The 115,343-nt window shown below is 45.6% G+C and carries 113 protein-coding genes, 2 tRNA genes and 1 other RNA gene (2 of these 116 running past the window's edge); 64 read left to right on the top strand and 52 right to left on the bottom strand.

Going from position 1 to position 115,343, the window contains the following annotated elements; translation table 11 throughout:
* The 5 genes in view from CL55_RS09690 to CL55_RS09670 are tightly spaced (at most 7 nt apart) and all read left to right on the top strand, a layout consistent with a single transcriptional unit that may run on beyond the window.
* Positions 1-140 carry the final stretch of an SURF1 family protein gene (locus tag CL55_RS09690; protein WP_082091930.1) on the top strand. 643 nt of this gene lie to the left of the window's left edge, so 140 of the gene's 783 nt are visible here — the last part of the coding sequence; its start codon lies off the left edge, out of view; its stop codon occupies positions 138-140.
* Entirely contained in the window at positions 137-796 is a 660-nt protein-coding gene (locus CL55_RS09685; protein ID WP_046330896.1) for a hypothetical protein, read from the top strand. The genes CL55_RS09690 and CL55_RS09685 overlap by 4 nt, the downstream gene beginning before the upstream one ends.
* Positions 793-1,923, top strand: coding sequence for a COX15/CtaA family protein (locus CL55_RS09680; RefSeq protein ID WP_082091929.1), 1,131 nt, complete (start codon positions 793-795; stop codon positions 1,921-1,923). The genes CL55_RS09685 and CL55_RS09680 overlap by 4 nt, the downstream gene beginning before the upstream one ends.
* The gene (cyoE, locus tag CL55_RS09675; RefSeq protein ID WP_046330895.1) at positions 1,920-2,813 is read left to right on the top strand and encodes a heme o synthase; all 894 of its coding nucleotides are present in this window, start codon (positions 1,920-1,922) and stop codon (positions 2,811-2,813) included. Before CL55_RS09680 ends, cyoE begins: the two co-directional genes overlap by 4 nt.
* 7 nt (positions 2,814-2,820) lie before the next feature.
* Positions 2,821-3,426, top strand: a complete 606-nt coding sequence (locus CL55_RS09670; protein ID WP_046331301.1) for an SCO family protein — start codon at positions 2,821-2,823, stop codon at positions 3,424-3,426.
* 21 nt (positions 3,427-3,447) lie between these two features.
* On the opposite strand, the gene rpoH is transcribed toward CL55_RS09670, so the two are convergent.
* The gene (gene rpoH / locus CL55_RS09665) at positions 3,448-4,389 is read right to left on the bottom strand and encodes an RNA polymerase sigma factor RpoH (RefSeq protein WP_046330894.1); all 942 of its coding nucleotides are present in this window, start codon (positions 4,387-4,389) and stop codon (positions 3,448-3,450) included.
* A gap of 93 nt (positions 4,390-4,482) precedes the next feature.
* A complete protein-coding gene (gene ftsY, locus CL55_RS09660) occupies positions 4,483-5,373 on the bottom strand; it encodes a signal recognition particle-docking protein FtsY (RefSeq protein WP_046330893.1) in 891 nt (296 codons plus the stop codon).
* Between the two features lie 62 nt (positions 5,374-5,435).
* Between ftsY and CL55_RS09655 the strand changes: the two genes are divergently transcribed.
* Genes CL55_RS09655 through CL55_RS09635 form a run of 5 tightly spaced genes read left to right on the top strand, consistent with a single transcriptional unit; the run spans position 5,436 to position 9,592 of the window.
* A complete protein-coding gene (locus CL55_RS09655; protein ID WP_046330892.1) occupies positions 5,436-6,821 on the top strand; it encodes a M16 family metallopeptidase in 1,386 nt (461 codons plus the stop codon).
* A complete protein-coding gene (locus tag CL55_RS09650) occupies positions 6,811-8,151 on the top strand; it encodes a M16 family metallopeptidase (RefSeq protein WP_046330891.1) in 1,341 nt (446 codons plus the stop codon). The genes CL55_RS09655 and CL55_RS09650 overlap by 11 nt, the downstream gene beginning before the upstream one ends.
* A complete protein-coding gene (rsmD, locus tag CL55_RS09645; protein WP_335337484.1) occupies positions 8,148-8,777 on the top strand; it encodes a 16S rRNA (guanine(966)-N(2))-methyltransferase RsmD in 630 nt (209 codons plus the stop codon). The genes CL55_RS09650 and rsmD overlap by 4 nt, the downstream gene beginning before the upstream one ends.
* 36 nt (positions 8,778-8,813) lie before the next feature.
* Positions 8,814-9,308, top strand: a complete 495-nt coding sequence (coaD, locus tag CL55_RS09640) for a pantetheine-phosphate adenylyltransferase (protein WP_046330889.1) — start codon at positions 8,814-8,816, stop codon at positions 9,306-9,308.
* A 17-nt stretch (positions 9,309-9,325) separates the two neighbouring features.
* A complete protein-coding gene (locus tag CL55_RS09635; protein ID WP_046330888.1) occupies positions 9,326-9,592 on the top strand; it encodes a YfhL family 4Fe-4S dicluster ferredoxin in 267 nt (88 codons plus the stop codon).
* A gap of 14 nt (positions 9,593-9,606) precedes the next feature.
* On the opposite strand, the gene pth is transcribed toward CL55_RS09635, so the two are convergent.
* The 6 genes from pth to CL55_RS09605 form a co-directional block, all read right to left on the bottom strand.
* Positions 9,607-10,203 (bottom strand): aminoacyl-tRNA hydrolase, encoded by a 597-nt coding sequence (gene pth, locus CL55_RS09630; RefSeq protein WP_046330887.1) that lies wholly within the window; start codon positions 10,201-10,203, stop codon positions 9,607-9,609.
* A 90-nt stretch (positions 10,204-10,293) separates the two neighbouring features.
* On the bottom strand, positions 10,294-10,932 hold the full coding sequence (locus CL55_RS09625; RefSeq protein ID WP_046330886.1) for a 50S ribosomal protein L25/general stress protein Ctc: 639 nt from the start codon (positions 10,930-10,932) through the stop codon (positions 10,294-10,296).
* Positions 10,933-11,068: 136 nt separating this feature from the next.
* A complete protein-coding gene (locus CL55_RS09620) occupies positions 11,069-12,025 on the bottom strand; it encodes a ribose-phosphate pyrophosphokinase (RefSeq protein ID WP_046331300.1) in 957 nt (318 codons plus the stop codon).
* A 73-nt stretch (positions 12,026-12,098) separates the two neighbouring features.
* Positions 12,099-12,175 (bottom strand) — tRNA-Gln (locus tag CL55_RS09615).
* A gap of 5 nt (positions 12,176-12,180) precedes the next feature.
* The gene (gene ispE / locus CL55_RS09610) at positions 12,181-13,053 is read right to left on the bottom strand and encodes a 4-(cytidine 5'-diphospho)-2-C-methyl-D-erythritol kinase (RefSeq protein ID WP_046330885.1); all 873 of its coding nucleotides are present in this window, start codon (positions 13,051-13,053) and stop codon (positions 12,181-12,183) included.
* 10 nt (positions 13,054-13,063) lie between these two features.
* Entirely contained in the window at positions 13,064-14,551 is a 1,488-nt protein-coding gene (locus tag CL55_RS09605) for a lipoprotein insertase outer membrane protein LolB (protein ID WP_046330884.1), read from the bottom strand.
* A gap of 35 nt (positions 14,552-14,586) precedes the next feature.
* Between CL55_RS09605 and mutM the strand changes: the two genes are divergently transcribed.
* Positions 14,587-15,423, top strand: a complete 837-nt coding sequence (mutM, locus tag CL55_RS09600) for a bifunctional DNA-formamidopyrimidine glycosylase/DNA-(apurinic or apyrimidinic site) lyase (protein WP_046330883.1) — start codon at positions 14,587-14,589, stop codon at positions 15,421-15,423.
* Positions 15,408-16,565, top strand: coding sequence for an A/G-specific adenine glycosylase (gene mutY, locus CL55_RS09595; RefSeq protein WP_046330882.1), 1,158 nt, complete (start codon positions 15,408-15,410; stop codon positions 16,563-16,565). The genes mutM and mutY overlap by 16 nt, the downstream gene beginning before the upstream one ends.
* On the opposite strand, the gene rapZ is transcribed toward mutY, so the two are convergent.
* From rapZ to CL55_RS09550, 9 genes are all read right to left on the bottom strand, one after another.
* Positions 16,510-17,400 carry an RNase adapter RapZ gene (rapZ, locus tag CL55_RS09590; protein WP_046330881.1) on the bottom strand — a complete coding sequence of 297 codons (891 nt, stop codon included), beginning with the start codon at positions 17,398-17,400 and terminating at the stop codon, positions 16,510-16,512. The two genes, mutY and rapZ, sit on opposite strands and share 56 nt — an antisense overlap.
* A 1-nt stretch (position 17,401) precedes the next feature.
* A complete protein-coding gene (gene hprK, locus CL55_RS09585) occupies positions 17,402-18,391 on the bottom strand; it encodes an HPr(Ser) kinase/phosphatase (protein WP_046330880.1) in 990 nt (329 codons plus the stop codon).
* A complete protein-coding gene (locus CL55_RS09580) occupies positions 18,388-18,846 on the bottom strand; it encodes a PTS sugar transporter subunit IIA (RefSeq protein WP_046330879.1) in 459 nt (152 codons plus the stop codon). The genes hprK and CL55_RS09580 overlap by 4 nt, the downstream gene beginning before the upstream one ends.
* A gap of 33 nt (positions 18,847-18,879) precedes the next feature.
* Positions 18,880-19,203 carry a ribosome hibernation-promoting factor, HPF/YfiA family gene (gene hpf / locus CL55_RS09575; protein WP_046330878.1) on the bottom strand — a complete coding sequence of 108 codons (324 nt, stop codon included), beginning with the start codon at positions 19,201-19,203 and terminating at the stop codon, positions 18,880-18,882.
* A gap of 191 nt (positions 19,204-19,394) precedes the next feature.
* Positions 19,395-20,162: an LPS export ABC transporter ATP-binding protein gene (gene lptB, locus CL55_RS09570; RefSeq protein WP_046330877.1), complete on the bottom strand. Its 768-nt coding sequence runs from the start codon at positions 20,160-20,162 to the stop codon at positions 19,395-19,397.
* Positions 20,159-20,710 (bottom strand): lipopolysaccharide transport periplasmic protein LptA, encoded by a 552-nt coding sequence (gene lptA / locus CL55_RS09565; protein ID WP_052728821.1) that lies wholly within the window; start codon positions 20,708-20,710, stop codon positions 20,159-20,161. The genes lptB and lptA overlap by 4 nt, the downstream gene beginning before the upstream one ends.
* Positions 20,707-21,351, bottom strand: a complete 645-nt coding sequence (lptC, locus tag CL55_RS09560) for an LPS export ABC transporter periplasmic protein LptC (protein ID WP_046330875.1) — start codon at positions 21,349-21,351, stop codon at positions 20,707-20,709. The genes lptA and lptC overlap by 4 nt, the downstream gene beginning before the upstream one ends.
* A 12-nt stretch (positions 21,352-21,363) precedes the next feature.
* On the bottom strand, positions 21,364-21,936 hold the full coding sequence (locus CL55_RS09555) for a KdsC family phosphatase (protein WP_046330874.1): 573 nt from the start codon (positions 21,934-21,936) through the stop codon (positions 21,364-21,366).
* 35 nt (positions 21,937-21,971) lie between these two features.
* A complete protein-coding gene (locus CL55_RS09550; RefSeq protein WP_046330873.1) occupies positions 21,972-22,964 on the bottom strand; it encodes a KpsF/GutQ family sugar-phosphate isomerase in 993 nt (330 codons plus the stop codon).
* A gap of 11 nt (positions 22,965-22,975) precedes the next feature.
* Here CL55_RS09550 and CL55_RS09545 point away from each other — a divergent pair, with 11 nt between their 5' ends.
* Positions 22,976-24,958: a monovalent cation:proton antiporter family protein gene (locus tag CL55_RS09545; protein ID WP_046330872.1), complete on the top strand. Its 1,983-nt coding sequence runs from the start codon at positions 22,976-22,978 to the stop codon at positions 24,956-24,958.
* A gap of 24 nt (positions 24,959-24,982) precedes the next feature.
* Here CL55_RS09545 and uvrA read toward each other — a convergent pair whose 3' ends face one another.
* Positions 24,983-27,871: an excinuclease ABC subunit UvrA gene (gene uvrA / locus CL55_RS09540; RefSeq protein WP_046330871.1), complete on the bottom strand. Its 2,889-nt coding sequence runs from the start codon at positions 27,869-27,871 to the stop codon at positions 24,983-24,985.
* 37 nt (positions 27,872-27,908) lie between these two features.
* On the opposite strand from uvrA, the gene CL55_RS09535 reads away from it, so the two are divergent.
* Positions 27,909-29,093, top strand: a complete 1,185-nt coding sequence (locus CL55_RS09535; protein WP_046330870.1) for an MFS transporter — start codon at positions 27,909-27,911, stop codon at positions 29,091-29,093.
* A gap of 80 nt (positions 29,094-29,173) precedes the next feature.
* On the top strand, positions 29,174-29,629 hold the full coding sequence (gene ssb / locus CL55_RS09530) for a single-stranded DNA-binding protein (RefSeq protein WP_046330869.1): 456 nt from the start codon (positions 29,174-29,176) through the stop codon (positions 29,627-29,629).
* Between the two features lie 72 nt (positions 29,630-29,701).
* Here the strand turns inward: ssb and queF are convergent, their stop codons facing one another.
* From queF to ilvA, 3 genes are read right to left on the bottom strand one after another with little or no spacing between them, the layout of a single operon-like run.
* Positions 29,702-30,529, bottom strand: a complete 828-nt coding sequence (queF, locus tag CL55_RS09525; protein WP_046330868.1) for an NADPH-dependent 7-cyano-7-deazaguanine reductase QueF — start codon at positions 30,527-30,529, stop codon at positions 29,702-29,704.
* Entirely contained in the window at positions 30,529-31,437 is a 909-nt protein-coding gene (locus tag CL55_RS09520; protein WP_046330867.1) for a 5'-nucleotidase, read from the bottom strand. Before CL55_RS09520 ends, queF begins: the two co-directional genes overlap by 1 nt.
* 27 nt (positions 31,438-31,464) lie before the next feature.
* The gene (gene ilvA, locus CL55_RS09515) at positions 31,465-32,985 is read right to left on the bottom strand and encodes a threonine ammonia-lyase, biosynthetic (protein WP_046330866.1); all 1,521 of its coding nucleotides are present in this window, start codon (positions 32,983-32,985) and stop codon (positions 31,465-31,467) included.
* Between the two features lie 135 nt (positions 32,986-33,120).
* Between ilvA and CL55_RS09510 the strand changes: the two genes are divergently transcribed.
* The 13 genes from CL55_RS09510 to rnpB all read left to right on the top strand — a co-directional run bounded on the left by CL55_RS09510 (position 33,121) and on the right by rnpB (position 48,966).
* Positions 33,121-36,960, top strand: a complete 3,840-nt coding sequence (locus CL55_RS09510) for a DUF3683 domain-containing protein (RefSeq protein WP_046330865.1) — start codon at positions 33,121-33,123, stop codon at positions 36,958-36,960.
* Positions 36,960-37,349, top strand: coding sequence for a gamma-butyrobetaine hydroxylase family protein (locus CL55_RS09505; protein WP_046330864.1), 390 nt, complete (start codon positions 36,960-36,962; stop codon positions 37,347-37,349). Before CL55_RS09510 ends, CL55_RS09505 begins: the two co-directional genes overlap by 1 nt.
* Before the next feature lie 28 nt (positions 37,350-37,377).
* Positions 37,378-38,121, top strand: coding sequence for a bifunctional demethylmenaquinone methyltransferase/2-methoxy-6-polyprenyl-1,4-benzoquinol methylase UbiE (gene ubiE, locus CL55_RS09500; RefSeq protein WP_046330863.1), 744 nt, complete (start codon positions 37,378-37,380; stop codon positions 38,119-38,121).
* A gap of 65 nt (positions 38,122-38,186) precedes the next feature.
* Positions 38,187-39,089 carry a Tim44 domain-containing protein gene (locus tag CL55_RS09495; RefSeq protein ID WP_052728820.1) on the top strand — a complete coding sequence of 301 codons (903 nt, stop codon included), beginning with the start codon at positions 38,187-38,189 and terminating at the stop codon, positions 39,087-39,089.
* A gap of 57 nt (positions 39,090-39,146) precedes the next feature.
* The gene (locus CL55_RS09490; protein ID WP_046331298.1) at positions 39,147-39,764 is read left to right on the top strand and encodes a ubiquinone biosynthesis accessory factor UbiJ; all 618 of its coding nucleotides are present in this window, start codon (positions 39,147-39,149) and stop codon (positions 39,762-39,764) included.
* A gap of 6 nt (positions 39,765-39,770) precedes the next feature.
* Complete coding sequence (gene ubiB, locus CL55_RS09485) at positions 39,771-41,357, top strand: ubiquinone biosynthesis regulatory protein kinase UbiB (RefSeq protein WP_052728819.1); 1,587 nt, start codon at positions 39,771-39,773, stop codon at positions 41,355-41,357.
* Positions 41,358-41,421: 64 nt separating this feature from the next.
* Complete coding sequence (locus CL55_RS09480) at positions 41,422-42,075, top strand: DUF502 domain-containing protein (RefSeq protein ID WP_046330862.1); 654 nt, start codon at positions 41,422-41,424, stop codon at positions 42,073-42,075.
* Between the two features lie 16 nt (positions 42,076-42,091).
* On the top strand, positions 42,092-43,891 hold the full coding sequence (gene aspS, locus CL55_RS09475; RefSeq protein ID WP_046330861.1) for an aspartate--tRNA ligase: 1,800 nt from the start codon (positions 42,092-42,094) through the stop codon (positions 43,889-43,891).
* 22 nt (positions 43,892-43,913) lie between these two features.
* The gene (gene nudB / locus CL55_RS09470; RefSeq protein ID WP_046330860.1) at positions 43,914-44,372 is read left to right on the top strand and encodes a dihydroneopterin triphosphate diphosphatase; all 459 of its coding nucleotides are present in this window, start codon (positions 43,914-43,916) and stop codon (positions 44,370-44,372) included.
* 9 nt (positions 44,373-44,381) lie between these two features.
* Positions 44,382-46,205 (top strand): ABCB family ABC transporter ATP-binding protein/permease, encoded by a 1,824-nt coding sequence (locus CL55_RS09465; RefSeq protein ID WP_046330859.1) that lies wholly within the window; start codon positions 44,382-44,384, stop codon positions 46,203-46,205.
* Between the two features lie 9 nt (positions 46,206-46,214).
* Complete coding sequence (locus CL55_RS09460) at positions 46,215-47,531, top strand: glycerate kinase type-2 family protein (RefSeq protein ID WP_046330858.1); 1,317 nt, start codon at positions 46,215-46,217, stop codon at positions 47,529-47,531.
* Positions 47,528-48,592, top strand: a complete 1,065-nt coding sequence (gene pyrC / locus CL55_RS09455; protein ID WP_156156296.1) for a dihydroorotase — start codon at positions 47,528-47,530, stop codon at positions 48,590-48,592. The genes CL55_RS09460 and pyrC overlap by 4 nt, the downstream gene beginning before the upstream one ends.
* 67 nt (positions 48,593-48,659) lie before the next feature.
* An RNA gene (gene rnpB / locus CL55_RS10495) (RNase P RNA component class A) lies at positions 48,660-48,966 on the top strand.
* A gap of 11 nt (positions 48,967-48,977) precedes the next feature.
* On the opposite strand, the gene CL55_RS09450 is transcribed toward rnpB, so the two are convergent.
* Positions 48,978-49,403: an OsmC family protein gene (locus tag CL55_RS09450; protein ID WP_046330856.1), complete on the bottom strand. Its 426-nt coding sequence runs from the start codon at positions 49,401-49,403 to the stop codon at positions 48,978-48,980.
* Between the two features lie 416 nt (positions 49,404-49,819).
* Here CL55_RS09450 and rplM point away from each other — a divergent pair, with 416 nt between their 5' ends.
* The 4 genes from rplM to erpA all read left to right on the top strand — a co-directional run bounded on the left by rplM (position 49,820) and on the right by erpA (position 52,300).
* Positions 49,820-50,248 (top strand): 50S ribosomal protein L13, encoded by a 429-nt coding sequence (gene rplM, locus CL55_RS09445; RefSeq protein ID WP_015422034.1) that lies wholly within the window; start codon positions 49,820-49,822, stop codon positions 50,246-50,248.
* Positions 50,249-50,257: 9 nt separating this feature from the next.
* Positions 50,258-50,659: a 30S ribosomal protein S9 gene (rpsI, locus tag CL55_RS09440; protein WP_015422033.1), complete on the top strand. Its 402-nt coding sequence runs from the start codon at positions 50,258-50,260 to the stop codon at positions 50,657-50,659.
* A 112-nt stretch (positions 50,660-50,771) separates the two neighbouring features.
* On the top strand, positions 50,772-51,830 hold the full coding sequence (argC, locus tag CL55_RS09435) for an N-acetyl-gamma-glutamyl-phosphate reductase (RefSeq protein WP_046330855.1): 1,059 nt from the start codon (positions 50,772-50,774) through the stop codon (positions 51,828-51,830).
* 83 nt (positions 51,831-51,913) lie between these two features.
* A complete protein-coding gene (gene erpA, locus CL55_RS09430) occupies positions 51,914-52,300 on the top strand; it encodes an iron-sulfur cluster insertion protein ErpA (protein WP_156156295.1) in 387 nt (128 codons plus the stop codon).
* 16 nt (positions 52,301-52,316) lie between these two features.
* On the opposite strand, the gene CL55_RS09425 is transcribed toward erpA, so the two are convergent.
* Entirely contained in the window at positions 52,317-53,447 is a 1,131-nt protein-coding gene (locus tag CL55_RS09425; RefSeq protein WP_046330854.1) for an anhydro-N-acetylmuramic acid kinase, read from the bottom strand.
* An 89-nt stretch (positions 53,448-53,536) separates the two neighbouring features.
* Here CL55_RS09425 and tyrS point away from each other — a divergent pair, with 89 nt between their 5' ends.
* A complete protein-coding gene (gene tyrS, locus CL55_RS09420; RefSeq protein ID WP_046330853.1) occupies positions 53,537-54,769 on the top strand; it encodes a tyrosine--tRNA ligase in 1,233 nt (410 codons plus the stop codon).
* Positions 54,770-54,772: 3 nt separating this feature from the next.
* Here the strand turns inward: tyrS and ruvB are convergent, their stop codons facing one another.
* The 10 genes from ruvB to CL55_RS09370 all read right to left on the bottom strand — a co-directional run bounded on the left by ruvB (position 54,773) and on the right by CL55_RS09370 (position 64,355).
* Entirely contained in the window at positions 54,773-55,840 is a 1,068-nt protein-coding gene (gene ruvB, locus CL55_RS09415) for a Holliday junction branch migration DNA helicase RuvB (RefSeq protein ID WP_046330852.1), read from the bottom strand.
* Positions 55,841-55,871: 31 nt separating this feature from the next.
* Entirely contained in the window at positions 55,872-56,456 is a 585-nt protein-coding gene (gene ruvA / locus CL55_RS09410; RefSeq protein ID WP_046330851.1) for a Holliday junction branch migration protein RuvA, read from the bottom strand.
* A 26-nt stretch (positions 56,457-56,482) separates the two neighbouring features.
* Entirely contained in the window at positions 56,483-57,004 is a 522-nt protein-coding gene (gene ruvC / locus CL55_RS09405; protein WP_046330850.1) for a crossover junction endodeoxyribonuclease RuvC, read from the bottom strand.
* A 6-nt stretch (positions 57,005-57,010) separates the two neighbouring features.
* Positions 57,011-58,591: a bifunctional phosphoribosylaminoimidazolecarboxamide formyltransferase/IMP cyclohydrolase gene (gene purH / locus CL55_RS09400; protein WP_046330849.1), complete on the bottom strand. Its 1,581-nt coding sequence runs from the start codon at positions 58,589-58,591 to the stop codon at positions 57,011-57,013.
* A 48-nt stretch (positions 58,592-58,639) separates the two neighbouring features.
* Positions 58,640-58,879: a helix-turn-helix domain-containing protein gene (locus CL55_RS09395; RefSeq protein ID WP_046330848.1), complete on the bottom strand. Its 240-nt coding sequence runs from the start codon at positions 58,877-58,879 to the stop codon at positions 58,640-58,642.
* A 25-nt stretch (positions 58,880-58,904) separates the two neighbouring features.
* On the bottom strand, positions 58,905-59,921 hold the full coding sequence (gene dusB / locus CL55_RS09390; RefSeq protein ID WP_046330847.1) for a tRNA dihydrouridine synthase DusB: 1,017 nt from the start codon (positions 59,919-59,921) through the stop codon (positions 58,905-58,907).
* A 151-nt stretch (positions 59,922-60,072) separates the two neighbouring features.
* Positions 60,073-61,230, bottom strand: a complete 1,158-nt coding sequence (locus tag CL55_RS09385) for an FAD-dependent monooxygenase (RefSeq protein WP_046330846.1) — start codon at positions 61,228-61,230, stop codon at positions 60,073-60,075.
* 31 nt (positions 61,231-61,261) lie between these two features.
* Positions 61,262-62,632: an aminopeptidase P N-terminal domain-containing protein gene (locus tag CL55_RS09380; RefSeq protein ID WP_082091969.1), complete on the bottom strand. Its 1,371-nt coding sequence runs from the start codon at positions 62,630-62,632 to the stop codon at positions 61,262-61,264.
* Positions 62,625-63,341 carry an N-acetylmuramate alpha-1-phosphate uridylyltransferase MurU gene (murU, locus tag CL55_RS09375; protein ID WP_046330844.1) on the bottom strand — a complete coding sequence of 239 codons (717 nt, stop codon included), beginning with the start codon at positions 63,339-63,341 and terminating at the stop codon, positions 62,625-62,627. Before murU ends, CL55_RS09380 begins: the two co-directional genes overlap by 8 nt.
* Positions 63,342-63,359: 18 nt before the next feature.
* Positions 63,360-64,355: an aminoglycoside phosphotransferase family protein gene (locus CL55_RS09370; protein ID WP_082091927.1), complete on the bottom strand. Its 996-nt coding sequence runs from the start codon at positions 64,353-64,355 to the stop codon at positions 63,360-63,362.
* 33 nt (positions 64,356-64,388) lie between these two features.
* Between CL55_RS09370 and CL55_RS09365 the strand changes: the two genes are divergently transcribed.
* The 4 genes from CL55_RS09365 to rsmA are packed head-to-tail and all read left to right on the top strand — an operon-like array spanning position 64,389 to position 70,147.
* Entirely contained in the window at positions 64,389-66,923 is a 2,535-nt protein-coding gene (locus CL55_RS09365) for an LPS-assembly protein LptD (protein ID WP_046330842.1), read from the top strand.
* Positions 66,920-68,368 carry a peptidylprolyl isomerase gene (locus tag CL55_RS09360; protein WP_046330841.1) on the top strand — a complete coding sequence of 483 codons (1,449 nt, stop codon included), beginning with the start codon at positions 66,920-66,922 and terminating at the stop codon, positions 68,366-68,368. The genes CL55_RS09365 and CL55_RS09360 overlap by 4 nt, the downstream gene beginning before the upstream one ends.
* Positions 68,343-69,371: a 4-hydroxythreonine-4-phosphate dehydrogenase PdxA gene (pdxA, locus tag CL55_RS09355; protein ID WP_046330840.1), complete on the top strand. Its 1,029-nt coding sequence runs from the start codon at positions 68,343-68,345 to the stop codon at positions 69,369-69,371. The genes CL55_RS09360 and pdxA overlap by 26 nt, the downstream gene beginning before the upstream one ends.
* Positions 69,368-70,147 (top strand): 16S rRNA (adenine(1518)-N(6)/adenine(1519)-N(6))-dimethyltransferase RsmA, encoded by a 780-nt coding sequence (gene rsmA / locus CL55_RS09350; protein WP_046330839.1) that lies wholly within the window; start codon positions 69,368-69,370, stop codon positions 70,145-70,147. Before pdxA ends, rsmA begins: the two co-directional genes overlap by 4 nt.
* Before the next feature lie 10 nt (positions 70,148-70,157).
* On the opposite strand, the gene CL55_RS09345 is transcribed toward rsmA, so the two are convergent.
* The 9 genes from CL55_RS09345 to CL55_RS09305 are packed head-to-tail and all read right to left on the bottom strand — an operon-like array spanning position 70,158 to position 80,156.
* On the bottom strand, positions 70,158-70,892 hold the full coding sequence (locus tag CL55_RS09345) for a lysophospholipid acyltransferase family protein (protein ID WP_046330838.1): 735 nt from the start codon (positions 70,890-70,892) through the stop codon (positions 70,158-70,160).
* 7 nt (positions 70,893-70,899) lie between these two features.
* Positions 70,900-71,472, bottom strand: a complete 573-nt coding sequence (gmhB, locus tag CL55_RS09340) for a D-glycero-beta-D-manno-heptose 1,7-bisphosphate 7-phosphatase (RefSeq protein ID WP_046330837.1) — start codon at positions 71,470-71,472, stop codon at positions 70,900-70,902.
* The gene (gene glyS, locus CL55_RS09335; protein ID WP_046330836.1) at positions 71,469-73,607 is read right to left on the bottom strand and encodes a glycine--tRNA ligase subunit beta; all 2,139 of its coding nucleotides are present in this window, start codon (positions 73,605-73,607) and stop codon (positions 71,469-71,471) included. Before glyS ends, gmhB begins: the two co-directional genes overlap by 4 nt.
* 16 nt (positions 73,608-73,623) lie before the next feature.
* Complete coding sequence (gene glyQ / locus CL55_RS09330; protein WP_046330835.1) at positions 73,624-74,508, bottom strand: glycine--tRNA ligase subunit alpha; 885 nt, start codon at positions 74,506-74,508, stop codon at positions 73,624-73,626.
* A gap of 60 nt (positions 74,509-74,568) precedes the next feature.
* Positions 74,569-76,095, bottom strand: coding sequence for an apolipoprotein N-acyltransferase (lnt, locus tag CL55_RS09325; protein WP_237150498.1), 1,527 nt, complete (start codon positions 76,093-76,095; stop codon positions 74,569-74,571).
* A gap of 8 nt (positions 76,096-76,103) precedes the next feature.
* Positions 76,104-76,943: an HlyC/CorC family transporter gene (locus CL55_RS09320; protein ID WP_046330834.1), complete on the bottom strand. Its 840-nt coding sequence runs from the start codon at positions 76,941-76,943 to the stop codon at positions 76,104-76,106.
* Positions 76,944-76,999: 56 nt separating this feature from the next.
* Positions 77,000-77,476 (bottom strand): rRNA maturation RNase YbeY, encoded by a 477-nt coding sequence (ybeY, locus tag CL55_RS09315; RefSeq protein WP_046330833.1) that lies wholly within the window; start codon positions 77,474-77,476, stop codon positions 77,000-77,002.
* 1 nt (position 77,477) lies between these two features.
* Entirely contained in the window at positions 77,478-78,836 is a 1,359-nt protein-coding gene (miaB, locus tag CL55_RS09310) for a tRNA (N6-isopentenyl adenosine(37)-C2)-methylthiotransferase MiaB (RefSeq protein ID WP_046330832.1), read from the bottom strand.
* A gap of 57 nt (positions 78,837-78,893) precedes the next feature.
* Complete coding sequence (locus tag CL55_RS09305; protein ID WP_046330831.1) at positions 78,894-80,156, bottom strand: putative Na+/H+ antiporter; 1,263 nt, start codon at positions 80,154-80,156, stop codon at positions 78,894-78,896.
* An 81-nt stretch (positions 80,157-80,237) separates the two neighbouring features.
* Here CL55_RS09305 and CL55_RS09300 point away from each other — a divergent pair, with 81 nt between their 5' ends.
* On the top strand, positions 80,238-80,648 hold the full coding sequence (locus tag CL55_RS09300; RefSeq protein ID WP_046330830.1) for a rhodanese-like domain-containing protein: 411 nt from the start codon (positions 80,238-80,240) through the stop codon (positions 80,646-80,648).
* Positions 80,649-80,731: 83 nt separating this feature from the next.
* Positions 80,732-82,633, top strand: coding sequence for a molecular chaperone HtpG (gene htpG / locus CL55_RS09295; protein WP_046330829.1), 1,902 nt, complete (start codon positions 80,732-80,734; stop codon positions 82,631-82,633).
* Between the two features lie 102 nt (positions 82,634-82,735).
* Here htpG and CL55_RS09290 read toward each other — a convergent pair whose 3' ends face one another.
* Both CL55_RS09290 and CL55_RS09285 read right to left on the bottom strand, forming a co-directional pair.
* On the bottom strand, positions 82,736-83,023 hold the full coding sequence (locus CL55_RS09290; RefSeq protein ID WP_046330828.1) for a membrane lipoprotein lipid attachment site-containing protein: 288 nt from the start codon (positions 83,021-83,023) through the stop codon (positions 82,736-82,738).
* Between the two features lie 55 nt (positions 83,024-83,078).
* Positions 83,079-83,441 (bottom strand): Rap1a/Tai family immunity protein, encoded by a 363-nt coding sequence (locus tag CL55_RS09285; RefSeq protein WP_046330827.1) that lies wholly within the window; start codon positions 83,439-83,441, stop codon positions 83,079-83,081.
* A 122-nt stretch (positions 83,442-83,563) separates the two neighbouring features.
* Between CL55_RS09285 and CL55_RS09280 the strand changes: the two genes are divergently transcribed.
* The 3 genes from CL55_RS09280 (at position 83,564) to CL55_RS09270 (ending at position 86,770) form a co-directional block, all read left to right on the top strand.
* Positions 83,564-84,781 (top strand): ammonium transporter, encoded by a 1,218-nt coding sequence (locus tag CL55_RS09280; RefSeq protein ID WP_418054928.1) that lies wholly within the window; start codon positions 83,564-83,566, stop codon positions 84,779-84,781.
* Between the two features lie 35 nt (positions 84,782-84,816).
* Complete coding sequence (locus tag CL55_RS09275) at positions 84,817-85,341, top strand: gamma carbonic anhydrase family protein (RefSeq protein WP_046330826.1); 525 nt, start codon at positions 84,817-84,819, stop codon at positions 85,339-85,341.
* A gap of 91 nt (positions 85,342-85,432) precedes the next feature.
* The gene (locus CL55_RS09270) at positions 85,433-86,770 is read left to right on the top strand and encodes an NAD(P)H-dependent oxidoreductase (protein ID WP_046330825.1); all 1,338 of its coding nucleotides are present in this window, start codon (positions 85,433-85,435) and stop codon (positions 86,768-86,770) included.
* Positions 86,771-86,773: 3 nt separating this feature from the next.
* On the opposite strand, the gene CL55_RS09265 is transcribed toward CL55_RS09270, so the two are convergent.
* Together CL55_RS09265 and CL55_RS09260 are read right to left on the bottom strand one after the other, a co-directional pair.
* Positions 86,774-87,625 carry a DMT family transporter gene (locus CL55_RS09265; protein WP_052728818.1) on the bottom strand — a complete coding sequence of 284 codons (852 nt, stop codon included), beginning with the start codon at positions 87,623-87,625 and terminating at the stop codon, positions 86,774-86,776.
* Entirely contained in the window at positions 87,622-88,518 is an 897-nt protein-coding gene (locus tag CL55_RS09260) for a LysR substrate-binding domain-containing protein (protein WP_237150497.1), read from the bottom strand. Before CL55_RS09260 ends, CL55_RS09265 begins: the two co-directional genes overlap by 4 nt.
* Before the next feature lie 148 nt (positions 88,519-88,666).
* Here CL55_RS09260 and CL55_RS09255 point away from each other — a divergent pair, with 148 nt between their 5' ends.
* The 4 genes from CL55_RS09255 to CL55_RS09245 all read left to right on the top strand — a co-directional run bounded on the left by CL55_RS09255 (position 88,667) and on the right by CL55_RS09245 (position 92,395).
* Positions 88,667-89,506 (top strand): class II aldolase/adducin family protein, encoded by an 840-nt coding sequence (locus CL55_RS09255; RefSeq protein WP_046331292.1) that lies wholly within the window; start codon positions 88,667-88,669, stop codon positions 89,504-89,506.
* Positions 89,507-89,552: 46 nt separating this feature from the next.
* Complete coding sequence (locus CL55_RS09250) at positions 89,553-91,109, top strand: Rieske 2Fe-2S domain-containing protein (RefSeq protein WP_046330823.1); 1,557 nt, start codon at positions 89,553-89,555, stop codon at positions 91,107-91,109.
* A gap of 64 nt (positions 91,110-91,173) precedes the next feature.
* Entirely contained in the window at positions 91,174-91,461 is a 288-nt protein-coding gene (locus CL55_RS10565; protein ID WP_082091925.1) for a 2Fe-2S iron-sulfur cluster-binding protein, read from the top strand.
* On the top strand, positions 91,451-92,395 hold the full coding sequence (locus CL55_RS09245; RefSeq protein WP_052728817.1) for a ketopantoate reductase family protein: 945 nt from the start codon (positions 91,451-91,453) through the stop codon (positions 92,393-92,395). Before CL55_RS10565 ends, CL55_RS09245 begins: the two co-directional genes overlap by 11 nt.
* Here CL55_RS09245 and maiA read toward each other — a convergent pair.
* Positions 92,388-93,056, bottom strand: coding sequence for a maleylacetoacetate isomerase (gene maiA, locus CL55_RS09240; protein WP_046330822.1), 669 nt, complete (start codon positions 93,054-93,056; stop codon positions 92,388-92,390). The genes CL55_RS09245 and maiA overlap by 8 nt on opposite strands.
* A gap of 78 nt (positions 93,057-93,134) precedes the next feature.
* On the opposite strand from maiA, the gene CL55_RS09235 reads away from it, so the two are divergent.
* Positions 93,135-93,764: a trimeric intracellular cation channel family protein gene (locus tag CL55_RS09235; RefSeq protein ID WP_046330821.1), complete on the top strand. Its 630-nt coding sequence runs from the start codon at positions 93,135-93,137 to the stop codon at positions 93,762-93,764.
* Here the strand turns inward: CL55_RS09235 and ggt are convergent.
* The 4 genes from ggt to CL55_RS09215 are packed head-to-tail and all read right to left on the bottom strand — an operon-like array spanning position 93,751 to position 98,477.
* A complete protein-coding gene (ggt, locus tag CL55_RS09230; RefSeq protein ID WP_205621273.1) occupies positions 93,751-95,349 on the bottom strand; it encodes a gamma-glutamyltransferase in 1,599 nt (532 codons plus the stop codon). The two genes, CL55_RS09235 and ggt, sit on opposite strands and share 14 nt — an antisense overlap.
* 37 nt (positions 95,350-95,386) lie before the next feature.
* Entirely contained in the window at positions 95,387-96,832 is a 1,446-nt protein-coding gene (locus tag CL55_RS09225) for a TRAP transporter large permease (protein WP_046330820.1), read from the bottom strand.
* Positions 96,829-97,371, bottom strand: coding sequence for a TRAP transporter small permease subunit (locus CL55_RS09220; RefSeq protein ID WP_046330819.1), 543 nt, complete (start codon positions 97,369-97,371; stop codon positions 96,829-96,831). The genes CL55_RS09225 and CL55_RS09220 overlap by 4 nt, the downstream gene beginning before the upstream one ends.
* A 20-nt stretch (positions 97,372-97,391) precedes the next feature.
* Positions 97,392-98,477 carry a TRAP transporter substrate-binding protein gene (locus CL55_RS09215; RefSeq protein WP_046330818.1) on the bottom strand — a complete coding sequence of 362 codons (1,086 nt, stop codon included), beginning with the start codon at positions 98,475-98,477 and terminating at the stop codon, positions 97,392-97,394.
* 284 nt (positions 98,478-98,761) lie between these two features.
* Between CL55_RS09215 and CL55_RS09210 the strand changes: the two genes are divergently transcribed.
* On the top strand, positions 98,762-100,432 hold the full coding sequence (locus CL55_RS09210; protein ID WP_046330817.1) for an MFS transporter: 1,671 nt from the start codon (positions 98,762-98,764) through the stop codon (positions 100,430-100,432).
* Positions 100,433-100,511: 79 nt separating this feature from the next.
* Here CL55_RS09210 and CL55_RS09205 read toward each other — a convergent pair whose 3' ends face one another.
* Entirely contained in the window at positions 100,512-101,198 is a 687-nt protein-coding gene (locus CL55_RS09205; RefSeq protein ID WP_237150496.1) for an MOSC domain-containing protein, read from the bottom strand.
* On the opposite strand from CL55_RS09205, the gene CL55_RS09200 reads away from it, so the two are divergent.
* The 16 genes from CL55_RS09200 to CL55_RS09125 all read left to right on the top strand — a co-directional run.
* On the top strand, positions 101,189-101,575 hold the full coding sequence (locus tag CL55_RS09200; RefSeq protein WP_237150495.1) for a hypothetical protein: 387 nt from the start codon (positions 101,189-101,191) through the stop codon (positions 101,573-101,575). The two genes, CL55_RS09205 and CL55_RS09200, sit on opposite strands and share 10 nt — an antisense overlap.
* Positions 101,576-101,653: 78 nt before the next feature.
* On the top strand, positions 101,654-102,307 hold the full coding sequence (locus CL55_RS09195; protein WP_046330814.1) for a VTT domain-containing protein: 654 nt from the start codon (positions 101,654-101,656) through the stop codon (positions 102,305-102,307).
* A gap of 17 nt (positions 102,308-102,324) precedes the next feature.
* Positions 102,325-102,401, top strand: a tRNA-Met gene (locus CL55_RS09190).
* Positions 102,402-102,644: 243 nt separating this feature from the next.
* Positions 102,645-104,549: a DUF294 nucleotidyltransferase-like domain-containing protein gene (locus tag CL55_RS09185; protein ID WP_046330813.1), complete on the top strand. Its 1,905-nt coding sequence runs from the start codon at positions 102,645-102,647 to the stop codon at positions 104,547-104,549.
* Between the two features lie 3 nt (positions 104,550-104,552).
* Entirely contained in the window at positions 104,553-105,218 is a 666-nt protein-coding gene (locus CL55_RS09180) for a 3'-5' exonuclease (protein WP_052728816.1), read from the top strand.
* Positions 105,219-105,338: 120 nt separating this feature from the next.
* Positions 105,339-105,635 (top strand): hypothetical protein, encoded by a 297-nt coding sequence (locus CL55_RS09175; RefSeq protein WP_046331288.1) that lies wholly within the window; start codon positions 105,339-105,341, stop codon positions 105,633-105,635.
* Entirely contained in the window at positions 105,626-106,201 is a 576-nt protein-coding gene (locus CL55_RS09170) for a tetratricopeptide repeat protein (protein ID WP_046330812.1), read from the top strand. Before CL55_RS09175 ends, CL55_RS09170 begins: the two co-directional genes overlap by 10 nt.
* 67 nt (positions 106,202-106,268) lie before the next feature.
* On the top strand, positions 106,269-106,532 hold the full coding sequence (locus CL55_RS09165; RefSeq protein ID WP_046330811.1) for a DUF4212 domain-containing protein: 264 nt from the start codon (positions 106,269-106,271) through the stop codon (positions 106,530-106,532).
* Between the two features lie 2 nt (positions 106,533-106,534).
* Positions 106,535-108,667 carry a sodium:solute symporter family protein gene (locus tag CL55_RS09160; RefSeq protein ID WP_046330810.1) on the top strand — a complete coding sequence of 711 codons (2,133 nt, stop codon included), beginning with the start codon at positions 106,535-106,537 and terminating at the stop codon, positions 108,665-108,667.
* Positions 108,668-108,786: 119 nt separating this feature from the next.
* Entirely contained in the window at positions 108,787-110,046 is a 1,260-nt protein-coding gene (locus CL55_RS09155; protein WP_046330809.1) for a putative Na+/H+ antiporter, read from the top strand.
* A gap of 71 nt (positions 110,047-110,117) precedes the next feature.
* A complete protein-coding gene (locus CL55_RS09150; protein ID WP_046330808.1) occupies positions 110,118-110,651 on the top strand; it encodes a DUF2878 domain-containing protein in 534 nt (177 codons plus the stop codon).
* Between the two features lie 116 nt (positions 110,652-110,767).
* Positions 110,768-111,856, top strand: a complete 1,089-nt coding sequence (recA, locus tag CL55_RS09145) for a recombinase RecA (RefSeq protein ID WP_046330807.1) — start codon at positions 110,768-110,770, stop codon at positions 111,854-111,856.
* Positions 111,857-111,863: 7 nt separating this feature from the next.
* Positions 111,864-112,400 (top strand): recombination regulator RecX, encoded by a 537-nt coding sequence (gene recX / locus CL55_RS09140; protein WP_046330806.1) that lies wholly within the window; start codon positions 111,864-111,866, stop codon positions 112,398-112,400.
* Positions 112,401-112,558: 158 nt separating this feature from the next.
* Positions 112,559-113,728, top strand: a complete 1,170-nt coding sequence (gene sucC, locus CL55_RS09135; protein WP_046330805.1) for an ADP-forming succinate--CoA ligase subunit beta — start codon at positions 112,559-112,561, stop codon at positions 113,726-113,728.
* A gap of 14 nt (positions 113,729-113,742) precedes the next feature.
* A complete protein-coding gene (sucD, locus tag CL55_RS09130; protein WP_046330804.1) occupies positions 113,743-114,636 on the top strand; it encodes a succinate--CoA ligase subunit alpha in 894 nt (297 codons plus the stop codon).
* Positions 114,637-114,717: 81 nt separating this feature from the next.
* Positions 114,718-115,343: the 5' portion of a TerC family protein gene (locus CL55_RS09125; protein ID WP_046330803.1), read on the top strand. Its footprint extends 73 nt past the window's final position; only the first 626 of its 699 coding nucleotides appear in the window; the start codon lies at positions 114,718-114,720; the stop codon falls past the right edge of the window.

Raw genomic sequence — 115,343 nt, 5'->3', positions numbered from 1 at the left:
CACCAACAAACGGAGTCGATCGCCATTATGCTTATGCATTCCAGTGGTTTGCTTTGGCATTAACTGGATTTTTATTTTGGCTCATTAATGGGCTCATGAAATATCGGCGAGAGCTTGCTGTGAATGGAGATAGAGGGTGAGTGATAAAGAATTATTGATTCCAGCATTACAAACGGATGCATCTGTAATTAACACGCAAACTCGACGTGGGCGCATTCAGATGCTGCTATTGTTGCTTGCTTGCGCGGCACCAGTGATCGCCTCTTATTTGGCGTATTACGTTTTTAAGCCAGAGGGTGGAAAGACTAACTTTGGAACCCTGGTTCAGCCTGTACAAGATATGAATCCCGCTTGGTTTGATATTCCTTTCAATGGAAAGTGGACTTTACTAGTGGCTAGGCCAGCCGGGGACTGCACTATTAAAAATGAATCATGTCTCGAGGTTCTATTTTTAATGCGCCAACTACGCATTGCTGTTGGTCGTGAAAGTGGTCGAGTTCAACTAGTGTGGGTCAATACAGATGGTAAAGCAGTAGATCCAGAGGTGTTGCTGGCATATGATCAAAAGACAGCAGGATTTCAGATTGTAGATTTGCCGGTAGATCCTAAATTAAGAACTGAATTTGATGCGTGGCTTAATCGTGATGGAGTAGGTCAGAAGATTCAGTTGATTGATCCGAGCCCAGCCAAGATGATGATTTTCCCGGTGAGCAATTCGCCAAAAGAATTTGGCAGTATGAAAAAGGATCTAGAGAAGCTATTGCGCCTCAATCGTAAGGGTGAAAAATTGCAATGAGTAGCTTGCTATTGCTTGCGGAGTTAGCTGCAATCGCAATTGTCTTTGCAGGCCTACCTTTGGCTTATCTTTGGACTAGGCCGACTTATAATTTTTTTCAAAAGTTAAATTGGGTCTTGGTTTTCATGACTTTTGATTTGATTGTATTTGGTGCTTTTACTCGCTTAACGGACTCTGGTCTGGGATGCCCTGATTGGCCTGGTTGTTATGGCACATCAAATCCATGGCACGCAATTAGCGAGATCCAGCAAGCTGAAGCTAATATGCCTACGGGTCCCGTGACTGTCATCAAAGCTTGGATTGAAATGATTCATCGCTATTTAGCAATGACAGTCGGAGCACTGATTTTGATTCAGGTGGCAGTTGCTTGGAGTAAGCTCAGTAGCTTGGGCAAGAAACCTCTATTGGGAAGTCTTGGCTTGCTGATTTTGGTATGTATTCAAGGGGCATTTGGTGCTTGGACGGTCACACTGAAATTGCAGCCTATTATTGTGACAATTCATTTGATGTTAGCTTTGGTTTTGTTGGCATGCCTAACGACTTATGCACAACAAGAGTGGATAGATAAATCCTCAGTAACTACTCGTCTACAGTGTAAGCCCCTTTCTTCAAAGTTACTTTTACTTGCAGCAGTAATTTTAAGTACGCAAATCTTTTTAGGTGCATGGGTGAGTACGAATTACGCTGTATTAGCTTGCCCCGATTTTCCGACTTGCATGGATCGTCTTTGGCCAGAAACAGCTTGGCAGGAAGGCTTCACCCTGTGGCGCGGCTTAGGCTTGAATGCTCAAGGTGAATCTATTACCCCTGTCGCTTTGCAAACAATCCATTGGGCACATCGCATATTTGCCATGGTTGCTTTAGTGGTTCTTGGTGCCTTAGGACTGAGCGCTCTCGGTCTAAGTAATTCCAAGTCATTAGGAATGGCAAGGATTGCACAGCTATTACTAGGTTTGCTCATTCTGCAGGCTCTGACTGGTATTTCTAACGTGGTCTTTCAGTGGCCCCTGTTGGCTGCCTTAATGCATACCGCAGGTTCTGCTGCATTGGTATTCTGTTTGGTTCGTTTAGTCCAATGGTCCTCTTGGAGTACCCCCATTCACATGAAGATGTCTAAATCATTATGAGTAGTCCCACTTTCCCTAAGCCTGTAGCGATGCCACGTTGGCGTCAATATTGGGTTCTCACCAAGCCCCGCGTCACGCAGTTAGCAGTGTTCTGCGCAGTCATTGGCATGTTCTTGGCCACCCCGGGCATGGTGCCTTATCCAGTTCTGATTGGCGGCATTGTTGGGATTTGGTTGTTGGCAGGAGCTGCTTTTGCAATGAATTGTTTAATCGAGCAAGCCGTCGATGCCAAGATGAAGCGAACTGCTTGGAGGCCGTCTGCAACTGGTGAAGTAACACCTCTTCACATTACTATTTTCTCGATCATTCTTGGTGGTTTGGGAATGATCATCTTGTGGGTCTTCTGCAATCCATTAACCATGTGGCTCACCGTGGCTACTTTTATCGGTTACGCAGTAATTTATACTTGGTTACTCAAGCCTGCTACGCCACAGAATATTGTCATTGGCGGCCTCTCGGGTGCTATGCCGCCTGCCTTGGGTTGGGCGGCAGTTACCAACACTGTGTCAGCAGAAGCTTGGCTCTTGGTACTAATCATTTTTGTTTGGACTCCGCCACACTTTTGGGCTCTTGCCTTATATCGTCGTGATGATTATGTGCAAAGTGGTTTACCAATGCTGCCAGTGACGCACGGAGAGCGCTTTACGCTACTCAATATTTTGTTATATACATTGATTTTGATTGCGGCTACTTTATTGCCATACATTTATGGCATGAGTGGCATGATCTATTTGATCTCAGCAATCATTCTGGGTTTGATCTTCCTTTCATATGTCATTGCTTTATTTGTTTCTTACAGCGATGCGTTAGCAAAGAAAACTTTTCGTTTTTCAATTACGTATTTATCTCTACTTTTTGCAGCGCTATTAATTGATCACTATTTCATTTGAGATGAAGATGCATTTACAAAAATTTCACTTTTATATTTCACGCCTATTGGTACTGTCGCTGATCGGATTAACTCTGCTAGCTTGTAGTCCGCAACAGAGCTTTAAGAACGTGGATATTACGGGTAGCAAGGCATTTGGTACTGACTTTAGTTTGCTCGATCCTGACGGAAAAGTGAGAACACTCGCTGACTTTAAAGGTAAAGCAGTTTTGATTTTCTTTGGTTATACGCAGTGCCCCGATGTTTGCCCTACGACACTGACTGAGATGCAGCAGGCCATGACTTTATTGGGTCCTCAGGCAGACAAGGTGCAAGTGCTGTTTGTAACTGTGGACCCACAAAGAGATACCGCAGCAATCTTAAAACAGTATGTACCGGCATTTGATTCGCGCTTCTTGGGTTTGCGTCCAGCCGATGAAGTAGCCTTAGAAAAAGTGACTAAGGACTTTAAGGTTTACTACCAGAAGGTGCCCGGCACGAGTGCTGGTTCATACACCATGGATCATATGGCGGGAAGTTATGTCTTTGATCCAGAAGGGCGCTTACGCCTTTACATCAAGCATGCGCAAGGTGCTGAGACCTTGGCGCAAGACTTGAAGGAACTTCTGAAGTAAAGGCTTGAAGTGGAAGGCTGTTTAGGCAGCTTCGGTTTGTAAGAGACTACGCATTTTTTTGAGCGCAGCAGTTTCAATCTGACGAACACGCTCTGCAGAAATGCCATATTCGCTGGCGAGATCATGCAATGTTTTTGTTCCGTTGCCATCTGCATCCATAGCCAGCCAACGTGACTGCACAATATTGCGACTACGCTCATCTAATGCCATCAGCGCTTGATCAAGCTGAGGGCCATGTAATGCATCAGTCGCAGCAGCAGCCATCATTTCGGTAGGCTCTTGACTGTTATCAGCTAACCACTGAATTGGTGCATAGGCTGATTCGTCATCGGTGTCATCACCCTCTAAGGCAACATCACCACCAGCAAAGCGCATCTCCATTTCTTTTACGTCTGAGCCTTTGACATCAAGTGCTTTTGCTAAAGCCTCAACTTCATTAGGTGTCAGGGCGGCTAGAGTGGGCTTGTTACTACGCAGATTAAAGAACAACTTACGTTGTGCTTTTGTTGTAGCAACTTTGACCAAGCGCCAATTTTTAAGAATGTACTCATGAATCTCCGCTTTAATCCAATGGATGGCGTAAGAGACTAAGCGTGCACCTTGGTTAGGGTCATAGCGTTTAACAGCCTTCATCAAGCCAATATTGCCCTCTTGAATTAAGTCAGCATGGGGAATGCCATAGCCTAAATACTGACGAGCAACGGAAACTACTAAACGGAGGTGCGAGAGAACTAAAGTCTTTGCCGCATCGACATTTTCAGTGCGACGAAATTCTTGCGCGAGGTGTAGCTCCTCTGCAGCGCTGAGCATCGGTACGCGATTCACATAGGAAATATAAGAGTCGAGTGTGCCAACCCCCAAGGAAGGCAGCATCGGAAAGGCAAGCGTAGCCGCAGCAGTCTGCGCTGTGGGCAGTGTTTGCCTTGCTTGCAATTGCGGTTTGTATGCTTTCTTTTGAATCATTTTCTTTTGTACACTTTTGGTGTTAATAGAGTTCTATTTTAGCACTCTTGTCAAGAGAGTGCTAATGATTTTTTACTTATATAAGTCTATGATTTAATTGAATAATTCAGAAGAATATTGTGCGGCCATGAAGGGGGCTAAATCATCAATTCCCTCACCCTTACCTAAGGCTAAAACCGCTAGTTTTGGCCCGTCGCTGAGGGTGTGGGCAAGTGCACAGATTACCCCGCCCTTAGCGGTACCATCTAATTTAGTCACGATTAAGGCGGAAAGCTCTAAAGCAGCATGAAAGGCTCTGACTTGGTTTAAACCGTTTTGACCAGTATTGCCATCTAGAACCAGTAAAGTCTGGTGAGGTGCTCCAGGAAGGGCCTTACCGATCACTCTTTTCACCTTCTTTAATTCTTCCATCAGATGGTCTTGAGTGGCCAATCTGCCGGCAGTGTCAATAATGAGGATATCGCTCTTGCGAGAAATCGCCGCATGAATGGCATCGTGTGCCACTGCCGCCGCATCACCACTTTCTTGCATGATGACATCGACCTGATTACGACCACCCCATTCAAGGAGTTGGTTGCGTGCTGCAGCTCGGAAAGTGTCACCGGCTGCGAGTAAGACAGATTTGCCTTGAGATTGAAAAAGTTTGCAGAGTTTACCGATCGTGGTGGTCTTGCCAGCGCCATTGACTCCAACTACTAGCCATACCTCTGGTGTGGTCTTTTGCTCATGGACATACAAGGGATTAGGGTTGGGCTCCATAGATTTCAGGAGAATCGTCACTTCTTCGATCAGTAGTTGCTTGAGTGCTTCGGGGGTATTGGCCTTTTCCGATTTGGCGGCCTTACGGAGCTTGCTAATCAATTGTTCGGTCGTGGGCAAACCCACATCGCTCAGAATGAGAGATTCTTCTAGGGCATCAAACCAGGCTTCATCAGTCTGATTGGATGTGAACAGGGATCCGAGAGTTTTACGTAAGCCGAACATAATCGATACAATTTAATCCTTGCATCTTATCAATTAAATTCTAGGAATAGGTGATCTTGCAGATGCGTTCCACTTTATTAAGTTTTTCTCTCTATTTATTGTTCGGCTGTTCTATTGCTATGGCAACCCCAGAGGTGGGCCAAGCAAATACCCATGAGTTTCAACTCTCCAATGGCCTCAAGTTGATCGTGCGGGAAGATCATCGTGCACCTACCGTTGCGCACATGGTTTGGTACCGTGCTGGCTCCATGGATGAGGTGAATGGCAAGACTGGAGTGGCTCATGTGTTGGAGCACATGATGTTTAAGGGCACCCATAAAGTAAAGTCAGGGGAATTCTCCCGCTTAGTTGCAGCAGTGGGTGGTCGAGAAAATGCTTTCACCTCTCGTGATTACACGGCTTACTTTCAGCAAGTTGAAAAGTCTAAGTTAGATGAGGTGATGAGGTTAGAGGCTGATCGTATGTCTAACCTCAATTTTGATGATGCAGAATTTCTGAAAGAAATTCAGGTGGTAATGGAGGAGCGTCGTCTGCGTACGGAAGATAACCCTAATAGCTTGCTCAATGAATCTCTCACTGCCACCGCATATATGAGCTCCCCTTATCGTCATCCGGTAGTTGGGTGGATGAATGATTTGGTCAATATGAAAGCCATAGATGCACGCGATTGGTATCGCAGCTGGTACAAGCCGAATAACGCAACTGTTGTCATTGCAGGTGATGTTAATCCTAAGGTGATTTTAAAAGCAGTGGAAAAATACTACGGAGTTGCTTCCGCAAAAGAGTTACCGGAACGTAAGCCCCAGATTGAACCCGTACAAAAAGGTATTAAGCGAGTGCAAGTAAAAGCGCCAGCTGATAGTGCGCAGCTAGCGATGGCATGGAAAGTCCCCAAGTTAGAAGTAGCGAGGCTGGACGATGATGAGCCTTATGCTTTAGAGCTTTTGTCTGCCGTACTAGATGGTTATGACAACGCACGCTTGAATCGCACTCTAGTAAAGCAAGAGCGCGTAGTAAATGATGTGGGCGTCGGTTATGACATGATCTCTAGAGGGCCTGAACTATTTTTCATTAGTAGCAGTATGGCTAAAGGCAAGACAGTGCAACAAGCGGAGAGCAGCATTCGTAAAGCCTTGAAAGAAGTTGTTGACAAAGGAATTTTAGAGTCAGAGCTGAAGCGGGTGAAGGTGCGTATTCTGTCTGATCAGATATACAAGCGCGACTCAATTTTTGGGCAGGCCATGGAAATCGGTAGTACAGAGATGGCTGGATTCTCATGGAAAGATATTGATGTGATGTTGGAGAAGATGCAAACCATTACTCCCGCACAAGTCCAAGCCGTTGCAAAAAAATATTTAGTAGATGAGGGGCTCACCATAGCAGTACTAGATCCACAACCACGCCAGTCGGGTGAGGCCAAGCAAGGAGGCAATCGTGATGCCAAATAAATTCATCTTGCAAATCAGTTTTGTAATCGCGCTGATAGTTGGAGTAAGTACATCAGCACACGCGATATTACCTATTGAAAAACTAGACTCCTTCAAGGGAGCGCAAGCCTATTTAGTGCAAACCAAAGCGCTGCCCATGGTAGATATTGAGATCAGCATTGATGCAGGCGATCGTTATGACCCAGGAGTGAAGAGTGGCCTAGCTACTATGGCCGGGCGGCTCATGAACTATGGCGCCAAATCTGATAAGGGTCTGTTAAATGAGGCGCAGATTGCTGATGAGATTGCAGACCTTGGTGCAAACCTCGGTATTTCTGTTGGCGGTGAGCGCGCTGTCATGCGTATTCGGACTTTGAGTCGCAAAGATTTACGCGATCGGGCTGTTCAATTGGCTTCAGCGATGTTGAGTGCACCCACATATGATGCAAAGATCTTGGCGCGTGAGAAGCAAAGAATGGCCACTGCATTGTTGGAGTCGGAGACGAAGCCAGAGTCAGTCTTAGATCGCCGCTTTAGAAAATCAGTTTATGGAGATTATCCGCTGGCCAATTCACCAACGGTGAAAAGTATTACCAATATCAGCGCAAGTGACCTGCAGCAGTTTCATAAACAGCTTTACCGCGGCGATCGAATGATTGTCAGCATTGTGGGTGATGTGAGCAAAGCTGAGGCTGCTGAGATTGTTCAGAGCTTATTACAAAGAGTGCCTCAGTCTGGACCTCCTGTAGCGAAGTTGCCAGAGTTTGAGCGCTCACCAGTCGAGCCTTTAAGTCAACGCGAAGTTGCTATTCCATTTGACTCACAGCAAGCGCATATTGCTATGGGAATGACTGCAGTAACTCGTAGCAACCCCGATTTCTTCCCATTACTGGTGGGTAACTACATTTTGGGTGGCGGTGGCTTTGTATCCCGACTCATGTCGGAAGTGCGCGAGAAACGTGGTCTTGCCTATAGCGTGTTTAGTTACTTTGCCCCCGGTAAGGATGCAGGGACATTTCAGGCGGGCGTACAAACAAAGAATGATCAAGCTACTTTGGCGTTAGAAGTAATGAGTTCCACTATTGCGCAATTTATTGCTGATGGCCCAACGCAAGCGGAGCTCGATGCAGCCAAAGCAAATTTGATCAATGGCTATCCTTTACGAATTGATAATAACCGTAAGTTACTAGACAACGTGTCTAGTATTGCTTGGAATAATTTGCCTCTCGACACGATGGAGATATGGACTAAGCAAGTGGAGGCGGTTAACCTTGAGCAGGTCAAGATGGCGTTCCAAAAACACTTAGCCATGGATCGAATGAAAATCGTAGTCTTAGGGGCGAAAAAATAAATAAGCTGGTTAAGTCAGCTTCATTAGGCAGACGCTCTGAGCCTCTCCAGAAAATTCGCATTATTGGTGGAGTTTGGCGCAGTCGTTTGCTAGGTGTACTGGATTTACCCGGTCTTCGTCCTACTACCGATCGTATTCGTGAGACTTTATTTAATTGGCTCGGACAGGATTTAGTCGGTTTGCGTTGTTTAGATTTATTTGCTGGTACTGGCGCTTTAGGTTTTGAGGCTGCATCACGACATGCCCATTCAGTAACCCTATTAGAAAAAGATAAACAGGCTCACGCCAAACTTCTAGCTAATTTTGCTTTGTTAGAGTCATCTCCTGCTCCTGGAATAGTGCAGATTCTCCACAGAGATAGTTTGGAGTTCTTAAAGCAACAAGCTGACCGCTCCAGCAATCTGATCTTCATAGACCCACCCTTTCAGGAGGAGGGCTTATTAAATCAAGCGCTTATAGAGGCTGCTCGTGTTTGTGACGACAGTGCTGGCGGGGGAATTTATGTAGAGTTTCCTTCCAGTCGCCCCCGGGAGCAGATTGAGGCTTTAGTGCCTGATTGGCATTGTGGGAAATACTTAGAGGCTGGACAAGTAAAAGCTTGTCTATTTCGCTTCAAGAGGGACTAAACTCTTGCCTGTAGCCGAAAAAGCCTTAGGAGCGTTATGACTGTTGCTGTATACCCTGGAACATTTGATCCCTTTACTCGTGGTCACGAGGACCTAGTGCGTCGCGCCTCAAGCATTTTTGGCGAGCTCATTGTGGGTGTTGCTGATAGTCGTAGCAAACGCCCTTTCTTTACGCTGGATGAGCGCATTGAGATTGCTAAAGAAGTTCTTGGCCACTACTCCAATGTAAAGATTGTTGGATTTACCGGCCTGTTAAAAGATTTTGCTCGCGAACATCATGCGCGTGTGATTGTGCGTGGCTTGCGTGCAGTATCTGATTTTGAATACGAGTTCCAAATGGCTGGTATGAATCGTTATTTATTACCTGATGTTGAAACACTATTCCTTACCCCATCAGATCAATATCAATTTATTTCTGGTACGTTTGTGCGTGAGATTGCCTCTATGGGTGGCGATGTGAGTAAGTTTGTATTCCCATCGGTAGAAAAGTGGTTGATCACAAAGATTCAAGCTAACAAGAGTAAAGAGTAGGATCCCTAGGCGCAAATATGGCGTTAATGATTACAGACGAATGCATCAATTGCGATGTGTGTGAGCCTGAATGTCCAAACGATGCAATCTACATGGGTTTAGAGATCTATGAGATTGATCCTAATAAATGCACTGAATGTGTAGGTCATTACGATACGCCTCAGTGTCAGCAAGTCTGTCCGGTAGACTGCATACCGATGAACCCTGCGTTTTCTGAAAATCAAACGCAGCTCATGGCAAAGTATCAGGCCTTAACTGCCGCTAAAAAAGCGCTCGCTAAATAAGTCGTTGGTACTCTTTAATTAGTTTTAGAGTGCAATTCGAGCATGGCTGCCTGAGTATCACCCTTTAGAAACAATGACAGAATCTGTAGGCCATTTTCAATGCTTGCATCAATCTGCTTTTGTTCTGTTTGTAAGGGCCTTCTCAAGACGAAGTCAGCTACGTCCATCACACGCGCACCTTCTGCAGCAAGATCGCGTGGGTGGCCAATACCCAGGCGCAAGCGCCAGTACTCAGGAGTTCCCAAGTGAGCCTGGATATCTTTTAAGCCGTTGTGTCCACCAGTGCCGCCACCAAGCTTGATGCGTGCAGTGCCGGGCTTGAGGTCGAGTTCATCTTGCACTACCAACACATCTTTAGGTGTAATTTTATGAAAGCGGCACAAAGCTCCGACAGCCTGACCGCTCAGGTTCATGTAAGTGTTTGGCTTGAGTAAGAAGAGGTCTTCATCTTCCCATTTAGCCTTAGCTACTTTTCCAAGAAAGCGTTTTTCAGTTTCAAAGCGGACGTTTAATTGTTTGGCGAGTGCATCCACAAACCAGAAGCCAGCATTGTGCCGATCTTCAGCATGTTCTTCACCTGGGTTGCCTAGGCCAATAATTAATTTAGTCATGATGAGTGCTTAAGGATAAAAGCTTTTCTACAAAAAAGAAAACCCGCTTATAAGCGGGCTTCTTCTGTCGCAAAGATAGGGCTTAAATGATTAAGCTTTATCCTTTGGAGCTTCAGCAGCAGGAGCCGCAGCAGCTGCAGGAGCAGCTTCTGTATCGGCAGATTTCACTGCTGGGATACGTGCGTTAGCCAGTACTGGGTTTTCTTGCTCGATATGCAATACCAAGGTAACGCCTTTTGGTAATGCGATATCTTTAGCATGGATACCATGACCAACTTCAATCTTGCTTAAGTCCACTTCAATGAACTCTGGCAAGTCGGCTGGTAAGCAAGATATTTCCAATTCAGTGGAGATATGGCTGATAACAGCGCCCTGCAACTTCACTGCAGCTGAAGTGTCAGCATGAATGAAATGCAATGGAACGCGCATGTGAACTTTCTCAGTCGCGGAAACGCGCTGGAAGTCGATGTGTAGAACCAAAGGCTTAAATGGATGCATCTGGTAATCGCGCAACAACACTTTTTGTGCTTTGCCACCGATTTCGAGATCAAGGATGGATGAGTGGAATGCTTCCTTGCGGAGAGCATGGAACAGTGCGTTGTGATCCAACTCAATTACAGTTGCGGCGTCTTTACCACCGTAGATGATGCCCGGAGTTTTACCGGAGTTGCGCAGACGGCGGCTCGCACCCGTTCCCTGTACGCTTCTTTCAAAGGCTACTACTTTCATATTTAATTCCTAAATTGAGGTTAATTTCCGTTCGCGACCAAACAGAAAAGCCTTTGATTATATCTTGGGAATCGTACTTTTTGCCTAGAAAAGGCTCAAAATTGCCAAAAACCGGGGCGTAAACGCTATTTTTGGCTTATTCGGCGAACATCGACATCACTGAATCACCCTTGCTAATGCGGGAAAGGGTTTCAGCCAGGATGGGAGCAACGCTCAATTGACGGATTTTGCCCACTTTTAAGGCTTCAGCGGTCAATGGAATGGTGTCAGTAACAACTAATTCATCTAACTCTGAGGCGGCAATACGGGCGATGGCACCACCAGAGAGAACTGCATGAGTACAGTAAGCTGTAACGCCCTTGGCACCACGCTCTTTCAGTGCCTCGGCAGCTTTGCAGAGAGTTCCACCGGTGTCAATAATGTCATCCATGATGACGCAGTGACGACCTTCTACTTCGCCGATTAAATGCATTACTTCTGATACGTTAGCCTTAGGACGTCGTTTATCAATAATCGCCAAATCTGTACCTAATTGCTTAGCCATTGCACGGGCTCGAACCACTCCGCCAATATCCGGCGAAACAATGATGAGATCTTTTTTAGTTTTCTGAGCCTCTAAATCTGCCAAGAGAACCGGAGAGGCGTAAATGTTATCTACTGGGATATCAAAAAAGCCTTGAATTTGGTCGGCATGAAGATCCATGGTCAAAACACGCTCAATGCCAGCAACAGATTGAAGCATGTTTGCTATGATTCTAGCGGAGATGGCAACCCGTGCAGAGCGTGGACGACGATCTTGTCTGGCGTAACCAAAGTAAGGGATCACTGCGGTTATGCGGCTTGCTGATGCTCGCTTAAGGGCATCAATCATGATCATGAGTTCCATCAAACTGTCGTTTGTTGGAGCACAAGTCGATTGGATAACGACGACGTTCTTGCCGCGGACATTTTCTTGAATCTCTACCTGGATTTCACCATCAGAGAATCGACCAACAAATGCTTTTCCCATGGGGAGATTCAGCTCTTTGGCTACCGCATGGGCCAAAACCGGATTTGCGTTGCCTGTGAAAAGAGTCAGTAAATCAGCGTTCATTGGGGCGGACATAGGTGATTTTGGAGTTTTGGTAGAGGTCGAATGGATATCTTTAGGTCGTATCTACAGAATTTGGCAGGGGAAGAAGGATTCGAACCTTCGCATGCTGGAATCAAAATCCAGTGCCTTAACCAGCTTGGCGATTCCCCTACAGGTCAATCTGAAGAAATCAAATTGTAAGCGGGATTTTTATTTAGCCCCCGAACAATTCGACCTATCCATCCTTTTGGAAGATTTTGCAGAAGATTTTCCAGATTTGCGATGTCCGTCATAGGGTCTAAGGCGGCAAAAACGCTACTTCCAGAGCCGGACATGCAAGGCGCAGAGTTAGGCACTGCCCTGTAAATCCAATCTAAAGCTTGCTTCACTTCAGGACATTTCCGCACCGCTACTGCCTGACAATCATTCGACTGATATGAGCTTGGCGATGCAAGAAAGCCATCTATTGTAATCGGAGCATGATCGCGGGTCAATTGAGGGTCTTGAAAAATCTGCGCAGTGGCAATTCCCTGATTGGGGAAGATCACCACAAAGTCTTGGGTTTCCAAGGAAATTGCCTGTAATTTCTCCCCAATGCCCTCAACAAATGCATTTTGGCCAAAGATGAAAAATGGCACATCTGCCCCTAGTTTTAGACCGAGCTGACACAGCGTCGCAATATCAAGATGGAGATCCCAGAGGGTATTGAGGCCAATGAGCGTGGATGCGGCATCAGATGATCCACCGCCCAGGCCAGCACCCATAGGAATCATTTTTTCTAAGCTGATTTCAACACCCTGCTTGATCTTGCAATAATCTTTTAAAACTTGGGCGGCGCGGACCACCAAATCTTGTTCTGGGGGTACGCCTGGAATGGGATCAATACGACGAATCTCACTTTCAGAAATATGCTTTAAGGTAAGTACGTCAAACCAATCAATCAACTGGAAAACAGATTGGAGTAGGTGATAGCCATCTTCGCGGCGCCCAACAATATGAAGAAATAAATTGAGCTTTGCTGGACAGTGGATTTCTAGCGTCTTACTCATGATTCACGCTTCACTCATTCGGATTATCAAACACTAGGCGGATATCTATGGAGCCAATGTTAGAGCTACGAGTCATCATGAGTTTTTCTAAACGCTGCGCATTGTTCCAGTTGTAATTTAAGGTCCAACCATCTTGTGTGATTTTGCTCACTTGCCCTTTTGCATTTCGCTCAACACTGGCATTACCGCCGGGACGAGTTTTTCCACGCAACCAGTCTGATAGACCGCGAGCAGGTAGCGGAAGTCCTAATGTATTTTGTATCAGAGTATCAGCATCGACAGCCGAAGTTAATTGGCCATCGCGCTCTAAGATTGCTTCACCAGGTTTAATCGTAATTTTTGCAATGGATCCACCAACTGGATTACGAATTTCCAATACATCGATCAACGCGTCTTGAGTTAATGTAAATCCACCTGAGCCGCCCTGATTTTTACTTTCGGTAAGTCCAGTAATTTTTACCGAAAAACGACCGTCCCATGCGCCTTTGAGGGTAGTATCTGCTAATGACCAATCAGGTTTCAAGCGCTTCAAAGTTTCTTTGAGGGTCGGGTTATTGGCATCTAATTGCTGCCCTTTGCGCCACATATCTTCTGCTTCGACCGAGCGATTCATTACCCACAGGACTTCACCAATATGTGCAGCAATATCCGCTTCAGGTTTCATACTAAATGCTTGTTGCAGTTGCTCTAAGGCAAGGTCATTTTTACCCATGCGAAAGTTTACCCAGCCAAGACTATCTAATATAAAACCATCTTTAGGTGAGAGTTGATGTGCTTTACTGATTAGCTTGAATGCTTCTGGTAATTTCTGATTGCGATCGGCTAGTGAGTAGCCAAGTGCATTTAGGCTATTTGCATCATTCGGATTTTTGCGCAAGATTTCGCGCAGAGTTTTCTCCATCACATCGATATGCCCTGATTTTTCAGCAGACATGGCATAGGTGTAGAGTAGCCCCGGATCTTTTGGTTCCGGCTTTAATGTTGAAGCAATTTCATAAAAAGCTCTTAATGCTTCTGATTCATTAGTTGCTTTAGCTAATAGCGCCTGAATCTGTAGCAAAGTATTTTCACGCTGCGCCGGTGTTTGCTGATTCAAGAGTGAGATGGCGGGTTTGACTGCATCTGACCAGCGTTGATTCAGAATTAAGAGGGTAACGAGCACCTCTTTGGGTTTAGTTTGTTTTGGACCAGCCAAGCTATCCCAAGTTTGAGCTGCTTGGAGTGCAAGATCTGGGGCGCCTGCGGTAATTGCGATCTCCATTGCCCTTTGTGCCAAGCGAGGGTCATCTAGCTGGCGAGCGAGCTCCAAATAGGTTGTGTATGCCAAGCCAGCTTCACCGCGCTGAAGGGCGATTTCAGAAGCCAAGACCTCAAATACAGCTTGACCGCTATCTAGACTACTGGATTTAGCGATGGTATTGCTGGAAAGGAGGCTTAAGCCCAGCCCAGCAGCAAGCAGTAAAACCCTCAAAGAGGGCTGCAATGAAAATTTGGTCATAAGCACATTCTAATCCGCGAATCTACAATTCATTTATGCCAGAACTCCCAGAAGTCGAAGTTACCCGATTGGGTATCCAACCCCATTTAGAGGGGCTAAGGGTGAGTGCAGTCAAAATTATCGACGGTCGCTTGCGCTGGCCGGTACAGAGTAATTTAAATACTTTGATTTCTGGTCAGAAAGTCTTGGGTATAGAGCGCCGCGGCAAGTATCTCCTAATGGAGTTTGATGCGGGTTATCTATTGCTTCACCTAGGCATGACTGGAACATTGAGAGTCCTTCCGAGTGGCGACCCCCTTAAGTTACATGATCGAGTGACTTTCGAGTTTGGCAAGCTGAGTTTACGTTTGCACGACCCCCGAAAGTTTGGCGCTGTTTTATGGCACCCAAAGTCCAAGGGGCCGATTGAGGGCAATGCCCTTTTGCAAAAATTGGGAGTTGAGCCTTTTTCACCAGAGTTTGCGGGTGAGCTGGGTTCTGAGGTTCTGTATCAGTGCTCACGTAAACGTAGTGTTGCTGTTAAGCAATTTTTACTGGCAGGGCAAGCAGTAGTGGGTGTCGGTAATATCTATTGTTCTGAAAGTTTATTCGAGGCAGGTATTCATCCGGCAAAGGCTGCTGGAAAACTCACACGTCCACAATGCTCTAGGCTGGCGACTGCGGTGAGATTGATTTTGAAAAAAGCGATTGCTGCGGGCGGTAGCTCTTTAAAAGACTTTGTGAACAGCGAAGGCGATCCAGGGCACTTCATGGTGCAAACCAAAGTCTACGATCGTAAAGATCAGCCTTGTAAGGTATGCAAGACGCCGATTAAACAAATAGTGCAAGGTCAACGCTCTACTTATTTTTGTCCGCAATGTCAGAAGCGTTGATCAAGCACTTCGCTACTAAGCTGATAGCTTGGCATGGCAAGGATGGACGCCAAGGCCTTCCATGGCAGAGTATTCGAGATCCTTATGCGGTATGGGTTTCTGAAATTATGCTGCAGCAAACTCAGGTAGCTACTGTTCTGGAGCGCTACCCCCGCTTCATGAAGCGTTTCCCGACGGTTAAGAAACTAGCAACTGCACCATTAGATGATGTCTTGGCAGAATGGGCGGGGCTGGGCTATTACACGCGCGCTCGCAATCTCCACGCTTGTGCCAAGCAAGTGATGGAAGAGTTTGGTGGTGAGTTTCCCAAAGACCCAGTATTGCTCGAACAGCTCAAGGGTATTGGTAGATCGACTGCTGGTGCTATTGCAGCATTTGCATTTCATGAACGGGCACCGATTCTGGATGCGAACGTCAAGCGGATACTGGCACGATTATTTGGTGTAGATGGTGCCATCCAAGAAAAAGCAGTGAACGATGAGTTATGGTTATTGGCTAAAACACTGCTCCCTAAAAAAGCTCCGGATATGCCGGTGTACACGCAGGCTCTAATGGATTTTGGAGCAACTTGGTGCACTTCTCGTAAACCTATATGTTTAAGTGGGGAAAGAAAATGCCCATTTGCAAAAGAATGCCAAGCTAATCTCACTAATCAGATCTTAGTATTACCTCGCAAAGTCATCAAAGAAAAATCCCCCGAATTTAATTGCGACATGTTGTTACTCCGGCATGGTGATTCAGTACTATTACAAAGACGCTCTGAAAAAGCCATTTGGGGCGGGCTTTGGTCTTTGCCTGAATCTATATGGAGAGCTAAAGAAAAAAGCTCCCCAGCTACAGACAATGCTGTTAATTTGACTGCGAAAGAATTGTTTAAGCTTGTACTACCGAACGAAGTGATCTCTAGTACCTCAAAGAATTATTATTCAATTGAGCGGGGACTTGATATTAAACATGTCTTTACGCATCGTCGTTTATGGATGCAGATTTGGCATGTAAGCTCAGGCTCTGCCGTGAAATTCGCTAGTAAGGACTTGAAGTGGGTTCCTTTGCGTCAGCTAGGACAGTACGGCTTGCCTCAACCGATCAAATTGCTATTGCAGGGATTGAGTCTAACTCGCGGTGACGACTTAAGAAATTAATTTGAAGTGCGGCCAAATCTTTTTGCGGCAGAAAATGCGCAATGATGCAACTCACAAGATAAACCGAGCGATGTTGTCCGCCAGTACAGCCGATAGCGACAGTAAGATAGCTGCGACCATCTGCGATGTAGTGAGGCAACCATTTTTCAATAAATTGAATAATGTCATTTTCCATGCTGACTACTTCAGGAATTTTTTCTAAAAACTCACGAACGGGCTGATCTTTTCCAGACATGGGGCGTAACGCTTTGTCGTAGTGTGGATTAGGCAGGCAGCGAACATCGAACACGAGATCCGCCTCACTAGGTAAGCCTTTTTTAAATCCAAAAGATTCAAAAATAACGGTGAGTCCTTGAGGTTTATCTTTCAGAAGATCTTGAATCCAAGAGCGCAAGGCATGAGCAGGTAGATTGCTAGTATCAATACTGTGGGCTTGATTGCGCAGGGGCTCTAAGAGACTACGCTCTTTATCAATAGCCTCGATGAGGGTGGCAGCTTGAGTTTGTTGAGTTTTTCCAGAGAGCGGATGGCGCCTGCGGGTTTCGGAGAAGCGCTGGATCAGCGTGTTGGTATCAGCATTGAGGAAAACAATTCGCACCTGATGGTTGCGTCTCAGGTTTTCTAAAATCTGAGGGAGCTCTGCAATTGACTGACCGCGACGTGCATCAATAGCAACTGCAACACGTTCGCTTTTTTCACCTTCTAGCGTAGTAATGAGGCTTTCTAGAAGGGTAACTGGAAGGTTATCAACGCAGTCATAACCTGCATCCTCAAAGGCTCTCAGTGCAACTGATTTACCTGAGCCGGAGATACCGGTAATCAGATTAATTTGCATATTAAATAAGCCGGCCTTGTGACTTTGAGAATTCTGCTTCAGCGTTCATTTGCAAACGCTGACGCTCCATAAATTCTTTTAAGGTATCGATGCCTCGTAGTTGCAAGATAGTATTGCGGACAGCAGCCTCTACAAGCACAGCTAAGTTACGACCTGCAGCAACTTGAATTTTGACAGTTCTAATGCCGACGCCCAATACATCAATATGCTGGGCTTCTAAGGGTAGGCGCTCAAACTCACCATCATTGCGGCGAACCAGTTGGACTATCAGGCGCAATTTTAATTTCCGACGCACGGCTGTTTCACCAAAGATAGTGCGGATATCCAATAAGCCAAGCCCACGAACTTCCAAGAGGTTACGCAGAATCACAGGGCAACGACCCTCGATGTAGTCTGGTCCGAGTCGAGCAAAGTCCACCGCATCATCAGCTACTAAACCGTGGCCGCGAGAAATCAGCTCTAAGCCTAATTCACTTTTTCCTAAACCAGACTCACCCATGATCAAAACCCCCAAGCCCAGAATATCCATGAATACACCGTGCATCGTAATCTGGGGGGCGCCAATCTTAGTGAGGTAGGTGCGAAGGTGATCAATTACCTCGGCTGCTGAGATGGCTGTTGTAAATAGTGGAGTAGAGGATCGTTGGCAAAAGAGTTGGAGGGCGGCATCAGCTGCTTTACCGTCAGCCACAATAACGCAAGGCGGCATTTTAGAAATTAAGTCGAAGATCTGCTCTTCTCGCTGTTGTGTTTCAAGTTGGGCATGATAGTTAATCTCCTGCTCACCAAAAATCTGAATACGGCTAGGGTGAATGAGATTTAAGTGACCAACTAAGTCTGAACTGGCTGCTGCAGCTTTAACAGCCTCTGGCGGAAATCGTCTGTCCGCGCCTTCTAGACCGCCAATCCAGGATAGCTTGAGCTCAGAGACATTGTCATCAAAGATCTGCTGGGCAGTAACTCCCTCTAGGAGTAGAGGTTGAGTAGTCAAGCAGAGCCCCACGTTTGTAGGATTTCACATACCTTCTCTGGACTGCCCTCCGACGCAAGTAGCTTGCGGGTATCCTGATCGGATAAGAGCTGTGCAATTGAAGACAAAATTTCTAAATGTTGCTGAGTTGCTTTTTCAGGAACAAGCAAAAAAATGAGTATAGATACAGCCTCACCATCAGGTGCAGAAAAGTCGATCGGTTCTTGTAGTTTGACGAATGCAGCAATCGGCTGCTTAAGCCCCTTTACACGACCGTGTGGGATGGCAACTCCAGCGCCTAGTGCAGTAGAGCCTAAGTCCTCGCGCGCATTTAAGAAGCCAACAATTGCTTCGGCTTCAAGATCTGCTTGTTTGGCAAACAGCTGCCCTACAGCCGCAAATGCCTCGGCCCTATTCTTGGAAAGATTATTTAAGGCAATACGGTCTAAAGCGAAAAGATCGGTCAGGGCATTCATATCAATAGATTATAGGTGTCCTGATGCTAAAGATTACTCAAAATGTTTTTCGTGGTGATGATCTTGAATTTTTTCTTTGTGCTTTACAACTTGACGTTCAAGTTTATCTACTACTGCGTCCATAGCGTGATAGAGGTCCGCGTTATGCGCTTCGGCAAAGAGCTCTTTACCTTTTAGGTGAATAGTAATCTCGGCTGCTTGACGAAGATTTTTTTCTTTGGCATTATCGACGATCAAAAATGCGGTGGCATCTAAAACGTGGTCAAAGTGCTTACGAATTTTTTCTAAACCAGCTTCGAGGTGGGAACGCATGGCTGGAGTAACTTCAACATGACGGCTATTAATTTTCAGATTCATCAGCAGCTCCTATTCAGAGAAAAACAAAATACGTGCGCAAATAATTACTCGGGGTGCGCAGCAGACCCCTGTAATGCTTTACTTGTTTATACGGAAATGAAATTCATGAACCTCCAGCGTATCAGCGATTTTGCTGAAAACCAAGAGGGTAGATCATGTTTATTTGATAAATATCCCAAAAGTCCTGATATTTACATGCGGAAGTTTTCGCCTAGGTAGACTCGTCTGACAGCATCGTTTTCGATAATTTGGTCTGGCTTGCCTTCAGCCAGGACGCTGCCTTCACTGATAATGTAAGCATGATCACAAATCCCCAACGTTTCTCGAACGTTATGGTCGGTGATGAGCACGCCAATTTGGCGGTCTCTTAAGAAGCGCACAATCCGCTGGATTTCTCCAACCGCAATTGGGTCAACGCCTGCAAATGGCTCATCTAGCAAGATGAACTTGGGTTGGGAGGCTAGTGCTCTAGCAATCTCAACACGACGACGCTCGCCACCAGATAGGGAAAGCGCGGGGTTATCGCGTAGATGGCTGATTTGGAGCTCACCTAAGAGCTCATCTAATCGATGCGCAATATCGGCCTTACTTAATGGTTTTCCACCTTGTGCTTGCAGTTCTAGTACAGCTTGAATATTTTCAGCCACGTTTAGCTTTCTGAAAACAGAAGCCTCTTGCGGGAGGTACGATAGGCCCATGCGAGCTCGTTCGTGAATGGGTAGGCGCGTAATATCGACGCCATCTAAAACAATGCTCCCACCATCTAATGGAACCAGGCCGACAATCATGTAGAAAGAGGTTGTTTTGCCAGCACCATTTGGTCCCAAAAGCCCTACCACTTCTCCGCATTTCACCTCTACCGACACATCCCTCACAACTGTCCGAGATCCGTAGCGCTTTTGAAGGTGCTGAGCGCTTAAGGTTGCTGGTTTTTGAGTGCTACTGGAATTCGTGGTCATTTCTCTAGTGTAGCTTTTCTTCTTGGTGAAAGGATGGCTCTGGCTAGTGGCAGGTCTTCAGCTTTGGCATTAGCAGGTGGCGAGACTTGATAGCGCTGCTGAACATCATCGTAGTCAATTTTCCAGCCGTGTAATTGATCTAGCATTTGCATATTGTGAAGACGCTTCAAGTTAGCATCACCGGTCAATGTGAGAAGCTCAGTTTTTGCATTGTAGGTAACGGTTTTCCCCCGACCTTGCATAAATTCATTGGCTGGTCCTTCGCGTCTTTGTCTAAAGCTAGCAGTAGATTCAGGATTACCCTGAACATCAACGTATTCATAACCCTCGGGGTCGACTTTGATATTACCCTTAGCGCCAGTAATTAAAATACTGCCTTTGATTAAGAGTACTTCACCATCAAGTTCATAAACCTGTTGTACATCGTTCACAGAAACTTTTTCTGCTTCCAAGATAATGGGTTTGTCTTGATCTGCTTTTTCAGCATGAGTAGTAAGACAAGTGCCTAGTAGCGCAAACGCTACTAACATTTTTTGTAAAAGCTTCATTGCTGTGCTCCAGATTGAACGCGCTCGATACGCCCCTTGACCTGTCCAGATAAAACCATGCTTTGTTCGATATTATTAAATACACCGCCATCAGTTGATTTCATCACAGAAACCCCTTGCTCAAGCGTAATGGGTTTATCGGTTTTAATAATGTCATCATTAATGAGCACTTGGAAATATGAAGAGCGCGCAAGCATACGCGGTCTCGCGGGCTCACTTGTTGATGCAGCCTGTTGCGGTCGAAATATTTCGGCGTTATCAATCAGATCCAAAATCGTGAGGTCACCATCTAAATGACCCTTGTCTGCTTTAACGGTCACCGGTGACTTTTCAGGCGGGAACAGGCGTATGCGCGGTGTCTCAATATCGATTGAAGCATCATCATCATAGTGAATCACTTTCTTACCTAGCACACGATATTTGGTATCACCTGATTCATTAAGGGCAGATAAGGCACCGTTACTAATAATATAGTCAGGCTCATGAAGGCGCACACGTTCAATTGCCGATTTTTCTGCCGGTGCACTTTTCTTAACTAACCAAAATGTGACTAGAGTGAGCGTGCCCATCAGAATCAAAGGCATCAGACGTAAGGATGTACGCCAGATGCTCAGTTTGATTTTTTGGGTATTCAGTTCCATTGCAAATTGACCTTAAGCGCGCGCCTGAGAGAGTAATTCCTCATAACGGTTTTGCGCCTTCAAGATCAGATCACAGACTTCACGTACCGCGCCACTACCGCCGGATCGAGTGGTGACAAAGTGCGCACTTTCTTTTACAGCGTCATGTCCTTGCGCTGGGCATATCTTCAGGCCTGCAGACTTCATCATTTGAAAATCAGGCCAGTCATCACCCATTACCGCACAATCACTAGACTGTAGTCCGAGAGATTGCAGTATGTTTTTTAAGGCTATAGCCTTATCTTCAACACCCATGTGTACATGCTTGATGCCAAGCTCATCACAACGGGCCAAAACCATTTTGGAGCTACGCCCTGTAATGATGGCTGTTGGAATACCTATTTTTTCCAACAACTTGATTCCCAAACCATCCTGAATATCAAAAGCCTTCAAGGATTCTTTGCCATTTTCGCCAATAAAAACTTGGCCATTAGTCAAGACGCCATCGACATCTAGGACAAGAAGTTTTACCGTCCCAGCACGATCCCAGGCCTGCGGATATTGGCTCAAAGGATTGGTGTTGTGAGCGTGAAAGGCAGTTGGCATGGGAGTGGGTCAGTAATTAACTAAAAGTGACAGGTTTAAATAACCTTGGCGGCAAATAAATCATGGAGGTTGAGTGCTCCAAGTAATGCGCCTGCAGGATCGGTTACTACCAAATGATTGATACGATGCTTTTCCATCATCTCGATAGCTTCCTCTGCTAATAACTCGGGTGGAATTGTGCGCGGTGCTGCGGTAATCGCTTTTTCTAAAGTGAGACCATCTAAATTGGTGCTTTTCTCAAGCAGGCGACGTAAGTCACCATCTGTAAAGATACCGGCAACTTTGTTTGCTTTATCTAGAGTAACGACCATACCCATACGCTTGGCAGTCATCTCGATTAAAGCATCTTGTAGGGAAGCGGAGATTGCAATCTTAGGAGTCTCATCAAAGCTTCGCATAACTTCGCTGACATGCATGAGCTGTTTGCGACCTAAGCGGCCACCTGGGTGTGAGCGCTGGAAATCCTCTGCCTGGAAGCCGCGCGCATCTAGCAGGGCGACAGCTAGGGCATCGCCCATAGCGAGGGCTGCGGTTGTACTGGTGGTTGGGGCAAGGTTAAGTGGGCAAGCCTCTTTTTCAACACTAGTGTCTAAATGGGCATCGGCTAACTTTGCCAAAGAGGAATTTGGTGCGCCAGTCAGTGCAATCAGTTTTGCTCCAGTACGCTTGACGATCGGCACAATAGTGAGTAATTCATCGGTCTCGCCGGAATTAGAGAGTGCAACAAAGACGTCATCACGAGTCACCATCCCTAGATCGCCATGACTAGCTTCAGCGGGATGAACAAAAAAAGCGGGGGAGCCTGTAGAGGCAAATGTGGCGGCAATCTTGCGAGCAATATGCCCTGATTTACCAATTCCAGAGACGACAATGCGGCCTTTGCAGGAGTGCAGCAGATCGACTGCCAATACGAGGGCATCAGCGTCTGCACCTTCAAGGCGATCGCGCATGGTGTGCAGTGCAGCAGCCTCAATCGTGAGGGTGTCGCGTGCAAGCTTTAGGGTTCGGTCACGAGTCTTAGCTATCATGGGGTGAGTATATGCCGTCAGTCCTTCAGTTAACTCTCATCTTGCTGGCCTCCGCAGTGGCTGGGGTAGTTATTTTCCGCTATTTTGGACTACCCCCTATTTTGGGCTATTTGGCCATTGGTGTCCTCATTGGGCCACATGCCCTTGGTTTGGCCAACGATTCCGCTACAGTCAAGTATTTAGCTGAATTTGGCGTAGTTTTCTTGATGTTCTCCATCGGTCTGGAATTCAACCTGCATAAGCTACGGGCTATGCGGACCATCGTATTTGGCTTAGGCGGTAGTCAGGTTATTTTGACTATGCTACTGGCAGTCCCGGCCAGCCTCTTGATGAACTGGATTTACCCTATTTCTTGGCAGGCGGCCATTGCACTGGGGGGCGCTTTAGCGATGTCCTCTACAGCTATCGTTACTAAGCTCATCTCTGATCGCTCCGAAATTGAAACCGAACATGGGCGCAACATCATCGGTATTTTGCTCTTTCAGGACTTGGCGGTAGTTTTCCTGTTGATTCTGTTGCCCTCGCTCGGTAAGAATCCTGGAGACCTATTTTTAGCCCTGACTGCAGCATCAATCAAGATCACGGTAGCTTTGGTGCTGATTTTTGTTATTGGCCAAACCTTGATGAGTCGCTGGTTCGGTTTGGTTGCCAAGCTAGGTTCCCAAGAGTTATTCATGCTTAACCTCTTGCTCATTGTTTTGGGCATGGCAGGGCTGACTGAGCACTTTGGCTTATCGCTAGCGCTCGGTGCTTTCTTGGCTGGGATGTTGATTGCAGAGACACCTTATCGTCATCAAGTGGAGGAGGACGTTAAGCCATTTAGGGATGTGCTCTTGGGCCTGTTCTTCATTACTGTTGGTATGTTGCTTGATTTCGAAGTGATCTATCAGCAGTGGATGCTGGTCTTGCTCTTATTGATTGGTCCTCTGATTTTCAAGTTCGGTTTGATTGCATTGCTGTCACGTGCTTTTGGCTCAAGTCCAGGTATCTCCATACGGACGGGCTTATGTTTGGCGCAGGCTGGTGAATTTGGTTTTGTACTGTTAAATCAAATTGATGGTTTGGATTTAATTGATCCCGCTTTGAGTCAAGCTGTATTGGCAGCAATGCTGCTGTCAATGTTTGGCGCACCTTTCTTGATTCAATACAGCGATCGTATCGCGATGCGTTTCTCTAGCAATGAATGGTTATTGCAATCGCTGGCGCTGACACGTGTTGCGGCAAAAAGTGTTCGGACAGAAAACCATGTGGTCATTTGCGGCTTTGGTCGGTCAGGTCAAAGCTTAGCCCGCATGCTTGATCAAGAAAAAATTCCTTACATTGCATTAGATATGGATCCTGATCGTGTAAAGGAGGCTGCTGCTGCCGGAGATAACGTGGTCTATGGCGATGCAAGTCGAGAAAATTATTTAGTAGCTGCTGGATTGTCAAGAGCAAAGGCAGTAGTGATTACTTATGCGGACACACCGGCTAGTTTTAAAGTCTTACATCAAGTCGAGCGCCTGCGTCCTGGTATGACAGTGTTGGTGCGTACTAAAGATGACGCCGATTTAGCGAAGTTGCAAGCAGCTGGTGCGACCGAGGTAGTGCCGGAGTTAATTGAAGGTAGCTTAATGATGGCGTCCCATGTCTTACTGATAATGGGTGTGCCCATGCGCAAGGTGGTGCGTCGCATTACCGGTGCACGTGAAGCTCGTTATAGCCTGTTGCGCGGCTACTTTCGTGGCGTTAATGATGAGGTGGACTCCAAAGAATCATGGCGCTTGCATTCGGTTACTTTGCTGCCAGAGTCAGCCAGTATCGGACAGACGCTTGAAGAGCTACATCTTGAAAATGAAGGCGTGAGCGTGCAGGCAGTCAGGCGAAAAGTGGGCGGCTTTGACTACGTCAAATTAGAGCTCACCCCAGACTTGCGTTTGCAAGCCAATGATATTTTGGTGCTCTCAGGCAATTCAGAAGCAACTGATTTAGCCGAATCTAAATTGCTCGGATGATGTCATTCGACTTACTCAGCACAGCTACCTTTTCTTTTTGGTAGGCGTTGTTTTACGAACTAGCAGTGGTGCCAGGTAGTGACCGGTAAAGCTGGACTCATTCTTCGCAACTTCCTCGGGTGTACCAGTAGCAATAATCTGTCCGCCACCAGCGCCACCTTTAGGTCCTAAGTCAATAATCCAATCTGCAGTTTTGATCACGTCTAAGTTGTGCTCAATGATCACGATGGTATTGCCTTGTTTCTTCAAGGTCTGAAGAACAGTTAGCAACAACTGAATGTCATGGAAATGCAAGCCCGTAGTTGGCTCATCCAGGATGTAGAGGGTCCTGCCGGTATCACGTTTGGAAAGTTCTAAAGAGAGTTTGACACGTTGTGCCTCACCACCAGACAGGGTTGTAGCGCTTTGACCTAATTTCACATAACCTAAGCCTACATCGAGCAAGGTTTTAAGTTTTCGTTTGACAATTGGAACAGCTTCAAAGAATTCATGGGCTTGTTCAATAGTCATCGACAGCACTTCATGAATATTTTTGCCTTTGTAACGAATGTCTAAAGTTTCACGGTTGTAGCGTTTGCCGTGACAGACATCGCAGGGAACATATACATCTGGTAAGAAATGCATTTCTACTTTAATAACGCCATCACCTTCACAGGCATCGCAACGACCGCCTTTGACGTTGAAAGAAAAACGTCCTGCTTCATAGCCACGCTCGCGTGCAGCAGGTACGCCACAAAAGAGCTCTCTGATGGGCGTGAATAATCCAGTGTAAGTAGCTGGGTTTGAACGTGGGGTTCTACCAATCGGGGATTGGTCTACGCTAATGACCTTGTCAAAGTTCTCCAATCCTTTAATCGCATCATGCGCTGCTGGTTCGGCATTTGAACCATAGATGTATTGCGCAACCGCATGGTGCAACGTGTCGTTGATGAGAGTAGATTTACCTGATCCAGATACACCAGTGACGCAGGTTAATAGGCCGACAGGAATCTTGGCATGAACGGATTGCAAGTTGTTACCACGTGCACCAATAATTTCTAAGAACTTGTCATTTACTGGAATGCGTTTTTCAGGAACTGCGATCCACTCACGGCCTGATAAGTAGGCGCCCGTGAGAGATTTAAGATTAGCCTCTACTTCTGCGGGAGTGCCTTCGGCTACGACTTCACCGCCATGAACTCCAGCACCAGGGCCAATATCAATTACATAGTCAGAAGCGCGAATCATATCTTCATCATGCTCAACTACCAGCACGCTATTGCCGAGGTCACGCAAATGCTTCAGGGTGCCGATGAGTCTATCGTTATCACGCTGATGCAATCCAATGGAGGGCTCATCCAATACATACATGACGCCGGTCAGGCCGGAGCCAATCTGAGAGGCCAAGCGAATGCGCTGCGCTTCACCACCCGAGAGGGTGTCGGCACTGCGTTCTAGTGAAAGGTAGTCTAAGCCGACATCGTTTAGGAATCGTAGACGTGAGCCAATTTCTTTCACAATCTTGTCAGCAATTTCCCGTTTAGCACCTTTCAGCTCTAAAGATTCAAAATATTCTTTAGCTTCTTTCAAGGGCAGGGCGCTGATTTCATAGATTGCACGTGATTGCTTGCCATCACCCACTTTGACAAAACGCGCTTCTTTTCGCAAACGAGTGCCACTACATGATGGGCAGGTCTGTACATTTTGATAGCGTGATAATTCTTCTCGAACAGTTGCCGAGTCAGTTTCGCGATAGCGGCGCTCAAAATTAGCAACAATGCCTTCAAAGGCATGTTGACGAACGCTATTTTTGCCACGTTCATTAATGTATTCAAATGGAATGGTGATATCACCGGAGCCCAACAAAATAAGATCTTGTTGTTTTTTACTGAGGGTCTCAAAAGGTTTCTCGACATCAAACCCACCATGTTTAGCAAGCGTTTGTAAGAGCTTGAAATAAAACTGATTACGACGATCCCAGCCTTTGATGGCGCCAGACGCTAGCGATAAATCTGGGTGAGCAACAATGCGCTTGGGATCAAAGAAAGACTGATGGCCCAAGCCATCACAAGAAGGACATGCGCCCATCGGGTTATTGAAAGAGAAGAGGCGTGGCTCAAGCTCTTGTAATGAATAGGAGCAAATTGGGCAAGCAAACTTACTAGAGAAAATCATCTCCTTGCCGGTGTCCATATTGACGATCATGGCTTTGCCGTCAGCAAGGCGTAGAGCAGTTTCAAAAGATTCTGCTACACGCTGCTGAATATCAGGACGCACTTTAATGCGATCTACGACTACTTCAATTGAGTGCTTATCATTCTTCTTTAATGCTGGCAATTGATCTACTTCAAAGATCTCTGCCTTGGCTGTGTTGGTTGTTCCGCCACCAGAGCGCACTCGAAAGCGGACAAAGCCTTGCGCCTGAAGATCTTGGAATAAGTCGACGAACTCACCCTTGCGCTCGCTTACCACGGGAGCCAAAATCATGAGCTTAGTATCTTCTGGCATAGCTAAAACGGTATCGACCATCTGAGAGACGCTTTGTGCCTCTAATGGAAGATCGTGATCTGGGCAATGCGGGGTTCCGGCGCGTGCAAATAACAAACGCAAGTAATCATGAATTTCTGTGACCGTACCCACGGTCGAACGCGGATTATGGCTAGTCGCTTTTTGCTCAATTGAGATCGCTGGGGATAGCCCTTCAATCGTGTCGACATCGGGCTTTTCCATCAGCTGTAAGAATTGGCGGGCATAAGCAGATAAGGACTCTACATAGCGACGCTGACCTTCGGCATACAGGGTGTCAAAAGCCAATGAGCTTTTGCCTGAGCCAGATAGGCCAGTCAAAACGACTAATTTCTCTCTAGGGATATCTAGATTGATGTTTTTAAGGTTGTGGGTGCGGGCACCGCGGATCTTGATTTCGTTATTCATGATTTTTTAGCGTAACTTGTTAATATAGCTCTTTCCCATGAATCCTTCTGAACTTCGCTCCGCTTTAGCCTTGGCAGGCATCTTTGGCCTCCGAATGCTAGGCCTTTTTTTGCTTTTGCCCGTCTTTAGCATCCATGCCAAAGACTTGCCTGGAGGCGACCAAGCATTCCTAATAGGGCTAACACTGGGCATTTTCAATATTGTTCAGGCCTGCTTCCATATTCCCTTAGGTAGGCTTTCTGATCGAATCGGTCGAAAAAAAGTCGTTTTATGGGGTCTGTCCTTATTTGTTGCTGGAGCATTGATTTGCGCAGCAAAGGACGATTTGCTTTGGATCGCCATTGGGAGGGGGATCATGGGCGCTGGAGCAATTTCTGCAGCAGTCTCTGCTTGGGTTGCTGATCTCACTCGGGAGCAAGTGCGCAGTCAAGCCATGGCCTTGGTTGGCGTCAGTATTTCATTATCGTTTGCTGTTTCGCTGGTTGTTGCTGCCCCGCTTTATCGCATGATTAGCTTAAGCGGGATGTTTTTAGTATTGGCAATCTTAGGCGCCATAGCGATGTTAGTAGCTTATTTTGTATTGCCAAATAACAAGCCTGAAGTTTATGCACAGCAAGATTCACTGAAGCAGGTATTTCTGCGTCCAGAGCTCATGCGCCTCAATGTGGGGGTGTTTGTTTTAAACGCCACCCAAGTGGCTATGTTTTTAGTAGTGCCGCGCCTATTAGAGCAAGCGGGATTTCCGCTGAGTGCACACTGGCAAGTTTATCTCTCAGTCGTCTTACTCTCTTTTGTGTTTATGGTTCCACTCTTGATATACGGTGAGAAAAAACAACGTATACGAATTGTTTTATTAATAGCGATCGTTCTTCTGATTATTGCTGAAATCATCTTTACACAAGCCTCATCCGTGATGCTGATTGCAGTGGCACTGCTGGTTTACTTTGTAGGCTTTAACCTGCTGGAGGCGTTGCAACCCTCATTGGTAACTCGTTATGCAAAAGAATCCAAGGGAACTGCTCTGGGCGTTTACAACACTACCCAGTCGATAGGCCTCTTTACAGGTGCCGCTATTGGGGGTTGGTTAATGGATGCCCATGGTAATTTATCGGTCTTTGTCATGGGTGCAGCATTGCTTTTGTGCTGGCTTATAATTGCTTGGTCGATGCGCGAATTACCTGCAAAAGTAGTGGATTCAAAGGATTTAACTGCAAAGGCATAGTTGTAGCTTTACTGATTCCATTTATTTTTTAGCTACATTTCAGATTTAATTAATCGTATTATTTTTCTTCGGGAGACAACATGGCTTCGGTAAATAAGGTCATCATCGTAGGTAACGTAGGACGTGATCCAGAAACGCGTTATATGCCAAGCGGCGACGCAGTAACTAATATTTCAGTAGCGACATCGGATCGTTACAAAGATAAGCAGTCTGGCGAAATGAAAGAAACCACAGAATGGCACCGTGTTGCATTCTTTGGAAAACTTGCAGAGATCGCTGGTCAATATCTCAAAAAAGGTTCACAGGTTTATGTAGAAGGTCGTTTACGCACACGTAAGTGGACTGATGCTAGTGGCCAAGAAAAATACTCCACTGAGATCGTTGCAGAAACAATGCAAATGCTGGGTGGCAAGCCAGTAGGTGGCAGTGGTGACGGTGGTGAAAGTTACAGCCGCTCAAAGCCGGTTGAGAACTCTGCGCCAGCATCTTCTAATGCGGCATCCCTTGGCGCAATGGATGACGATATTCCGTTTTAAGGATTGCATTCATTTGTTTTGCCAAGATAAAAAGCCCTTCAAGAAGGGCTTTTTGTTTAACTACTGTTTTTGTTACTGCCTTGCATGGCGAATATTTTCCGGCCAAGGCGAATTATGATCAGTGCGGAAGGGATTAATATCGAGCCCACCACGTCGTGTGTAGCGCGCGTAGACAGAGAGTTTTTCTGGTTTGCACTGGCGTTTGATATCCGTAAAGATCGTCTCGACACAATGCTCATGAAACTCACCCAATTGCCGAAAGCCGATGAGATAGCGCAGTAAGCCTTCTTCCAAAATCGGGCGGCCTTGGTAACGAATTTGCACGCTAGCCCAATCTGGTTGACCAGTCACCGGGCAATTGGATTTGAGTAAATGGGAAACCAGGCATTGCTCGATTGGCCCAAAAGATTCATTCACCTCAAGCAAGGTGGCATCTGCAGATAAGCTTGGATCAATCTCGATATCAAGACGGTCCATCAGAACGCCACTCATCTCCTGCATTCCTTTTTTGGTAACCGCTTCAGTTGAATGAATACGAGTAGTAATCTTGCTACCTGCGAATGCTGATAAATCAGTGATCAATCGTTCGCGAACTTCTGCTTCATCTTCAAAGCGGGCGCTATTGAAACTATTGAGGTACAGCTTGAATGACTTGGACTCAATCATGTTCGGCGAATCGGCTGGAACTTGAAATTCTGCTAAAGCAATTTGAGGCTTACCTTTTTTATTGAGCCAGCTAAGCTCAAAAGCATTCCAAATATCGACCCCTACAAAAGGTAGAGCTTGATTTGGTTTTATGTTGAGCTTGAGGCGATTCTCGGAGCGGGGAATCGGGAATAGCAAGCTCGGATCATATTGATCGGGATATGGCGTTGCTTGACCAAGCGAAAGTGTGGACATTAGTTTTTAGGTTTATTGGATACACCAGACACCACGTGACCAGTCGGTGCTACTGAAGCAGCAGATTGGCAGTGACCTGTTTGATCATCAAAGAAAAAGTCTGGCTCGAACTCTCGGAGGAATTCACTTTTGGAAAGTCCACCCAGGAACATGGCTTCATCAACATCAACACCCCAGGCCATCAGCGTGCGAATAGCGCGCTCATGTGCAGGAGCAGAGCGAGCGGTGACTAAGGCGGTGCGAATGCGCATCCCTTTCTCGCTAGTGGTGCGTTGCAAACTATGGAGTGCTTCTAGCAAAGGTTTGAATGGGCCCGGCGGCAGAGGGATCGCAGCTTTTTTGCTTTCATGATCGACAAATGCTACTAAACCTTCGCTCTGAAAGACTTGTTCGGCTTCATCGGAAAAGAGAACGGCATCTCCGTCAAATGCAATGCGGATTTCATTCGGGTGGGACTCTGCAGTCTTGCTCGATTCTGGGTATACGCGCGCAGCAGGAAAGCCTGCATCAATTGTGGCACGCACATCATCTTCATTTGCCGAGAGAAACAAATTAGCATGTAAAGAGCGCAAGTAGTGATAGGGTGGGCGCCCTCTCGTGAATACGCCACGCTCTAAATGAAGGCCATGATGTTCGGCTGAACGAAACACGCGCAAGCCGCTAACCGGGTCATTGCGAGAGAGAATTACTACCTCGACACGTTGCTCACCTTCTTCATTGAAGGCCAATAACTTCTTTACTAATGGAAAAGCAACGCCTGTTTGAGCGGCCTTAGACAGGCGCTCTAATTGCAGCTTCATATAGGCGCTGTCATCAGTGGATTCAAAGATGCGATTCTCTTCCTCAAAATCAAAAAGTGCGCGCGATGAAATCGCCACAACGAGTTTTCCGGTAAGTGTGTATGACATTGCGGATTCGATCTTATGGATTAACTCTTATTTGAGAAAAAGGCGATAAGCCGGGTTATCAGTTTCATTCCAATGTGGATAGCCAAGTGACGCTAAGAAGTTTTGGAACTTCTTCTGTTCATTTTTAGGAACCTGAATGCCTACTAAGATACGGCCATAGTCCGCACCGTGATTGCGGTAATGGAAAAGACTGATATTCCAGTTTGGCGCCATACTCGTGAGGAACTTCATTAGAGCCCCTGGTCGCTCTGGAAATTCAAAGCGGTAGAGTAGTTCATCTTGGGCGAGGGTTGAGCGACCACCCACCATGTGGCGTAAGTGAGACTTGGCTAACTCATCATGAGTCAGATCGATCGTTGCAAACTTGGCTTTATGGAAATGCTTTGCGATTGTGCTGCTATCACTTGCCTTTTGGGTTCCGATGCCCACAAAAATATGGGCTTCACTTTGGTCAGCAATACGATAGTTAAATTCAGTGATATTACGATTGCCGAGTAATTCACAGAAGCGCCTGAATGAGCCCCGCTCCTCAGGAATGGTCACAGCAAAAACAGCTTCGCGGAATTCACCAACGTCGGCACGTTCTGCGACAAAGCGCAGGCGACTGAAATTCATATTCGCACCACAAGCAATCGCTACCAATGTTTTCTTCTTGAGGCGATGTTTGTCTACATACTTTTTCATACCGGCAATAGCTAAAGCGCCAGCGGGCTCTAGAATGCTGCGGGTATCTGTAAAGACATCATTAATGGCTGCGCAGATCTCATCAGTATCGACAGTAATGATGTCATCGACTACGCGTTTGCAAATACGGAACGTTTCCTTGCCAACTAACTTTACTGCCGTACCGTCTGAGAAGAGACCTACATCTTTCATTTCAATGCGTTTGTTAGCTTCCAGTGACCTTCTCATCGCATCCGAATCAACTGACTGAACGCCAATTACTTTGGTCTTGGGGCTAACTGCTTTGACATATTCCCCAATGCCGGCTATTAAGCCACCACCACCAATGGCCACAAAAATAGCATCAATCGGCTCTTGGTATTGCTGAAAGATCTCTAGAGCAATCGTGCCTTGTCCTGCAATCACATCGGGGTCATCAAAGGGGTGAACAAAGGTAAGCCCCCGTTTTTTTTCTAAAAGCTCGGAGTATTTAAAGGCATCACTATAGGATTCACCATGCAAAATCACTTCTACCCAAGAGCCGCCGCGCGCCTTGACGGCATTGATTTTGAGACTGGGGGTGGTGAGGGGCATCACGATGACTGCTTTGCACTTCATTTTGGCTGCTGCTAGGGCAACGCCTTGGGCATGATTGCCCGCTGAAGCGGCGATTACCCCCCTTTTTAGGGCTTCTGGGGGTAAATGGGCCATTTTGTTATAGGCGCCACGTAATTTGAATGAGAAAACCGGTTGGTTATCTTCTCTTTTGAGCAACACTTGATTGCCTAAGCGCTTTGTGAGTTCGGGGGCTACTTGGAGCTCTGTTTCCCTAGCCACATCATAGACTCGGGCCGATATAATTTTTTTTAAATAGTTCGTTGCCATGCGATGAGCGTACCATGAACGGGCTCTAAGCCCTTAAATTTGAAGGGGTTTATCGCCCCAAGCCAACATCTTTATTGGTTTCCTGCCAATATCAACCTCCCTCAATTAAAATGCATATTTACCAAATATGACGCTATGAACGCCCCATTAGCTTTGAACCAGTTGTTGGATGCCGAAGCGGGCTCACCCCGCCTTCGCGAAATCCCTTATAACTACACCTCCTTTTCCGATCGTGAAATAGTTATCCGCTTGCTGGGCGAGGAGTCATGGCGTGTTCTGAATGATTTGCGTGGGATTCGCCGTACGGGCCGCTCAGCTCGTATGTTGTTCGAGGTGTTGGGCGATATCTGGGTGGTTCAACGCAACCCCTTCTTACAAGACGACCTTCTAGATAGTCCCAATCGCCGTCAGCTATTAATTGATGCTTTATGGCATCGCCTTGGCGAAGTCAAGAAAAGATCTAGCGGTGAATCGGTTGAGCAAGTTCAGATTTTATTGAAAGCTGCACATCGCGCGGTTGAGAGTTTTGAGCAGGGATTTAAAGAAGTGACGGAGATACGTAAGCGTGCTCAAAAAGAGCTCGGCCGCATTACTGCTGCAGACAATATTTGTTTTGATGGTGTCTCACGTGCAGCGCATGTGACCGATGCGACTGATTGGCGTGTTGAGTTTCCATTAGTTGTTCTTAAGCCTGATTACGAGTCTGAGATCCCTGGCCTTGTGAAAGCGTGTATTGCATTGGGTTTAACCATCATTCCGCGTGGAGGTGGTACTGGGTATACCGGTGGTGCTATTCCTCTCTACGATATGTCGGCAGTGATTAATACTGAAAAGCTTGAGCAGATTGATGGCGTCAAATCAAAGCGTTTGCCAGGTGTTGACCATGAAGTTTCAACCATTTTTACTGGTGCTGGTGTAGTTACTCGCAGAGTTGCAGATGCTGCGGAGCGAGCTGGGCTGGTATTTGCGGTCGATCCTACTTCTGCTGATGCCAGTTGCATTGGCGGCAATATTGCCATGAATGCCGGCGGTAAGAAAGCGGTCTTATGGGGTACTGCATTAGATAACCTAGCCAGCTGGCGCATGGTCGATCCAGAAGGCAATTGGCTTGATGTTGAACGCCTTGATCACAACTTAGGAAAAATTCATGTAGCAGAAAAAGTTCGGTTTCAGCTGACTTGGTCTGATGGTGCTAGTGAGCCAGGCAAGCGCGTTCTCAAAACAGAAACTATAGAAGTAGAAGGTAAGCGCTTTCGTAAAGAGGGCTTAGGTAAGGATGTGACTGATAAGTTTTTATCAGGCTTACCTGGCGTTCAAAAAGAAGGTTGTGACGGCTTAATTACGAGCGCTACTTGGATTTTGCATCGCATGCCTAAATTCATGCGGACTGTTTGCTTAGAGTTTTTCGGTCAAGCGCAAGAAGCTATTCCAAGCATTGTAGAAATCAAAGCATATCTTGATGGCTTGAGTAAGAATGGCGGACCAATCTTAGCCGGTCTAGAGCACTTGGATGATCGGTATTTGAGAGCAGTTGGTTATTCCACTAAATCTAAACGCAATGCAATGCCTAAGATGGTATTGATTGGTGATATTGCTGGTGACGATGAAGAGGCTGTAGCGGCTGCGACTAGCGAAGTTGTGCGTATGGCCAACAATCGTGTGGGTGAAGGTTTTGTGGCGGTTAGCGCTGAGTCGCGTAAAAAGTTTTGGTTAGATCGTGCGCGTACTGCAGCGATTGCTCGTCACACCAATGCTTTTAAGATTAATGAAGATGTTGTGATTCCATTGCCACGCATGGGCGAGTACACCAACGGTATCGAGCGTATCAATATTGAGCTCTCACTCAAAAATAAATTACAAGTTTTAGACGGCCTCAAAGATTTCCTGAGAAAGAGTGCTCTGCCACTTGGCAAGAACGATGAGGGCTATGAAATCCCTAGCGCTGAAATTTTGGGTGACCGCGTGCAGCAAGCTCTTGAGCTAATTGATAAGGTTCGAGGGCGCTGGTCAGATTGGTTGACGCAGATGGATGCCTATTTCCCGGATCTCCAGAATTACAGCTTGCGCGCGTCATGGAAGACAGAAGTGCGCTCTGAACTCAGAATCATTTTTGGCGGCCTTACATTTGAGCCTATCCTCAATCAACTGGAATCTATTCACAAAAATATTTTACGTAAGCGTGTATTTATAGCGCTACATATGCACGCTGGCGATGGTAATGTGCACACCAACATACCAGTAAATTCGGATGACTACGAGATGCTGCAAGATGCTCATCGCGCTGTCGATCGGATTATGAAATTGGCTCGCTCATTAGATGGTGTGATTTCGGGTGAGCATGGTATTGGTATTACCAAGCTTGAATACCTGACTGAAGCTGAGTTGAAAGATTTCCGCGCCTATAAAATGCGTGTGGACCCTGAGGGTCGCTTTAACAAGGGTAAGTTAATGCCGCATGCGGATCTCAGCATTGCCTACACCCCAAGCTTTGGTTTGATGGGTCATGAATCCATCATCATGCAGCAAAGTGATATTGGTGCGATTGCTGATAGCGTGAAAGATTGCTTGCGTTGCGGTAAGTGCAAGCCAGTCTGCTCTACGCATGTACCGCGCGCCAATTTACTGTACAGCCCGCGTGACAAAATTTTGGCAACCTCTTCGTTAATCGAAGCCTTCTTGTACGAAGAGCAAACGCGTCGTGGTGTATCAATTCGTCATTGGGAAATGTTTGATGACGTAGCAGCACATTGCACTGTATGCCATAAGTGTTTGACACCTTGCCCTGTCAATATTGATTTTGGTGAGGTCTCAATGAACATGCGTAACTTGTTGCGCAAGATGGGGCAGCAACGCTTTAATCCGGGAACAGCGGCATCGATGATGTTCTTAAATGCTACCGATCCCGATACTATTAACTTGCTTCGCAAGACCATGATTGGTTGGGGTTATAAGCTTCAGCGTTTGGGCAATGATGTGTTCCGTAAGTTCGCCCGCAAACAAACTGCGCACCCACCCGCCACAGTAAGCAAGCCGAATATTCAAGAGCAGGTTATTTTCTTTGTAAATAAGAAGATGCCTGGCAATCTGCCGAAGAAAACCGCTCGTGCACTCTTGGATATTGAAGATGCAAATTACGTGCCGATTATTCGGGATCCAAAAACAACATCCGCGGATACTGAAGCAGTGTTCTATTTCCCCGGTTGTGGTTCTGAGCGCTTGTTCTCACAGGTCGGTTTAGCTACGCAAGCAATGTTGTGGAATGTGGGCGTGCAAACAGTATTGCCCCCAGGCTACCTCTGCTGCGGCTATCCTCAGCGTGGCAATGGCGACTTTGATAAAGCAGAAAAGATGATTACGGATAATCGCGTTCTCTTTCATCGTGTAGCCAATACTCTAAATTACTTAGATATCAAGACCGTTGTGGTTTCGTGTGGTACTTGTTATGACCAGTTGGCAGGTTATCAGTTCGAACAGATTTTCCCCGGCTGTCGCATTATTGATATTCACGAGTACTTGCTGGAAAAGGGTGTCAAGCTTTCGAATGTGACTGGTGTGAAGTATATGTATCACGATCCATGTCACTCACCAATGAAGTTGCAAGACCCCCTCAAGACGGTGAATGAGCTGATTCAGTCGGAAGATGGCAAAGCGATTCAGAAGAATGATCGATGCTGTGGTGAGTCTGGCACTCTTGCGGTGACACGTCCTGATATTTCAACTCAGGTACGTTTCCGTAAGCAAATTGAGATGGAGAAGGCTGCTAACGAATTGCGCAAAGATGATTTCACTGGTGAGGTCAAAGTGCTCACTAGCTGTCCATCTTGTCTGCAAGGCCTCACCCGCTTTGATGCGGATAGTGATACTACTGCCGACTACATCGTGGTTGAAATGGCACAAAAATTATTAGGTCCTGATTGGATGCAAGATTACGTTGCTAAGGCAAATCAAGGTGGTATTGAGAGGGTATTGGTTTAATGATTCCAACTAATGTTGTAGTGCATCAGCAGTCAAAAGTGCTAGAGCTCTCTTATGAGAATGGCAATACCTTTCGCCTACCTTTTGAATTTCTAAGAGTGGTATCTCCTTCGGCTGAAGTCCAAGGGCATGGTCCTGGGCAGGAGACTTTACAAACAGGTAAGCGTGAAGTGCTGATAGCAAATATTGAGCCAGTAGGTCACTACGCTCTTAAACCTTCCTTTTCTGATGGACATGATTCTGGTTTGTATTCTTGGGACTACCTGCAATTTTTATGCGAGAACCAAGAGGCGCTTTGGAAAGAGCACTTGGATAAACTAGCCGCTGCTGGTCTAGATCGTGATGCTCCGATGAGTGCTGCTGGTGGTAAATCTTGTGGCAGTCATTAACCGTCATTTCAGTTAAGTAAAGAAGAATATGAGTAAGACCCATTTTGGATACCAAAGCGTTGATGAAGCTGAAAAGGCAGGTAAGGTCGCTGAGGTATTTCATTCTGTAGCGAGTAAATATGACGTCATGAATGATTTGATGTCATTTGGTTTGCATCGCTTGTGGAAAAAAGTCACGATTGCTCGAGCTCAAGTACGCCCTGGTCAAAAAGTATTGGATATCGCCGGTGGTACGGGTGACTTAGCTGCTGCCTTTGCACGTGGAGCAGACTGGGGCCATCACTCTGAAGCTCAAGTATGGTTAAGTGATATCAATGCCTCTATGTTGGGGGTTGGCCGTGATCGCCTGCTCGATCAGGGAGTAGCTTTACCCTGCGTTCAGTTCGATGCGGAGAAAATTCCTTTCCCGGCGAATCACTTTGATGTGGTGACGGTGGCGTTTGGCTTGCGAAATATGACCCATAAAGACCTTGCTTTGGCAGAGATGCTCAGAGTAATTAAGCCCGGTGGTCGAGTATTGGTGCTGGAGTTCTCCAAACCGGATGCCTTTTTAGGGCCGATTTATGACACCTACTCATTTAAGGTGTTGCCTTGGCTAGGTGAAAAGATTGCCCAAGATTCTGAGAGCTACCGCTACCTGGCAGAATCTATTCGGATGCATCCAGACGCTCAGGCCCTGACAGACATCATGCTGGGAGTGGGTTTTGACGAGGTAGATACCCATAGAATGACTGGGGGTATCGTTGCGCTCCATATTGGTATTAAATACTAGTGTTTATGTAGTTTATGTAGTTTTTGTCAGTCAAGAATTAAAGTAGTTCTATAGGGGATCAAAATATGAATAAGCATTTTTTCAAGGCAGTTTTATTGAGTGTCAGCTTAATATTTGCTACCGTTGGTTATGCCAATGCTGCCCGTTTAGGTAGCGGTAAAAGTGTTGGTAAGGCACCAAGCGCACCAATGCAAAAACAAGCTACTCCCGCACAAAAACAAGCTCAACCAGCAGCACCAGCTGCTGCTCCTCAAGCACCAGCACCAAGTCGCTTCGGTGGTATGGGTGGCATCTTGGGTGGCTTAGCTGCAGGTCTTGGTATTGGCTTCCTTTTATCTCATTTAGGTTTAGGTGAGGGCGCATCTTCATTGATCACTGGATTGCTGATTGCAGCGCTAGCAGGCTTTGCCATCATGTTCATCATGAGAAAAATGATGCCTGCCTTATCCGGCGCTAACAAAAGCCCTCAAATGACTTCGCAGGGTATGCAGCGTAGCAATTTAGACCAAGCGTCAAGACAAGAGCCCGCGTTTACACCTGCTGCTAGTGCATTTAGTGGCGTTGCCGCTGAGCCTGCAGCATTTCAATCAACGCTTCCGCCAGGTTTTGATGAGTACGCATTTTTGGATAATGCCAAACAGTTTTTCTCAGGTTTACAAAAGGCATGGGATCAGGGCGATTTAGCTGCACTACGTGAGTACGCCACCGCAGAGATGTTTGCCACGATTGAGCAAGATCTGGCCGGACGTGCTGACAGTGCCAATCAAACCGATGTGGTGACACTCAATGCACAGTTACTCGGGATTGAGACAATTGATAATACGTACTACTGTAGCGTCCAGTTCACCGGCATGATTCGTGAACAAGTAGGCGCACAAGCAAATAACTTCTCTGAAGTTTGGAATCTCAGTAAGCCGGTAAGCGGTCCTGGAGGTTGGGTACTAGCGGGTATCTCCCAGTTAGTTTAAGCTTGTAGTACTTTCCACCGAAAGCCCGCACTTGTGCGGGTTTTGGTTTTTATGCTGATGAACAACGTATCTCCCACCGCCCACCATATTGCAGCGTCTGCCGCTTGCCGAGGAATAAATCACGTCCTCAACGCTGAGCCATGGGCTATGGCGGAGTTGGCACGTCATTCTGGCAAAGTCATTCTGCTCAGTTTGCCCTTTGGGCAGCTGTTTTTTGAGATAGCACCCGAGGGCTCCTTGCTTGCATTGACTAATGTCGATGCTCCGTCATTAGAGTTAGAGGTTTCCCCTGAGGCATTGAGTGCTTTAGCTGGCGGCCCAGGCAGCTTGCGTGAACAAGCAATGAAGTCAGTGAAGATTACTGGCGATGCTGACTTGGCGCAGTTATTGGGTCGTTTAGCAGGACAAATTCGGTGGGAGTACGAGGAAGACTTGGCTCGTTTCATTGGTGATGCGCCCGCCAATTTTGCTGTACGTCAAGGTAAGAAATTGATTTCTGCTGGGAAATCTGCGGCTACCGATCTACTAGACAATGTAATTGAGTATGTCAGTGAAGAAAGAAAAGTACTTTTGAATAAGCGAGATTTTTTAATTCGTAAGAATGAACTCAGCGTGTTGCGTGATGCGGTTGATCGTCTAGAAAAGCGCATCCAATTTTTAGAGCGAAAAGGTTAATTCATTTTGCGTCGTTTAGCCCGCCTCTATTTCATTTTCTTTACTGCATGGCGTTACGGCTTATTGCCGCTGCTGCGCGATATCCTGAAACCTGGGATTCCCCGAGGTCTATTAACCATGCTTTGCTGGGTATCACCGGGGCAATCGCTGCCCAGAGGTGAGCGTATTCGTTTGACCTTAGAGGCGCTCGGTCCGATCTTCGTCAAATTTGGACAAGTACTTTCTACTCGACGTGATTTGTTGTCAGAAGATATTGCTAATGAATTAGCAAAGTTACAAGATCAAGTGCCACCATTTTCCAATGCAGAATCACGACTTTTAATTGAGAAGGCGCTGGGTTTACCGATTGAAGAAATCTTTATTAGTTTTGATGCAACACCAGTAGCTAGCGCTTCAGTTGCTCAGGTGCATTTTGGAACTTTACGTGCCACTGAGAGGCATCCAGAGTGGGATGGACGAGAAGTTGCGATCAAGGTACTTCGTCCAGGCATCCTCCCGGTCATTGATAGCGATATTGCTTTAATGTATGACCTGGCAAGAATCATAGAAAAATTATCTTCGGATGGTCGTCGTTTAAAGCCGACTGAAAACGTTGCTGAGTTTGATAGACACCTGCATGATGAGCTCGATCTCATGCGTGAGGCTGCTAATGCCAGTCAGCTAAGACGGTATTTTGTGGATTCAGACAAGCTCATGATTCCAGAAATGTATTGGGATTTGTGTCGCACCAATGTGATTGTCATGGAAAAAATGAACGGTATATCTATCGGTCGTTTTGACGAACTACGTGCCGCTGGAGTGGATTTCAAAAAATTAGCGGCAGAGGGTGTGGAGATATTTTTTACTCAAGTATTCGAATATGGTTTTTTCCATGCAGATATGCACCCTGGAAATATCATGATCAGCCTGGAGCCAGATAGTTTTGGGCGATTTATTTCTCTGGATTTCGGAATTATTGGCGCATTAAGTGAAACCGATAAAAACTACTTAGCACTCAACTTCTTAGCTTTCTTTAACCGAGATTACCGGCGTGTAGCAGAATTGCATGTGGAATCTGGTTGGGTACCTGCAGATACCCGTGTGGAAGAATTGGAGGGTGCGGTACGCTCCGTTTGCGAACCCTACTTTGATCGACCTTTAAAAGATATTTCTTTAGGCATCGTTCTGGTGCGTTTGTTCCAAACATCTCGTCGTTTTAAGGTTGAAGTGCAGCCGCAACTGTCTCTGCTATCAAAGACCTTATTAAATGTAGAAGGTTTGGCACGTGAATTAGACCCCGATCTCGATCTTTGGCAGACTGCAAAGCCGATTCTGGAAAAATGGATCAGCCAACAGTTGGGTTGGCGCGGATTGGTTGAGGGGCTTAAAAATGAAGCACCTTCTTGGGCAAAAATACTGCCAACCTTGCCCCGCTTGATTGCGGAGAGTTTGGCACAAGGGCGTAGTCCACAAAGAGATCAAAATGCTGAATTAGAGGTCTTAAAAGGCCTTTTAATGCAGGAAAGACGGACTCATCGCCTTTTGGTGGGCGTCTTGCTCTTTGCAGGTGGCTTTCTGGCTGGGATTCTGATAATCGGCCTTGGTCTTTACTAGACTATCGCCGGCTGCCGCTTAAACCGCTAGAATGCCAGGTTAGGCAAAGCGTAAGCGTGGGCAAATGAAAAAATACTTTATCGCAGGCATTCTGGTATGGGCACCGATGTCAATCACTATTTGGGTGATTGGATGGGGATTGGGCTTGCTCGACGGTGTTTTTGGTTCTGTAATGCATGCCATTATTACTGTGTTCCCTAATCAGTTTTCCAGTGATTTACAGCATTTTCGTGAATTACCGGGTGTGGGCATTCTGATTGTTGTTTCAGTCATCATGATTACCGGATTACTTGCAATCAATTTTGCGGGGCAGTGGTGGATGAAGGTATGGGATCGCTTGGTGAATCGCATTCCGATTGTGCGATCGATATATTCTAGTGTTCAACAAGTATCTTCTACTTTATTTTCTGGCAGTGGACAAGCATTTAGCAAAGCATTATTAATTCGCTATCCGCATGCAGATTCTTGGGCGATCGCATTTCAGACTGGTATGCCAGCAAAAGAAGTAGCTGCTAAGTTGGGTGAGGACTACGTTAATGTTTTCCTGCCAACTACTCCAAATCCAACCTCTGGATTTTTTATGATCGTCCCACGTGCGCACACCATTGAATTAGAGATGAGTGTCGAAGAGGCTCTCAAACATATTGTTTCAATGGGATCCGTTCCCCCCACTAGTTCAACTGGTTTGACTGCTGCCAAGTCAAACCATCATCTTTGATTTATAGGAAATTGTTATGTCGATGCGAAGCCATACCTGCGGTCAGGTAACTGAATCACTCATTGGTCAAGAGATTACTCTCTCTGGTTGGGTTAATCGCCGCCGTGACCACGGTGGTGTGATTTTTATTGATCTTCGTGATCACCAAGGTTTTGTCCAAGTTGTTTGCGACCCAGATCGTCCTGAGATGTTTGTATTGGCTGAGCAAGTTCGTAATGAATTTTGTATTCAGGTTAAAGGTTTGGTACGAGCACGTCCTGCCGGAACTGAGAACAATGATTTAGTTAGCGGCAAGATTGAAGTGCTTTGTCATAGCTTGGTGATTTTGAATGCGTCCATTACTCCTCCATTCCAATTGGAAGACGAGAATTTATCTGAGACTACTCGCTTAACTCACCGTGTTTTGGACTTGCGTCGCCCGCAAATGCAAAAGAATTTACGTTTACGTTACAACGTGGCTATGGAATGCCGCCGTTACCTAGATGCCGCAGGTTTTATCGATATTGAAACACCGATGTTAACGAAGAGTACCCCTGAAGGTGCTCGCGACTATTTGGTGCCTTCGCGTGTCCATGATGGTCAGTTCTTTGCTTTGCCACAGTCTCCTCAGCTATTTAAACAGTTGTTGATGGTGGCTGGTTTTGATCGTTACTACCAAATTACTAAGTGCTTCCGTGACGAAGATTTGCGTGCTGATCGTCAGCCTGAATTTACTCAGATCGACTGTGAAACTGCTTTCTTGGATGAGCTAGAAATCCGTGAGTTATTTGAAAACATGATTCGTCATATTTTCAAAATCACTATGAACGTAGAGTTGCCTAATCCATTTCCTACCATGCCTTACTCTGAGGGAATGGCGCGCTTTGGTTCAGACAAGCCAGATCTGCGTGTGAATTTTGAATTTACCGAACTGACTGATTTAATGAAAGATGTCGATTTCAAAGTATTTTCTGGTGCAGCAAATCAAGAGGGTGGACGTGTAGTTGGTTTGTGCGTACCTGGCGGTGCTGAGATTAGTCGTAGTGAAATTGATGACTATACTCAATTTGTGGCGATCTATGGTGCCAAAGGTTTGGCTTGGATTAAAGTCAATTCAGTTGCAGAGGGTCGCAATGGCTTGCAATCCCCAATCGTTAAGAACTTGCATGATGCTGCTATCGAAGGCATCTTAAAGCGTACTGGTGCTAAAGATGGCGACATTATTTTCTTCGGTGCTGATAAAGAAAAAGTAGTGAACGATGCTATTGGCGGTTTGCGCCTGAAGATTGGTCACTCTGCTTGGGGTAAAGAGCATGGCTTATCTACCGAAGGTTGGAAGCCATTGTGGGTAGTGGATTTCCCAATGTTTGAATATGATGAAGACAATGCCCGTTGGGTTGCATGTCACCATCCATTTACTAGCCCCAAAGATGAGCATATGCAGTATCTCGAATCGAGTCCTGGAAAGTGCTTAGCCAAGGCCTACGACATGGTTCTGAACGGTAGCGAGATTGGTGGTGGATCAGTCCGCATCCATCAAGAAGCAGTGCAAAGTCAGGTATTCCGTGCTCTGAAGATTGGTGCCGAAGAGGCTCAGGCGAAGTTTGGATTCTTGTTGGATGCTTTGCAGTACGGCGCACCTCCACATGGTGGTATTGCATTTGGTTTGGATCGTATCGTCACGATGATGACTGGTGCTGAATCAATCCGTGATGTAATCGCCTTCCCGAAAACGCAGCGTGCACAGTGCTTACTGACTCAGGCTCCTAGTCCAGTAGACGAGCGTCAGTTGAAAGAGCTTCACATCCGCTTGCGTCAAGCTGCACCTGCTGCTTAAGTAAAACAGTATTTAGATCATCTTGAAAATCCCCATTTCGGTTTTAGTTGTCATTTACAAATCGAATGGGGAGGTCTTGCTAATCGAGCGGGCCGATAAAGCCAATTTTTGGCAATCTGTTACTGGTAGCATTGATTTCCTTGATGAGGATCTTAGTGCTGCTGCCGCGCGCGAAGTCCTTGAAGAGACCGGCATTGATGTCCAATCTCTTCCAGCAGCCTCCTTACAGGATATGCATCATCAGATTGAGTATGAGATTTATCCGCAATGGCGTCACCGTTACGCGCCTGGAGTGACCAAAAATGCTGAGCATTGGTTCTCATTACTGGTCCCAAATGCAGTTTCAGTCAGATTGGCGCCAAGAGAGCACGTTGCCTATCAATGGCTGCCTCACGCTGAAGCGGCAAATAAATGCTTCTCTCCCAGTAATGGCGCAGCAATTCTCAAGTTATTTTCTGCGCGTCAGAGCGTAACTGACTAAGATAGAGCGATGCGACATTCATCAGGGCATCATCATTCAGTAGCAGACTCAAAGCCAGAAAAGGGTAGCGACTGGAAAGTTATTCGCGATTTACTCCCCTATCTATTGGAATACAAGTTTAGGGTTGCGATTGCTCTGACATGCTTAGTGGCTGCTAAGGTGACTAATCTTGGCATTCCGATTTTGCTGAAGCAATTGATTGATGAGCTCAATATCAAAGCAGACTCTCCTCAAGCTTTATTAGTAGTACCAGCCGGATTGATCCTAGCCTACGGTCTCTTGCGGGTGTCTGCTTCTTTATTTACCGAGCTACGAGAATCCCTCTTTGCTCGCGTTACTCAAAATGCAGTGCGTAAAGTGGCTTTGCAGGTTTTCGAGCATTTACATTCTTTGGCCCTTAGCTTTCATCTGGCTCGTCAAACCGGGGGAGTCAGTCGAGATATTGAGCGTGGTACTCGCGGTATTCAGTCGCTGATTTCTTATTCCCTTTATAGCATCCTACCAACCCTGATTGAGTTCTGTTTGGTACTTGGCTACCTGGCTTACGCATACGATATGTGGTTTGCCATTATTACCCTGGTTGCATTGGTGCTCTATATTGCCTTTACGGTAGTGGTGACAGAATGGCGAACGCATTTCCGCCGCACTATGAATGACATGGATTCCAAGGCGAATCAGAAGGCAATTGATTCATTATTGAATTTTGAGACCGTTAAGTATTTTGGTAATGAAGCCTTTGAGGCTAGTCGTTACGATCAAAATCTGATCCGTTACCAAACGGCTGCAGTGAAGTCTCAAAAATCTTTAGCTGTTCTCAATCTTGGGCAGCAAGCAATTATTGCCGTTGGATTAGTCCTCATTCTGTGGCGAGCAACGCAGGGTGTGATTGATGGATCTATGACCCTGGGTGATTTGGTATTGGTTAATACCTTGATGATTCAGTTATATATCCCGCTGAATTTCTTAGGTGTGATCTATCGTGAGATTAAGCAGGCACTGACAGATATGGATCGCATGTTCTCGCTTCTCAATACGGAGAAAGAAATTGCGGACGTACCCAATGCTCAGCCTTTGCACGTTAACAATCAAGGCCGTGGCCCAGATGTTCGTTTTGAAAATGTCTCGTTTCATTACGAGGCCAAACGTGAGATTTTGAAGGATGTTAGCTTTAATATTCCAGCAGGAACCATTACTGCAGTCGTAGGCCAAAGCGGTGCTGGCAAGAGCACCTTAGCTCGCCTACTGTTTCGTTTTTACGATGTACAGTCCGGCAAAATCCTCATTGATGATCAAAATATTGTGGATGTTACTCAATTGAGTTTACGCAAAGCGATTGGTATCGTTCCTCAAGACACTGTTTTGTTTAATGACACCATTGGCTACAACATTGCTTATGGCAATCCCAATGCATCAATTGAAGAGGTTCATGAGGCTGCTAGGGCGGCACAGATCGATCGTTTCATCAAGCATCTACCAGAGGGCTACGATACCCAAGTAGGCGAGCGTGGTCTGAAATTATCTGGTGGTGAGAAACAGCGTGTTGCGATTGCGCGTACCCTACTCAAAAAGCCAGCAATGTTAATTTTTGATGAAGCAACATCAGCGCTGGACTCTAAAACGGAGCGAGCGTTTCAGGAGGAGTTGCTTGGTTTAGCCAAAAACCGTACAACTTTGATTATTGCCCATAGGCTTTCCACCATTATTCATGCGGATCAAATTTTAGTAATGGAACATGGCCAGATAGTCGAGCGGGGAACGCATACAGAGCTATTGGCTGCTGGTGGCCGCTATGCTGAAATGTGGCAAATGCAAGAGCGCATTGTTCTTGATTAGAATATCTGCATGAGCCAGCAAGAAAACATTCTCAAAAATGCCTTTGCCGCAGCTTTAGCGGTTGCTGACCCAAGCAAAATCGTTCCGGAATACCTCAGCAAGATCTTTCCTCAAGGTTCGGAGCCCAAGGGAAGATGTTTAGTAGTAGGTGCAGGTAAAGCCAGTGCGTCAATGGCAACCGCCCTAGAGTCGCACGCGAAGAGTTGTTGGCCTAATGCAATGATTGAGGGAGTGGTATTGACCCGCTATGGGCACAGCTCTCCTACTGGTCATATCCAAATTATTGAAGCGGGTCATCCTGTACCCGATCAAGCGGGTATGCATGGTGCTAAAGAAATCTATCGCTTGGTTGGTGAATTGCAAACCGGTGACATTTTGATTGCCTTAATCTCTGGTGGCGGTTCAAGTTTACTTACTTTGCCCCAAGCTGGCATCAGTATTGAAGATATGCGCAAGACTACCGAAGCGCTATTGCGTTCTGGTGCACCAATTGAAGAGATGAATGTAGTTCGTAAACATTTATCAGCAATTCAGGGCGGTAATTTAGCAAGACTAGCTATTGCACGTGGTGCTCGAGTTGAAGCATTGCTGATTTCGGATGTGACGGGGGATTCTCCCGCAGATATTGCGAGTGGACCTTGCGCGCCAGATTATTCAACTTACCAGGATGCTCTGGATATCTTGGCTAAATACCACTTGAGTTCTGACTCTATTCCAGGGTCTGTTTTATCCCATTTACAGCGTGGTGTTGCTGGTGAAGTTCCAGAGACTTTAAAAGAAGCGGACTTGCAAAATACAGCGGTCAGTAATCATGTGATTGCTACGGCCTATAAGAGTCTTGAGGCTGCAGCAGCCTACGTTCGCACACAGGGTTATGAACCAGTGATTTTGGGTGACACTATTACGGGTGAGGCTCAAGCTGTAGGAATGGAGCAAGCTTCTCTAGCGCGTCAGCACTTGAAGATGAATAAGCCAATTGCTCTTATCTCGGGTGGTGAGTGCACAGTGACCATTCCTAATGGAATTAAAGGCCGTGGCGGTCGCTGTAGTGAATACCTGCTTTCATTCTTCGCGGCATCAACTGATCTTCCGAATATTTCTGCTTTAGCTGCAGATACTGATGGTATCGATGGTAGTGAAAAGAATGCTGGTGCGTGGTTTACTCCTGAGATCCGACAGGCCGCCAATCAGCAAGGCTTAATCCCTTCACAGTTCTTAGATCAGCACGATTGCTATGGTTTTTTTGCACAATTAGATGCTTTGGTGGAAACTGGCCCCACACTGACAAACGTGAACGATTTCCGAATCATCTTGCTTGGTAAATAATTATGTCTAATAGCCCAATACAAATTCAACTGATTCAACCAGATGACTGGCATTTACATATTCGTGATGGTGAAGTGATGCGAGATGTGTTGGCGGATACTGCGTGCCAATTTGCGCGTGCCATCATCATGCCGAATTTAAAGCCTCCAGTGACTACAGTGAATTTGGCAAATGCGTATCGTGGTCGCATTCAGGCTAATCTTCAATCTTTGGGTGTAACTACTTTTACCCCATTAATGACTTTGTATCTCACGGATAACACTTCTGCGAATGAAGTGCGTAAAGCAAAGGATGCTGGCATTGCTGGATTTAAGCTTTATCCTGCAGGAGCGACAACTAACAGTGATGCAGGTGTGAGTAATATTAAGCATTGTTATGCTGCACTTGAAGCAATGCAGGCCGTCGGGATGCCCTTGTTGGTGCATGGTGAAGTAACTAGTGCGCATATTGATATCTTTGATCGTGAAGCAGTGTTTATTGATCAAGTGCTCGAACCTTTGCGTAAAGATTTTCCTGAACTGAAGATTGTGTTTGAGCACATTACTACCAAACAAGCTGCGCACTATGTTCGTGATGCGCAAACTGCTGGAAAAAATACTATAGCTGCTACGATTACTCCACAACATTTATTAATGAATCGCAATGCGATTTTTTCTGGTGGTATTCGTCCGCATAATTATTGCTTGCCAGTACTGAAGCGTGAAGAGCATCGTGTTGCCCTATTAGATGCCGCAACGAGTGGCAACCCCAGATTTTTCTTAGGCACAGATAGTGCGCCCCATGCTAAGGGCGCTAAAGAAGCTGCTTGCGGTTGCGCTGGTTGTTACAGTGCTTTCAATGCCTTAGGTTTATATGCCGAGGCATTTGAGAGTGTAGGCAAGCTGGACAAACTTGAAGGCTTCGCTAGTTTCTTCGGTCCAGATTTTTATCTAATGCCGCGTAATACTCAAAAGGTAACTTTGGTGAAGCAGGCGCAAAACATTCCTGCAGAGCTTCCTTTGGGTGATGACACGATTGTGCCGCTTCGTGCTGGTGAGACGATTGCTTGGACCTTGGCTTAAGTAAGTTAAGGCTTTCACTATTTATTTTTTAGACCAAATTTCTGCGACTGCGTTAGACTGCAGGCGCAGAGTCAATTGGGCAATCGCCGCCACTTTATTGTGGGGGAGGAAAGTCCGGACTCCATAGGGAAGGGTGATGGCTAACGGCCATCCACGGTGACGTGAGGAATAGGGCCACAGAGACGAGCGTATTTAGTTACGGTGAAACGCGGTAACCTCCACCTGGAGCAATCCCAAGTAAGCAGGCGATGAGGCGTCCCGCTGAGTCTGCGGGTAGGGAGCTTGAGCCGTCAGGTAACTGCCGGCCTAGAGGAATGATTGCCCCTAGATGCAAATCTAGGCGACAGAATCCGGCTTATCGATTGACTCTGCACTTTCTCAAGACTTATTCGTCATTCAGGACGTCGATTGAATAAGTAATCTCTGCCGTCTTGGCGAGCATAGTTGTCGCGGAGCAGTACTTTTCGTGGGAAAGCTTGACTGCACGCTCAACCTTAGACAAATCGAGGTTTTTGCCTTTAACCGTGAAATGCAGGTTAATTTTTGTAAATACTTTAGGCTCAGTCTCTGCTCGCTCGGCTGTCAGCTGGACATCGCAAGCGCTAATCTCTTGGCGAGCCTTTTGTAGGATTAAAACCACATCAAAGGCGGCACAGCCGCCAGTTCCCGCCAAAATCAGTTCCATAGGCCTTGAGGCACTATTTTTGCCCCCAGCTTCGGGTGGCCCATCCATTGTGACCTGGTGACCACTACCGGTTTTTGCCGAAAACGCCATGCCGCCATTACCCAACCAACTTACTTGACATTCCATGTTAGCGACCCCTAATTTACAAAATTAATCAATATTATCAATAGTTTACCAATTATTACAGCTAATAGTTGCTAGCTATTTTTTGCTAAAAAGCATCAAAAAGTTGATTTTGGTCAATATTCTTGCGTTGCACCATATTTCTTGTGTAGAATAACCATATTGGCTGTCAGTCTTATATAAGATATCGATGTGCCTCCCAGTGTCTCCTCCACTTAAACATAGGTGGATTCCAACCCAGGACTCGTTCCTGGGTTTTTTTGGGTTACAATTCAAGGCTTTACTGAATTACCGAACCAGTCAGCGGTAATTGTTTTACCAAGTGAATTACAGAATCTGCGAGCTTGCAAACATAAGCAGGGCCAAGGTGGACGTAATTTGATTGGAGTAATTTTTTGACTATAACAATTTAAGAAATCATGAAAACTTTTTCTGCAAAATCCCACGAGGTAGTGCATGAATGGTTCGTGATTGACGCTACGGACAAAGTCCTCGGTCGTGTCGCCAGTGAAGTGGCACTCCGTCTACGCGGCAAGCACAAGCCTGAATACACCCCACACGTTGATACCGGCGACTTTATTGTTGTCATCAACTCTTCTAAGCTGCGTGTCACAGGCACAAAAGGCTTGAACAAAATTTATTACCGTCACAGCGGATACCCAGGTGGTATTAGCTCGACCAACTTTGACAAGATGCAAGACCGTTTCCCAGGTCGTGCCTTAGAAAAGGCTGTGAAGGGTATGTTGCCAAAAGGCCCACTAGGTTATGCCATGATAAAGAAATTAAAAGTCTATGGCGACGCCAGTCATCCGCATGCGGCTCAACAGCCAAAAGCGTTAGAGATTTAAGGAAACCAAATGGCTATTAATTACGGAAATTGGAATTACGGTACAGGTCGTCGCAAGAGCTCTGTAGCACGTGTATTCATTAAATCTGGCAAAGGTGAGATTACTGTTAACGGTAAACCTATCGATGCTTACTTTGCTCGCGAAACATCACGCATGATCGCTCGTCAGCCTTTGGCTCTCACGGCTCACCTAACAACCTTTGATATCAAAGTAAACGTTAGCGGTGGCGGTGAAACTGGACAAGCTGGTGCAGTTCGTCACGGTGTTACTCGTGCATTGATCGACTACGACAACGCTTTGAAGCCGACCCTGTCTAAAGCAGGCTTGGTAACTCGCGATGCTCGTGAAGTTGAGCGTAAAAAAGTTGGTCTGCACGGCGCGCGTCGTCGTAAGCAGTTCAGCAAGCGCTAATTCTTTCAGTCGCTTCAGTTTTATCGAAAGGGTCGCGCAAGCGGCCCTTTTTGTTTCTACAATCTAGGTATTAGACAGATAAAATTCATCTGTCAGTATTTTGGAGAATGGCATGATTAAAGTTGGCATCGTAGGTGGCACTGGATATACCGGAGTGGAACTACTGCGCTTGCTGGCGCAGCACCCCGAAGTTCAAATTCAGGCAATTACTTCACGCACAGAAGCTGGCATGCCGGTCTCGGAAATGTTCCCCTCTTTACGTGGTCGGATTGATCTCAAGTTCACTACACCGGATGAAGCCAAATTAAATGAATGTGATGTCGTTTTCTTTGCAACGCCACATGGCGTAGCAATGGCACAAGCAAAAGAATTGCTTGCAAACAATGTGAAGATTTTGGATCTGGCTGCCGACTTCCGTTTGAAAGATGTTAAAGAATTTACTAAGTGGTACGGTATGGAACATGGCTGCCCAGAAATTTTGGCTGAAGCGGTTTATGGTTTGGCTGAAATCAATCGTGAAGAAATTAAAAAAGCCCGCGTCGTGGGTTTGGCTGGTTGCTATCCCACTTCCGTTCAATTGGGTCTTGCTCCACTGCTTTCACCAAAGTCTACTAGTGGCAAACAGCTCATTGATGGCACGCATATTATTTCTGACTCTAAGTCGGGTACCTCAGGTGCTGGACGCAAGGCAGAAATTGGGACTTTAATGTCAGAATCTGGTGATAACTTCAAAGCTTATGCTGTTAAAGGCCACCGCCATCTTCCAGAAATTGTCCAAGGCTTGAAGGCTATTGCCGGTCACGATCAGATTGGCCTGACATTTGTGCCGCACTTAACACCAATGATTAGGGGTATTCATTCAACCTTATATGTGCGCTTGACAGAGGCTGGAATGAAGGTAGATTTCCAAAAACTCTACGAAGATTTCTACAAAGGCGAGCCTTTTGTAGATGTGATGCCAGCGGGTAGCCATCCAGAAACACGCTCAGTGAGGGGTAGCAATGGTTTGCGGATTGCCATTCACCGCCCTGGTGATGGTGATACTTTAGTGATTTTGGTGGTTGAGGATAACCTAGTAAAGGGTGCTTCAGGCCAAGGGGTTCAGTGTATGAACCTGATGTTTGGCTTGCCTGAGACCACTGGATTGACACAAATTGCCGTTTCACCATAATGGAGTCAACTGGAAAGACCCTTCAGCACACTTGGAATTAAAAGCCTAAAATAGACTATCGCCTTTTGAATTAGGAGCAGATCATGACCCAATTAGCTACGCAAGAAATTACGCAACCGGCACAAGACTTAGCCGAGCCACCAACCCCATTGGTGTTCACGGATAGCGCAGCTGCAAAAGTGGCTGACTTGATTGCTGAAGAAGGTAATCCAGAATTGAAGTTACGTGTGTTTGTTCAGGGTGGCGGTTGTTCAGGATTTCAGTACGGATTCACATTTGATGATGCTGTGAACGAAGATGACACCCTATTTGAAAAGAATGGCGTAACTTTACTGGTTGATTCGATGAGCTTCCAATATTTAGTTGGCGCTGAGATTGATTATAAAGAAGATATCAACGGATCACAGTTTGTGATTAAGAATCCTAACGCGCAAACAACTTGCGGTTGTGGCTCTTCTTTCTCCGCATAAGAACAAGCTTAATAACTTAAGCTGGATAGCAAGCGCCTAGAATCCTAGGACCTTTCGCTCCCGTAACGGCTGGCAAATTTGCTGGCCGTTTTTCTTTATGAGCCCAAGCCAACCATGCGAATGCAAGACCTTCTACTAGTTGTGGATCAATGCCAAACACATCGCTGGTCATAATATCGAGTGAGTTTTTAAATATTTCTTTAGCCCTGGTTTTTAATAAATCTAGTAATGCAGTATTACGAGCACCACCACCGCAGACAATAAGAATCTGGGTTTGCGGTGCATAACGTAGTACTGCTTGGAGTGACGAGTCCACAGTCAGTTGCAGTAGCGTCGCTTGCACATCCTCTGAGTTGATGTTTTCTGCACCAATGTACTTTTGCAGCCACTCCAAATGAAAGTCGTCACGGCCTGTACTTTTTGGCGGAGCTTTTGCAAAAAATGAATCAGTCATCATTCTTGCAAGTAGTGCTTGATTGACTTTGCCCTGTGATGCCCAAGTACCATTTTCATCAAATGTATGGCCTTGTTGTTCCGCAATCCAAGCATCCATCAACATATTGCCAGGACCACAATCAAAGCCTTTTACTTCTGTGTCTTTGGGTAATAGGGTCAGATTTGCAATACCGCCAAGATTGAGTACGGCGATATTTTTATCTGCATCAAACTGCTGTGCATGAAAGGCTGGCACTAAGGGGGCACCATGACCACCAGCAGCAAGGTCGCGACTTCTAAAGTCTGCGATGACATCAATTTCGGTCAGCTCTGCAAGAAGTGCTGGGTTGAGAGTCTGGTGTGTATAGGCAAGATGATTGGCAAGATCAGCTTGATGGCGAATTGTCTGGCCATGGGCACCTATCGCACTTATATCGCCAGGAGAAAGATCATTCTGAGTAAGTAATTGCTTGACTGCATCTGCATAAGCTAGCGCTAGGGCATTGGCCGCCTGATTTTCCCGGTGAATCTCGTTTGGCCCGGGACTCTGTAAGTCCAGAAGGGCTTTGCGTAATTCAGGGCTAAAGGCAAGGCTTATGGAGCCCAGAAGGCTGGTATCACCAGCGTTCTCAATCTTTGCCAGTACGGCATCTATCCCATCTAGGCTGGTGCCAGACATCAGGCCAATATAGAGTGGATGGGGCTTATTCATGCGGTATCAGGGCTTTGTTCTCAGGAATGCGACAATTATGCTTTAGCAATCTAAATACTAATTTAACCGAATCAGTTCACCAATACAGCATGACGGCTAAACCAGAACAAAAATACCCACTGACTCCCGAAGTTTTTGCAGCCCTCGAAGTAACAAAAAGAGGTTGTGATGAGTTATTGGTTGAGGCGGATTGGATTCAAAAGCTAGCTAAGAGCCAAGCAACGGGCATTCCTTTGCGTATTAAGTTGGGATTAGACCCCACTGCTCCAGATATTCATTTGGGCCATACGGTTGTGCTGAATAAATTACGCCAGCTCCAAGATTTAGGTCATACCGTGATTTTCTTGATTGGTGATTTCACGAGCATGATTGGCGATCCTTCTGGACGGAATGCAACACGCCCGCCGCTGACTGCTGAAGAAATTGCTGTCAATGCTCAGACTTACTATCGTCAAGCAAGCATGGTGCTCGACCCCGCTAAAACTGAAGTCCGCTATAACAGCGAGTGGTGTGATCCACTAGGCGCACGCGGCATGATTCAGTTGGCTGCTAGATATACCGTTGCGCAAATGTTGGAGCGCGATGACTTTACTAAGCGCTACCGTAGTGGTGTACCGATTTCTGTGCATGAGTTCTTGTATCCATTGATGCAGGGGTATGACTCTGTTGCTTTGAAGAGCGACTTAGAGCTTGGTGGTACTGATCAGAAATTTAATCTCTTAGTCGGACGTGAACTCCAACGTGAGTATGGACAAGAACCGCAATGTATTTTGACCATGCCACTCCTCGTCGGTTTAGATGGCGTAGATAAGATGAGTAAATCCAAAGGGAATTACATTGGCATCAGTGAGCCTGCTGGTGAGATGTTTGGCAAGCTCTTGAGCATCTCCGACGAATTGATGTGGGATTACTTCACCTTGTTGTCATTCCGTCCTATGGCAGAGATTGACTTAATGAAGCAAGAAGTTGCTGCCGGTAGAAATCCTAAAGATTGCAAAGTACTACTCGCACAAGAAATCGTTGCTCGTTTTCATTCGCAAGCAGCTGCTGAAAAAGCTTTAGAAGACTTTAATCACCGAGCTAAAGGTGGTGTACCGGATGACATTCCTGAAGTCAATATTTCGGGTGCGCCGATAGGGATTGCTAACCTACTTAAGGCTGCAGGATTGGCACCGTCAACATCTGAAGCCAATCGCAATATTGAGCAAAACGGTGTGAAGATTGATGGCATAACAGTGGCTGATAAACAATTAAAAATCGAGGCCGGTACCTTTGTTGTGCAAGTAGGCAAACGCAAGTTTGCCAAGGTCACTCTGAGTTAAGTCTTAGGATTCTATTGCGGAGTTACTTGGTGGCGTGAGCCCAAAGTGCTCATAAGCCTGACGTGTTGCCACTCTTCCTCTAGAGGTTCTTTGTAGGTAGCCTTGCTGAATAAGGTAAGGCTCCAATACATCCTCAATAGTGTCTCGCTCCTCGCCAATAGCAGCTGCTAAGTTATCAATACCTACAGGGCCGCCATCAAACTTGTGCAAGATAGCTTCAAGCAATTTACGGTCCATCACATCGAAGCCGCTTGGATCTACGTCAAGCATCTTCAATGCGGCATCGGCCATTTCTTTAGTGATGGTGCCAGTACCTTTGACTTCGGCATAGTCCCGTACACGACGCAATAGGCGATTAGCAATACGTGGAGTACCTCTAGCGCGCTTCGCAATCTCAACTGACCCCTCAGGATCAATATCGGCTTTAAGTAAGCTGGCAGAGCGCGTAATAATTTTGGTGAGCTCTTCAGTAGTGTAGAACTCGAGTCTTGCCACAATACCAAAACGATCACGTAGCGGGTTAGTGAGCATGCCAGCACGAGTGGTTGCTCCGATCAAAGTAAACGGCTTGAGATCAATCTTGACGCTACGCGCTGCGGGACCTTCGCCAATCATGATATCCAGGCTGTAGTCCTCAAGAGCGGGATACAGGATTTCTTCCACTACCGGAGAGAGGCGATGAATTTCATCAATAAAGAGCACATCGTTTGCTTCTAAATTGGTGAGTAATGCGGCAAGGTCACCAGGCCTATCCAGAACCGGGCCACTGGTTTGGCGTAAGTTCACTCCAAGCTCTCTGGCGATGATGTGGGCTAGAGTAGTCTTGCCAAGTCCAGGAGGGCCAAAGAGGAGAACATGATCAAGTGCTTCTTGTCTTGCTCTGGTCGCTGTAATGAAGATCTCTAATTGGGCGCGAGCCTTAGTTTGGCCAACATACTCATCAAGTTGTTTGGGACGAAGGGCCCTCTCAAAAACAGCTTCAGAATTGCCTGCTGCACCACTAACGATACGGTCATTAGCTTCCGGTAAATCTTCGGGGATTGAGCTGAGGTCTTCTGTGTGGATTGCCATACTGCAAGTGTAGCGGTGTTTAGGTGACTGGTTATGAAGACTTCGAGAGGTATTTCAGACCCATGCGGATACCATCTGATACGGTGGTATCTGGCGGGATTTGTTTGAGGGCGAGATGCGCCTCTTTTTCTGAATACCCCAGCGCCAATAGGGCTTGTAATATCTCGCTGCTTGCTTCAATTACCTGAGGCTTACCGCCAACAATTCCTAAATCTGGAGCTAACTTCCCTTTAAGCTCAAGGCAAAGACGCTCTGCAGTCTTTTTGCCAATACCCGGTACTTGAGTTAAGCGCCCTGCCTCTTGCATAGCAATCGCTTGTGCCAATTCATTGATGCTCATGCCAGAAAGTACCGCAAGTGCCGTGCGCGAACCAACGCCACTGATCTTGATCAGCTGTCTAAATGCTTCACGCTCAGTTTCAGTGGCAAATCCAAAGAGTTGCTGCGCATCTTCTCGGACTTGGAAGTGGGTGAGTAGTGTAATTTTTTGATTAGTCTCTGGCAATTGGTACAGGGTACTCATGGGCACATCGATCTCATAGCCAACACCTTGGCAATCCACCAAGAGGCGGGGTGGATGGACTGAAACGAGAATTCCTTGAATGCGACCAATCATGTAAAGATCTTAACCTGTTTAGATTGTTATTTCTTGCTACTATTTTTGGGTGCAAGAGCGGTAGTAATTGCTTTTGGGATTTGGGCATGATGTGCAGCGCAAATCGCTACCCCCAAAGCATCTGCAGCATCCGTTCCCGGGGCGCGACTGAGGCGAAGTAAACGTTTCACCATTTCTTGAACTTGTGGCTTAGTGGCTCTACCGGTTCCTACGATGGATTGCTTTACTCTCAGTGCGCTGTATTCAGCAACGGGGAGCTTATCAGATACTAAGGCAGCAATTACTGCACCTCGAGCTTGACCCAGCATGAGGGTGGAGCGAGGATTGACGTTGAGAAATACTTCTTCAATAGCCGCTTGCTCTGGATGGTAAGTCTCCAACACTTCTTTAATGCCCGCATACAAGATTCCTAATCTCACAGGAAGGCCTTGGTCTGGATCACCACTTTCAATTGTCCCAGAGGCTACATAGCTCAGCTTTTGACCATTGACATCAATGACACCAAAACCAGTTGTTCGTAGACCTGGGTCGATTCCTATCCAGCGCATAAGTGATTAGTGACGGAAATGGCGTGTGCCGGTAAAGATCATGGCAATACCATGTTCATTGGCTGCCGCAATGATTTCATCATCACGCATACTGCCACCCGGTTGAATGGCACAACTTGCGCCACCATTTACAACGACATCTAAGCCATCACGAAATGGGAAGAAGGCATCACTTGCTACTGCAGAGCCTTTGAGGCTGAGTCCAGCATTCTCCGCCTTAATACTCGCCATACGAGCAGAGTCGACACGGCTCATTTGGCCAGCACCAATACCCAGCGTCATGCCGTTGGCACAATACACAATCGCATTAGACTTTACGAACTTCGCAACACGCCATGCAAACATCATGTCGTGCATTTCACTTGGAGTTGGAAGACGTTTGCTGACAACCCGCATTTCGTTCTCAAGGACGTTCTTTGCATCAGGAGACTGAACTAGCAAGCCACCACCAACGCGTTTAAAGTCAAAAGCATTAAATGTAGTACCCAGAGGAATCTCTAAGAGACGCACATTTTGTTTCGTAGCGAAGATGGCCTTAGCTTCATCACTAAAGCTAGGAGCAATTAGTACCTCTACGAACTGCTTAGAAATCGCTTCAGCTGCAGCGCCATCACAGTGCACGTTAAAAGCGATGATTCCACCAAAGGCTGAACTTGGGTCTGTTTTGAAAGCCTTCTGATAGGCCTCAAGGGCGTTGGCAGCAACGGCTACGCCGCAAGGGTTAGCGTGTTTGATGATGACGCAAGCTGCGGCACCACCAGCGTTGCCAGTAAAACTCTTGACGCATTCCCAAGCAGAGTCAGCATCAGCGATATTGTTGTAAGAAAGTTCCTTGCCTTGCAATTGTTTGTAATTAGCAAGCGCGCCAAAAACTGGATCAATATCTTTATAGAAAGCGGCTGATTGGTGTGGGTTCTCACCGTAACGCATCTCTTGTACCTTTTCAAAGGCAAGGTGTAGTGTTTCTGGAAAGGCGGAACGTTTTTTGTGATCGAGGTCATCGCCTAATGCAGATAAATAATTTGCAATTGCGCCATCGTATTGGGCTGTATGGGCAAATACTTTTTTAGCCAGGCCCAAATTGGTCTTGTAAGAAACTACGTTCTTATGGGCTTTCATCTCCTCGAGAATGGGTGCGTAATCGTCTGGAGAAATCAATACAGTGACATCTTGGTGGTTCTTGGCAGCAGCACGCAACATCGCTGGGCCACCAATATCAATGTTTTCCACTGCATTTTCAAATGAACAATCTGCTTTGGCAACTGTTTCGTTAAATGGGTAGAGGTTAATCACGAGCATGTCGATCGTACCGATACCATGCTCTTTCAATGCGGCCATATGATCAGGAAAATCTCGGCGAGCTAGTAGGCCACCATGCACCATCGGATGCAAGGTCTTTACGCGGCCATCGAGCATCTCTGGAAACTGGGTAAGTGAAGATACTTCTACTACGGGCAGATTATTTTGAGCTAAGAGTTTTGCAGTGCCACCAGTAGAGATCAGCTTGATGCCTTGTTCATGGAGGGCTTTAGCGAACGGCACAATGCCATTTTTATCAGAAACAGAGAGTAAGGCTGTGCGGATCATATTTTTCGAAAGGTTTGATTAATCAAGAATTTGCAAATGGGGTCTGACTTACTTCAGGAGCTGGTGTTCAACTAATTTCTTATGCAGCGTATTGCGGTTGATGCCTAGGTACTGCGCAGCTAAGGATTGATTCTGCTTTGCATGCTGCATTACTAATTCCAGCATTGGCTTTTCAACCACTGCGAGAACCATCTGGTATAGGTCGGAGGGGGGTGTTCCTTTGAGGTCGTCCAAATAACCTTGGAGTTGTGTCTCAATGCATTCGGTGATGGGGTGCTTGTTGGTCATGGATAAATTAAATAAAAAACTAAATTTAGGCTGCTTCTAAAAATAACAAACGATCTGAATGGGATTTCATTTCATTAAAAAAATCATTCACCATCTGTAATTGAGTTTTGCAATCATCGGCAGTATTCATTCTTTGGCGGAAAGCATGAGAGTCACGTAAGCCCTTGCAGTACCAACCGATGTGCTTGCGTGCCGTGCGCAAACCAACGTATTCACCGTAAAACTCATAATGATCGACGAGATGAGTATTCATGATTTCTTGAATCTCATTAATCTGTGGTGTTGGTAATTTGCCGCCCGTTTCCAAAAAGTGATTAATTTCACGAAAGATCCAAGGACGCCCCTGAGCAGCGCGACCAATCATGATGGCATCGGCCCCGGTTTCTTTTAAAACAAATTCTGCTTTTTCTGGAGTGGTGATATCGCCATTGGCAACTACGGGAATAGCAACACTATTCTTCACTGCGGTAATGGTTTCATATTCAGCTTCGCCGTGATAGAGGTCAGCCCGCGTACGACCGTGAACAGTCAGCATAGAGATGCCGGATTGCTCAGCGAGACGCGCAATATCGATTGCATTTTTATGTTCGCGATCCCAGCCCGTCCGAATCTTCAAGGTCACAGGCACTGCATCAGCACCCACCCCTACCGCCTGAACTACGGCTTCTAAAATTTGCTGCACTAATGGCTCGTCTCTCAATAGCGCAGAACCGGCCGCAACATTGCACACCTTTTTGGCTGGGCAGCCCATATTGATATCAATAATCTGGGCGCCGTGATCGACGTTGAGTTTGGCAGCAGCTGCCATCATCCTCGGATCGGCCCCAGCAATTTGGACTGCAATAGGCTTAAATTCACCTTGATGGTTAGCGCGACGTTGGGTTTTCTCGCTCTTCCAAAGCAAAGCGTTAGATGCAATCATTTCAGATACGGCATAACCGGCGCCGAGTTTTTTGCAAAGCTGGCGAAATGGACGATCCGTTACCCCGGCCATCGGGGCAACAAATAATCTATTCGCAAGAAAGTGTGGGCCAATCTTCATGTGTTTCAGGCTAAGTTCTGGAGGGCTTGTAGTGCTGGAGGAAAGGGTGACACTTTAGCACAAATCAGCTTACATTTGCCTAAAAAATAGGCACAATCCATGCCTAAGATCAAATGCAGAATGCTTGTATTTTGGAGCGTATTTCAGCCTCTTAGCGCCTACCAAACATCATCTGGCGAGCTAAGGCGGTTTTGATGGGTGGGAGCCACTGGAGAGCCGTTAAAGCTAATCCACGGCCAATCACAACGGGAAATAGATTGGAGGTGAAGATTCTGGCCATGAAGTCAGTGAGACCGATAGTGGCAGACCGATCGAGCTTGCGACTTTGGGCATATTCCTTCAAGGTAGTTTCGATGGCTAGAGGAGTTTTTTGATTCTCTGACTTAGAGAAGAGGATGCTAAGTTTTTCTGCCAAGAGATACGCATCCCGTAATCCGAGGTTGAGACCTTGTCCCGCAACCGGATGCAAGGTTTGTGCGGCATTGCCAATCCAAACCTCGTTAGCTTGGGTAATTTCTTTGCGGTAGTTGAGTCCTAGCTCGTAAAGTCGGCGATCTTGGGTTTTAAGAAATTGCCCAACGCGCGAGCCGAATTCGGATTGCAAGCTTTTCAGAAAATCAGCATCACTCAAAGCGAGACGTGCTTGTGATGAACTTGGAGTTCCGCACCAAATCAGATTCAGAATATTGGGCCCATAGTGGCTTGGCAGAACGGCCAAAGGTCCTTCAGAGGTAAAGCGCTCCCACGCTTCGAAGGGTGATGCACTCTCAACCTCCACTAATCCAACTAAAGCTGATTGCTCATAGTCTCTGCCAGATTCCACCCAGTCTTGGGTTTTAAATAAACCACCCTCAGCGTGAACAATACACTTGGCTTGAATGTTTTCAACATCAGCATTGGGGTCGATATGTTTCCAAATAAAATGCGGACTATTTTTTTGAATAGCTCTTAAGGCTTTACGCAGTGTGAGGTGAATATCGCGATAACGAATGATGTGACCTAAGGCTTTTTGACCAAGTTCTTCGCGAGTCATTAGGGCACGACCAAAGCGGCCCGCTTGCGAGACATGTACTCGATGAATATCAGCACACTCAGTAGGCCACGCATTGATGGTATCTAACAACAGCTTGCTACCGTGTGATAAGGCAACCCCTCGGCTATCAGCAGCAGCTAATTCAGTGTCATCTGCAGGGTTGCGATCTAGTAGTGCAATCTTTGCGTCGGGAAATTTCTGCAAGGACCATGCTGCACAGGCTAGGCCTACTGGACCACCACCCTGAATTACGATATCGAAGTTCTCAACTGACATGCTTGGCAATCTATCTTTTATTGGTAGTGCTCTAATTATTTTTCATGAGTGCTTCGATTTCATCAGCTTTAACTGGTACGCCACGAGAAATCAATTCACATCCAGAATCATTCACTACAGCGTCATCCTCAATGCGGATGCCGATATTCCAAAAGCGCTCATCTACATCATCAGCGGGGCGGATATATAAGCCAGGCTCGATAGTGAGTACCATGCCTGGTTTAAGAACACGCCATGGCTTTTCTGAAGAGCTGGGTACTGCGTCAAGCGGTTCACGATAGGAGCCAACGTCATGCACATCCATTCCCAGCCAATGTGAGGTACGGTGCATATAAAAGCGACGGTAGGCTCCAGTCTCAAGTGCATTATCCAATGAGCCTAATTCCGCAAGCTTGAGTAGATTCTCATCAAGTAAGCCTTGAGTGAGTACCTTAAGTGCTGCCTCATGTGGTTGCATAAATGTATTGCCAGGCTTAGTCATTGCGATAGCGGCTTCTTGCGATGCAAGCGTAATCTCATACAGTGCGCGTTGTGGACCTGTGAACTTCCCATTCACCGGAAATGTGCGGGTGATGTCTGAAGCGTAACTATCAAGCTCGCAACCTGCATCAATGAGGCACAGATCTCCGCTACGTAGTTCAGTATCACCAGCGCGGTAATGCAGGATGCAGGAGTTAGCGCCGCCAGCAACAATGCTGTTATATGCAACGCTTTGTGCACCGCTGTAGCGGAACTCGTGAAGAAGCTCTGCTTCGAGATGATATTCACGCATTCCGGGTTTACAGACTTGCATGGCACGAATATGAGCAAGTGCAGAAATCGCAGCTGCACGACGCATGATGTCAATCTCATGGACATCTTTAAAAAGACGCATCTCATGAATCAAACTCTCTACATCATGAAATTCTGAAGGAGGATTGACACCAGCTCGTGCCTGAGCTCGTACTTGTTTCATCCAATGGCGTAAGCGACGATCGATTTCAGCGCTTTCGGAAAGGCGAATATAAACCGCATTTTGATCAGCTAGCAAATCACTGAGCTTGGTATCTAATTCATGAATGCTATAGGCATGCTCCACACCTAAAACTGATGGAGCTGCATCTGGCCCCAAGCGAATACCATCCCAAATTTCACGTTCTGCATCTTTAGGCCTGCAAAACAGATGTGCTTCCAATTGGGGTTGTGATGGTGATCCAGCAATTTTGAGTACGAGTGTTGCACCTGGCTCTTCAAAGCCAGTGAGGTAGAAAAAATCACTGTCGTGACGATAGGGGAACTCACTATCTCGATTACGCGCTGTCTCAGGCGCTGTAGTGATGATGGCAACGCCACCACCAGTTTTAGCGCAGATCCGTTTGGCGAGTTCGACTCGGCGTTGTTGGTAAATGATGGATTTATTCATTTGCTGCATTGAGTTCTTGTAATCGTTGGGGTGTACCTACATCGTGCCACGGTCCGGTATATTTTTCACCGGACACTCTATTTTTAGACATGGCCTCCCTCAAAATTGGAGCTAGCTTAGTGGGCACATCTAATTCCAGGTCCTTAAAAAGGTCCCGATGGTAGAGCCCGATGCCAGAAAAGGTCAGTTTTTCAGCACCATCTAGGGGTTCATTGGCCACCTGGGAGTCCTTAATATAAAAGTCACCCTCAGGATGTTGAGCTGGGTTGGGAACCATTAAAAGGTGTGCCAGAGGCCTGCTTGACATGCTTCGTAAGTTAGGAGCTTGGTTTAAGAGCTGCTGAATTGGTAGATTCGGGCTAAAAACATCCCCATTGATGACTAGAAAATAATCCCTTGGGTTCAACAAAGGCAAGGCTTTGCGAATACCACCTGCCGTTTCTAGGGCACTAGTTTCTGGAGAGTAGGTAATGTTGAGTCCAAATTGGCTGCCATTTCCCAGTGCTTCCTCAATTTTCCTACCAAGCCAAGCATGATTAATCACTACATCCTGAATACCTGCCGAACTCAATGCCTCCACATGCCAGGCTAGTAAGGATTTATTTTTAATAGTGAGGAGCGGTTTGGGTAGTTCATCTGTCAAGGGGCGCATGCGCTCACCTCGACCTGCTGCCAATAAAAAGCATGGAATGAGATTGGGCTTATTCATGATGAGTGGCTATTCACCCTAAGTAGTGCGCGTTGATTCTAGAATGCGTGCCAAGGGCTTTAATTCGATATAACGATTGGCAGTGGCAATCGCACACTCGAGTACTAATGGAATATCTTTGAGATAGCCATCTTTGCCATCACGATGAAATAGTCTTGCAAAAATACCCAAGATCTTCAGATGTCGTTGTAAACCCACCCATTCAAAGTCACGATAGAACTGACCAAAATCGTTTGGCATAGGCAAACCTACTTGACGACCTTCCTCCCAAAATTTAATGACCCAATCAATCACACGTTCTTCAGGCCATGAAATGTAAGCGTCACGCCAGAGTGAAGCTGCGTCGTAAGTGATGGGACCATACACTGCATCTTGAAAATCAATTACACCAGGATTATTTTTTTCCGTCACCATCAGATTGCGTGAATGGTAGTCGCGATGAACATAAACTTTTTCCTGTGCAAGATTATTTTGAATGATCAGTTCAAATGCTTGCTTAATCTGTAAATTCTGAAGCTTGCTTAATTCGATGTTGAGATGTTTCCCTAAATACCACTCTGGAAATAAATCTAGCTCACGCTTTAGCAATGCCTCATCGTAGTTTGGCAACACATCTGGTTTACTTGCTAATTGCATTTGTACCAAGGCGTGTGTCGCATCTCTGTAGAGGTAGTCAGCACTGTCTGGATTAAGTTCTGTAAGGTAAGTTTTAGTGCCTAAATCGTTGAGTAATAGAAAGCCCTCAGCCACATTCTTTTCTAAAATTTTCGGGACATTTAAGCCGGCATTTTCGAGTAATAAATCGACCTCAATAAAAGCGTCCAAGGGCTCGTGTTGGGGTGGGGCGTCCATCACGATCAAAGATGGAAAATCCGGGTTTTTGGATGCAATCCTGAAATACCGCCTAAAGCTGGCATCTGCCGAGGCGGGGGCCAAAGTGGGGAGATCTAATTGCCAGCTAGGTTCAAGGCCTTTTAGCCAGCTACGGAGGGAGTCTAAGCGAGAGTCAGTCATGGTCGATTCGTATAATAAGGCGGGTCTGGATCTATGAGTCATTATCGCCCTTGCGCTGGCCATTGCGCCCCTCTTTTTGTAGCTGCTACCCTGCGTTTAATGATGGGGGTTGTATTGTCGCAATTTGCACTCGTAAGTCACGCTCAGGCACCCGCACCTTTACCTCCTTCCGCACAGTCTTTAGGGAGTTCTGCGAACTCCGTTTTAATTCCTGATCGTGGTGATGTCACCGTCCTAAAGTTAGATGATCAATTGCGAGTTGGTAAACCAATTAATGATGGGCAAGCTTTAACATTTACCTCTAGTGATTCGATTGACGGAATCGTTGATCGCGAAATGCGCTTGAAAGGCCGTGCACAAATTCGTCGAAATGGCGCAGTTATTAAAGCAGACGAAATTAAGTACGACCCTGATTCTGATGTAGCTAATTTATCTGGTAATACTGAATTCTCAAAAGGTAATACAGTATTCAAGGGGCCTAAAGCGCGCTTTAGAGTTGATGCACGTGAAGGAGAAATGGAAGCTCCTAATTACGAGCTACGAGATAACCGAGCTAGTGGTAATGCAAAAAAATTGACGATCCAAACTGCTGATGTGTTTGTATTTGATAAAGCCACCTATACAACTTGCACCCCAGAAAATTTAGATTGGTATTTCACAGCTAGTACGTTTGAGATTGATAACGAGCAAAAAGAAATGGTCGGTACGCACGGGGTTATGCGATTCTTTGATGTACCCATTGCATATACGCCTTACTTTACTGCGCCAACCTCTAATCAGCGTCGTTCAGGAGTCTTGGCGCCAGTAGCTGGCTATAACTCCAATAACGGCATTGACATAACGCAGCCTTACTATGTCAATATTGCGCCTAATCGTGACTTGCTTTTACAGCCGAGAGTAATGGGTCAGCGAGGAGTTCAGTTGGGTGCCAAGTATCAGTTTTTGGATAAACAGTACTCTGGTAACTTGATGGGTGACTATCTTCCATACGATCGTAAGACTGGCACTGACCGTTGGCGATACGAGTGGCAGCAGAGGCAAAACTTTAGCGGCGACTTGTTAGGTAAGGATGGAGTTCCAAATACTGGCGCTTGGGCTGGTTATGCCAATGTTGCGCGTGTTTCAGATAATCGGTATCCAACTGACTTTTCACAAAGCATTGCTGGTGCAGTGACAAATCAGTTTCGTCAAGAGGTTGGCACCACCAAAAATTTAACCGGAAGCTTAAGCAACTGGACTGTTTCCGCAAGGGCGATGACTTTCCAGACTTTGCAACCTGATCCTACGGTGACTTTGCAGTCTCCATACAATATTTTACCGAATGTCATAGCTGCTTATAACAATCGTTTAACACCAGCAGTTGCTGATGCAAGTGGAAAGTACATTACTTTACCCACGGGTCCTGCAACGACTTTTTCAACCGATTTCACGCGTTTTGCCTATAACATTGGTGGTAATTTGGCAGCAACTGCTCCGGGTGCTTATAGCCAAGCTGATCGAACGGTGATTAAGGGGGCTTTGGCCCTGCCCCAGATTACGCCTGGTTACTACATCACTCCGAAAATGAGTTTTCAGTCAAACACTTATAACGTAACACCATACAACCCTGTGGGCGCGCCAGCCGCACAAGGCTTCACTATTCCGACATTCAGCTTGGATTCAGGGCTGGCATTAGAAAGAGATGCAGCTGAATTAAAAGGCTTTTTTGGGCGCGATATGTTGCTCACAATGGAGCCAAGAGCTTTTTATGTTTACACGCCATTTGAGAGTCAGGCTCAAACCCCTTTATTTGATACGGCGGATGCCGGTTTTGGTGTAACTCAAATTTTTGGTGAAAATACTTTCGTTGGTAATGACCGTATTGCTGATAACAATAAATTAACGGGTGGTATTACCAGCCGCATGATTGAGGCCAATACAGGCGCAGAACGAGCCAACGTTACCCTTGCACAACGTCAAGCCTTTACCGGGCAGAAAGTGGGCCTCAATGGCACTATCGCCAATCCCACAACCTATTCAGACACATTGGGCTCTGCTTCAGTTCGTCTGCTTGGCAACTTCAGTACAGATGTATTCGGACAATACAACACGCAACTCAATCGCTTAGTTCAAACAACGGTAGGTGGTAGTTGGCGACCTACTCCTGGAAGAAGCTTGAATTTTGGCTATCGAAATGTTTGGACCCCACCAACACAAGCATCCGTTCAGAATAACCAAGCTTTTGTCCCCTCAGCAACCACTACTGATCAATACAATGTTTCAGGGCAATGGCCTTTAACTCGAGAGGTTTCAATATTGGGTCGCTGGGGTTATGATGCCTTAACAACCAAAACACAGAATACGCTGATGGCTTTGGAGTGGATACGTGATTGTTGGACTTTGCGCACTGCCTACTCACAAATACTTAATACGTCTCAACTAACTACTACCCAAATTTTATTCCAAATAGAATTTAGGGGATTTGGTAGCGCTGGTAGTCTACCAGTTGATATCATGAAACTAAATGTTCCTGGATATATGCCTACTTCCAAGCCTATACCACCTTCAATTTATGAGAACTATCAATGATGCGTAGGAATCGATTTAATCAAGCACTTGTAGCCACAATTTTGACTGGCCTTGCATTGCTACCTCAGCTTGCGTTTGCGCAAGATGGTTCAAAGATTTCAGCTGATAGCAAAATTCGGAATATTGATGGTGTTGCGGCAGTTGTGAATACAGGCTACGTGACACGTAAAGAAATTGATGATCGGATCGTTGCCCTACAAAAGCAGGGAGGTAAGCTTCCTGATGCAGCCGCGTTGCGCAAGACGGTGCTTGAGCGCCTCATCCTTGAAAAAATTCAATTACAAAATGCGGAGCAAGAAGGTGTTACGGTCAGCAATAAAGAGTTGGATCAGATTATTGGTGATATTGCTGCCAAGAATAAGTTAACACTTGCAGAGTTAAAAGTAAAAATTGCCACTACTGGAAGTACTTATGACCGCTATCGCCAAATGTTGCGTGATGATGTGATTATCAGTCGTTATCGTGAGCGGGAGGTTGAGGGCAAGATTAAGATTTCCGATGCGGAGGTAGATAACTTTATTTCTGATCGCAATCGTGAGGTAGCTGGTGGAGGAAAGTCCGTACGCTCGACCCCAGCTGTAAAAGGTGAGCCAGAAGAGATCGACGTTGCGCAGATTTTTATTCCTGCAGATGCCAATGCTGGTGCTGGCACTCAGGCTGAGGCAAAGAAGAAGGCAGAACTCCTGTTGCGTGAAGCGCGTGGTGATGTAGATTTCTTGCAGTTGGGCGCAATGGCTGCAAAAGACAATCCAAAAATTAAGTTTCAAGATTTGGGCTACCGTACCCCAGATCGCCTGCCGCAATTGTTTTATGAGGCCATCAGAAATACAGGTAGTGGACAAGTTGCGAATGCTGTAGTCAAGAGCCCTGCTGGCTATCACGTTCTGAAGGTTTTAGATCGTCGAGCGCTAGTTGCTGGCGCTCCTGAGCAACAACAAGCTGCCCCTCAAGAGAGTGCCATCACCCCACAAAATATTATGGTGACGCAGACTTTATCGCGCCATATTTTGTTGCGTAGTCGTGCGGGCTTGACAGACCAAGATGCTGAAAGACGCCTAGCGGGTTACCGTGATCAGGTTCGTGCAAAAACTGCTGATTTTGGTGATTTAGCTAAAAAATATTCTGAAGATGGATCTGCTGCCAATGGAGGTAATTTAGGTTGGATGGGTCCTGGTGATTTAGTTCCAGAGTTTGATCAAGCAATGAATCGCTTGCAAATAGATGAAGTTAGTAATCCAGTAAAGACTGAATTTGGCTGGCATTTAATTCAGGTGCTCGAGCGTCGTAAAGCACAATTGACTTTAGAGAAGCAGCGCCAATTCGCTCGCGAAGCCATTCGTGAGCGTAAGTTTGATCAGGCTTATCAAGATTGGCTACGTGAGTTACGCGACACCGCTACGGTGAAGATCATTAACGCAGATGATCCAGCAGCCAGCCCCCGTTAATCTCGTTATTAGCTCTGGAGAGCCTGCAGGGGTTGGTCCAGAGGTCTCTATTGCAGCTGCATTAGCCTTCTTGCAAGAGCAGACTGCAAGCACAATTACTTTGCTTGGCGATTGCAGCTTATTTTCAGCCACTGAGATCCCTGAAGAACTATCAAATCGTTTTAAGTTGGAGTCTATTGCACTAGCTTCTCCAACAACTGCGGGTCAATTAAATCCTGCCAATGCACAATATGTTCTGAGTATTCTGGATGCTGCGGTTAAGGGCTGTTTCGATGGTCGTTTTGATGCCATGGTGACTGCCCCAATACAAAAGAGTGTGATCAACCAAGGCAATACTTCAAATGAGGATTTATTTACTGGACATACGGAATACCTAGCAAAGCTTTGCCATCAAGATCATGTTGTCATGATGTTGTGCGCGTCACTACCGGCTGGCCTTTTAGGCTTGCATAAAAGTAGTGACCTTCGGGTGGCCTTGGTTACAACCCATCTGCCTTTGAGGGAGGTTCCAGGTGCACTTAACCAACAGTATGTTCTGGAAACCATTCAGATTGTCGATCGGGATCTGAGGGCAAAATTTGGCATCGCTAAACCTGTCATTCGGTTAGCGGGGCTCAATCCACATGCGGGTGAATCTGGTTATCTAGGGCGCGAAGAAATTGATGTCATTCTTCCGGCGATCGAGGCTGCGAAAGATTTGGGTATTCAAATAAGTGGACCTTATCCAGGGGATACGATGTTTGATGCTAAGGCTTTAGATAGCGTGGATGCGTTTATTGCGATGTATCACGATCAAGGTCTAGCGCCATTTAAGTTTGTCAGTTTTGGTGGTGGCGTGAATGTCACCCTAGGCCTACCGATTATTCGCACTTCAGTGGATCATGGTACTGCGCTAGATATTGCTGGAAAAGGTATCGCAGATCCCGGCAGCATGTTAGAGGCTTTGCGACTCGCCTATCAATTAGCGGTAAATATAAAGAACGCAAAGAATCTATCAAGATGACCCATCAAGCTCGTAAACGATTTGGTCAAAACTTTTTGCAGGACTCCGGAGTAATCTATTCCATAGTTGCAGCAATTAATCCCAGTGAAAATATGCACGTGATTGAGATTGGCCCTGGCCTTGGCGCATTAACAAGGCCTTTATTGAGTAACTTAGAGCACCTAGATCTTTTGGAGATTGACCGAGATTTGGTGGCTTACTGGAATCAAGAGAATCTCCAGAGTCTGAATGTGATTGAGGGAGATGCCCTCAAGTTTGATTTCCTGGAATGGGCAAATGCACGTCCAGCCAATAGTGGTTTGTGTAAGGTGGTTGGTAACTTGCCTTACAACATTTCCTCTCCATTGCTCTTTCATCTTGTTTCTGCCGCCCACGCAATTGATGAGCAGGTATTTATGCTGCAAGCTGAAGTGGTTGAGCGAATGGTATCTAAGGCTGGTGGATCTGAATTTAGTCGGCTTTCTGTGATGCTGCAAGCGCGCTACGATATGGAGCAAGTCTTAGAGGTTCCCCCTGAAGCATTTGATCCTCAGCCTAAGGTTAACTCTGCTGTGGTGCGTATGATTCCGCGAAGAGACTTCAGATTAAGTGATGCGCAGTGGCATGCTTTGGAAAAAGTAGTAGCCGCAGCATTCTCTCAAAGAAGAAAAATGCTGCGTACGAACTTATCAACCTTTGCTGATCGATTATCTTTATCTGAGTCAGAATTAAAAGCGCGTGCTCAGGATATTCCGGTGGAGCGCTATATTGAGTGGGCCAAAACTTTAGCCCACTAAAAACATCGTTTTACTCATAAGCAGTAGGATCAATTACTCGCATTTCAGCTTCAATCCATTTTTCTACTTCTTGATGAAGCTGCCCACCTGTTTTTCCAGTAGAGGGAATGGCAGGGCCGATGGAAAAGATCACTGTGCCTGCTTGCTTTAGAAAACTATTCTTAGGCCAGCAACGACCAGCATTGTGGGCAATCGGAATAACCAAAGCCTCAGTAGCACTCGCTAACCTTGCGCCACCTTTACTGTAGGGCTTATGAGATCCGGTGGGCGTTCTGGTCCCCTCTGGAAACAACAAAATCCATTTACCTTCACTTAAGCGTTTTTTCCCTTGACCAACAACAGAGATGGCGGCAGTTTCTTTGCTGTTGCGATTGATATGAATCATCTTGAGTAAAGCCAAAGCCCAGCCAAAGAAAGGGATCCAAAGTAACTCCCTTTTGAAAACAAAGCAAACCTGTTTGGGAAGTAGGGCGATATAGAAAATAGTTTCGTACGCAGACTGATGCTTGCTAAGAACAACAACAGGCTTATCCAAAACCGCCATCATGTTTTCCATCCCACGAATCTCGTAACGAATTCCGCAGAGAGGCTGCAAAATCCAGATGACGACCTTATTCCACAGCCCAATAAAGCGATAGCGATTCTCTGGATTGAGGAATGGAAAAACGAGGATGCAAAGCACTGACCAGATTGGCGTGAATATCAGCAAAAATAGGGTGAATAAGGCTGAGCGAATAAAAGTCATATTGGCATTAAACCTGATCTTTTAAGAGTGCAGTAGCAAATGCCATCAAATCCGCATGAATCTGTGTTCCCTCTGGGAGGCCACCTTTATCCAGGGTTTTACTACCTTTGCCGGTTAATACTAAATGCGGACTAGCACCCAATGCAACTCCTGCCTGCAAGTCACGCAAGGAGTCGCCCACAATCGGTACACCCAATAAAGGCGTGACACTCTGATTTTTCTTGTAACGTAACGCTATCTCTTTCATCATCCCGGGTAGAGGCTTACGACAATCGCATGCGTTGGCATCGGTATGCGGGCAAAAGAAAATACTATCGATATGACCACCTAAGGGTTTGAGCAACTTCTCCATCTTGCCATGCATTGCATGTAGATCATTGATATTGAAATAGCCTCGCGCTAACCCAGATTGATTAGTTGCCACAGCGATTTGATAGCCCGCTTGATTGAGTAGTGCGATCGCTTCAAGGCTGCCTGGTAGCGGAATCCACTCATCACTCGACTTCACATAATCATCACGATCTTCATTAATCACGCCATCGCGATCAAGAATGATCAGTTTGGAGGAGCTGATGCTCATGCTAATTTGCCGAGGTCGGCAATGAGATTCATTTTCTGGTGGAGTTGGTGCAGGAGGGCTAGGCGGTTATCACGCAGCTCTGGATTTGGGTCCATCACCATGACATCGGCAAAGAATTGATCGATTGGGGTGCTTAAAGCTACCAATGCTTTTAGTAGATCCACAAACTGACGTTGCTCATAGGTAGTAGTCAGTGTTGGAGTAATTTTCTTAAGTGCTTCGTATAGAGCTATTTCAGCGGGAACTTGTAAGAGCTTGCTTGAGCATGTTCCAGGAATAGCAGTGGCATTTTTTTTCAGGATATTGCTGATACGCTTGTTGGCAGCGGCTAACTGAGCAGCTTCTGCTAAGGCATTGAATTCACGCAATGCAGTTAAGCGATCTATCAAGTCATTCAGTTGCGCAGGTGATTGACTCAATACCGCATCAATTTCTTCGGTAGTGAATGGCTTGCCAGCAACAGCCTGATCGCGCAAGTAAGCACGCAGTCGATCAATGATGAAGGCATAAATATCTTCAGCCTTCACCTTTTCTTGAACATCTTTTTGCGGAAATTGTTTGCGTGCTAGCTCAATTAATTCAGGCAGACTCAGGCTGAGATTTTTCTCTAGCAAGAGCCGGCAAATTCCGAGAGCATGACGACGCAGGGCATAGGGGTCTTTATCACCAGTTGGTGCAAGGCCAACACCCCAAATGCCAACAAGAGTTTCTAGCTTGTCGGCAATCGCTAAGATAGTGCCGGTCTGCGTTTGGGGTAATGCATCACCCGCAAAGCGAGGCATGTAATGCTCGCTACAGGCAGAGGCTACTTCAGGATTTTCACCATCATGCGTGGCGTAGTAACGGCCCATGATGCCTTGGAGTTCTGGGAACTCACCAACCATATCGGTTAATAAATCCGTTTTAGCAATCTCAGCAGCACGGCTAGCCAGCGTTTCATTGGCTGATAAAGTTTTTGCAATGCCAACAGCAATACCTTGAACACGCTTGGTGCGATCCAATTGGTTGCCGAGCTGATTGTGATAAACCACTTTTCCTAGATCAGCTACGCGAGATGCCAGTGGACGCTTTTGATCTTGTTGGAAGAAGAAGCGTGCATCGGAAAGTCGTGGACGCACTACACGTTCATTGCCAGAAATAATTGCTTCTGGCTTATCGGTTTCAATATTAGAAACGATCAAGAAGCGATTACGTAACTTACCTTGCTGATCAGTCAGTGCAAAGTATTTTTGATTGGTTTGCATTGTCAGAATCAAGCATTCTTGTGGAACCTCTAAGAACTCTTGATCAAAGTGACACTCATAAATTGCTGGCCACTCCACTAAGGCAGTCACTTCATCTAAGAGGCTATCTGGCATCAGTACTAAATCAGTGCCAGCGGCTTTTAATAATGCAGATTTGATAAATTCATGGCGCTTATCAAAGCTTGGTAACACTTTTGCTTTGGCGGTGAGGTCAGACTCATACTGATCTGCAGAGTCAATTGTAATGACGCCTGGAGCCAGAAAGCGGTGTCCTTCGGTTTCGTTTTCTGCATCAATACCTAGTGCGCTGATATGCAATGTTTGCTTACCGTGTAGAGCAATGATGCGGTGCGCTGGGCGCGCAAACTCAACATCTGCTAATTCACCATTTTTTTGAAGCACTTGATAGCGCATCATTTTGGCGATGGGTAATTTACTTAGCGTTTGCTCAAGTGCTTGTTGAGCGGTTTGTTCTAATGCCGCCCCTTTGGCAACGACATTGAGATACAGTGCTTCATTCTTGCCTTCACCCGCTTTTTCTAGGGTGGAAAGGTCGATATCTACATAGCCCAAAGAGGCCAATTTTTTTTGCAGTGGTGCAGTCGGCTTTCCATCAGCATCAAAAGCAATGCTGGTCGGTAGTAATTTTTCACGTACCGGATAGTCTGGAGCTTGACTTAAGACATTGGTAATTTGAACGGCAAGGCGACGTGGTGTAGCGAAGCCAGTAGCAAGAGAGTTGTCACTCAAGAGTCCTGCAGTTTTTAGGGTTGAATAAACACCCTCACTAAAAGCATCGCCTAAGCGGCGTAATGATTTTGGTGGAAGCTCTTCAGTAAACAACTCAATCAGAAGGTTGTCTGATTTAGAGAGGAAATTCTGTGTACTCATAATTTGATTGAGCTACTTAGGCTTTGGATTGACGTTGGCACATCGGAAATCCTAATTTCTCACGAGATTCGAAGTAAGCCTGCGCTACTGCACGAGAAAGATTGCGGATACGTCCGATATAGGCTGCACGCTCGGTAACCGAGATAGCGCCACGGGCATCCAGTAAGTTAAAGGTATGCCCAGCCTTGAGTACCATTTCATAAGCCGGCAAGGCTAATGGTACTTCCATCAAACGCTTCGCTTCACTTTCATAGTTGGTGAAGTTTGCAAATAAGAGGTCGGTGTTGGAATGTTCAAAGTTATAGCAAGACTGCTCTACTTCATTTTGGTGATACACATCGCCATAAGAGATGCCCTCTGCCCAAACGAGGTCGTATACGTTGGAGCAATTTTGGATATACATTGCCAAGCGCTCAATGCCGTAGGTGATTTCGCCTAAAACGGGTTTGCAGTCAATACCGCCAACCTGCTGGAAATAGGTGAATTGAGTTACTTCCATGCCGTTAAGCCAAACTTCCCAGCCCAAGCCCCATGCGCCCAAGGTTGGATTTTCCCAGTCATCTTCAACAAAACGTACATCGTTCTTTTGAAGATCAAGACCTAAGGCTGCAAGCGATCCTAAGTAGAGCTCAAGAATATTTTCTGGGGCAGGCTTCAGTACTACTTGGTACTGGTAGTAATGCTGCAAGCGGTTCGGATTTTCTCCGTACCGACCATCTTTAGGTCTACGCGAGGGTTGGACGTAAGCTGCTTTCCATGGCTCAGGGCCAATTGCCCTCAAGAAAGTAGCTGTATGAGATGTGCCGGCACCGACCTCAAGGTCAATAGGTTGCAATAGGGCACAACCTTGTTGGTCCCAGTAATCTTGGAGTTTGAGAATGATTTGCTGAAAAGTAAGCATGATTTACCTGGCTAAGCCTTTGATTTTACATGGCTAAGCTAGCGAACTAGGAAATTGCACTTAGATTCGTTTTTGGCGAATCAGACCCAGCAGGAGTAAGAGGCCAGAAAGGCTCAAAATGGGCGCGTTTCCCCAAAGCACATAAGGAGTTATGCCGGAGTAGGCTTGAATACTGGTCCTTAAGATACCTTGGGTGAACTTGGGAAGTTCTGCCAAAATTTTGCCATCTGGACCAAGTACTGCCGTGATTCCAGTATTGGTTGCTCGTAATGCAGGAAGACCCGTTTCTAGGGAGCGTAATTGTGAAAGTCGCAATTGTTGTTTTGGTGCTTGAGAATCCCCGAACCAAGCAAGGTTTGTCATATTGATAAAGAGGTTGGCCGATTCTTTGCTGTTACGTAAACGTGTAGCTAGCTCATCACCAAATACATCTTCATAGCAAATAGTGATTGCCGCATAGAGTGGCGACTGCCCCTCTCTGTTAATCAAGAACAAGGATTGGTTTTGAGATCCTCGAGAAAAATCACTTAAGGGCACGCTAAATGCATTTACAAACCAACGAAATCCTGGGGGAATAAATTCTCCGAAAGGAACCAGATGCGATTTATCGTAACGATAAGGTGGATTACTTGGACTAAAGCCAATTGCTCTATTGGAGAATTCTCTTCCATCTGCGGGATTAAAGTGTCGCCCCAAGATGCCAAATAAAAGGAAACGCTTATTGTTGATTGCAAATTCCTGCAGATCCTCTAAGGTGCCTGTAGGTAAATTGGTCTCAGGCCATGGCAAGGCTGTTTCTGGAGACACTACCAAGTCTGCTTGCGAATCTAGCATTGCAGATTTATAAAACGCAATTTGTTGCAGCATACCCTCTGGTTTGAAGATTAAGCTTTGAGCAATGTTTCCCTGAATGAGCTCTACAGTCAGAGGCTCGCCGGTAGGCTTCGTAAAGGACCAGAAGCTCAATAGTTGGCTCAGTACGATGAGAGACATCACAGAAATTGAACTAGCTTTAAAGTAGGACCTCAAAAAGGTTAACTGCCGAGATACCAATACTGTAAAAAACGTGCACCCCAGTCCACCTAGAAATGGGGCGACTGATGCAAAAGGACCATAGACTTGTGTTTCCCCTAGACCCATCCAAGGAAAGCCGGTAAAGAGTATGCCGCGCAAATATTCTATCGCCACCCAGCTTGATGCCAGTAGAAGACTTGGTAAAAATAGCCCTTTTGAAAAATGTAGTGTGAGTGAGGCGCAAGAAAAGAAAATGGCTAGTAGGCCAGCCAATAGGAAAACTGCAGTGCTGGAGAGCATGACATTCATTCCGCCGATGTCATGCAAACTAATAAAGATCCACCAAAGCCCTAGTACGAAGTAGCCAAGGCCAAATGACATCCCTAGGAAAAATATACTCCTGAAAGAAGCAGTTTGATACTTTGTAATTTGCCACCAAATGATGCCGAGGATCGGAATCTGAATCCATCCACCTAAGGGCAGTTCCGCAACACCTGCCAGTATTGCACCAAGAACAAATAACTTCAGATGGCCGATATAACCGCTAAGCCTTGGCAGTAGCCGATCAATCAAAGCAATCCTTAGTCGGGCTTTTTGGGGAGTTGTCGTGCAAGCAGAATATGAATCTGTCTTGGATCGGCGCGCTGAACCTCAAATTCAACCCCGTCAATTTCAATCAGTTCACCCATCTTTGGCACTCGACCAAGATGCTGAATGACTAAACCGGCAACCGTTTCAATATCTTCAACTTCAAATTGCGTACCCAGAGTCTCGTTAAATTGTTCGAGCTCGGTAATACCTTTTACGCGAATATCACCATTGTCTAAGGAGATGAGATTATCTGCCTCTTCATCAATGTCATGCTCATCTTCAATGTCGCCAACAATTTGTTCAAGCACATCTTCAATCGTAATGACGCCTGCAACACTGCTGTATTCATCCACGACAATAGCTAAGTGATTACGGTTATCTTTGAAGTCGCGTAGCAACACGCTTAAGCGTTTAGATTCAGGAATAAATACGGCAGGACGTAACCAATCACGCACCTGAAAATCTTTTTCAGAGGAGTGACGCAACAAATCTTTTGCTAACAAGGTGCCGATGACATTGTCGCGAGTACCTTCAAATACTGGAAAGCGTGAGTGAGCGGCAGTAATCACGCTCTTGATAATTTCTGATAAAGGCTGGCTAATGTCAATCCAGTCAATCTGCGCTCTAGGAATCAAAATATCGCGCGCGCATAATTGACCTACTTGGAATACTCCCTCAATCATGGAGAGTGCATCTGCATCAATTAAGCCCTCTGTCTGAGCTTCTCTGAGAGTGTCAATCAGTTCTTGACGACGTTCTGCGGGGCTGGTTGGCTGTGGCGTTAAAAAATCGGCCAAGCGTTCTAAAAGGGATTTATTGGGGTCAGGCATATGTCAAGAATATCGCAGAAATAAGTAAATTCAATGATGGAGGCAATTAGGATGTCTTAAATGGCTGCGTAGGGGTTGGCAAAGCCCAAAGTTGATAGGAGGGCTATTTCCTTACCTTCCATTTTCTTTGCTTCTGTAGCACTTTCATGCTCAAGGCCTTGGGCATGCAGGCAACCATGAATGATCAAATGGGCTAAGTGGGCTTTTGTAGTCTTACTTTGTTCCGAGGCTTCTTTTTGAATCACGGGAAGGCAAAAAATAATATCGGCAGTCAAAGTCTTTTTACTGAGCTCGTATGAAAAGGTAAGGACATTAGTCGCATAGTCTTTATTACGAAAGGCAAAATTCAGTTTTTTCCCTTCCGCTGCATTAACAAAGCGTAAGGTGATTAGGCCATTCAGTCCAATTGCAGCTTTTACCCATTTTTTGATTGCTGCTTGAGAAGCAATCGCCAAAACTTTTTCCTCAATTGCAGTGCTAGCAAACTGAATATCTATCTCTAATTTAGAGGGTGATGATTGCTTAGTTGTCATCTTAATGGACGTGGGTAGAAGTAAGCTCGCTGATGAGATCGCCTCGAAGCGTGTAATTCAGTACTTCAGTAATACGGATGTCTACCATTTGACCAATCAGTGATTCGATATCTGAATCAGGCGCAGTAAAGTGAATGACTCGGTTATTGTTAGCGCGACCTTGCAGGTTCACTCCATCCTTTGCTAAGCCTTCAACCAGAACTCGTTCAGTATTACCTAGCATATCTTTACTAATCTGATTTGCTTGTGACTCAACAAGGGCAAGTAAGGTTTGTAGTCGCTTGAGTTTGACCTCGTAAGAGGTGTCATCACTTAGATTGGCCGCAGGTGTACCTGGACGTGCGCTGAAGATAAAGCAAAAGCTATTATCAAAATGGAGCTCTTCAACCATTTTGAGTAGTTTTGCAAAGTCTTCATCCGTCTCGCCAGGAAAGCCCACAATAAAGTCACTAGAGAGAGTCAGGTCGGGCCTCACAGCGCGTATCTTGCGAATAATACTTTTATATTCTAGGGCGGTGTAACCACGTTTCATTGCAGATAAAACGGAGTCGGATGCGTGTTGCACTGGAAGATGTAAGTGGCTCACCAGCTTAGGAACTTTTGCGTAAACATCAATCAAGCGCTGGGTAAATTCTTTTGGGTGGCTAGTAGTAAAACGAATTCTTTCAACACCCGGAATTTCTGCAATGTATTCGATCAACAACGCAAAGTCAGCGACCTCCTCCGACTCACCCATTTTGCCAAGATATGCATTGACGTTTTGACCGAGTAAAACAATTTCTTTTACGCCTTGGGCTGCAAGCCCAGCTACTTCTGTCAATACGTCGTCAAAGGGACGCGATACTTCTTCGCCGCGAGTGTAAGGAACCACGCAGTAGCTGCAGTATTTTGAGCAGCCTTCCATAATGGAAACATAAGCCGAGCCGCGCGTTTGACGAGAAGCGGGTAGATGATCAAACTTTTCTATTTCTGGAAAAGAGATGTCAACCTGAGGCCTACCAGTTTCGCGACGTTGTGTAATGAGATCAGACAAGCGATGTAGAGTTTGCGGACCAAAGACTACATCTACATAGGGAGCTCTGCTAATAATTTGTTGACCCTCTTGGCTGGCAACGCAACCACCAACACCAATCAATAAATCAGGTTTGGTTTTCTTGAGCTCACGCAGCCGCCCTAAGTCAGAAAATACCTTGTCTTCCGCTTTTTCACGAATTGAGCACGTGTTCAATAGAACCACATCTGCATCTTCAGGGGTATCAGTCATGACCATGCCTTCATTGGCATGTAGGAGGTCGGCCATCTTGCCCGAGTCATACTCGTTCATTTGACAGCCAAAGGTTTTGATATAGAGCTTTTTCATATGCCGTTCTCAGGTTTATAGCTGGGGGCGAAGCTGAGATTTTACGGGATAAGTCGCTTAGAGCAGACGTAAGGCCACAATCGCAACAATGGTTGGTGGAATGGCGGCCACAAATAATAAGCCTGCCGAAACGGCTGCATTAGGGAAGTAACTACGCAAAATAGCTAATCCAGCAGGGTTGGGGGCATTGGCAATGACGGTGAGGCCACCGCCTGCAACTGCGCCGCCAACTAAGGCTAACTTAAATTCTGGAGAAGTACCCTCAACTAATGAGCCTAAATAGGTGAGCGCTGCATTATCGGTAATTGCTGTTAATGCCAAACTTCCATAAAACACTGCGGTAGGGCTCATCGTTTCCAGAATGGGTTGTAACCACCAGCCTTGTAGTCCGCCCAAGACGACCAATCCACCCAAGAAGAAACCTACTAGTAAAGCTTCGCGCAAGATGAGCGGGTTTTGATGTTTTGGGTAAGCAGTGGTGTAGCCGATGAAAAAAAGTAATAGCCACATAAAGATCACTGGATCATGTGCAAAAGCTACGATACCCAGCAAAAAGAGTAAATGAATAGCTGTAATGGTGAGCGGAATGCGAACCTGGTCCGCTTTGCTTGTAGGCTCAATTAACTGCTTATGAAACAGCAGCGTTACGATTGTTGCGTTGATAAAAATAGCGATCATTGCTTCAAGACCAAAATTGGCAAACATGAAAGCGCTACTCCAGCCCCAGGTAGATGCCACCATGAGCACTGGTGGTGCGGCGAAGTTAGTCAGCGTGCCACCGATCGAAATATTGACGAACAGCACGCCCAGAGTACCGAATAGCAGTGGGGTCGAGCATTTATGGCGATAGACTAGGTCACGTAATAAGAATGCTGCCAGCGTCATGGCTGCAGGCTCAGTAATCAGCGAGCCCAACAAAGGTGTGATGCTCAGGGTCAAAAAATATAGCGTCGGAGCTTGCTTGGTATGCAAGACGAGCTGAATTATCTTGCCGAGCTTGTGTAGAAGCTGAGTTGCAAAATGCAAAATTGGTTTGCTACCAGCGACCACCATAATGGCAAAAACAAATAGGGGCTCAGTGAAGTTTCGTTTGTTAGCGTACTCTTTTGCTGTGGTGAGATCATTAGCGAGCCACATAAAAATAATCAGAATGGCCGCCCAAAAACCAAAGACGATTTCTACTTCACCAAGGAGATGCCATAAGCCAGCGTGCTTCGGAGATTTTTTAGCAAGTGCTTCAAAATACGAAGTGCAAAATGTATGTAGCACTGCGATTGCAAAAATGATGCTTGCGCCAAGCTCGGTAGGGGTAAAGTTCATAGCTACATATTATCAGGGCGAGCCTGTCAAAATAGGTGCAAAACTAACTTAGTAAAACTATTAGCAATTTAGGAGATTTTGATGAAATTGAAATTAGGCTATCAAGAATTAATTGCCAATGCGATGGCTCAAATTGAGACTGTGCCCTTAGAGCAAGCGCAACAATTTCTAGATGATCAAAACACAGTATTTGTAGATATTCGGGATGTGAGAGAGTTAGAGCGCGACGGAATGATTCCAAATGCAATTCATGCACCGCGTGGCATGCTGGAATTTTGGGTTGATCCAGAAAGCCCTTATTACAAGCCGGTTTTTGGAGAAGGCAAGCGTTTAGTACTCTATTGCGCATCTGCGTGGCGATCCGCTCTAGCAACAGAAACCCTCCAAAAAATGGGAGTTCCAGGCGTATGTCATCTGGAGGGCGGCTTTAGTGCCTGGAAAAAAGCTGAATTACCCATAGCGGAGAAACATTCAAAGCCACGCCAGAGTTAAATTTCTGGCGGTATGGACCTTGAAATATATTAAATAGCCCCCATTTACTAAAGGCTATGTTTATTGATTAAAAGGATATTCGCATGACTGTAGCCAGCAAAGAAACCTTAGGCTTTCAGGCCGAGGTAAAGCAACTTTTACAACTAATGATTCATTCCTTGTATTCCAACAAGGAAATTTTTCTCCGTGAGTTGATCTCGAATGCATCTGATGCGTCAGATAAGCTCCGCTTTGAGGGTATCGAGCATCCTGATTGGTATGGTGACGATCCTGATCTCAAGATTAAGGTTAGTTTTGATAAGGCTGCTAGAACTGTCACCATTTCGGATAACGGTATTGGCATGAGTCGCGATGAAGTGATTTCTAATTTGGGAACTATTGCTCGCTCTGGCACGAAAGAGTTTTTCTCCAAGCTCTCTGGCGATCAACAAAAAGATGCTGCTTTAATTGGTCAGTTTGGTGTGGGCTTTTACTCAGCTTTTATCGTGGCTGACCGCATTACGGTGGAGACGCGTCGAGCAGGCCTGCCAGCTGCGGATGGAGTTTGCTGGGAGTCTGATGGTTCAGGTGAATTTACAGTAGAAAGTATTGATCGCCCACAGCGTGGGACTTCGATCACGATGTATTTACGTGAAGGTGAGGATGATTTCCTTTCCACGCACAAGCTCAAGTCAATTATTCGAAAGTACTCTGATCACATCTCTTTGCCGATTCAGATGAATAAAGAAGAGTGGGATGCAGATAAAAAAGAGCAAGTCATTAAAGATGAGCTTGAGAGCATTAATCAATCTAGTGCTTTGTGGGCACGCTCCAAATCGGAGATTACTCAAGAGCAGTATGACGAGTTCTATAAGCACTTGTCTCATGATTACGAAAATCCCTTATGCCACTCCCTTAATAGAGTTGAGGGCCGCAGTGAATTTACGCAACTACTGTATGTACCTGCACGTGCACCATTTGATTTGTGGGATCGCAATAAGCGTGGCGGTATTAAGTTGTATGTGAAGCGGGTATTCATCATGGATGAGGCCGAGCAGTTAATGCCGATGTATCTGCGCTTTGTCACTGGCGTGATTGATTCCACAGATCTGCCTTTGAATGTCTCCCGTGAAATTTTGCAGGAATCACGTGATGTCAAAATCATTCGCGAAAGCTCCACTAAGCGTGTGCTGAGCATGCTAGAGGATCTAGCAAACAGCGATGATGAGGCCAAGAAAGAAAAGTACCGCACCTTCTGGACTCAGTTTGGACAAGTGCTTAAAGAGGGTGTTGGTGAGGATCAAGCAAATCAAGACCGCATCTTAAAGCTCTTGCGTTTTGCAAGTACGCAAACCGACTCTGCAGATCAAACTGTTTCTTTGGCTGAATATGTTTCTCGGATGAAAGAGGGTCAAGACAAGATTTATTACGTCACTGGCGATACCTTTAATGCCGCAAAAAATAGTCCGCATTTAGAGATCTTCCGTAAGAAAGGTGTTGAGGTTCTATTGCTCTCCGATCGAGTAGATGAGTGGATGCTCTCTTTCTTCACTGAGTTTGATGGCAAGCACATGACCTCGGTAGCAAAAGGTGGTCTAGATCTTGGCAACTTAAGTGACGAGAAGGAAAAGAAAGAGCATGAAGAAACTGAGAAGAATTTCAAGGACTTGATCGATCGTATGAAGGCCGCCTTGGAAGACAAGGTGAAGGATGTACGTGTGACATTCCGCTTGACTGATTCTCCAGCATGTTTAGTCTCTGATGAGAACGAGTTATCTGGAAATTTATTACGAATGCTAAAAGCGGCAGGCCAGCAAGCGCCAGATACCAAACCAATTTTGGAGATTAATCCTGAGCATCCCTTGCTCCTAAAGTTGAAGTCAGATGATCAGCACTTTGATCAATGGACTCAGGTTTTGTTTGATCAAGCGCTCTTGGCAGAGGGTGGCCAATTAAATGATCCAGCCGCTTATGTAAAGCGTATTAATCAGCTATTACTTTCATAGGTCGCTGAAGTCCTAAAGAAAAACCCGGCCTGCTGTATGCAAGTCGGGTTTTTTGTTTTGCTGCAACTAGAATTGAATCTAGCCTGTAAAGCTGGCTAAGTATTATTGGGGAGCTTTAGCGGGTTGATTGCTTTTGCCTGCGTTATATCCAGAGTTGTACTCAGAAGCCTGCTCTTTTTTGTAGGCATCGTATACGTAACCAGAAGCCGCACCAACTGCTGCGCCACCGACTGCACCCCAGATTGGATTGCCGTGGAAAATAGCTGTACCAACTGCACCGGCCGCAGCACCAATACTAGCGCCAGATAAAGTACGTTGTTCTGTGTTGCTCATGTTGGAGCAACCTGCGATTGCTAGGGTTGCGGTAGTAATAGCGATAATTTTTTTCATATCAACTGTTCCTTTGTCTATAGATTAAATTGGCTCAATAACTTGGTGGCTTAGATTATTTTTTGGCGCAAGGAAAGCGTGATGCCAAAAAGCCCAAGAAAACACCTGCTGCTGGCTTGTCAGCGGTCTGTTGATTGGTTTGGCCAAATTTCACAAAATCACCAATCACTTCGTCACGAGACGGCGCTGGTTGCTTTACGCAAATATATGGCTTGGCGCGCTGTGGGTGGCGTGTAGCCAAATAAGTATCGTAAATAGCTGTTGTATAGCCTACGCAAAAACTACGAGATTCTGGGCTTGCGGGTGTTTTGCAAGTATTGACGAGTTCTTGGGTGCTTAGCACCTGAATTTTTTCTTGGGCCTGAGCTAAGCTAGAAAATGCGCCTAAGGCGGCCAATAGAATTAAAACTTTTTTCACGGGTTCTCCCTTGGATGTATGTAAATTTAATAATAAACCATAGAGAGGGTATTAAATTGCACTAAATAAGTGCATTAATAGCCTAATTCAGTATCAATATTCCCCATAATGATGCAAAAAACATGGGGGTTATTTCGGTGGAAACTTTGAAATCAGGCAGTGATGTCTTATTTATTTTGCTCGGCGCAATTATGGTCTTGGCTATGCATGCAGGATTTGCATTTCTTGAGCTCGGCACGGTACGTAAAAAAAATCAAGTAAATGCTTTGGTCAAAATCTTGGTGGACTTTGCAGTGTCAACCATTGCCTATTTCTTTATTGGCTACAGCATTGCTTACGGCGTTGACTTTTTCTCTGGTGCCGAAATTTTGGCTGAGAAAAATGGCTATGAACTCGTCAAATTCTTTTTCTTGCTGACGTTTGCTGCTGCTATTCCAGCCATTATCTCTGGCGGTATTGCGGAGCGTGCGAAGTTCAATCCTCAACTGATTGCGACTTTTATTCTGGTGGGTTTTATTTACCCTTTTTTCGAGGGCATTACTTGGAATCAGCATTACGGTATTCAAGCGTGGATCAAGGCATTGACTGGTGAAGAGTTTCATGACTTTGCGGGATCGGTTGTAGTCCATGCAGTGGGTGGTTGGATTGCATTACCAGCCATTATTCTCTTGGGCGCCCGTCGCGGTCGCTACACCAAGGATGGCAATGTAGCTGCGCATCCACCATCTAGCATTCCATTCTTGGCATTGGGTGCTTGGATTCTGGCGGTAGGTTGGTTTGGGTTTAACGTCATGAGTGCTCAGACTATTGATAAAGTCAGTGGCTTAGTGGCCATGAACTCTCTTATGGCAATGGTTGGCGGTACTTTAGCTGCATGGGTAATTGGTCGCAATGATCCGGGCTTTACTTATAACGGGCCATTAGCTGGCTTAGTAGCTGTTTGTGCTGGGTCGGATCTAATGCACCCGATGGGCGCTTTGGTAGTTGGCTTAATTGCTGGCGCTCTCTTTGTATACATGTTTACCTTGGTGCAAAACCGCTGGAAGATCGACGATGTGTTGGGCGTCTGGCCGCTTCACGGTTTATGTGGTTTATGGGGTGGTTTGGCTGCGGGTATTTTTGGGGCAAAAGCACTGGGTGGTCTTGGTGGAGTGACTTTCTTAGGACAGTTGATCGGAACTAGTTTAGGGGTTGGAATTGCACTCGTCAGTGGTTTTGTGGTCTATGGATTGCTAAAAGCTGTTTTAGGTATACGGATGTCACAAGAAGACGAGTACGAAGGTGCTGATTTAAGTATTCACCGGATTTCCTCTTCTCCTGATCGCGAGTCCAACTGGTAGGCTGTATTAAATATAGCCATTACTTATAATGAGACATGGCTATATTTGAACTAGATGGAAATGCTCCCCGCTTAGACGATGGAGCTTGGGTTGCCGAGAGTGCAGAAGTCATCGGTAGGGTCGAGCTTCATCAAAATACGAGCATATGGCCCAAGGTAGTGATCCGTGGCGATAACGATCTGATACAAATTGGCGAGGGCAGTAATGTGCAAGATGCATCTATCTTGCATACTGATCCTGGTTATCCCCTCATCCTTGGTAAACACGTTACCGTTGGACATCAAGTGATGCTCCACGGCTGTCAAATTGGTGATGGCAGTTTGATTGGTATTGGTGCCGTGATTTTGAATGGCGCCAAAATTGGTAAGAACTGTTTAGTGGGTGCCGGAGCATTAGTCACTGAGGGTAAAGAATTTCCTGACGGCTCGATGATTTTAGGTTCGCCTGCTAAAGCAGTGAAGACGCTGACTCCAGAGCAAATTGCTGGCATCGAAGATATTGCTAGACGCTACGTCGTTAATGCAGAGCATTACACTAAGACGCTGAAGAAAATCGCTTAATCATCGACTACTCATTAACCTCTGCCTACAAAAGGCATATTGGTCGCCATGATAGTCATTAAGAATTACCAAATTTTCTGGAGAGGTTTAGATGTCCCTTATTCAAAAGCTCAAAGCACGCGCAGCTAACAACAATCCCGTGCGTGTGGGGATTATTGGGGCTGGTAAGTTCGGATCCATGTATCTTTCGCAGGCGCCGCGTACCCCAGGAATTCATTTGGTTGCGGTCGCTGATTTATCTCCTGCTCGTGCAAAAGAATCGCTTGCTCGGGTAGGTTGGGATGCCCCTCGTTATAGCGCTTCCTCATTACAGGATGCCGCTAAGTCAGGCGCCACCTTCGTGACTGACGATGCAGAAAAAATGATAGCTAGTGAGCACATCGATATCGTGATCGATTCCACAGGGAGTCCAGCAGCCGGTATTCGTCATGCTCTACTTTGTTTTGATCATCGCAAGCACATCATCATGGTTAACGTTGAGGCAGATGTATTGGCAGGCCCTTTGCTAGCACGTAAGGCGGCAGAGGCTGGTGTGATCTACTCGATGGCTTCTGGAGATCAGCCAGCACTCATCGCCGAATTAGTGGACTGGGCAAAGACGATTGGCTTAGAAGTGGTGTGTGCAGGTAAAGGTACTAAATATTTACCTATCTATCATCAGGCCACTCCCGATACTGTGTGGGGACATTATGGATTTTCTGAGGAACAAGTTGCTGGTGGTGACTTCAATGCACAAATGTTTAATTCATTTTTGGACGGGACAAAATCTGCACTGGAAATGGCTGCAGTATCGAATGCCTGCAATCTAACTCCTCCGAGTAACGGTTTAGAGTTCCCGCCTTGTGGGGTTGATGACTTGCCGTATATCTTCCGTCCCGTATCTGAAGGTGGCATTCTGAAGCAAAAAGGTACTGTCGAAGTGGTGTCTTCAGTGGAGAGAGATGGTCGCCCAGTATTTAGAGATTTGCGTTGGGGTGTTTTTGCAGTATTTGAGGCGCCTAGTCAATATGTTATTGATTGCTTTGAGCAATACGGCCTTAAAACAGACAGCACTGGAAAATATGCAGCGATGTATAAGCCATATCACTTAATAGGTTTGGAGCTAGGCATCTCGGTTGCAAGTATTGCAGTCCGAGGAGAGGCTACTGGTGCAACTGGCGATTGGAAGGGCGATGTTGTTGCTACTGCTAAGCGCACTCTGAAGGCTGGTGAGAAATTAGATGGAGAGGGTGGCTTTACTGTTTATGGAAAACTCATGACGGCTGCGGATTCATTAAAGCTCGGAGCGCTTCCAATTGGCTTGGCACACAACATGATTCTCAATAAAGATATTCTAGTTGGGAAGCCAGTGTGCTGGAGTGACGTGGATTACGATGCTACTCAGCAAGCCATTCAATTTCGACGCGAAATGGAAAAAGTATTCGCTTAGGTCTTAGGTAGATACTTTGCGATGGTTCCAGATTAGCCAGATCCCTGAAGAGGTAATCAGAATCATGCCAACTACGCTTAGGCCATCGGGTAGTTCACCAAAAATCAGGTAGCCATAAGCAACCGCCCAGATCAGCTGTATGAAAACCAAAGGGGTTAGTTTGTAGGGCCGCATTTTATAGAACGCCAGCACAACCAATAGATGGGCAATTCCGCCAAATAAGCCTATCAAACCAAATAATGCATATTCATATGCAGGTAACGAGGGAAGTGGGGCCGCAATTGGTAGTAATAAAGTAGAGATCACAAGCCCAACGATGCCGCTATAAAAGAAAGTGGTGTATTCCGAGTCTTCAACTAATTTTCTAGTGGATAGCTGAAAGATAGCATTGAGAAATGCCATGAGAACAAGTAGTAGCGCGGCTAAATGAAAAATTGCCGAGCCTGGTCTGGCAATGAAGAGGATGCCCATGAATCCTATTGCAGCAACCAACCAATCTTTTAGTCCCACGCGCTCACCTAATATAGGACCGGATAGAATTGCCACCCAAATTGGAGCGGTGAATGTAATTGCTGACGCCTCAGCTAGAGGCAGCCAATTAAGCCCTGCAAAAAATAAGGCTGCAGTTGCGACAAGTAAGCAAGAGCGAAAGAGTTGCAGACCTAAATTTTGAGTACGCCAGAAATTTTTCCCTAGAAAATACCAAGCTATCGGAGCTGCAAGTAATAATTGACCAAAAAATCGAGACCACACTACAGCGATGAGATTAGTATCCTGGACCAGAATCTTAGCGATGACATCTACTGTAGAAAAGCAGATTCCACTGAGAATAAAAAGAAAGACTGGCGATTTCACTCCGTACAGACTCCAGCCTTAATGCATATCCATTCTTTGAAGAGCTTTATCTTTTGACTATTCTTAGTATTCGAACGATAGGATAGAAAATGAGTTCTATCGGTGGTGGGTAAAAAGATTCCTTTGCCGAGTTCAACTAACTCACCTCGTGAGAGCTCTCTTTCAGCAAACCGAACGCTCTCAAGTACCGCCCCTATGCCGTCCACAGCGGCTGATACTGATAGGGCTGCACGATCAAATGACATCTTTCGGCTTGAGGGATTTTTAAGTTGATTAATTTCAAACCACCGCTCCCAAGTATGGTGATTCAGGGATGACTCGATGAGGGTCAACTTGCTCATTAACTCTTCTACTGAAATTTTAGGATCAATTAAGTCTGGCGAACACAGCGGCATAATTTTTTCTTCACCTAGAGATAGAGATGAAATCCCAGGACCCTCATGAGTTGATTGATAGGAGATGGCAATATCAATTTCTTGATTGCGCAAAAGATCAATAGGCTCGGCTCCAGAAGTTAGTCGAATAGTAATATCAGGATTGTTTTTAATGAACTCCGGTAGCCTTGGGCTGAGCCACTTAGCAGCAAAACTAGGCGAACAGTGCAGAGCAAGAACTTGTGAGCTTGGAGCGAGTGTCACCTCATTGCATGCCGCTTCAATGACATCAAACACCCTGGAAAGTGACTCTAAAAAACGGCGCCCTTCGGCCGTTGGTTCTACTTTGCGGTTCTTTCTGAGAAATAGTGGTTTACCGAAATAGTCTTCGAGCTCTCTAATTTGATGGCTAATGGCTGATTGAGTGAGGTGTAGTTCCTTAGCAGCCAAGGTGAAGCTCTCAAGGCGTGCAGCCGCCTCAAAAGCCCGCAAAAGAACATAATTTGGTAATTTTCTCATGTAAATATAATATACATGATTTCTATTCATCTATTCATGAATACTTATCGTTTGTCAAAACCTTCTGGAAGGCTGATGATGAAGGCTTAGTTAAGTTTTGAGTATGCTCAAAACATCAAATCTGCTTAATTTTAAAAAAGGAATTTACATGGCTGCGGTAATGGAGAAAGAGCGTAAATTGAACTTGGGCGACAGAGAGTCCATTTATCAACCTGAGGACAAATCCCAGATTTTTCCTTACCAGCCAAAATTCAAAAGCTTTGCTGAGGAGCGCCAGCATCTCAAGGAGCGATTGGTTGCTGCATGCAGAGCATTTGCCCTAGAAAAATTCGATTATGGATTTGCGGGACATCTAACAGTTCGTGATCCAGAGCATCCGAATTTGTATTGGACCAATCCAATGGCCGTGCATTTTGATCAAGTAAAAGTTTCAAACTTAATCTTGGCGGATCATGAAGGCAATATCTTGGAAGGTAAACATGCATTGAATCGTGCTGGATTTGTATTGCACGCAGCAGTTCATGAAAAGCATCCTGATATCGTGGCTATGTGTCATGCCCATACAGTCTATGGAACAGCATTTGCAGCACTAGGTAAACCACTAGATCCAATCTCTCAAGATGCCGCAGCATTCTTTGAGGACCACATGGTTTTAGCGGAACAAGCTGGTCAAGTAGCTGTTGAGGATAATTCAGGCTACAACGTAGCAGGCTCATTAAAAAAAGTGAAAGCGATTATTCACCGCAATCATGGCTTGTTAACAGTAAGTCGTCATAGTATTGAGGCTGCAGCGTTCTGGTTTATAGCCTTAGAGCGTTGCTGCAAACAGCAAATGTTAGTTGAGGCAACAGGCATTAAGCCTGTGTTGTTATCGCCTGAAACTGCGCGTTACAGCCGTGAGCACGTGGGCAGTGAGTATATTGGTTGGTTACACTTCCAGCCAATCTGGGGTTATCTGAAAGAAAACCAGCCGGATATGTTTAAGTAAATGAATATTTTTAGCTATAGCTAGTTAATCAATAGGAGCACCATTAATGACAAGTAAACAGGAACAAGCGGAGAAAAAGGTCGGCGCATCCGCAGGGTCTGGAACACCTAAGAAATTGGTTCCTTATGGTGGCTACTACACCAATAAAGTTCCAGGACATGATCCTGAGCTGACAGAGGTTGGTCCTGGCACACCAACAGGCGAGTACATGCGCGGCTTTTGGCATCCAGTTTGCATGTCAATTGAATTAACCGACACACCAAAATTTTTAACTATCTTGTGTGAAGAGTTGGTAGCATTTCGTGATGGTAGTGGTCGTATTGGCGTATTGCATGCACACTGCGTTCATCGCGGTGCTTCGCTAGAGTACGGACAGATTCAAGAGCACGGCATTAAGTGTTGTTATCACGGCATGGTATTTGATGTAGACGGTACTTGTTTGAATGCGCCGTTCCCTAAGGGCGAAGAAGCGGAAGCAAAAAAATATGCATGCTCAATTCAACAGGGTGCCTATAAAGCTTTCGAAAGAAACGGCTTAGTGTTTGCGTATATGGGTGCTCCTGATAAAGAGCCGCCATTTCCAGAGTGGGAGTCTGATTTCACGGTAGCTCCTGGCGATGAGCTTGTGCCATATAGTAATTTCCAGCACTGCAATTGGTTGCAAGTTCAAGACAATGCTGCGGATAACTTTCATACAGCAGAGTTACATGCTGCTAAAAACGTAGTAGGCGGTCACTTTCAAGGTACAACCTTTGATGAGGTAGGCTCTCCAACAATGGAAGTGCATCCAGATATGCAGTTTGTACCAATCCATGGTGGGCGAGGCTTGGCTTGTTCTGGTGCACGTCGTGTCAATAACGATAAATTGTTTATTCGTGTTCAACATCAAGTGCTACCTAACCTCAGCTTGCATGCCTACACTTCTGAGGATGGCTCTCATAAGAAGCTATTCAGTCGCTTTCACATTATTCGCTGGACAGTTCCAGTCGATGACTTCAATAGCAAGATGATTGGCTGGCGTGTGATGGGCCCTGGTATTGATACTCGTGGAATCGGACAAAAAGACCTGGTCGGATATGAATCAATCGATTTCTTGGATGGCCAAGTTGCCTTGAGAAGGGCTGAGCGTTTTAGTAAGCACACAATTAACGATATTGTGGATATTCCCACTGATCACAGGGCGCGCTCCAATTACAAGATGGCTCAATATGCACCTGGTGACTATGAGGCCATTATTAGTCAGAGACCAATTGCAATTCATGCTCTAGAGAATCCCACTAAATTTGATGCTGGCCCTTATTTATTTAGGAAGATGTTACGGGATGCCATTCGAGGCTCTAATCCAGCGGCAAGTGCAGAAGCCTTTGCTGAATGGTTAAAGGAGTTGAATGGTGCGCCCAATAGTTATTGCTCTGGTAATGTATTTGAATTGCCAATTGGTGCCACTACTGAAGATGAGGTAGCGCAAAGGCGATTTGTTGCTAAAGGCGTGATTACGATTCTCACAGAGAGCGAGCTGTACAAAGGCAAAGAGCGCACTGACTTTGTAAAGAAAAAAATGGAAGAGCTTGAGCAAACTGCAAAAGCACAATTTAAGCATTAATCTAGAGATCAGAAGACATAGGCTGCGATTGCAGCCTATTCTTTATATGGAGTGAGACAAAAAAGTGAATACAATTTCCAGTGCGGACTCTGAAGAACTTGTAATCGAGGTTCAAAGTACCGGCCAAAAAATAAGTGTCTCGAGAGCTGAGTCAATCATCGATGCTTTGGCAAGATCCGGAATTGAGATCCCTACTTCTTGCCAATCAGGTTTATGTGGTACTTGCAAGACAAGATATATCAGTGGTGATGTAGAGCACGGAGATTGTATTTTGAGTGATGTCGAGCATCAGGAGTATTTAACTCCCTGCATCTCTCATATCAAAAGCGGAACAATGGTCCTTGATTTATAAAACACAAAGTAATCAAAAAATATATGTCTTAGGTGCGGGTGCAGTAGGGTGTTACTTTGGTGGTATGTTAGCTCGAGCCCATCATGATGTTACTTTTGTTGCAAGACCTGAGCGTGCAGCGGCCTTGAATGCATATGGCTTAGAGTTGGATTGCAAAACATTTCATGAGACAGTGAAAGTTAGAGCAAGTTCCAATCTTTCCGTTTTGAGTGACGCAGATTTAGTTTTGCTAAGCGTAAAGTCACTCGATACAGAACGGACTATGGCAGATGTTAAGTCTATTTTGCCAAGTAAGGCAGTGATCCTCAGTGTGCAAAATGGGATAGCCAATATCGATATTGCCTCCAAAATAGTGGCCAACCCAGTTTATGCAGCAGTGGTCTATGTCGCAGCCGGTATGGTCGGTCATAGAACTATGAAACATCACGGTAGAGGTGAGCTACTGATTGGTGATATGAAAGAAAGTACCTTAGGAGATGACCAAAATCTGAAAGAGATATGCAAACTGTTTGAAGTCGTAGATGTTCCGTGTGCGATTAGCCCGCAGATTAAAAGAGAGATGTGGCTAAAGTTTTTGGTGAACTGTTCTTTTAATGCTATTTCAGGAATTGGTCAGATAACTTATGGAGATATGGTGAAATCTCCAGATACTGTCAAGCTGATTGAAGAAATTGTTAAAGAGTTCGTGACGATTGCTGCTCTTGAAGAAGTGAATATCACTATTTCGGAGGCGCTTGCAATCAACGATGCCATAGCGACTACGATGGCTACTCAAGTTTCATCAACTGCCCAAGATTTAGCAAAAAATAAAATGACAGAAATTGATTTTTTAAATGGTTATATTATTGAATTGGGTAAGCAGTATGGAATTGCAACGCCATATAATGAATCTGTTTACGCTCTAGTTAAAATGATGGAATCCCAAGTTAGATAGAGGGGTTCAGTCCTTCCGCATCAATTTGTTTTTCCCAAGAGGCATTCATAAACGCTGGTAGCTTCATGCATTCATTAAATATCTTCATCAGCGTGGGATAGGTCCTCATATCCATCTTGATGCTTAATGCATTGAAAATTTGAGGAATTAAACAAATGTCGATCAAGCCGGGCTGATCGCCGCACGCAAAGTGACCTACTCTTGCATTAGCGCTTAATTGTTTCTCAAGGCTATCTAATCCTAATACTATCCAGTGTTGATACCACGCCTCTTTTGATTCCACACTGATACCTAACTTTTGCATCAGATATCGCAATACCCGTAAATTACTAATCGGGTGAATATCAATCGCGATATCCATCGCCAATGAGCGTACCCAAGCTCTATCAATTGCATTCTTTGGCAAAAGTGATGGGCTTGGATGAGTCTCCTCTAGGTACTCAATGATGGCAAGAGACTGGTGGATGCTGTGAGTTCCATCACTATAAAGAGGAACCAAGCGATTCGGATTTTTTTTGGCGTATTCAGGGGAAATTTGTTCGCCACCATTTTTTACAAGATGAACAGGAATCACTTCGTAATCAAGATTTTTTAAATTGAGGGCGATGCGTACCCGAAAGGCTGCTGAGCTGCGCCAAAAACTATAAAGCTGAGTATTCATGATGAGCTCCTAAAGAATAAGCCCTCAGTATATTCAGGGCTTGATGGATTGTCTCAACAGTGAATTAGACTATGGGCTATGGAACAAATTAATTTCTGGATTGGCGTCATTGCAACGATTGCTTTTGCGGTCACTGGTGTACTTGCTATTGCTGATCGTGGTGTTGATCTGTTTGGTGTGATGGTCTTAGGCGTTATTACGGCAATTGGTGGCGGTACTTTACGCGACATCATTTTGGAAGTACCAGCATTTTGGTCAATTGCTCAAATCTACATTTGGGTTGCTTTAGGTGCTTGCATAGTGACCTTTATTGCTGAATCTTTTTTTACACAACCGCAGATTTATCGTTGGATGCTCTACATCGATGGTCTTGGAGCCGCTTTATTTGGAATTCAGGGAGTCGATAAAGCGTGGAATTTGGGATTTGGTTTACCGGTAGCGCCAGTAATTTTAGGAGTAGTGACAGCCGTTGGCGGTGGTTTATTGCGCGATATTTTGGCTGGCAGAAAAACGCTACTCATGTCACACGAGCTGTATGCCATTCCCGTAACCTTAGGCTGCTGTATCTACGTCCTGATTCTGAATTTCTTCCCTGCGTACACGCTTGAAGGATCGGTAATCTGCATGCTCGCAATTTTTGGGTTACGCGCAGCAGCCATTTATTGGGATCTGCGCGTACCTAAATTATTCATTACTAAAACGCGCTAACTGCACCATCGCTGCGAGGATCCCAGCCGCCATGCAAAGTACCAGAGGGGTCACGAATAATGCACCCCGCATGACCTACAGTTTCATCAAAGGCATCGAGCATTTCCACCTCGTGACCTAAGGCATGCAGTTCTTTTGCAACCCAAGGACTAAAGCGCGACTCTAGCTTTAAGCTGTCGCTGGTTTGTCCCCAGGTTCTACCAAGCAACCAGCGGGGGCGACTAATAGCATCTTGCGGATCTAAGCCGTAAGTCGCTGTACGAGTAAATACTGCGCATTGGGTTTGAGGTTGACCATCACCACCCATCGTGCCATAGACCATAGATCGACCATCTTTAAATAAAGCCATTGCTGGATTCAATGTATGGAATGGTTTGCGATAGGGCTCAAGGTGATTGAGTGTTTTTGGATCTAGTGAGAAGCTGCAACCTCGGTTCTGCCAGTTCACGCCTGATTTCGGCAAAACAATACCTGCACCAAACTCGTGATAAATACTCTGAATAAAGGAAACGCAATTTCCATTGCCATCAACCACGCCCATCCAAATTGTGTCGGCCGGTCCTTTACCTTGCCCCCAAGGTAGGGCTTTTTCAGGATCAATATTCTTCGCTAACTTCTTTAAGAGGGCAGGATCTAAGAAAGATTGCGCATGCTTTGTCATGTAAGCGGGGTCAGTGACGAACTGATCTCGTACCTTGAAGGCTTGCTTGGTAGCCTCTACACAGTGATGAACATATTCAGTGCTATCCACTTTGAAGCGTTTGAGATCGAGCTGATCCAGAATGCCAATGATCATTAAAGATACAACGCCCTGAGTAGGCGGGGTCATGTTGTAGACATTGCCCGAACTATGTTTTAGTTCAAGTGGATCAATCAGTTTTGCCTGGTGACGATGCAGATCTCCAAGTCTGAGGGGGCTCCCAATCTCTGTGAGCTCGTTGGCAAGGAGCTCAGCCAAATCGCCGCGATAGTAATCTTCAGTCCCTTTTTTGGAGATCTGACGCAAGGTCTTAGCAAGACGCTCTTGCTTAAAGATGCTGCCCGTTAGCGGTGCTTGGCCATCCACAAGAAATGTTTGCGCAAATCCAGGAATATCAATTAACTCAGCCCGTTTTTTTTCAGTCAAGCTCGATTGGCTATGCGTTACTGGTACGCCAGCTTCAGCGTAATGAATAGCATCCGCTAGCAGGCGTGAGAGTGGTAGCTTGCCCCCCAGACCTTGTTGTGAAAGTTTCTGAGCTGCTCCCCATCCAGAGATAGTGCCAGCTACAGTATTGGCTGCAATCGCACCCCGAAAAGGAATGGCCTTGGTAACACCTCGTTCCGCATACCAATTTTTGCTTGCTAAACCGGCAGCGGCGCCACAGGCATCAATGCCACCCATCGCTTTGCCGGGTGAATGAACCACCCAGAAAGAGTCGCCGCCAATCGAGTTCATATGGGGATAAACGACGGCAATGGTAGCTGCTGCTGCCACCATGGCTTCTAAGGCATTGCCGCCCTCACGCAGTACTGCTAAAGCTGATTCAGATGCTAATGAGTGAGGCGCTACCGCCATCCCTCGAATACCCCATTTTTGTTGCATTAATAAAACTCCTTAGATCACCATCTCAAGATAGATGTTATTTATTTTCTCTTAGTTGGCGTTCAATATCCGCACTAGAGTCAACCTTAATCTCATTTTGTTCTACTCCAGCCAATGGATCAACGGAAGGACCGCTGGCATCAAAGACGGCTGCTGGCTTATCAACAAAGTAAGTCACAGTTTCTGGAATAAAGATGATGATGGCTACCAAGATGAGTTGTAAGCCAACCCAGGGGAGCGCTCCATAATAAATATCCGAGCTTTTGACGGTTTTATCGGCTACCCCTCGCAAGTAAAACAATGCAAATCCAAATGGCGGATGCATGAACGAGGTTTGCATATTTGCCCCTAAAAGCACACCGAACCAAATGAGATCAATGCCGAGCTTTTCAGCAACTGGCGCCAGTAACGGAATGATGATAAATGCGATCTCAAAGTAATCTAAAAAGAAGGCCAAGAAGAAAACAAATAAGTTCACTGCAATCAAGAAGCCAACTTGCCCACCTGGAAGTCCTGAGAGAAGCTCTTCAATCCATAGATCCCCATCCACACCTCTAAAGGTTAGGCCAAATACAGTTGAGCCAATCAAAATAAAGATCACCATGGCATTAATACGCATGGTGGATGTCATGGCTTCCCAGACGAGCGTTTTTTGGAGGCGCTTGTTCATAGCTGCCAGCACTAAGGCACCAACTGAACCCATTGCACCACCCTCCGTAGGTGTTGCAAGACCCATCAGAATCGTTCCTAAAACTAAGAAGATAAGTGCAATTGACGGAACAATGCCCCAAAGGATTTTTTTGAATAACTTCCAATCAATTTTTGGACGAGCTTCCGGAGGCAGTGCTGGTACATCCTGTGGTCTAAAGATCGACAGAAAGAAGATGAATAAACAGAAAAGGGATACTTGAATAATGGATGGTCCAATAGCGCCGGCATACATATCGCCAACAGACTTACCTAATTGATCGGCAAGTACGATCAACACAAGTGAAGGTGGGATCAATTGAGTGATCGTGCCAGAGGCAGCAATCACGCCGGTTGCTACTCGTGGGTTATATCCATAGCGCAACATCACTGGCAGAGAAATCAATCCCATAGCAATGACTGAAGCTGCTACTGTTCCGGTGATTGCGCCCAAAATAGCACCAACCAGAATGACCGCGTAAGCAAGGCCGCCGCGGACGGGGCCAAATAATTGCCCCAATCCCTCAAGCATGTCTTCTGCTAAGCCGCACTTTTCAAGAATGGCTCCCATAAACGTGAAGAAGGGAATGGAAAGTAGCAGGTCATTAGAAAGAATGCCAAAGACTCGATCTGGCAAAGCTTGCAAAAAAGTGGGCTGGAACATACCCATTTCAATGCCGATAAAGGCAAAGAACAAGCCAACAGCGCCAAGAGAAAAAGCGGCAGGATAGCCAAGTAACAAAAATAGAATCAGCCCCCCAAACATAATAGGGGCCATCAGATCATGACTAATCATTGCAAAGGTCTTTCGTACTTAGGATCGATTTTGATCACGCCAATGATGGCTGCGTATCGTTTAATAATTTCAGACAGACCCTGAAGGGTCAGCAAGAAAAAGCCGAGGGTAATAGCGCCGCGAACTGGCCAACGAATGAGACCGCCTGGATTGCTGGAGGTCTCGTTTTGAATTACCGAGGTGATAAAAAATTCCCAGGAGTAATACCCGATGATGATGGTGACTGGTAAAAAGAAAACAATGCCTCCCCAGAAATCCAACCAAAGACGAACTTTGTTTGGATATAGGGCGTACAGTACATCTACCCGAACGTGTTCATTGAGGCGAAACGTAGTGGCAGCACCGAACATCACCATCCCGGCAAACAAATACCACTGCGCTTCGAGCCAGCCATTCGAGCTGACATTAAAGCCATACCGGATCAGCGCATTTGCAGTGCTGACCAGTACGGCAATTAATACCAACCAACTCGCAAATACACCAAAACGGTCATTCAGGCGATCAATGAAACTTGAAAAAAATAATAATTGTTTTGGCATATCAACTTATCGGTAGGTTCTTATTTGACTGGATTCGTCAACATAAAGCTCATGAGTGTCTGCTCTGCGACCTTGTTCCAAAGCATTTGGTCGTTACGGAATTTCTTCCATGGCTCATAAATTTTCTTGAAGGACGGATTCTTAGCGGCCTCTTCTTCATACATCTCAAAGGCAGTATTCGAAGCTGCTTTCATGATTTCTGTTGAATAGGATTGAAGCTTTACGCCATTCTTAATCAGGCTTTGTAAGGCGATTGGGTTTTTGTAGTCATACTCCGCCATCATGTCGATGTTGCATTCTGCACAGGCAGAGGAAAACGCCTCTTGATATTGCTTAGGCAACTTTTCCCATTCCTTAATGTTGACGTACATAGAGTACATAGAGCAAGCTTCCCACCAACCTGGGTAGTAGTAGTAAGGAGCAATTTTGTAGAACCCGAGCTTTTCGTCGTCATACGGGCCAACCCACTCAGCCGCATCGATAACACCCTTTTCAAGGGCTGGGTAAATATCACCACCCGCAATTTGTTGAGGAATAGCGCCAAGGCGTGACATCACTTCACCGCCGAGACCAGCGATGCGCATTTTAAGACCTTTTAGGTCTGCCACAGTCTTAACCGGCTTTTTAAACCAGCCACCCATTTGAGTTCCAGTATTGCCAGCAGGGAAAGAAACAATGTTGTAGTCACGTAAAAATTCGCGCTGGAGTTTTAGACCACCACCCCAATACATCCAGGCATTTTGCTGACGCTGGTTCATACCAAAGGGGACGGTGGTATCAAAAGCAAAAGTCTTGTTTTTTCCAACGAAGTAATAACCAGCGGTATGGGTACATTCCACAGTGCCTTGCTGAACAGCATCAACAGTGCCGAATGCAGGAACAATTTCACCAGCTCCAAAGATACGAATTTGAAACTTGCCATCGGTCAGGGCGGCTACTCGCTTGGAAATATATTCCCCGCCGCCATAAATAGTGTCTAAGCTTTTTGGGAAACTAGAGGCGCAACGCCACTTAACTTCAGGCATGGATTGGGCAATAGCGGGGGCTGCCAAAACTCCAGCAGCTGCGCCAACGGCTGTTTTACTTAAGAACTCACGTCTTTTCATTTGTCTTGCTCCTTAATTAATCATTTTTAGGGCTCTACGTTTCAACACTTCAGGTGCTATTAAATCAGTCAATTATTGATAAGTTAGTCAGCTTGCACCTTAATTGGGCAATCTGCAATATCTTGGTGCAGGCAGGTTTAATGGCAGTTCATCGAATCACTCCAACAAATCCATATTCATCGGGAAAACCCTGAGCTAATTTGATAAGCAAATACCCTTAATGGCAATGTGGCAAAGCATAATCGTCCAAGTTGTTTTTTTTCTTAAATAGTTAGGAGCTACTGATGTCAACATCAACCAAAGCAGCCCCAATGACCGCTGAAGAACGCAAAGTTATTTTTGCCTCCTCTTTAGGTACGGTTTTTGAGTGGTACGACTTTTATCTTTACGGTTCATTGGCCGCAATTATGGCCAAGCAGTTTTTCTCAGGCTTAGATGCAGGGTCTGCCTTCATTTTTGCATTGCTTGCGTTTGCTGCCGGCTTTATCGTTCGCCCATTCGGCGCTTTGGTATTTGGTCGCTTAGGTGACTTGATTGGTCGTAAGTACACCTTCTTGGTAACGATCCTATTGATGGGTGGTGCAACCTTCATCGTAGGTTGTTTGCCTAACTATGCAACTATCGGTGTTGCCGCTCCAGTTATCTTGATCGCATTGCGTATGCTTCAAGGTTTGGCTTTGGGTGGTGAGTACGGTGGTGCTGCTACTTACGTGGCGGAGCATGCTCCTCACGGTAAGCGTGGCGCATATACAGCTTGGATTCAAACTACAGCAACGTTAGGTTTGTTCTTGTCCCTGCTCGTGATTTTGTTCACACGTGAACTCACTGGTCCAAACTTTGATGTTTGGGGCTGGCGTGTTCCATTCCTTCTCTCAATCGTGTTGTTGGGCGTTTCTGTTTACATCCGTTTATCGATGAACGAATCCCCAGCTTTTAAGAAGATGAAGGAAGAGGGCAAACTATCTAAAGCACCTTTGACAGAATCATTCGGTCAATGGAAGAACTTGAAGATTGTGATCTTGGCATTGTTTGGTCTGGTTGCAGGTCAAGCGGTGGTTTGGTACACAGGTCAGTTCTATGCTTTGTTCTACCTTACTCAAGTATTGAAGGTAGATCCTAAGACTGCAAACTTGTTGATTGCTGCTTCATTGGTAATCGGCACACCATTCTTCGTGATCTTCGGTTCATTGTCAGACAGGATTGGCCGTAAGGTCATCATCATGGGTGGTTTGTTAATCGCCATTATTCTGTACATCCCGAACACACCAGTTTCCTTGTTTAATGGCTTAACCCACTTTGCTAACCCAGCGTTAGAAAAGGCAATGGCAACTGCACCAGCAAGTATTACTGCTGATCTGAACGAATGTACTTTCCAGTTCAACCCAACAGGTACTGCGAAGTTCACAAGTTCTTGCGACATTGCAAAGCAGGTGATGGCTTCTAACTCTGCAAGCTACACAACGATTGCTGGCCCAGCTGGTGGTAATGCTGTTGTGAAGATTGGCGATACAGAGATTCAAGGCTACTCCGCTAAAGGTTTGGCTCCGGCTGATGCGAAAGCAAAAGATGCTGAGTTCAAGAAGGCAATTCGTGATGCATTGAATGCTGCTGGTTATCCTGCAAAGGCTGATCCTGCTGGTATCAACCATGCTGCGATTCTTGGTATTTTGGTAATTTTGGTGATCTTGGTAACCATGGTTTATGGCCCAATTGCAGCGATGTTGGTTGAGATGTTCCCAACCCGAATTCGTTACACCTCCATGTCCTTGCCATACCACATTGGTAACGGTTGGTTCGGCGGCTTGATGCCAACAATCGCCTTTGCCTTGGTGGCGCAAAACGGTAACATTTATTATGGTCTCTGGTACCCAATCATCATCGCTACGATGACGTTGGTAATCGGTGTACTGTTTATTAAAGAAACTAAAGACGTAGATATCTACGCTCAAGACTAAGTTTTATTAGTCCGTTTCAAAAATTAAACCCGACCACATTGTGGTCGGGTTTTTTATTGCCCAAAATAAATCACAGGAATTAATCCCACAGATCTTTTTGATTACCCCGATTAAAGAGGGCTTGATTCTGATCTGCAATAGAAGTCAGTCTTTGACCTGGCAGGACTGTAATGTCATCGCCCGCTGCGATAGCACCAGTTTGATTTACACGAAGGTACCATCCACTAAAACCTGATTGCAACATGGCTTTAGCTGCACCTTTATATTTCATCTTGGCATTGAACTTAAAGCAGGGTTCGCGTAGTTTGACTACAGTAAATTGAAGAGTGCCAATGTGCATTTGATCCCCAACAAATATTTCAGTTTCTAGTAAGCCTTCAATCGTGAAGTTTTCACCTAGAGCACCCAATGGGAGATTGATGGATTTTTTGGTTTCCAGGGAAAGTAGTTCGTTCCAAAAAGCATAGTGCTCGATTGGATAGACATAAATCGCCTTTTCAATACCGCCATGCACTGACAGATCGGCTTGCTCATCTCCAGCAACACCAAGTCGGCTGATTTCAATGGGGATAGGGGAATCAAGATTGCTAATGGACTGTTTATTGATAGCTGAGGCTACCGTTGAATAGTCTGGGTGATGAGATCCAAAGAGTGGCATCACCTTGCCGGAGGATATGGAGAGTAGTCGCATGAGTGCTTTGGCTGATAAGATGAAATGAACTAAGAAAGTAAATGATGCCTCTGTATAGATTATTAATGGTAGCAATTCTTTTGGCGCTTACTAGCCAGACAGCATTTGCTAAGTGGGATGAAGAGCGTGATGTCACTACCAATGGTAAAGACGAGTTGGTTTACTACTTTAAGACTAATGATCAGGGGCAAAAGCTAGTTTTAGATAAGTACGTTAAGCGCCTAATTTTTATTCAATCTGATCGCCTGTATAAGCGCACTATTCGGCTGATTAAAGTGGATGGTCAATCCATTGAGGTAATGAGTGATCCATTTTCGCGTTTCCCAGAGCAAACGGCGATCACTTTTGAAAACAAAGATGAGGTCTTGAAGAAACTCTTTTTAGCCAAAAAAATTGAAGTTTTCGTACGCTATAACCGTGAGGAGAGCTTGAACACTTTCCAAATTCGGTAATTTAATCTACCTGTAGCCAATATACCGATGCTGCAATAGGTAAACTAGAGCCTATTACCTTTAACACTCGGGACCCCTTTGGACCTCTCTTATCTCTTAGATCTATTTCTTCATCTCGACAAAAACTTAGCTCTAGTCGCTAATGAGTGGGGTGTCTGGATATACGCCCTGCTGTTTGCGATTATTTTTGTAGAAACAGGTTTTGTGGTGATGCCATTTTTGCCTGGGGATTCTCTATTATTTGTAGCTGGCGCTATAGCTGCAGTGGGAGGTTTAGATTTATGGATGCTGATGGCTTTATTGACTTTTGCTGCGGTCATTGGCGATGCTCTGAACTATTCAATCGGGCGTTATATCGGCAACCGGGTCTTCTCTTGGGAAAACTCACGTTGGTTTAATCGCAATGCCTTTGATAAAGCGCATGCCTTTTATGAAAAGTACGGCCCAATCACCATTGTTCTTGGGCGTTTCATGCCATTCATACGAACCTTTGCCCCATTTGTAGCTGGGGTTGCGCATATGCGCTATCCCATATTCGCTTTTTATAATGTTGCTGGCGGCATTCTGTGGGTCAGTAGTCTGACAAGTCTTGGTTTTTTCATTGGCGAAAATCCCTGGGTAAAAAGTAATTTCTCCTTGGTTGCCTTAGCTATGATCATCATTCCAGGCTTACCAGCCCTGTGGATTTTTCTTAAAGAAGTTCTAAAAAAACTTCAGGCTCGCGCCAAATAAGATAAAATCTTACCTTCGGCGATTTAGCTCAGTTGGTTAGAGCGATGGAATCATAATCCACAGGTCCGGGGTTCGAATCCCTGAATCGCCACCATTCTTTTAAAGTGCTTATAAATCATATACTTATAAGCATTTAAACGGCTTATCTCTCAAGTTTCTGTTTGCTAAAAAAACAGGAATTATCAGTAAAAACCATCTAGACAGCTTAAGCAGTCAAATGAAGTAGTTGCAGCGCATCATGGCACCGCCAAGGGCAGTATTGAGACTAAAGCTAACTCCCTGCACAATGACCTGATTGATAAAACAGAAGCTTTCTCTTTTGAATATGGATCAATCCATGGCTGAAAAAAATAATGCTATTTATCCTGCTTCCCATAGCCTCGTTCAAAACTTACGCCAGCAACTGATGCAAAGCCTGCCATTTTCGAAAATGGCCCAAAAGGATGTTGATTTTTTTCTGACCTCATCTCGCGAAGCCTACTTTGCACCCAAAGAAGTGATTTTGTCGCCAGCAGATGGTGTTCCGCAATACTTGTATTTAATTCGACAAGGAAGCGTATCGGGTCGACGTGATATTCCTGGGATAGAAGAGACCGCTTTTTTGTTGGATGCAGGAAGTTTATTTTCGATTGGCTCTGCATTTGCTAATCGAGCCGTCTCCACGACTTATAGTGCAGTCGATGACTGTTTTTGTTTATTGTGCCCAGTGGAGGCAATGCGCCAGTTGGCAATGCAATCGGTACCCTTTAGTGAATTTTTGAATAATCGGATTTGGGGGTTACTGCAAGAATCACGCATTGCATTACGCAATTCGTTTGCATCTCAGGCGCTTGCAGAGCAATCATTGGAGAGTAGGGTAGGCGACTTAGCGCTTAAAAAACCATTGACCATCGGCCCAAATCAATCCTTGCGTGAGGCCCTGACGCTGATTCATGAAAAAAAAGTGGGATCTATTTTGGTGATGGATGATGGGCAAACTATTTTAGGAATTTTGACGCGTTATGACGTTCTTTCACGAGTGACTTTGAGCAACTTAGATTTGAATACACCTATCTCTCAGGTCATGTCGACAGATGTCAAAACCTTGACTGTCGACGACACTGTAGAAAAAGCGGGCTTACTCATGTCTCGGTTGCATATTCGGCACTTGCCTGTTTTGGATCGAGGAGAGCTTGTCGGCATTATTTCAGAGCGAGATCTTTTTTCCTTGCAACGCCTCTCGCTCAACAATATTAGTTCAGCTATTCGAGGGACTGATGAGCTAGCTCAGCTCAAGAAGTGCGCAGACGATATACGTCAATTTGCCCGTAATTTATTAGGGCAAGGAATACAGGCGCGACAACTAACTACTCTCATTAGTCATTTAAATGATGTTCTAACAGCACGATTGATTGAGATTTATGCCGCTAAACATCAATTAAATATGACCCAGTTTGCTTGGATTGCCTTAGGCTCTGAAGGGCGTAGCGAACAGACTATTGCAACGGATCAAGATAATGCTTTGGTGTTTTCAGATGCCGAGTCCGAGAGCCAGCGCGCGATTTATCTGTGTTTTGCCAACGAAGTCAACTGGGCGCTAGATGAATGTGGTTATCCGCTGTGCAAGGGCAACATCATGGCGAACAATCCAAAACTTTGCCTTTCTCAGCAGGAATGGCTGACGCGCTTTTCCCGTTGGATTGAGCAAGGCAATCCCCAGGATTTACTCAATGCCAGCATCTTTTTTGATTTACGACCGCTAGCCGGTAATGCAGATTTATTAATACCGCTGAAAGACTATGTTCGAACCAAAGCCGCGGCTATTCCACGGTTTATTAAGTTATTGGCGGACAACTCCCTCAATATCCGCGTACCCTTAAATTGGTTGGGTGGAATTGAGTTCACAGAGATCGATGGTAAAAAAACGATCGATTTGAAACTGCAAGGAACAGCAATCATTGTGGACGTAGCGCGAATCTATTCTTTGGCACACGGTATTGAAGTAACGAATACTCGCGAGCGTCTAGCTGCTGTTGGCCGTGCCTTAAACATTCCTGAGTCAGAGAGCGCTGCTTGGATTACCGCTTTTGAGTTTTTACAAACACAGCGTTTGGCCGTTCAGATTGGCGAAGCGAGGGTCACAGGCAATCCGAATGTAGTTGATATTGATAGCCTCAATAGCGTAGACCGAAGTATTTTGAGAGAGGCACTCCTACAGGCGCGCTCATTACAGCAGCTTTTGCAACTAGACTATGCTGGCTAATCTATGTTGACTCACTTTAGAGGCTTGCCGTTATTCGATGGCATGCGCCGGCTGTTTAAGAGCGCTCAACCTGAATCTCAGCGTTGGGTCGTGCTGGATACTGAAACCAGTGGGCTCAATCCCTATTCGGATCGTCTGCTTGCCATTGCCGCAGTTGCAGTAGAAGTGAGTTCTGACTTTAAGCGCGTATCCATCGTTATTGGGGATAGCTATGAAGCTGTTCTCAAGCAAGAGTTGCCCAGCGATAAAGGCAATATTTTGATTCATCACATTGGGGCGCAGGCGCAGTCTGCAGGTAGGCCACCATTGGAGGTTTTAGAGGAGTTTAGGCAGTGGGTAGGCAATTGCCCCTTATTGGCATTTCATGCCGCTTTTGATGAGGCAATGATTAATCGAGCCTATTCCTTATTTGGCCTCAAGCCCTTACAAAATGAATGGCTAGATATTGAACCGCTTGCCAAGATTACTGGGGCAAACCCTAGAATCAAATCGCTTGATGAGTGGTTGAGCCATTTTGGGATTAAGTGCACCATCCGCCACCAAGCTGCAGCAGATACCTTCGCTACAGCAGAGCTATTGATGCGCCTATGGCCCAGTCTCATAAAAGAGGCGAATTCTTGGGCTAGCTTAAGGAGTATTAGCCGTCAAACTAACTGGATACCACGTTAAAAAAGTACCCAATAAACCTTTGATTTAGTGGGGTTTTATAAGGGAAAGCACCCATATAGCAGGCTAAATAAAGATTACATAATCACGAATAATTACAAAAATTAATTCTTGGGGATTTTGGTGCTTCTATTTTTAAATATCGCTCAATTGCTTTTATACATTGGCGGACTTGGCCTAGCTGGTCAAGGCTTGCTTTATGTTCTAGCTGGGCAAGGTAGGCATACCAATTTGTTTTATCAACTAATCGGCATGGTGAATAAACCCTGGACCTTACTCGCACGCCTCATATCACCAAAGCAAATTGTTGATAGCCAAGTCCCCTTTGTGGCATTTTGCATTGTCGGTATTCTTTACATAGCGGTGACCCTAGCAAAGATTGAGCACTGTCTCACGATTGGAATTGAAGCATGTCAATAACTAAACATCCTTTAGATTGGCATTTATTGAAGTGGCGTGCCACTGCCATGATAGTGCTTGGTATGAAAAAACAGGCCATGGAAGTGTTTGAGGAAATGCTCAAGCAGTTTCCAAATGATGCTTATGTAATTAATAGCCTCGCTTTTATGAAAACAGAGTGCGGTGATAAAGAGGGCGCAATTTCAGATTACAAGCGACTCATGTCGTCCCCAGACGTCACAGCAGCCGTTTGGTATAACCTCGGCTTTTTACAAGAGGAAGTCGGTCAAATTCAGGATGCTGAACATAGCTTTCGGCAAGCCATCAAGCTCAATGAAAATTTAGATCAAGCTTGGTACGGTCTGGGCTTGGTTCTGATTCAACTACAACGCTTTGATGAGGCCATTAAAGCGCTCAAGAAAAATACTCAAATGCAGCCCATGAGTCCTTACGCTTGGTATCAACTCGCGCGGATTTATGTTGAGCGCAACCAGCCTGATGAGGCTACCAAAATTATTGGTCACTTAAAGCAGTTTGAACCCAAATTTGCAAAGCAGTTGGAGCAGGAAACCGGTTTGACTGCTTAGAGTAGTTTTTGTTTAGTTGAAGGCAATTGTTTTAGAAGTATTTTATTAACTTGAGGGAGAAACTGTTATGCAATTAACAGAATCGCATAAGCAATATTGGCAAAAAAACCTGAGGATGACGGCATTCTTGTTAGCCATTTGGTTTGTTGTGACCTTTGTTGTGGGATATTTTGCCCGCGACCTGAATTTCGACTTTTTTGGCTGGCCGTTTAGCTTTTGGGTTGGGGCACAGGGATCATTGGTGATTTACGTTCTAATTATTGCCTACTATGCGCACTACATGAACAATCTTGATAAAGAATATGGTTGTGCTGAAGTGGAGGAAGATTAATCATGGCCGGAATGACACCTAGTAGTGATGGAAGTATGTTTGGCGGCGGCGGTAGTAATGCCGACTTTAAAAAAGGCTTAAATAAGATTTACACCTGGTATACCGGAGGCTTTATTGCGTTCGTTATAGTGCTGGGAATTGCTGAGCAAATGGGCCTCAGTCGTGCCATGATCGGTTACGTATTCTTGGGCGCAACAGTTTTACTCTACGCCGGTATTGGTGTAATGAGTCGAACCAATGATGCTGCGGAATATTATGTGGCCGGACGTCGCGTACCAGCGGTCTATAACGGTATGGCAACGGGTGCTGACTGGATGTCAGCCGCGTCGTTTATCGGTATGGCGGGAACTTTGTACCTAACTGGTTACGGCGGTTTGGCCTTTATTATGGGTGGGACAGGCGGCTACTGTTTAGTGGCTTTGTTCTTAGCCCCTTACCTGCGTAAATTCGGTCAGTTCACAATCCCAGACTTCTTGGGTGCACGCTATGACGGTAATCTTCCACGCTTCATCGGAATTTTCGCCGCAATCTTGTGCTCCTTCGTTTATGTGGTTGCGCAGATTTACGGCGTTGGTTTGATTACTACCCGTTTAGCTGGTATCCCATTTGAAATTGGTATTTTCGTGGGCTTGGCTGGTATTTTGGTTTGTTCGTTCTTAGGTGGTATGCGTGCAGTTACTTGGACTCAAGTGGCCCAGTACATCATCTTGATCATTGCTTACTTGATTCCAGTGGTTTGGTTGTCAGTAAAGCAAACGAACGTCCCAATTCCACAGGTTGTCTATGGATACCAGTTGGAAAAAGTAACAGCTAAAGAAGCGGAATTAATTAAAGATCCAAAAGAGTTAGAAGTACGCGCGATTTTCAAAGCCCGCGCTGACGCTTTTGGTGAAAAATTAAAAGACGTTCCTGCTGCACTTGCTGCTGATAAAGCAGCTGCTGAGGCAAAAGTAGCTGAGCTGAAAGCGGCTAATGCACCAGCGGCTGATCTTGCCGCTGCTGAAAAAGCACTGGCTGCCGTTCCTAAGGATGAGGCTGCTGCTAAAAAGGCTTGGACAGCGGGCAAAACTGGCGCAGAGAATCGCGCTAAGCCGCTTGCGAATATGCCACGCCATGCTCAGCAGTTTGCGGGTGATCCTAATGGTGATGAAAAGGCAAAAACGGCTTATGACACATCACGCCGTAACTTCTTAGCATTGATCTTCTGTTTGATGGTGGGTACAGCGGCATTGCCACATATTCTGATGCGCTTCTACACGACTCCGTCGGTGAAGCAAGCGCGTGAGTCTGTGACATGGTCCTTGTTCTTCATCTTCTTGCTGTACTTCACTGCACCTGCTTTGGCGGTATTGGTTAAGTATGAGATCTTCACGGTCTTGGTCGGAACGTCATTTGATCAACTGCCGGCCTGGATCGCGCAGTGGAATAAAGTGGATGCCGCCCTGCTATCGGTAGCTGACGTGAATAAGGACGGTATTTTCCAGTTGGCTGAAATGACTATTGGTGGTGACATCATCGTTCTGGCAACCCCAGAAATCGGTGGTTTGCCATACGTGATCTCAGGCATGGTTGCTGCTGGTGGTTTGGCTGCTGCGCTGTCAACAGCAGACGGACTATTGCTGACGATTGCTAACGCCTTGTCACACGACCTCTACTACAAAATGATCAACCCTAATGCTCCTGCTAGCACCCGTGTTTTGATTTCTAAAGCACTCTTGTTAGTCGTAGCTCTGGCTGCTGCATATGTGGCTGCCCAGAAACCGGCTGACATCTTGTTCTTAGTGGGCGCTGCATTCTCCTTTGCTGCTGCATCGTTCTTCCCGGCACTTACCCTCGGTATTTTCTGGAAACGTGCAAATAAAGCAGGTGCTTGCGTAGGTATGGTTCTTGGTTTGGCAGTCACTGCTTACTACATGATCATGACCCAACCTTGGTTACGTACAGTATTTGATGTAACCTCGCCTGTTGAGCTTTGGTACGGTATTGCACCAATCTCTGCTGGTATTTTTGGTGTACCAGTTGGTTTTGCTGCGATTATCTTGGTGAGCTTGGTTACACCTGCTCCACGTAAAGATATTCAAGAGTTGATTGATAACGTACGTTATCCAACCCTACGCGGTGATGTAAAAGCATAAGCAGTAAGTTAGATCCGAATTTTCGGAATTAAAAAACCCGCTCTACGGAGCGGGTTTTTTTTACCCAAAAAATGATTTAGAGCCCTCCGTAATTAGGTTTCATCTTTATACTTATTAGTATGAATCCAAGCACAATCAATATAGTCAGTAGCGCTATTTTTGCAGTGGCGGTATTGCATACTTTCTCAACCAAGTTTTTTGAGGGTCTAGCACATAGATATCCAAATCATTCGGGTATTTGGCATTTGCTTGGCGAGGTTGAAGTGGTATTTGGTTTTTGGGCGATGGTGTTGGTTTCCTTCTTTTTTGTTCATACCGGACATGATGCGACTATCGCCTATCTTGAGAAACTGAACTTTACCGAGCCGCTATTTGTCTTTGTAATCATGATCATCGCAGCAAGTAAACCAGTTTTAGAGTTTTGTCTTTTCTTGGTGTTACGTGTAACTGCTTTACTGCCCCTCAATAAGTCGGTAGGATTTTTGTGGGTCACACTTACGCTAGTACCCTTGCTCGGTTCATTCATCACGGAACCAGCGGCCATGACGGTTGCAGCCTTACTTTTACGCAATTACTATTTTTCAAAACATATTTCACCAAAGCTCATGTATGCAGCGCTGGCGGTATTGTTTGTGAATATTTCTATTGGCGGCGCATTAACTCCTTATGCAGCCCCTCCTATCCTGATGGTTGCGACCACCTGGAATTGGGATCTTTTGTTTATGCTCCAAAACTTTGGCTGGCGCTCTGCACTGGCAGTTGCAACTAATTCTGCCTTACTCGTATTAATCTTCTTTAAAGAGTTAAATGCTTTTAGAATCGAACCCAACGAGAAAAAAATTGATGCGATTCCTTTCGGCGTCATTGCAATCCATTTAGCATTTTTAGTTGGAGTAGTGATCTCAGTTCACCACTCAGTTTTATTTATGGGCTTATTTTTGTTCTTTGTGGGCTACACAGCAGCTTACGCTCGTTACCAAAATAAGTTGATTATTCGTGAAAGTTTATTGGTAGCATTTTTCTTGGCGGGTCTTGTTGTCTTAGGTGGGCAACAAAAATGGTGGTTGCAATCCCTTCTAGTCAATTTAGATTCAACGTCGGTTTATTACGGTGCCACCGTTCTTACCGCAGTGACCGATAATGCTGCGCTTACCTATTTAGGGTCGCTGGTTGATGGGCTCTCTGATGAATTTAAGTACTCATTAGTTTCGGGCGCTCTCACTGGTGGCGGCTTAACAGTGATTGCCAACGCCCCAAATCCCGCAGGTTTTTCCATTCTTAAGCCGAGCTTTGAAGAAGGTGCGATTAGTCCTCTCTATTTATTTCTATATGCGTTACCGCCAACGATTATTGCCATCATCGCATTTCGATTTATCTAAGCGTCAGCCCAGCAGATTTAAGTTCATGACCCCTTGGTCATGACCTTTTTCTTTGCGGATAAAATGAAAATATGTCTAAATTTTGGAATTTCATACTCTTTCAGATGGGTTGGTTTGCTTGCATTATTGGCGCAGCCAATGAGCAGGTTTTATGGCCTGTCATTGGCACCCTTTTATATCTTGCGATACATATTTTGCGCTCAGAAAACTCTAAGTCAGAGCTAAAGCTAATATTCAAAGCAGTTATATTTGGAGTGAGTGCTGACACACTTATAGCTAACATGGGCTTTTTGTACTTTAATGACGCTTGGCCTAGTGCCCACTTATCCCCCATTTGGATGTGGACCCTATGGGCATTGGTAGCTAGTACTGTTAGTGGATCTTTATCTTGGTTACGTGGCAGACCATGGTTGGGGGCGGTTTTAGGGGCAATAGCCGGTCCAATGTCTTATGAAGCAGGCATCCGCATGGGGGCGGGTTCATGGGGCCCCAATGGACAGTTAGGTGGTCTCATCCTCTTAGCAATCGTATGGGGTGTTGCTATGCCACTATTTTTCCATTGGCATAACCGTCATGTAAGTGCAAATCTACGACAGAATCAGTAAATTCTTTTCAAAAGCTACTTGCAAATAGTACTGTTTTTATATACAGTAACCCCATGTTAACGAAAAACTCAAAAAACTCAAAAAATAGCTCAACAAATAGCGAAAAGGGAGCGTATATGGCCTTAGACGATAAAAGAAAATCAGCATCATCCGAATTTGACGGTATGAGTGGAGACAAGCAAAAAGCATTAACTGCAGCTTTAGCACAAATTGAGAAACAATTTGGCAAGGGCTCAATCATGAGATTGGGCGATGCAGAAATCCATCAAGATATTCAGGTAGTTTCTAGCGGCTCATTGGGCTTAGATATTGCACTTGGAGTGGGTGGTTTGGCGCGTGGGCGCGTCATTGAGATTTACGGACCGGAATCTTCAGGTAAGACCACGCTGACTTTGCATGCGATTGCAGAAATGCAAAAGATTGGTGGAACTTGTGCATTCATTGATGCGGAACATGCTTTAGATGTTCAGTACGCTTCACGCTTAGGTGTGGATGTGAACAACCTGTTGATCTCGCAGCCAGATACTGGCGAGCAAGCATTAGAAATTGCAGACGCTTTGGTGCGTTCAGGCTCTATCGATTTAATTGTGATTGACTCTGTAGCGGCCTTAGTTCCAAGGGCGGAGATTGAGGGTGATATGGGTGATTCATTGCCTGGCCTTCAAGCCCGTCTGATGAGTCAAGCTTTACGTAAATTGACTGGTGCAATCAAGCGTACTAATACAACAGTAATCTTTATTAACCAAATCCGTATGAAAATTGGCGTGATGTTTGGTTCACCTGAAACTACAACCGGTGGTAATGCACTGAAGTTCTACGCCTCTATGCGTTTAGATATTCGTCGTATCGGCAGTATCAAGAAGGGCGATGAAGTTGTTGGTAACGAGACTCGCGTTAAAGTGGTCAAGAACAAGGTATCTCCGCCATTCCGCGAGGCAATCTTTGACATCATGTACGGCGCTGGAATTTCTCGAGAAGGTGAAATTATCGATATGGGTGTTGAGGCTGATATCGTTGAAAAGTCAGGCTCTTGGTATGCTTATAACGGTGATCGTATTGGTCAAGGTAAAGACAATGTGCGTGAGTTCTTGAAAGAGAATCCAGCCATTGCCCAAGATATTGAGGCCAAGATTCGTGCGAAATTGGGAGTAAAGACTGGCACAGCTATAGTGAGCGACGTTCTGAGCGAAGAAGAGGAAGCGTAATTCTTCGATGTCAGAGCTAGGTAGCACCGTTCAAAAAAAGAAAAAACAAAGCCCGAGTCTCAAAGCTCGGGCTTTGCGCCTTTTATCTATGCGAGAGTACAGCCGCAAGGGGCTTGCAGCAAAGCTTGAAGAGTCAGCAGCAAGGATGTTGAAGCTTAAGCCTGCCGAGGAGGATTCTGAGGAGATTGCACAAACCAATCCCTTAAATGTTCAGATTGAGGCTGTCTTAGATGACTTTGAGGCCCGGGGATGGCTTTCTGATGAGCGCTTTGCAGAGGCCCTTGTTAGGCGTCGTAGCGAGCGGTTTGGCACCCGAAAAATACAGGATGAGCTCACCCAGGCTGGTGTGGACAGCGCAAAGACGATAAATCTTCTCAGAAAGCTCAAAGAGACCGAATACCAGCGTGCTCATGAATTGTGGTTACGTAAATTTGGAGCTGTAGCAACAGAGCAAAAGGAGCGGGCTCGTCAATATCGCTTTCTAGCCTCTAAGGGCTTTAGTTCGGATGTGGTGTCTAAGGTGGTTGCGGGACGCTCAAGTTAGGGCAATTACGGAGCAGATAGGTCATGATGCCGCATTGCAGCATGATAGACTTATAAAGTCGGCTAAACCACTACCGTTTACTCAAATAGGTAAACCAGGTTAATTCGGTTTTACTAATCCTCATCGCTTGCTAAAAAGATATCGTTTCGGGAGTAATAATGAAAATTCACGAGTACCAAGGCAAAGAATTACTACGCCAATTTAATGTGCCTGTTCCAAACGGCATCCCTGCATTTACTGTTGATGAGGCAATTAAAGCTGCCGAAAAGCTAGGTGGCCCAGTATGGGTTGTTAAGGCACAAATTCATGCAGGTGGTCGAGGAAAAGGTGGTGGTGTGAAATTAGCCCGCAGCATGGACGAAGTGAAAAAATACGCTTCAGAAATTTTGGGTATGCAGTTAAAAACACATCAAACAGGCCCAGAGGGTCAAAAAGTAAATCGTCTCTTAATTGAAGATGGTGCAGACATCAAAAAAGAGTATTACTTCAGTATCGTTACTGACCGCGGCACACAGAAGAATGTCATCATGGCTTCAAGTGAAGGTGGCATGGATATTGAAGAGGTTGCAGAATCTCATCCAGAAAAAATTATTAAAGTGTTTGTTGATCCATTAATTGGTTTGACTGATGCTGACTGTCAGATCATTGCGAAAGGCATTGGCGTTCCAGATGCCTCTATTCCAATGGCAAGTGACGTGTTTAAAAACTTGTACAAAACTTATTGGGAAACCGATGCTTCATTGGTGGAGATCAACCCTTTGATTCTTGAAGGTAATGGCAAGATCAAGGCACTTGATGCCAAATTTAATTTTGATCCTAATGCTTTGTATCGTCATCCAGAAATCGTAGCTTATCGCGATATCGATGAAGAAGACGCGGCAGAGATCGAGGCCTCTAAGTTTGACTTAGCCTACATTTCTCTTGACGGCAATATTGGTTGCTTAGTCAATGGTGCTGGCTTAGCAATGGCTACGATGGATACCATCAAGTTGTTTGGTGGTGAGCCAGCAAACTTCCTGGACGTTGGTGGTGGCGCAACTGCAGAGAAAGTAACAGAAGCTTTCAAGATCATGCTCAAGAACAAGAGCGTTGAAGCAATTTTGGTAAATATTTTCGGTGGCATTATGCGGTGCGACGTGATTGCTGATGGCGTGGTTACGGCATGTAAGGCGGTGAACTTGACTGTACCTTTGGTCGTGCGCATGAAGGGTACCAATGAAGAGTTGGGCAAGAAGATTCTTGCAGACTCTGGTTTGCCAATCATTAGCGCCGATTCAATGGCGGAAGCTGCTACTAAGGTAGTTGCTGCTGTTGCGAAAAACAAATAATCAAGGAAATCAATATGTCTATTTTGGTAAATAAAAATACTAAAGTAATTACTCAAGGTATTACTGGTAAGACTGGCCAATTCCATACGGAAAAGTGCCAGGAATACGCAAACGGTAAAAACTGTTTTGTTGCTGGCGTTAATCCTAAAAAAGCAGGCGAGTCTATTTTTAATATTCCAATTTATGGAACTGTAAAAGAAGCAGCTCAGCAAACTGGTGCCACCACTTCCGTAATTTATGTTCCACCTCCTGGGGCTGCTGCAGCAATTTGGGAGGCTGTAGAGGCTGACCTTGATTTTGTAATTTGCATTACTGAAGGCATTCCTGTTAAGGACATGCTGGAAGTGCGCAACAAGATGCATGCAAAAGAAGCTGCCGGCGGCAAGAAGACTTTATTACTTGGCCCAAATTGCCCTGGGATTATTACTCCAGATGAAATCAAGATCGGTATCATGCCTGGCCATATTCACAAAAAAGGCCGCATTGGTGTAGTAAGCCGTTCAGGTACATTGACGTATGAAGCAGTTGGTCAATTGACAGCGATCGGTTTAGGTCAGTCCACTGCAGTAGGTATTGGTGGCGACCCAATCAATGGTTTAAAGCATATTGATGTGATGCGCATGTTTAACGAAGATCCAGATACAGATGCAGTTATTATGATTGGCGAAATCGGTGGTCCAGATGAAGCTGAAGCAGCCCGCTGGTGTAAGGCCAACATGAAGAAACCGATTGTTGGCTTTATCGCAGGTGTAACAGCGCCTCCTGGAAAACGTATGGGCCATGCTGGTGCATTGATTTCTGGTGGTGCGGATACGGCTGATGCAAAACTTTCTGTGATGGAAGAATGTGGCTTTAAAGTAACAAGAAATCCATCAGAAATGGCAGCATTACTTAAAGCCATGTTGTAATTGCGTTCAAGGAAAAGGGTGCTAATTCGCATCCTTTTTCGTAGTACCTGTGGTTAAAACATAAAAATATAAGAGGATGACATGGAGTTTTTAACAATGCTAGATTGGTCTGTCGTTGCGCAGATCATCTTGATCGATATTCTATTGGGCGGTGATAACGCAGTAGTCATTGCTTTAGCTTGCAGAAATTTACACCCAAATCAGCGTCGTAAAGGCATCTTGTGGGGAACAGCAGGTGCAATTATTTTGCGTATTGTGCTGGTTGCCTTCGCAGTCACTTTGCTGCAAATTCCTTTCTTGAAGTTTGTTGGGGCTATTGCACTGCTGTGGATTGGTTACAAGTTGATGGTGGACACAGGTGGTGAAGAGGGTCATGATCTTCAGGCGCCTGATAAGTTATTTGCAGCTATCAAGACCATCATCATTGCAGATATCGTCATGAGTCTTGATAACGTTTTAGCAATTGCTGGTGCTGCCGGTCAAGTGGACGATCAAGCTCATCAGCTTGGCTATATTGTTTTCGGTTTATTAGTTTCTGTACCTCTTATCATTGGTGGCAGCCGCATCGTTTTGTATCTAATCGATCGTTTTCCAATCATCGTTACGGCTGGTGCTGGCTTACTAGGCTGGATTGCTGGCGGTATGATGCTTTCCGATCCAGGCGTGATTAAGTACTTTGGTGCTGGAGTTGAGGCCTATAGTTTGGT

This window comes from Polynucleobacter duraquae (assembly GCF_000973625.1).
GTDB lineage: Bacteria > Pseudomonadota > Gammaproteobacteria > Burkholderiales > Burkholderiaceae > Polynucleobacter > Polynucleobacter duraquae.
This window is presented reverse-complemented; position numbering and strand designations above follow the sequence as displayed.

Excerpts from the sequence above, each read along its gene's own strand:
- CL55_RS09380 (WP_082091969.1), bottom strand. The coding sequence starts at position 62,632 with ATGAATAAATCCATCATTTACCAACAACGCCGAGTCGAACTCGCCAAA.
- queF (WP_046330868.1), bottom strand. The coding sequence starts at position 30,529 with ATGTCCACACTTTCGCTTGGTCAAGCAACGCCATATCCCGATCAATAT.
- CL55_RS09510 (WP_046330865.1), top strand. The coding sequence starts at position 33,121 with ATGAACGCCCCATTAGCTTTGAACCAGTTGTTGGATGCCGAAGCGGGC.
- CL55_RS09210 (WP_046330817.1), top strand. The coding sequence starts at position 98,762 with ATGTCAACATCAACCAAAGCAGCCCCAATGACCGCTGAAGAACGCAAA.
- rapZ (WP_046330881.1), bottom strand. The coding sequence starts at position 17,400 with ATGCAAATTAATCTGATTACCGGTATCTCCGGCTCAGGTAAATCAGTT.
- CL55_RS09655 (WP_046330892.1), top strand. The coding sequence starts at position 5,436 with ATGCGTTCCACTTTATTAAGTTTTTCTCTCTATTTATTGTTCGGCTGT.
- rpsI (WP_015422033.1), top strand. The coding sequence starts at position 50,258 with ATGGCTATTAATTACGGAAATTGGAATTACGGTACAGGTCGTCGCAAG.
- ruvB (WP_046330852.1), bottom strand. The coding sequence starts at position 55,840 with ATGGCAATCCACACAGAAGACCTCAGCTCAATCCCCGAAGATTTACCG.
- CL55_RS09425 (WP_046330854.1), bottom strand. The coding sequence starts at position 53,447 with ATGAATAAGCCCCATCCACTCTATATTGGCCTGATGTCTGGCACCAGC.
- CL55_RS09345 (WP_046330838.1), bottom strand. The coding sequence starts at position 70,892 with ATGACTTTTATTCGCTCAGCCTTATTCACCCTATTTTTGCTGATATTC.
- CL55_RS09225 (WP_046330820.1), bottom strand. The coding sequence starts at position 96,832 with ATGATTAGTCATGATCTGATGGCCCCTATTATGTTTGGGGGGCTGATT.
- murU (WP_046330844.1), bottom strand. The coding sequence starts at position 63,341 with ATGAATAAGCCCAATCTCATTCCATGCTTTTTATTGGCAGCAGGTCGA.
- ubiE (WP_046330863.1), top strand. The coding sequence starts at position 37,378 with ATGAGTAAGACCCATTTTGGATACCAAAGCGTTGATGAAGCTGAAAAG.
- CL55_RS09260 (WP_237150497.1), bottom strand. The coding sequence starts at position 88,518 with ATGAGAAAATTACCAAATTATGTTCTTTTGCGGGCTTTTGAGGCGGCT.
- CL55_RS09250 (WP_046330823.1), top strand. The coding sequence starts at position 89,553 with ATGACAAGTAAACAGGAACAAGCGGAGAAAAAGGTCGGCGCATCCGCA.
- rsmA (WP_046330839.1), top strand. The coding sequence starts at position 69,368 with ATGACCCATCAAGCTCGTAAACGATTTGGTCAAAACTTTTTGCAGGAC.
- miaB (WP_046330832.1), bottom strand. The coding sequence starts at position 78,836 with ATGAAAAAGCTCTATATCAAAACCTTTGGCTGTCAAATGAACGAGTAT.
- CL55_RS09535 (WP_046330870.1), top strand. The coding sequence starts at position 27,909 with ATGAATCCTTCTGAACTTCGCTCCGCTTTAGCCTTGGCAGGCATCTTT.
- CL55_RS09480 (WP_046330862.1), top strand. The coding sequence starts at position 41,422 with ATGAAAAAATACTTTATCGCAGGCATTCTGGTATGGGCACCGATGTCA.
- CL55_RS09300 (WP_046330830.1), top strand. The coding sequence starts at position 80,238 with ATGAAATTGAAATTAGGCTATCAAGAATTAATTGCCAATGCGATGGCT.
- ruvC (WP_046330850.1), bottom strand. The coding sequence starts at position 57,004 with ATGCGCTGGATAGGAATCGACCCAGGTCTACGAACAACTGGTTTTGGT.
- mutY (WP_046330882.1), top strand. The coding sequence starts at position 15,408 with ATGTCAGAAGCGTTGATCAAGCACTTCGCTACTAAGCTGATAGCTTGG.
- cyoE (WP_046330895.1), top strand. The coding sequence starts at position 1,920 with ATGAGTAGTCCCACTTTCCCTAAGCCTGTAGCGATGCCACGTTGGCGT.
- CL55_RS09495 (WP_052728820.1), top strand. The coding sequence starts at position 38,187 with ATGAATAAGCATTTTTTCAAGGCAGTTTTATTGAGTGTCAGCTTAATA.
- aspS (WP_046330861.1), top strand. The coding sequence starts at position 42,092 with ATGTCGATGCGAAGCCATACCTGCGGTCAGGTAACTGAATCACTCATT.
- CL55_RS09160 (WP_046330810.1), top strand. The coding sequence starts at position 106,535 with ATGGCCGGAATGACACCTAGTAGTGATGGAAGTATGTTTGGCGGCGGC.
- CL55_RS09150 (WP_046330808.1), top strand. The coding sequence starts at position 110,118 with ATGTCTAAATTTTGGAATTTCATACTCTTTCAGATGGGTTGGTTTGCT.
- CL55_RS09605 (WP_046330884.1), bottom strand. The coding sequence starts at position 14,551 with ATGACCAAATTTTCATTGCAGCCCTCTTTGAGGGTTTTACTGCTTGCT.
- CL55_RS09650 (WP_046330891.1), top strand. The coding sequence starts at position 6,811 with ATGCCAAATAAATTCATCTTGCAAATCAGTTTTGTAATCGCGCTGATA.
- CL55_RS09305 (WP_046330831.1), bottom strand. The coding sequence starts at position 80,156 with ATGAACTTTACCCCTACCGAGCTTGGCGCAAGCATCATTTTTGCAATC.
- ruvA (WP_046330851.1), bottom strand. The coding sequence starts at position 56,456 with ATGATTGGTCGCATTCAAGGAATTCTCGTTTCAGTCCATCCACCCCGC.
- argC (WP_046330855.1), top strand. The coding sequence starts at position 50,772 with ATGATTAAAGTTGGCATCGTAGGTGGCACTGGATATACCGGAGTGGAA.
- CL55_RS09280 (WP_418054928.1), top strand. The coding sequence starts at position 83,564 with ATGGGGGTTATTTCGGTGGAAACTTTGAAATCAGGCAGTGATGTCTTA.
- ilvA (WP_046330866.1), bottom strand. The coding sequence starts at position 32,985 with ATGGCAACGAACTATTTAAAAAAAATTATATCGGCCCGAGTCTATGAT.
- CL55_RS09155 (WP_046330809.1), top strand. The coding sequence starts at position 108,787 with ATGAATCCAAGCACAATCAATATAGTCAGTAGCGCTATTTTTGCAGTG.
- purH (WP_046330849.1), bottom strand. The coding sequence starts at position 58,591 with ATGATCCGCACAGCCTTACTCTCTGTTTCTGATAAAAATGGCATTGTG.
- CL55_RS09625 (WP_046330886.1), bottom strand. The coding sequence starts at position 10,932 with ATGAAAGTAGTAGCCTTTGAAAGAAGCGTACAGGGAACGGGTGCGAGC.
- ssb (WP_046330869.1), top strand. The coding sequence starts at position 29,174 with ATGGCTTCGGTAAATAAGGTCATCATCGTAGGTAACGTAGGACGTGAT.
- lptB (WP_046330877.1), bottom strand. The coding sequence starts at position 20,162 with ATGACCACGAATTCCAGTAGCACTCAAAAACCAGCAACCTTAAGCGCT.
- CL55_RS09320 (WP_046330834.1), bottom strand. The coding sequence starts at position 76,943 with ATGCCTGACCCCAATAAATCCCTTTTAGAACGCTTGGCCGATTTTTTA.
- CL55_RS09220 (WP_046330819.1), bottom strand. The coding sequence starts at position 97,371 with ATGCCAAAACAATTATTATTTTTTTCAAGTTTCATTGATCGCCTGAAT.
- maiA (WP_046330822.1), bottom strand. The coding sequence starts at position 93,056 with ATGAATACTCAGCTTTATAGTTTTTGGCGCAGCTCAGCAGCCTTTCGG.
- CL55_RS09365 (WP_046330842.1), top strand. The coding sequence starts at position 64,389 with ATGAGTCATTATCGCCCTTGCGCTGGCCATTGCGCCCCTCTTTTTGTA.
- CL55_RS09635 (WP_046330888.1), top strand. The coding sequence starts at position 9,326 with ATGGCGTTAATGATTACAGACGAATGCATCAATTGCGATGTGTGTGAG.
- htpG (WP_046330829.1), top strand. The coding sequence starts at position 80,732 with ATGACTGTAGCCAGCAAAGAAACCTTAGGCTTTCAGGCCGAGGTAAAG.
- CL55_RS09200 (WP_237150495.1), top strand. The coding sequence starts at position 101,189 with ATGGTAGCAATTCTTTTGGCGCTTACTAGCCAGACAGCATTTGCTAAG.
- CL55_RS09255 (WP_046331292.1), top strand. The coding sequence starts at position 88,667 with ATGGCTGCGGTAATGGAGAAAGAGCGTAAATTGAACTTGGGCGACAGA.
- recX (WP_046330806.1), top strand. The coding sequence starts at position 111,864 with ATGTCAGAGCTAGGTAGCACCGTTCAAAAAAAGAAAAAACAAAGCCCG.
- CL55_RS09270 (WP_046330825.1), top strand. The coding sequence starts at position 85,433 with ATGTCCCTTATTCAAAAGCTCAAAGCACGCGCAGCTAACAACAATCCC.
- hpf (WP_046330878.1), bottom strand. The coding sequence starts at position 19,203 with ATGAATCTGAAAATTAATAGCCGTCATGTTGAAGTTACTCCAGCCATG.
- ftsY (WP_046330893.1), bottom strand. The coding sequence starts at position 5,373 with ATGTTCGGCTTACGTAAAACTCTCGGATCCCTGTTCACATCCAATCAG.
- CL55_RS09450 (WP_046330856.1), bottom strand. The coding sequence starts at position 49,403 with ATGGAATGTCAAGTAAGTTGGTTGGGTAATGGCGGCATGGCGTTTTCG.
- uvrA (WP_046330871.1), bottom strand. The coding sequence starts at position 27,871 with ATGAATAACGAAATCAAGATCCGCGGTGCCCGCACCCACAACCTTAAA.
- CL55_RS09465 (WP_046330859.1), top strand. The coding sequence starts at position 44,382 with ATGCGACATTCATCAGGGCATCATCATTCAGTAGCAGACTCAAAGCCA.
- ispE (WP_046330885.1), bottom strand. The coding sequence starts at position 13,053 with ATGAGTAAGACGCTAGAAATCCACTGTCCAGCAAAGCTCAATTTATTT.
- CL55_RS09395 (WP_046330848.1), bottom strand. The coding sequence starts at position 58,879 with ATGACCAACAAGCACCCCATCACCGAATGCATTGAGACACAACTCCAA.
- CL55_RS09215 (WP_046330818.1), bottom strand. The coding sequence starts at position 98,477 with ATGAAAAGACGTGAGTTCTTAAGTAAAACAGCCGTTGGCGCAGCTGCT.
- CL55_RS09670 (WP_046331301.1), top strand. The coding sequence starts at position 2,821 with ATGCATTTACAAAAATTTCACTTTTATATTTCACGCCTATTGGTACTG.
- lptC (WP_046330875.1), bottom strand. The coding sequence starts at position 21,351 with ATGGAACTGAATACCCAAAAAATCAAACTGAGCATCTGGCGTACATCC.
- CL55_RS09165 (WP_046330811.1), top strand. The coding sequence starts at position 106,269 with ATGCAATTAACAGAATCGCATAAGCAATATTGGCAAAAAAACCTGAGG.
- rplM (WP_015422034.1), top strand. The coding sequence starts at position 49,820 with ATGAAAACTTTTTCTGCAAAATCCCACGAGGTAGTGCATGAATGGTTC.
- CL55_RS09555 (WP_046330874.1), bottom strand. The coding sequence starts at position 21,936 with ATGCCAACTGCCTTTCACGCTCACAACACCAATCCTTTGAGCCAATAT.
- erpA (WP_156156295.1), top strand. The coding sequence starts at position 51,914 with ATGACCCAATTAGCTACGCAAGAAATTACGCAACCGGCACAAGACTTA.
- glyQ (WP_046330835.1), bottom strand. The coding sequence starts at position 74,508 with ATGCTTACTTTTCAGCAAATCATTCTCAAACTCCAAGATTACTGGGAC.
- CL55_RS09520 (WP_046330867.1), bottom strand. The coding sequence starts at position 31,437 with ATGTCATACACACTTACCGGAAAACTCGTTGTGGCGATTTCATCGCGC.
- CL55_RS09180 (WP_052728816.1), top strand. The coding sequence starts at position 104,553 with ATGTTGACTCACTTTAGAGGCTTGCCGTTATTCGATGGCATGCGCCGG.
- rpoH (WP_046330894.1), bottom strand. The coding sequence starts at position 4,389 with ATGATTCAAAAGAAAGCATACAAACCGCAATTGCAAGCAAGGCAAACA.
- CL55_RS09545 (WP_046330872.1), top strand. The coding sequence starts at position 22,976 with ATGCCGTCAGTCCTTCAGTTAACTCTCATCTTGCTGGCCTCCGCAGTG.
- ybeY (WP_046330833.1), bottom strand. The coding sequence starts at position 77,476 with ATGACAACTAAGCAATCATCACCCTCTAAATTAGAGATAGATATTCAG.
- ggt (WP_205621273.1), bottom strand. The coding sequence starts at position 95,349 with ATGCAACAAAAATGGGGTATTCGAGGGATGGCGGTAGCGCCTCACTCA.
- sucC (WP_046330805.1), top strand. The coding sequence starts at position 112,559 with ATGAAAATTCACGAGTACCAAGGCAAAGAATTACTACGCCAATTTAAT.
- CL55_RS09235 (WP_046330821.1), top strand. The coding sequence starts at position 93,135 with ATGGAACAAATTAATTTCTGGATTGGCGTCATTGCAACGATTGCTTTT.
- recA (WP_046330807.1), top strand. The coding sequence starts at position 110,768 with ATGGCCTTAGACGATAAAAGAAAATCAGCATCATCCGAATTTGACGGT.
- CL55_RS09185 (WP_046330813.1), top strand. The coding sequence starts at position 102,645 with ATGGCTGAAAAAAATAATGCTATTTATCCTGCTTCCCATAGCCTCGTT.
- CL55_RS09170 (WP_046330812.1), top strand. The coding sequence starts at position 105,626 with ATGTCAATAACTAAACATCCTTTAGATTGGCATTTATTGAAGTGGCGT.
- coaD (WP_046330889.1), top strand. The coding sequence starts at position 8,814 with ATGACTGTTGCTGTATACCCTGGAACATTTGATCCCTTTACTCGTGGT.
- gmhB (WP_046330837.1), bottom strand. The coding sequence starts at position 71,472 with ATGAGCATCAGCTCCTCCAAACTGATCATTCTTGATCGCGATGGCGTG.
- CL55_RS09620 (WP_046331300.1), bottom strand. The coding sequence starts at position 12,025 with ATGAACGCTGATTTACTGACTCTTTTCACAGGCAACGCAAATCCGGTT.
- CL55_RS09275 (WP_046330826.1), top strand. The coding sequence starts at position 84,817 with ATGGCTATATTTGAACTAGATGGAAATGCTCCCCGCTTAGACGATGGA.
- CL55_RS09680 (WP_082091929.1), top strand. The coding sequence starts at position 793 with ATGAGTAGCTTGCTATTGCTTGCGGAGTTAGCTGCAATCGCAATTGTC.
- CL55_RS09385 (WP_046330846.1), bottom strand. The coding sequence starts at position 61,230 with ATGTCAGTTGAGAACTTCGATATCGTAATTCAGGGTGGTGGTCCAGTA.
- CL55_RS09550 (WP_046330873.1), bottom strand. The coding sequence starts at position 22,964 with ATGATAGCTAAGACTCGTGACCGAACCCTAAAGCTTGCACGCGACACC.
- pth (WP_046330887.1), bottom strand. The coding sequence starts at position 10,203 with ATGACTAAATTAATTATTGGCCTAGGCAACCCAGGTGAAGAACATGCT.
- pdxA (WP_046330840.1), top strand. The coding sequence starts at position 68,343 with ATGATCCAGCAGCCAGCCCCCGTTAATCTCGTTATTAGCTCTGGAGAG.
- dusB (WP_046330847.1), bottom strand. The coding sequence starts at position 59,921 with ATGAAGATTGGCCCACACTTTCTTGCGAATAGATTATTTGTTGCCCCG.
- glyS (WP_046330836.1), bottom strand. The coding sequence starts at position 73,607 with ATGAGTACACAGAATTTCCTCTCTAAATCAGACAACCTTCTGATTGAG.
- tyrS (WP_046330853.1), top strand. The coding sequence starts at position 53,537 with ATGACGGCTAAACCAGAACAAAAATACCCACTGACTCCCGAAGTTTTT.
- mutM (WP_046330883.1), top strand. The coding sequence starts at position 14,587 with ATGCCAGAACTCCCAGAAGTCGAAGTTACCCGATTGGGTATCCAACCC.
- sucD (WP_046330804.1), top strand. The coding sequence starts at position 113,743 with ATGTCTATTTTGGTAAATAAAAATACTAAAGTAATTACTCAAGGTATT.
- CL55_RS09490 (WP_046331298.1), top strand. The coding sequence starts at position 39,147 with ATGAACAACGTATCTCCCACCGCCCACCATATTGCAGCGTCTGCCGCT.
- lptA (WP_052728821.1), bottom strand. The coding sequence starts at position 20,710 with ATGAAGCTTTTACAAAAAATGTTAGTAGCGTTTGCGCTACTAGGCACT.
- CL55_RS09370 (WP_082091927.1), bottom strand. The coding sequence starts at position 64,355 with ATGACTGACTCTCGCTTAGACTCCCTCCGTAGCTGGCTAAAAGGCCTT.
- CL55_RS09505 (WP_046330864.1), top strand. The coding sequence starts at position 36,960 with ATGATTCCAACTAATGTTGTAGTGCATCAGCAGTCAAAAGTGCTAGAG.
- CL55_RS09460 (WP_046330858.1), top strand. The coding sequence starts at position 46,215 with ATGAGCCAGCAAGAAAACATTCTCAAAAATGCCTTTGCCGCAGCTTTA.
- CL55_RS09360 (WP_046330841.1), top strand. The coding sequence starts at position 66,920 with ATGATGCGTAGGAATCGATTTAATCAAGCACTTGTAGCCACAATTTTG.
- CL55_RS09290 (WP_046330828.1), bottom strand. The coding sequence starts at position 83,023 with ATGAAAAAAATTATCGCTATTACTACCGCAACCCTAGCAATCGCAGGT.
- CL55_RS09580 (WP_046330879.1), bottom strand. The coding sequence starts at position 18,846 with ATGAATGCCCTGACCGATCTTTTCGCTTTAGACCGTATTGCCTTAAAT.